Source organism: Mesorhizobium sp. M0500 (assembly GCF_040321165.1).
Taxonomy (GTDB): Bacteria; Pseudomonadota; Alphaproteobacteria; order Rhizobiales; family Rhizobiaceae; genus Mesorhizobium.
On record NZ_JAMYRB010000007.1, the window covers coordinates 1 to 111,042 of the forward strand.

Sequence of the window (111,042 nt, forward strand, 5' to 3'; positions counted from 1 at the left end):
TCAGCGACGTCTTGCCATGGTCGACGTGACCAATCGTGCCAATGTTCACATGAGGCTTAGTGCGCTCGAATTTACCTTTTGCCATAGTCTCTTTCCTTGGACGGCCTGGGGACGGCCTGGACCTTCAGTTCAGTCGAATGCGGGGCGATTAGCGACTAAGGCCGAAAAACACAAGTGCCTTGTCGCCGAGCGCGCTCGCCCGCCCGAACGCGTGATCCGGTTTCGGAGAATGTGGCGCGGATATAGGAACGAACAAGGGCAAATGGAATGGTTACGGCGGCGGCTGACGGCTTTGCCGGATTTACAGCCGGATCTGGCCCATTGCCGCCCTGGCGCCGGTCTGATTTCGTGGGCCGATGCATTTCATCCCGACTGCCATACGAGGCCCGCTGTTCATGGTCGTTTCGACCGGGTCCTACATCGTCAACGACACGATGATGAAACTCGCAACCGCGGGACTGCCGCCCTATGAGGTGCTGTTCCTGCGCGGCGCTGCGGCAACATTGTGGGGCATTCCGCTGCTGTTCATGCTGGGCTACGGCAAGCAGATCCCGCTGATCCTAGACGCCAAGGTTTTGCGCAGGAACCTGCTCGAACTGGGTGCGATCCTTTGCTACGTGGTGGCGCTCGCCAACATGCAGATCGCCGATTCGACCGCGCTCGGACAGATCACGCCCTTGCTGATGCTGGTCGGCTCCTCGATGCTGTTTGGCGAACGGATCGGCGGGGTACGCCTGGCGCTGATCGGGCTCGGCTTTGTCGGCGCGGTGATGGTGGCACAACCGACAATGCAGGGGATTTCGGTCTACGCGCTGCTGGCGCTAGGCAACGCAGCTCTGTCCGCCGCGCGCGATCTGGCGGGACGCAAGGTCGCCGCCGACGTGCCGGGGATGGTCGTCGCCATTTCCGCGGTGATTGTGGTGCTCGCCGGCGCCGGCGTTGCGCATCTGGTTTCCGAGCAGTGGGTGGTGCCTGAAATCCGTCACCTGCTGCTGATGGGCGGCGCCGGACTGTTCCTGATCTTCGGCCACTTCTTTATCTTCATGGCCTATCGCGTCGGGCCGACCAGCGTGGTGGCGCCGTTCTACTATTGCTTTACCGTCTGGGCGGTGATTTCAGGCCTGGTGGTATTCCGGCAGCTCCCGAATGCGCTGGCCATCTGCGGCATCCTGCTGGTGGTGGCCAGCGGGTTGACCATCGTCTCGCTCGACGAGCGCAAGCGCCGGTTGACCGTCGTCGCCTAGAGCGGAAAACGGCGCAGGGATAATCGGAGAAGCGCATGGCAGGCCCGGATAACGAGAACAACCAGAATGCAAGCAACCGCACGCTCACCGGAAAGTGCCTGTGCGGCGCCGTTCAGTACGCGGTGGCGGACGCGTTCGTCTATGCCGCGAACTGCCACTGCTCGAACTGCCGGCGCACCACCGGCTCGGCCTTCAAGCCATTCGCCGGCATCGAACGCGATAGGCTGAGCCTGACCAACGGCGAGGACAATCTCACGATCTTCGGCGATGAAACCGGCCATGACGCGCACTGCAAGACCTGCGGCTCGTTGCTCTATTCGGTGGTCCGCGACGGTGCCTTCGTGCATGTCGCCATGGGAACCCTCGTCGACGAACCGACCATCCGCCCGACGCAGCACATCTTTGTCGGCTCGAAGGCGAAGTGGTTTACGATCACCGACGACTTGCCGCAATATGAAGAACACGTGGTTGCCGCAGATGCCGGCGAATAGCTGACCGTTAGAAACGCTCAACCAAATTATCGTTTCGTTTTCGCGTCGGCCGCCAACGAAACTATACTATGCTCCGTCACTGAACTTATGTCGCGGGGATTTCTGTGGCATTGCCGCCCGACTGGTTGCCCAATGTTGCGATGAGGCGCGTCATTTGCCATTGGACGGCAGGCTCGCATTCGGCCGGCGATACCGACAGGGATGCGTATCACATACTGGTCGAGGGGAATGGCCGTCTGGTCAGGGGCCGGCCTTCGATCGCGCTGAATTCGGGTCGGGTAAAACCGGGATATGCCGCGCACACGCTCAACTGCAACGGCGGCTCGATCGGGGTTTCGCTCTGCTGCATGGCCGGGGCGGAGGAAAGGCCGTTCGATGCCGGCCGCTATCCGATGACCAGGGCGCAGTGGGACGCGATGACCGCCGTTGTCGCCGAACTCTGCAAATACTACCGCATCAAGGTCACGCCCAAAACGGTGCTGTCGCATGCCGAAGTCGAGAGCAATCTCGGCATGGAGCAGCGCGGAAAATGGGATTTCACCCGGCTGCCCTTCGATCCGACGATCAGCGGCGCAAGCGCCTGTGGCGAGCGGCTGCGCCGCGACGTGACGGCGGCAATGGGCGCGATGCCAAATCTGCCGGTGAGGATTGGGCGCGATGCGGTATGGCAGCGATTGCTCGAGGAATTATGGCCGATCATGGTGAGAGGGCTGGAAGCCGGCCTCAACACGCTGATCCGCGAAATCCTCAAAAGGATCAGATAGGCGGTCGGCATTCGGGTGAATGCCGACGCAATTGCCGAGCGGCTTCTACAGAGCCCTCTTGCCGCTGAACTGGTGATAGGCCCACAGGACCACCACGGCACCGACCACGGCGACGATCAGGCTATAGATGTTGAGCCCGGTAACGCCCGACGCTCCAAAGGCGCTAAAGATGAGCCCGCCGACGATGGCGCCGACGATCCCAAGCACGATATCGAGCACAAGGCCTTGCCCGCTTTTATTGACGATCTTGCTGCCTATGAAGCCGGCGATGACGCCGAGAATAATCCAGCTTAATATTGACATTTTTCCTCTCCGTTCCCCGCACCCGATTACTTCCACATTATTAAGCAAAGCTCAAGCCAACTTGAAAATCATGATTACGGAAAGCTCAAACCGGCTTGAAATTCGCCATGGATGCGTCATTGTTGGAGACGGACGGGCAATTTGACATGGAGATCCACAATGGGACTGTTTGACAATGCCGTTCCCGGCGGCAACGTCGCCAAGCCGCTGATGATCGCGCTCGGCGCACTTTTGGTGGGAAAAATGCTGAGCGGTGGAAGTTCCGCCCAGCCGGAGGCGGCGCAGAGCCCTGCCCCCGTCCCGCCTGATACAACCGCATCCGCCGACGGCGGACTGCTCGGCGGTCTGGGCGGACTGCTCGACAAACTGAAGGACGCCGGCCACGGCAACGTTGCCAATTCGTGGGTCGGCACCGGTCAGAACCAGCCGATCAACCCCAGCGATCTGGGCAGTGCTCTCGGGCCACAAATCATCCAGGAGATCGCGCAAAGGACGGGCCTGAACCAGCAGGATCTGCTCAAGCAATTGTCCGCGGCCTTGCCAGGGCTTGTCGACCAGTTGACGCCGAACGGGCAGGTGCCGCAGCAGAACCAGCTCGCGTCCATATTCAGCAAATTCGCGAGCTGACGCCTGTCGCCCAACGCCGCCTGCGGTTCGGGACAACGATAACAACGATAACACAGATTAAGATGCGCGTCCGTCTGGACGCGCAACGAATACTTTGAACTATCGGCAAAGCGCTTCGCTTGGGGCTGCCTACTTCGGCATCGTGCGCGAGGTGCGCCGCGGCTTGGGGGAAATCTGGAGCGGGTAGCGGGAATCGAACCCGCATATTCAGCTTGGAAGGCTGCTGCTCTACCACTGAGCTATACCCGCGCCTTTCAGTCAAGCATCGGATCCGCTCCGACGCTCGCTCTGCGTTTCAGGGCTTCCGGGCCGGCAGTGGTGGAGAGGGTTGGATTTGAACCAACGTAGGCATAGCCAACGGATTTACAGTCCGTCCCCTTTAACCACTCGGGCACCTCTCCAGTCTGCCGCCGGAGCCATGCAACGAGGCATCGACGCGTCGCGGCTGCCTGAGCAGCCCTTCCGCGAAGCGCCTTATGGCGGCAGCGCCCAAAACTGTCAACCGCAACAGTCCGGCAAAAAGCGCTGAATCTCACGCCTCGCCCGACAAGCAGCTTATGCAGCTGTATCCATGGCCGGACGACACGGCTATAGAAGCCGGCCATGAGCAACGACAACAAATCGAAGACCCCTAAAGACACCCACTACGCCAAGCTGCGCCGCGCGCATCGCGACGAGAAGAGCGGTGGCGCGCCTGCATTCAGGCCACGCCAGCCGGTGCCGCCCGGCGAGAACCCGGCGGATGGGCTGGTGCGGCTCTACGGGCTGCACACGGTGCGGGCCGCACTCGACAATCCGCGCCGAAAAATCAAGAAGATGCTGGTGACGCGCAACGCTGCCGAGCGGCTGGCAATCGCCGATCTTGGCGCTTTGCCCTTCAAGGCGGAGTTGGTCGAACCCAGGGACATCGACAAGGTCACCGGCTCGGATGCCGTGCACCAGGGCGTGGTGATCGAGGCCGAGCCGCTGAAACCGAAACGCCTCGATGCGCTCGGCGACACCAGGCTGGTGCTGGTGCTCGACCAGATCACCGATCCGCACAATGTCGGCGCGATCCTGCGCTCGGCGGTCGCCTTCGGCGCCGGCGCACTGATCACCACGGCGCGCCACAGCCCGCAGGAATCCGGCGTGCTGGCAAAGTCGGCTTCCGGCGCGCTCGAACACATCGATCAGATCGAGGTGAAGAACCTCGCCCATGCGCTGGAGCAGCTGCACGAGGCCGGATTCCAGACGATCGGCCTGGATTCAGACGGGCCGGCGGAGCTCGAAACGAGCTTTGCCGGAGAAAAGATCGCGTTGGTACTTGGCGCCGAGGGCAAAGGCCTGCGCCAGAAAACGCGCGAGACGGTGACGACGCTGGCCCGGCTCGACATGCCCGGCGCCATCCGCTCGCTCAACGTGTCGAATGCCGCGGCGGTGGCGCTTTATGCGGCGAGGAAGTTTTTGAGAGAGTGAATGGTGAATGGTGAATGGTGAATGGTGAGAGTGTACGTAAGTCGTGACCAATTCACTACCAACGACTCACCCATCTGCTACTGATTACCGACCCACTATTCACTATTCACTATTCACCCACTTCACATCCCGCCATTCGCTCCAGCGCCTTGACCAGCGCCGAATGATCCTCCTTTGACCCGCCATTCGCCGCGCACGAGTTGAACAATTGCTGCGTCGTTGAAGTGTTGGGCAGGGCGACGCCGAGCGCTTTCGCGCCTTCAAGGGCGAGATTCAGGTCCTTCTGGTGGAGTTCGATGCGGAAGCCGGGCGCGAAAGTGCGCTTGATCATGCGCTCGCCATGCACTTCCAGGATGCGCGAGTTTGCGAGCCCGCCCATCAGCGCCTGCCTGACCTTGGCCGGGTCGGCGCCGGCTTTCGATGCAAAAACAAGCGCTTCGGCGACGGCCTCAATGGTCAGCGCGACGACGATCTGGTTGGCGACCTTGGTGGTCTGGCCGACGCCGTTCGGTCCGACCAGAGTGATGTTCTTGCCAAGCTTCTCGAAGATGGGCCTAGCGCGTTCGAAGGCTTTTTCCTCACCGCCGACCATGATGGTCAGCGAAGCCGCCTTGGCGCCGACCTCGCCGCCCGACACCGGCGCGTCGAGATAGTCGCAGCCGACATCGTTGATCTTTTTTGCGAATTCCTTGGTCTCGATCGGCGAGATCGAGCTCATGTCGATGACCAGCTTGCCTCTTGTCAGCCCGGACGCGACGCCGTTCTCAGCGAACAGCACGTCGGCGACCTGCGGCGTATCCGGAACCATGGTGATGACGATGTCGGCGGCACGCGCGACGGCATCATGGCCGGTGACTGTCTTCAGGCCCTTGGCGACGAGATCGGCCGGCGGCTTCGAGCGGTGGTCGCTGGCGACGACCTGATAACCGGCGTCTAGCAGATGCCCCGCCATCGGCGCGCCCATGATGCCGAGGCCGATGAAGCCGATGGTTTCCATGTTTTTCTCCAAGTGACTATGTGAAACGCCCCCTCATCCGGCCCTTCGGGCCACCTTCTCCCCGAGGGGAGAAGAGATCGCGAACGCCGGTGCCAGCCTCTTCTCCCCAGCGGGCAGAAGGTGGCCGCGCAGCGGCCGGATGAGGGGGCCTCTCTTGCCCGCTACGCCGCCGCGCTGCCCTGCCCGGCCAGGTCCCGGAACCACCCCAGTCCGGCATCCGTCCCCGCCTTCGGCTTATACTCCGCGCCAATCCAGCCGGCATAGCCGATGCGGTCGATGTGGTTGTACAGAAAAGGAAAATTGATCTCGCCCGTCCCCGGCTCATGACGGCCGGGATTGTCCGCAAGCTGGATATGCGCGATGCGGTTGAGGTTTGCCTCTATGGTACGGGCGAGATCCCCCTCCATGATCTGCATGTGATAGATGTCGTATTGCAGGAACAGGTTCTTCGATCCGACGCGGTCGATCAGGGCCAGAGCCTGGTCCGAGTAATTCAGGAAGAAGCCCGGAATGTCGCGGGTGTTGATCGGCTCGATCAGCAGCCTGATGCCGGCCTGCTCCAGCTTTTCGGCCGCGAAAGCCAGATTTTCGGCGAAGACGTCTTCCAGCACGGAGCGATCGACGCCTTGCGGCGCGATGCCGGCGAGGCAGTTGACCTGCTCGCAGCCGAGCGCATGGGCATAGGTGACGACCTTGGCAATGCCCTGCCGGAACTCCGGGATGCGGTCGGGCAGGATCGCGATGCCGCGCTCGCCCTTGGCCCAGTCGCCGGCAGGCAGGTTGAACAGGACCTGCGTCAGCCCGTTCTTCTTCAACCTGGCCGCGACGACATCCGGCGCATGGTCATAGGGGCCGATATACTCGACGCCCTTGAAGCCGGCGCGGGCGGCGGCATCGAAGCGGTCGAGGAAGTCATGCTCGCCAAAGAGCATCGAAAGATTGGCTGAAAACCGTGGCATGGCAGTAGTTCCTCATATGCGGCTTAATCGAGCATGACGATCGCCGTGGGGGCATCTTCGTGATGTTCGGCTAGCTCCTCGAATTCGGTGATCTTGTCGATTTCGGTACCCATCGAAACGTTGGTGACGCGCTCGAGGATGAATTCGAGCACCACCGGAACCTGGTGCTCGTTCATCAGGCGCTTTGCCTCTTCGAAGGCACCGGCGAATTCCCCCGGCCGGCGCACCCGGACCGCCTTGCAGCCCATCGCCTCGGCAACGGCGACGTGGTCGACGCCGTAGCCCGCCTCAGGCTCGTCTTTCCGGTTGACGTTCTCGAAGGCCAGGCTGACTTCGAAGTCCATCGAAAAGCCGCGCTGCGCCTGGCGGATCAGGCCGAGATAGGCATTGTTCACGACGACATGGATGTAGGGCAATCTGTGCTGTGCGCCGGCCGCCAGTTCCTCGATCATGAACTGGAAATCATAGTCGCCGGACAGCGCCACGATGGTGCGGTCCGGATCGGCGGCGCGAACACCGAGCGCTGCCGGCAGCGTCCAGCCGAGCGGGCCGGCCTGGCCGCAATTGATCCAGTTGCGTGGCTTGTAGACGTGCAGGAACTGCGCCCCGGCGATCTGCGACAGGCCGATCGTGGTGACATAGGTGATGTCGCGGCCGAACGCCTTGTTCATCTCCTCGTAGACGCGCTGCGGCTTCAGCGGGACCTGGTCGAAATGGGTCTTGCGCTTCATTGTCTTCTTGCGCTGCCGGCATTCGCCGGCCCAGCCCGACCAGTCGCGCAATTTTCCGGCCGTCCTCCACTCGGTGGCGACGTCGAGCAGCATTTTCAGCGCCGCACCGGCGTCCGAGACGACGCCGAGGTCCGGCGCGAAGACGCGGCCGATCTGCGTCGGCTCGATATCGACGTGGATGAATTTCTTACCCTTGGTGTAGACGTCGATCGAACCGGTGTGGCGGTTGGCCCAGCGGTTGCCGATGCCGAAAACGAAATCGGCTTCGAGCATCGTGGCATTGCCATAGCGGTGCGAGGTCTGCAGCCCGCACATGCCGGCCATCAGGCGATGGTCGTCGGGGATCGCGCCCCAGCCCATCAGCGTCGGAATGACAGGCACGCCGGTGACCTCGGCGAACTCGATCAGCAGATCGGACGCATCGGCGTTGATGATGCCGCCGCCGGCGACGATGACAGGCCTTTCCGCCGCGTTCAGCATCGTCAACGCCTTCTCGGCCTGGGCGCGCGACATTGCCGGCTTGAACGGCACCAGCGGCTCGTAGGCATCGATGTCGAACTCGATCTCGGCCAGTTGCACATCGACAGGCAAATCGATCAGCACCGGCCCCGGCCGCGACGAGCGCATCAGGTGAAACGCCTTCTGCAACGCCATCGGCACCAGATAGGGTTCCATGACCGTAACAGCCCATTTGGCGACGGGCGCGGCAATGGCGGCGATGTCTACGGCCTGGAAATCCTCCTTGTTGAGACGCGCGCGCGGCGCCTGCCCGGTGATGCAGAGGATGGGAATTGAATCGGCAGCGGCCGAATAGAGGCCGGTGATCATGTCGGTGCCGGCGGGACCCGAAGTGCCGATGCACAGACCTATATTGCCCGATCTGGCGCGGGTAAACCCTTCGGCCATATGCGAGGCCGCCTCGACGTGACGCGCAAGGATGTGGCGGATACTGCCCCTCGCCTTCAGCGCCGAATAGAGTGGGTTAATCGCAGCACCTGGCACGCCGAAGGCACAGGAGATGCCTTCCTTTTCGAGAACGAGAACCGCTGCGTCGACCGCACGCATCCTGGCCATGTCAGCCTCCACGAGATTTGTTGATGGCCGATAATGCCAGTGCGCCGATTGCTTTTCAATTTTTTCAGAATATTTTTTCATTTATAGAGAACGGCTCTTGCGGCTTGAATTGATTGGTCTTTCTGTTTTCCACGAATTCGCCTTACAAATCGGTGAAAAACTTTTTCATTGCTTGCTTGAGCAAACAGGGGAAGAATGGATCCATGGAAACCATCGAAAAACGCCAGCGCGGCCGGCCGCGCGCCTTCAACGGACCGTCCGAGGCCGCTTCGGTGCAGTCGCTTGACCGGGCGCTGCGCATCCTGGCAATCGTTGCCGATGGCAGCGGCCTGTCGCTGAGCGAGATCGCCGCCAGTTCCGGTCTGCCGGCATCCACCGCCTACCGCATGCTGACGACGCTGGAAAACCACGGCATGGTCGAGTTCGACGGCCCTGACCAACTGTGGTCGATCGGCGTCGAGACCTATCGCATGGGCGCGGCGTTCCTGCGCCGCCGCAAGCTGGTCGACCGCGCCCGTATCGTCATGCAGGAACTGATGGAGAAGACCGGCGAGACCGCCAATCTCGGCGTCGCCGAGGACGATTGCGTCGTCTTCGTCAGTCAGGTCGAGACGCATCAGGCGATCCGCGCCTTCTTCCGGCCGGGCACGCGCAGCTCCTTCCATGCCTCGGGCATCGGCAAGGCGGTGCTGGCGCATCTCGAGCCGGAACGCGTCGCCACCATCCTGCGCCGGGCCGGGCTGGAGCGCTTCACCGAAAACACGCTGTCCGACATCTCGGCGCTCGCTCGCGACCTGGTGACGATCAAGCTGCGCGGCTGGTCGGTAGACGACGAGGAGCGGCATCCGGGCATGCGCTGCGTCGCCGCCGCCATCTTCAATGAATTCGGCGAGCCGATCGGCGGCGTTTCGGTCTCCGGGCCGACGGTGCGGGTAACGCCGGAACGGCTGGCCGAGATCGGCCCGCTTGTGCACGATGCGGCGGCGGAGGTGACAAGGATGATCGGCGGGCTGCCGACCCCTCCCGGCCTTCGCAGCGAACCGAGCGCATGGCAGCGCTGACCAGCGTCGAATGGTGCGACATCTGCCAGGATGGCCAAAGCTAGGCCCCGGGCACCGCGCTCTTGGTCGATAGGTCGTAGAAATCAAGCAGCATCGCCAGCCCAACTCCGCAGGCGGTGAAGATTAGGCCGGCAATGAAGATACGATTGGCGCGTTCATAAACGCGCCGTTGTAGAGACGTTAAGTCGAGCAGCAACCGCAGCGCTCGTATCTGCAGGGCAATGCCGATCAAAATCGGCGCGACGGCGGCCAGGTGATAGATTTCCCAAGGTATCGGGTTGGCGGCCCAATGCGTGATGAAGCCCAGCGAGAACGCCAGCAGGATGCCGACGGTGGTGATTGTGCCGTTGCGGAAAATTGTCTCGATCGGCTCTTCGTTCGGATCGTGCTCGCCCAAGCGCCCTCTCCCTGTTTCGGTATCGGTGCAGATTAGGCTGTTGGGAAATCGCTGTACATCGGCAAGAGTGTTGGCGAATGCTGAAGCGGCATCCGATCTCGCCTTAAGTGGGCGATGTTCGACAGGACAGAGAGGCTGACGGAGCGCGGCTTTATTCCAGCTTGGGTTCCTCGCCCCACGGAAATGTGGAGAGGTGGCGCGGCGAAGCCGCGACGGAGAGGGGACCGCGCCCTACGAAGGCCCCCTCTCCGGCCGCGGAGCCTGTCCTCGGGCTTGCCGGAAGGCAAGACCCGTGGGCGGCCACCTCTCCCCCGCTTCGCGGCGGGCGAGGAACCCAGGTCCTAAGAGGTCGGAGGAACAACCCCTCTGCCCTGCCACTCAGACACGCAGAAAAGGGGCAGTGGGGTGCCCCTTCCTCCGGTTGCCTGAAACGGTCACCTCCTCTCAAAACTGGCAATAGTGGCTCTCAAAGTCGGCAGCGATGGCGATAGCCGTCGTAGCCGACATAGGTGTCCGAGTACGGGTCGTAGCTCTGGTAGCGATTGAGGCAGCGCCGGACGTGCCACGAGCCGCCGTCTTCCTCGATATAGACGGTGCGCGGCTGGGCCAGCGCGCTGCCGAGCAGGAAGCCGCCGACACCTGCGGCAATGCCGATGCCGAGGTGCTTGTGCTTGTGATGGGCGGCCGACGGCTGAACGGTGCCGACCAGCATGGCGGCGGCGACGGTGGTGGCGACGAGGCCGGAAACGATGGTGCGCTTGAACATGACGATCTCCTTGTTGTGGGAGGCGATCCAACCGCCTCTTGACCATCAGTCGTCGCAACAAGGAAAAAGGTTCGAAGGTCTTTTTGGATTTTTTCTCGGCGGGAGAAATCGCGCGGTCTGATGCGTGACCACGAACGGTCGCGCCGTCGACAGTTCACCGGAACAACCGGCAGGCCTCAGCCCATGCCGGTGATATGGCGAAGCCAGAAGGCGAGCGCGATGAAGCCGATGATGGTGGTGACGCCGGTCCAGTCGATATTGGCGTGCTTCAGGTCCTTGATGAGCTTCACCAGGAGAACCCAGGCCACGACGACGAGCGGGAGAATGATGACAAACCTGATCATGCGACTGCCTCGCTGATGCGATTGCACCTTCGATCAAATATAGGAAGCGAATTGGCCGTTTTCAGGACGCCCCGGCGGCAGAACCGGCGCGTTCGCGGCAGCCGAAAACGGAGTTTTGTCTTTACTGGCGCAGCAGATATGGTAACCGGAGCGCCGTGCCCTTGTAGCTCAGCTGGTAGAGCAGCGGTTTTGTAAACCGAAGGTCGGCGGTTCGATTCCGTCCGGGGGCACCAGTACGGGCTTCTTGAGACCTCCGGGGCGCTTGATATCTGCTCATCCCCGATATCCACAGGCCGGGGCCGTCAGGATCGGTAGCACATCAGCTTCAACGCATATATTCCCTAGCGGAAACCATAGTTCCCTAGCGGAAAACCTAGGAGTCTTCGTTGGAGCAGAAACGCACGACCGCCCCCTTCATCAACGGCATATTTGGCGGATTTATCGTCTTCGCCTTCGCGTTCGGTTTCCGTTTCCTGCTAAGTCCCGATCCCGATCCAACATCAAGAGCAACGACAAGCCTTTCAGTACTGGCCTTCGCCATTTGTTTCGGCGCAGCCTTCCTCCGCGAGCACCGGCGCCAGATTGCCGCCGCCAGAGAATATATAAGCCGCCCAAGATCGTATTAGGGGCGTACGTGTCGGGACCGTCCTCGTCGGGTCACCAGAAACTTCCGTGAAATTGCTGCCAAAATCTGTCGCCAGACAACGAGTTAGCATCTCATATCTAGAGACGCTGAGCCCGGGCGTGACTTCGCGGTTGCAGAGCCGTCATTTCGGCCCTCTCTCCCGGCCTCGGCCATCTCGTACCATTCGATTAAATTGCTCCTGTGTATATTAGCACTCGCTCAATTAAGCGCGCCGACAATGTCGGTGCGGCGGGCCAAAAACCAAAGGGTGTTGTCATGCGAAGTGATTTCGCCGCGGCGCGCGAGCTTTTGGAGTGCGCACAAAACCGCCTCTGCGGCGCGGATGAAACGAGCCGACGCGTCAACGAGGCCCTCGACGCGCTGATTGAAGAAATAGCCATCGCGGAATTCCGCAAGGCGCCACTGACGGTCGTGCCGTTTCCGCGAGCGCGGCCGCCTAAGCATGTTCGGTAGAGCGCTGATCGCCCGCGTTGACGAAGAGCCGGCAACTGGTGTTTCCGCAATCGCCCGTTGGAGCGTCGTTGAACGACCAAGCCTTTGACGATAGAGTTGCCGGGCATTGGTGCTCTGAAACTCCGGAGCCGATCCATGTCACGCTGTGGAGATGTCTACGAGAACAAGGTGACCGGCGAATATGCGGTCATCCTGCGTGGCACCGAAGACCGCGGCCAGGGACCTGGCATCGCTCATCTGACCGCCCGGCCGGGAGCCGCAGCGGTGGGCGAGCACTTCCACCCGAATCTGACGGAACGGTTTACCGTCCTCCGTGGCCGTCTCGACGCTTGCATCGCCGGGAAGACTTTGTCCCTGGGGCCTGGCCAATCCGCCACGGTCGAAGCAGGCGTCGCACATGATTGGTGGAACAGCAGCAAAACCGAAGAAGCGCATGTCCTGGTCGAAGTCGACCGGGCGCCAGGTGCGGACAATGTCGACCCGAACCGTTTCGAGCTGCTGATCGGCATGCTCTTCGGCCTGGCCAATGCCGGCAAGGTAGACAGAAAAGGTAGACCTTCGCCGCTTCAGGCAGCAGTCATCGCCAGGGAATTTGCCGACGTGATCGTCTTCACGCACCCGCCACCTTCGATTCAGCGAGTGGCGCTGGGGATCCTGGCGCCACTCGGCCATCTGCTCGGCTATCGCGCGATCGACCCGGACTACTGCAAGCCGCACGGGCATGTCACGCCGGCTCCTGAAATCCTCGCTAGAGCAGGCCTAGTAGCCGGATGATCCGGGTCCATATTGGGCGCCCGGCATTTTTGTCGGCAGCCATACATAGGACTCGCGGCAAGCTCTATGAAGCACTCGCGACATGACCGGATATGGCGACCCGGTCGAACGTGTTTCTCACCCTGACCGACTTGTAGACGTAGGCGACCCAGATGCCGGTCAGGACAAAAGAAACTGCGGGCATTACCAGCGCATCCCCTGCAAGCACCAAGCTCACAGGAGCGCTCATAACCGCTGAGATCCATACCGCGTCCAGAATAAACACGATTGGTATTGCAAACCACTGATACAGGAATAGCTGCTTGAAGCGGGAACTCCGCCGGAGCATTGCAACGAACACAATCACCTGGAGCACCAGAAACGCCAGCAAGAGGGCAACCTCGCCGTAGACCGCCAAAGTGCCATTCGGGAGCGTCATGAGCTGTCGGTAGCCTTCACTCGATGAGCCCAATGAGACGAGCGTGCGTAGCGGGGAGAAAGCCTGAAGGATCGCCAGCAGCATAAGCCAGCCTCCGAAACCTACGAGAGCCGAAGGATCCTGTAATGGCTTTGCGGCTGACCGAACGGCAAAGAAAACAGGCACGCCGATCAGCAGCAGCACTATAGCCCAATGCCAGATGGAAATCTGCATCCAATCCCTCCCTTGATACCCTTTTAGGTTGTATCAGATTTCAACCTCAACTCAAGAGGCAACATCGAAAGGAAGCGCTGCTTGCAAGACCCGTCAACACTATATTTCTGGCACGATGCTATTTCCGGCAGGATGCTGCCATGTCGCGAACTCTGATCGTCGTTGGTCTCAGCATAGTCGCCATAGGCCTGCTGTGGCCTTGGTTGGCCCGGACCGGCCTTGGCAGGCTGCCCGGCGATATCGTGATCGAGCGTGAGAACTTCAGGCTTTATGTCCCTATCACCACGGGGATACTGGTCAGCATCGTGCTCTCGGCCATTCTATGGCTGATCAACCGTTAGGCGATGCTCCGGCTGCGGCGATTTGTGTTGCAGGCCCTACTCGCCCTTGATCTTCTTACACTCCGATCGCCGCCACCAATATCCTGTTCTGCCTGCGTATCGCCGTGCGCAGTTCGGCAATCCTCGCCTCCTCGCGCTTCACGAATTCGATGAACATCATGTTCATGTTGTTGAAGATGAGTTCGCCGAGCGCCGGCCCGTCGATGTCGCGGCGCACCAGGCCGAGCGCCTGCAGGCGGACGATCAGCGCGCGGATTTGCTCGGTCAATGCCCGGTCGAGCGCGGTATAGGCCTGGCCGAACGGGCTGTCGGGCAGCTGCGTCGAGATCGCCATCGCCTGCCGCCACATCTCCTTGCTGAGATAATGCAGCGAATGTTCGATATAGATGCCGAGCAGCGTATCCAGCGCGTCGCCGACATTGGCCGGCGGGTTGGCGACGACGCCGCGCCCGGCATTCAGCACCTCGTTGACCTCCAGCGAGACGATGGCGCCGAGGATGTCGCCCTTGTTCTGGTAGTAATTGTAGATCGTGCCGACCGAGACTTCGGCCTGCGCCGCGATGGTCTCGATCTTGGCGCCTTCATAACCGGCATCGCGGAATAGGTCCGCTGCCGCCTCGATGATGCGGCGGTGCCGATCCGCCTTCTGCCTTGCCCGCAATCCGCTCATAGCGGCTGTTTGCCACAAAAACAGAATTGACTCAATTTTAGAATTGGTTCAATTTTTTGCCACAAGCCAAAAAGGCAAGGGAGAACACTCGATGCCCATCAAGCTGAAGACCCCCAATCCAATTACCAGGAACCCGCTTTCCGTTCTGAAGAGCCATCTCCAAGGCGCGTGCGCCGCGGCAGCACTGCTGCTGGCGGCTGGCAGCCTCGCTCAGGCGCAGGACCTGAACGCGCTGATCTGGTGCGATCACGCCGATCCGGCGCTGTTGCAGCCGTTCGAGGAGGCGAACGGCGTCAAGGTCAATGTCAAGGAGTTCGAAGGCACCGGCGCCGGCCTGGCCATCGTCGATCAATCACAGCCCGGCGACTGGGACGTGATGGTGATCGACAGCATCGACGTACCGCGCGGCGTCGAAAAAGGCCTGTTCGAGCCGCTACCGGAAGACAAGCTGCCGCTGGTCGACCTTTTTCCGCAGGTGAAGATGGATAGCTCCACCGTCGTCGACGGCAAGCGTTACGGCATCACCGAAAAGTTCGGCTACAACACGATCGGCTACAACAAGACCAAGGTCGACCCGGCCGACATGCAGTCGATGGCCGCGCTGACCGGCGACAAATACAAGGGCAAGATCGCCATCTACGATTATTACCTGCCTGTCATCGGCATGGCCGCACTGGCGATCGGCAAGAAGACTGCCGAGCTGACCGAAGCCGACCTTCCCGCCATCAAGGAAGAGCTGCTCAAAATGAAGGCCAACGCCAAGCTGGTCGGCGAAGTGACCGCCAGCCAGACGGCGCTGGCGACCGGCGAGGTCGACATTCTGGTCGGCGGCGGCGAATGGGTGACGGCGGGGCTGGCCAAGGAAAACCCTGCCCTCGACTTCTCTATCCCGAAGGAAGGCGCCGTGCTGTGGTCGCAGTCGCTGGCAATGTTCAAGGATTCCAAGAACAAGGAGCTGGCGCTTAAATTCATCCAGTACATTATGAGCCCCGAAGGCCAGGCGCGGCTCGCCACCTCGTCCTGCTATTGGGGCATGCCGGCCAGCAGCAAGGCGGCGTTGAGCGACGAGCAGAAGAATATCCTGCGCTTCGACGAGCAGCCGGAATTCCTCGCCCGCGCCCAGTCCTATCCGGCGCCGAACGCGGATCTCGACAAGAAGATGCAGGACGTCTGGACCGAAATGCTGCAGGCGCAATGACCGGCTGCCGGTCGTGAACGCCGTCAACAGCGGGCGTGCCCTGCCCTGGGCGCTGGTCGCGCCGGCGCTCGGCTGGACGTTGCTGTTCTTTGTGCTGCCCTTCGTCGCCATGGCGGTATCCAGCCTGACGGCACATGAAGGCGGCGGCTTCACGCTGTCCAACTACAGCCAGTTCTTTGCCAATCCGTCCTACTGGCAGGCGATGGTGAACTCGCTGCAGGTCACAGCGATCGTCACCGTGATCTCGGTGCTGCTTGCCTATCCCTTTGCCTGGATCCTGGCCGAGCAGGTGCCGGAGCGCTGGCAGCGGCTGGCGCTGATGCTGGCGGTGCTGCCCTTCTGGACCTCCTATGTCGTGCGCTCCTATTCGTGGCTGCTGGTGCTGGCGCAAAACGGCGTCGTCAACCGCGCGTTGACCGGCTCCGGCCTGTTCAGTGAACCGCTGCAGCTCGCCAATACTCGGCTGGCCACAATCACCGGCTTTGTGCATTTCTTCGTCATGCTGTTGACGCTGACGATCTTCGCCAATCTGAAGCAGCTCAGCCCCAGCTACCGCAAGGCCGCCGCCGACCTCGGCGCCGGGTCGCTGCGGACTTTCCTGCATGTCGTTCTGCCGCTGACGCTGCCTGGCATCATGGTCGGCGCCTTCCTCACCTTCGTGCTATGCATCGGCGACTACATCACGCCGCAGATCCTCGGCGGCAACAATGAGCTTTTGATGCCGCAACTTGTCATGATGCAGATCGGCCGGCGCGGCGACTTTCCGCTCGCCTCGGCGCTGTCGATCATCCTGATGGCGGTGGTCACCATTGCCTATCTCGCCTGCGCCCGCTGGCTGAAGATCGAGCGGGCCTGACCATGCGCGCTCTCATCCGCCTTGTCTCCGGCCTTTACGCCCTCGCCATCTACGGCTTCATCTTCTTGCCGGTCGTCGTTCTGGTGCTGTTTTCGCTGCAGGCAACCTCGTTTCCGATCCCGCCCTTCACCGGGCCGTCGCTGCGCTGGTACGAGGCCGTGCTCGCCGACACGCGGCTGACTTCGGCTCTGGTCAATTCGCTGCTGGTGGCGGTCGTCTCCTCGGCTGTCGCCGTCACGCTTGGCTTTCTCTCCGCCTGGGGTTTTGCGCGCTTCGCCTTGCCGGGCTCGGGCCTGATGCGCGGGCTGATCACCTTGCCCTTGACCGTCAGCTATCTCATCATCGGCATGGGGCTGCTGGTGCTGTTCAACTGGACCGGCGTACCGAAGTCTCTACTTGCCGCAGGCATCGGCCATGTCGTGATCAACCTGCCGCTCTGCTTTGCCATCGTCTACAGCCAGATGGGCGACCACCAGATCAATATCGAGCGCGCCGCGCGCGACCTCGGCGCGCCCGAATGGAAGGTGCTGCTGCTGATCACCGTGCCCATCATGGCGCCGGCCATCTTCGCCGGCTTCTTCCTGTCGATGACCTTCTCCTGGGACGAGTTCGTCATCTCGTTCCTGTTGACGCGCTTCGACACGACGCTGCCGGTCGAGATCTGGAACCTGCTCCGCTCCGGCCTCAATCCCAAGACCAACGCCGTCGGCTCGCTGGTCTTCGCCGTCTCCATCGTACTGGTGGTATTGTTCGAGCTGATGCTGTTGCGGAGGAAGCCGGCATGAGTGCGCCACTGGTCGATATAAGCTCCGTCTCGCATCGCTTCGGTCAGCACACCGTGCTGAAGAACGTCTCGCTGACGATCGAGCCTGGCAGCTACACGATCCTGCTCGGCCCGTCCGGCTCCGGCAAGACGACGCTTTTGTCCATCCTCGGCGGCTTCGTCACGCCGAGCGAAGGCAAGGTGCTGATCCGCGGCGAGGACTGCACCGCCGTGCCGCCGGCGAAGCGGCCGACGACGACCGTGTTCCAGGATTATGCGCTGTTCCCGCATATGAGCGTCGGCAGCAATGTCGGCTTCGGCCTGCGCATGCGGGGTGTCGATGGCGCAACCCGGGCAGCAAGGGCACGCGAGGCGCTGGCGCTGGTTGGGTTGGCCACTGCCTTCGACAAGAAGCCGCATCAGCTTTCCGGCGGTCAGCGGCAGCGCGTGGCGCTGGCGCGCGCCCTGGTGGTCGAGCCGGCGGTGCTCCTGCTCGACGAGCCGCTCGGCGCGCTCGACCTGAAATTGCGCCGGCAGATGCAGGATGAATTGAAGGCGATCCAGAAACGCGTCGGCACCGCCTTCATCCACGTCACCCACGACCAGGAAGAGGCGATGGCGCTGGCCGATCATTGCGTGGTGATGAATGACGGGCGCATCGAGGACGAAGGGCCGCCCGAGCGCGTCTATGCACGGCCGGCGACGCGCTTTTCCGCGACTTTCATGGGCGAAAGCACGCTGATATCGGGAACGGTGACGGAGGCGAAGAGCGGCAAAATCACCGTCACCACGAAGCTTGGGTCGCTCTCGCAGCCTGGCACATTGCCGGCCGGCTCGACCGTTGCGCTGGCCATCCGCCCGGAGCATCTTGTTCTCGGCGCTGCCGCCGGCGCCGTGGCGCTTGGCATGGTCAAGGTCAGCGACGTCGTCTTCCAGGGCAGCTTCAAGCGTGTGCTGGGGACCTCCACGACCGACCCGGCGCTGCACTTCATCGCCAAGGTCGCGGCAGCATCGGCCGTCCAGCCGGGCGACGTTGTCGCGGTATCGTGCGATGCTGGCGACATCATCCTGCTTGCGGACCAAACATGAGCACGCTTCCAATCATCGACGCTCCTGACTGGTACGAAACTATCCGCATGGGCGATGGCGTGACGCTGATCCACGAGCCGTGGATCAAGCCGTTCTTCCGCTGCAACATCTGGCATGTGCGCGGCCGCGACCGCGATCTTCTGTTCGACACCGGCCTCGGGCATTTCAGCCTGCGCCGCCACGTGCCGCTGGTCACGGAGCGCAAGCTCACCTGCGTGGCCAGCCACACGCATTTCGATCATATCGGCTGCCATCACGAATTTCCCGACCGCTGCGTGCACCCGGCCGAGGCCGAAATCCTCGCCGATCCACGCAACGAATGGACGGTTGCCGACCGCTATGCCACTGACGAGATGTTCGACGGCATGCCGCAAGGTTGGGACACGAAGCGCTACCAGATCCTGCCCGCACCAGCCGGCTGGTTGCTCGAGCAAGGCGACATCGTCGATCTCGGCGACCGTGCCTTCGAGGTCATCCACACGCCCGGCCATTCACCCGGCGGCATTGCGCTCTACGAAAACAGGACGGGCATCCTGTTTTCCGGCGACATCATCTATGACGGCCCGCTGATCGACGACGTCTATCACTCCGATATCGACGATTATGTCGAAACGCTGCTGCACATGCGCGATCTCGATGTCTCGGTCGTGCACGGCGGCCATTTCCCGAGCTTCGGCAAAGTCCGCTATCGCCAGCTTGTCGACGAGTATCTCGCGCAAAAGCGCCAGGCCGGCTGCCATCTGTTGCAAGCCCGATAAGCACTGGCGCTGTGGCGTTAAAGCGCCCTTTGCGGACAGGGTGTCCCCGCCGCGTCGCCGCAGCGTGAGGCCGTGGGCTCGGGTCTAAAGCTCTTTTCCTCCGACTGGCGCACCAGTTCCGCGAAAGCCAGGGCAAAACTTGCCAGCATCAGGAAGACAATAATCAAGCGTGCCAGCGGCAATAGATCGGCCTCGACTGGTTAGCCCCCACGCCGCCCGTCCGCTGCCGGCTAACATGATCGATATGGCTTTACGAGAGTTTAAGGCGAGTCTTAACCATCACATCATTTTGTCCTCCGACATGATGCGCGAGTGCGGCTTGTTTGGTCGCCATCTGCAGGCACCTCCCTCCCTTTGCAGAAATGCCCACCCATGCTAACCCGGCGCTGGCGCGGCCCAGCAACCGGTCGCCGCCAATCGGTCGCCAGGCGGTCGTCCCAATCGGTTGTCGTTGAGAGCCATGAGCAAAACCGCCAGCCGTTTCGCCTTCGTCTCATCCGGTACCGCCGACGCCAATGCGGCGTTGGAAAGCCTTTCGGCACGCTACGGCCAGGCATCCGTCGAAGAAGCCAGGATCGTCGTGGCGCTCGGCGGCGACGGCTTTCTGCTGCAGACCCTGCGTGAGACGATGAGCACGGGAAAGAAGGTCTACGGCATGAACCGTGGCACCATCGGTTTCCTGATGAACGAATACCGCGCCAGCGGCTTGACCGGGCGCATCGCGGCGGCCGTTGCCGAAACGATCCGTCCGCTGGAGATGCAGGCGGTGACGGCCGAAGGCGAGACGATTTCGGCGCTCGCGATCAACGAGGTCGCGCTTTGGCGCCAGTCGTACCAGACGGCCAAGATCCGCATCACCGTGGATGGGCAGGAGCGGCTGGAGGAATTGCACTGCGACGGCGTGATGATTGCGACGCCGGCCGGCTCGACCGCATATAATCTGTCGGCGCACGGGCCGATCCTGCCGCTCGACGCTCCGCTGCTGGCGCTGACCCCGGTCAGCCCGTTTCGTCCGCGCCGCTGGCGCGGCGCGCTGCTCTCCAACAAGGCGATCGTGCGTTTCGACATTCTGGAGCCGGAAAAGCGGCCGGTGAATGCCGCCGCCGACCACACCGAGGTCAAGGCGGTGACGACGGTCACGGTGAGGGAATCGCCGACGGCAACGGCGACGCTGCTGTTCGATCCCAACCATTCGTGGAACGAGCGCATTCTCGCCGAACAGTTCAGGTATTGAGCCGGCGCAGCGGCCACTGCGCAAATTAAGCATCGCGATTAAGGTTACGACTTCACAATCGCGCCAATGCCGCCCGTTTGTGTTGACAAATCGTGGGCTTGCGCCTACCTGCAATACCAATCTTGCAGGCGCGCGGCGCTTGCCGCGACTGCATATGTTGCGCCCCCGAACCAGCCAAAGACAGCCAAACTTGTCCTCAGACACCCAGATCGCTCAAGAAGCGTTGACCTTTGCAGACCTTGGCCTGTCGCCGAAGGTCCTTTCCGCAGTTACCGATGCCGGCTACACCGAGCCGACGCCGATCCAGGCTGGCGCCATCCCTCACGCCTTGCTCGGCAAGGACGTGCTGGGGATAGCCCAGACCGGCACCGGCAAGACGGCGTCCTTCGTCCTGCCGATGCTCACCCGGCTGGAAAAGGGCCGCGCCCGCGCCCGCATGCCGCGCACGCTGATCCTCGAGCCGACGCGCGAGCTCGCCGCGCAGGTCGAGGAAAACTTCGTCAAATACGGCAAGAACCACAAGCTCAACATCGCACTGCTGATCGGCGGCGTGTCCTTCGACGAGCAGGACAAGAAGCTCGAGCGCGGCGCCGATGTGCTGATCGCGACTCCCGGCCGCCTGCTCGACCATCGCGAGCGCGGCAAGCTCCTGCTCAATGGTGTCGAGATCCTCGTCATCGACGAGGCCGACCGCATGCTCGACATGGGCTTCATCCCCGACATCGAGCGTATCTGCGAGATGATCCCGTTCACCAGGCAGACGCTGTTCTTCTCGGCGACGATGCCGCCGGAAATCACCAAGCTCACCGAGAAATTCCTGCACGCGCCGGTGCGCGTCGAAGTGTCGAAGGCAGCATCGGCCGCCACCAACATTATCCAGCGGCTGGTGAAATCCGGGCCAAAGCCGTGGGACAAGCGCGAGACGCTGCGCAATTTGATGAAAGCCGAGGATGCCGAGCTGAAGAACGCCATCATCTTCTGCAACCGCAAGATCGAGGTATCGGAGCTGTTCCGCTCGCTGCTGAAATATGATTTCGACGCCGGCGCCCTGCATGGCGACATGGACCAGCGCGCGCGCATGCAGATGCTTGCCAATTTCCGTGACGGCAAGCTGCGCTACCTCGTTGCTTCGGATGTCGCGGCGCGCGGCCTCGACATTCCCGATGTCAGCCATGTCTTCAATTACGACGTGCCGATCCACGCGGAGGATTACGTCCACCGCATCGGCCGTACCGGCCGCGCCGGGCGCTCGGGCAAATCCTTCACCATCGCGACCAAGTCGGACACCAAATACATCGACGCCATCGAGCGGCTGATCGGCACGAAGATCGAGTGGCATGACGGCGATTTGTCGACGGTCGTTGCCAGCGAAGGCGGCGAGGATGAGGCCCCGCGCCGTGGCCGCGGTGCGCCACGCCGTGCCGGCCGCAAGGACGACGCCGACGCCAAGGACAGGGGCGAGCGCAAACCGCGTGAACGCCACGTCAAGCGCAGCGAGGAAGCGGCGCCGGAAGCGGTTAGCGAGGAACAGCCAGTCGTGGCCGAAGCCACCGTCGCCGACATCGACGAGCGGCGTACCCGCAAAGAGGCGATCCGGTCGGAAAACAGCGAACGCCAGGCTTCACCTGAACGGAAGGCTTCGCCGGATCGCAACGAAAGGCGCGCGCCCGAACGCGGCGACACCAGGCCGCAGCGCGAGCGCCCTGCCCGCCAGCGACAGGAAGACAATGACGCGACCGTCGGCTTCGGCGACGACATGCCGGCCTTCATGCGGATCGTCGCCAAGGTCTGATGCTGCAGCGCTTGTGCGTCCTGCGGACGCGCGAAGCACCGAAACCTGCATAAGACAGCCTCGCTTCGCGCTGAGATGGGGTTAGTCCGGCAGGCCCGCCTTGCGAAGGCCTTCGATATATCTGCTGCGATCGTCCGGTCGATAAAACGGCGGCAGCACCTCGGCGAGATTCGAAAGCCGCAGCGAGGGATCGAACTCGCAAAGCCGGGCCATCATTTGCTGCGCTTCCGTTAGGCGCCCCGCAAGGGCATGACCCGCCGCCACTACACGCATCGCGCTCACGTAGTTCGGCTGGTGCCGCAGCGACTTTCCCGCCCAAGCGACGGCGTCATCGTAGTGGCCTGCACAAAAATGAGCGAGCCCGGTGTTGAACTGCCAAGCGAACAGGCGTGGATCCAATGGGCTTAGGCGCATGGCAAGCGCGGCGTGCTCGATGGCCTTGCCTGGCTCGCCCAAGCAAGCCCTCACCCAGCTGCTGACGCCCAAAGCAGCGGCCAAGTTCGGGTTGAGAGCGAGCGCGCGATCGATGCAAGCCGCACTATCATCAAGGTCGCCGCCTACGTAGCCGAGGACGTATCCACCGTAGGAAAGCGCAATTGCATCGTCCCTTCCGAGTTCGACCGCTCTCCTGGCCAGTCGAGTAGCTTCGGCAATCTCTTCTGCACGGTCGACCATCCAGCCGTTGCTTTTTCGGGTAGCGTAGCACCGCGCCGCCCGCGCATGGGCTATCGCGAACTCCGGGTCACGGTCGATCGCCTTCATGAAGAGGCGCAAGGCGTCGTCAATCGCCGATCTACTAGTGATCGTTCGGTCAAAGGCCGCCAGCCCGCGGAGATAGTAGTCATAAGCATCGAGGCTTTCTGTCGGTTTGCGTTTGGCACGCTCGATCTCAGCCTCCTCCATTTTCGGTGTGATTGCGCCGACGATGCTCGAGGCGACCTGGTCCTGCAGACTGAAAACTTCGGCGAGCGTTCCATCAAAACGGTCGGCCCAGAGATAGGCCCCCGTCGAGGTGTCGATGAGCTGCCCGGCGATGCGCAGGCGGTCGCCCGCCCGGCGAACACTTCCCTCGACCACATAGCGCACGCCCAGCTCACGCCCGACCTGCTTTATGTCTATGGACCGTCCCCTGTAGGTGAAGCTCGAATTCCGTGCGACCACGAACAGGTGACGAAAGTGAGCCAAGGCGGTGACAATGTCTTCCACCATGCCGTCGGCGAAATATTCCTGCTCCACATCACCGCTTAGATTCTGAAACGGCAGCACCGCAATCGACGGCTGGTCGTCGCGCCTCGTCGGGGCCGCCAGAACCTGCGCCAGTGATGCGGCGGCAGAGCTTGGCTCAGGCCGCTGACGTTCAGTTCTTTCACGGGACTGCAGGGAAGCCGCAAGTGAGCTTGTCTGCTCCTCTGGGTCCGCATTCAGATGTTTTTTTAAAGCTGCCCGACACAGCTCGACCTGGCGCAAGGCCGCGTTTTCGTGACCTCGATGAGCGTGGATGCGGATAAGCGCCCGATGGGCTGCCTCCGCCGTCGGATCCGAGGCGAGCAATCTCTCCGCGAGCCCTTCGCAGGCCGTCTCTTCCGCTGAGCCGGGTGCGGGCAGCGCCAGGCTCAGCCGATCGACCAACTGCAGCGCCTTGCGCTGATACTTGCTCAGATACGGTCCAAACCACTCGTCCAGTTCGTCAGGAATCGTTTGCCCGGCAAGCAGCTCACCGCGATAGAGATCGGCTGCGAAGGCGAGATCGGTGGTCCGGCCCTCCTCTAATTTCCGGTCGAACACCGAGATGTCCGCCTCATCCGGACCGGCAATCAGCACGACGGTCTCCTGATCCCCATCGATGTAGACGGTGGCATCCAAGCTGGCCGGGAACGAGCGCCTGATGTCGACAAGCGCTTGCCGCAGACTATTGCGGGCTTGCCCATTGCTTCGCCCCGGCCAAAAGGCTTCGGAAAGCTGCTCGCGACGATGGCCGCGGCGGCCTGCGAGAACCAGAGCAGCAAAAAGAAGCGAAGTCTTGCGTGTGGCGAACCGGACGGGCCGGTGCTCCGGGGAAGTAACCTCCAGGCCACCAAGCAACCGGATGCGCACAAATCGTCTCCAGACTTTGACCGCAGCGACAGAATAGCATCTCGGTAGATTGATTTAACACCGATTTAACGGCGGATCGTCGGACTCCTCCCAATTGTTCACGCACAGCCGAACAGCCCGAAAACACCTGCGTGGCACGCTCCCACCCGCAAACTCGAAACGGGAGACTAAGAAATGGCTCACACGGGAACTCGCGCCGGCAGCAGCGCGTCCAAACGCCGCTGGCTTGGGTCTGGCCTGAAAAGCGCAGCAATGATGATCACTGCCTTCACGGGGTGGCGGCGGACCGTCGCAAGACGCAGGGCATTGGCAAATTTGACGACCGATCAGCTGAATGACATCGGTCATTCGGAGGTCCATCAACCCGTGGTCAACGCCGCCAAGGCAGTTCTGATCACGAACTTGATGTCGATGAGGTAAGATCGGCGCTCAGATTAGTTTTGCGCCCTAAAGGTTCTTGAGCTCCAGGCGGGATGCCAGCAGGTCCAGAAAAGCGCGAACTTTGGCGGAGGATGATCTGCCTTCCGGCCACACGGCGTGTATCGGCACCGGCACAGGCTCGAATTCGGTCAGAACCAGTTCCAGGCGGCCGTCGTCCACCAGGTGTTTTATCTGCCAAAGCGGCGAGTAGCCCAGACCCAATCCGTGAACCGCGGCTGCATAGATGGATATCATCAAATTCGACCGGAAAGTGCCCGCGACCTTCACCGACCGGGGCTTGCCTTCAATCTGAAACATCCATTCGCCCGGGCGGCCGTCGACAGTTCGTACGATGCAATCGTGCTCACGCAATTCAAGCGGATGGGCCGGTCGGCCGCGTTGCTGGAAGTAGGCAGGTGCGCCGAACACGACGCGCCGCAACGCCCCCAGCCGCTTCGCACGTAAATTGGAATCCGGCAAATTGCCGATCCGGACCGCCAAATCGAGACCCTCGGCATCAAGATCGACAAATTCATCGGAAAGCTGGAGGTCAACCTCGACGCGGGGATATGTCCGCATACAGTCGGCGATGACCGGCATCAGGAAATCCGGGCCGAACAGAACCGGGGCACTCACACGCAGGATGCCCGACGGCTCCGACCGTCGGTTGGCCGCCTGAAGCCTGGCTTCGTTAATTTCCTCGACGGCGGGTTTGATGCGCTGGAAAAAAGCCGCTCCGGCTTCGCTCGGCGTCGAGCGGCGTGTCGTCCTGTGCAGAAGCTCGACCCCGATGGATTCCTCCAATGTCGCCAAGGACCGACTGACCGACTGCAGTGAGCGGTTCAGCCGGCGTGCGGCAGCCGTCAGGCTGCCGTGCTCGACAATGGCAATGAAGGCTTCGAAATCATCTATCCGGCTCATCGCTCCTTTCTCCCGAAAATCGGGAGAAACTATCGCAAAATCGATCAATTGTAACGCAGTTCGCTAGATTTTATCTTCCCTGCATAGGCCGAAAGGCAGACTTGAGGGAAGGAGATCGTCATGCGAACACCCAGTCCAACGGTCCTGATCGTAGGCGCCGCAGGCCGCGTTGCCGGTTTGGTGGTGCCTGAACTCGTCCGCCGCAATGCCAGGATTCGGGCGCTTGTTCGTGACGCCGCGAGTGCCGAAAAAGCCCAGAAAGCCGGTGCATCCGAGATCGCGATCGGAGATCTGCGCGACCATCGGAGCCTTGAGCAGGCCGTGGAAGGTGTCGACGGTGTCTTTCACATCGGACCGGCCTTTGCTCCCGACGAAGCCGCCATGGGGGTTGCCATGGTTGAGGCGGCGGCGCGAGCAGGCGTTCGAAAGTTCGTCTTTTCGTCGGTGATCCAGCCGACCAATACGAGGCTGGAAAACCATGCAAGCAAGGTACCCGTTGAAGCTGCCCTCTATTCGACGAACATGGAGTACACCATTCTGCACCCGGCCAATTTCATGCAAAATATCGCGGCGGCCTGGCCGTCCGTCGTCGAGCACGGCGTTTTCGCCGAGCCGTTTCCAAGGACGGCGAAGCTCGCCCGCGTCGACTATCGCGATGTGGCTGAAGTTGCGGCAATCGCACTGACCGAAACGCGTTTGTCCTATGCGACCCTCGAGCTGTGCGCCGACGGTATGCACAGCCGCGAAGAGGTCGTCGCCATGATGAGCGAAGCGCTTGGCCGGCCGGTTTCGGCGGGCGAGCCGACATTTCAGGACTGGGCGGCGAAGGCCCGCCTTCCCTATACGGACCGGCAGTTGCAGATGCTGGCCAAAGTACACAGCCACTACGCCAAATACGGCCTCGGCGGGAACAGCCTGACGTTGCGTGCCGTGCTTGGCCGCGAGCCGCGTTCGCTGCGAAGCTTCATTCGGGAATTGGCGCTGCAGACGGCATATGCCGCCTGATCGTCCTCACAATAGCGCCTACGCATATTTTTTTATTAGGAGATTTCGATGCAAGCATCACCGGACCGAGCCTTCAAGTTGAGAAAGCTGCCGCCCTCCTACGGCGCGGTGGTGATGCCGTTGGTTCTTTCGATTCTGATGTCCTCGATTGTCTCGGCGGTTTCGACGGCAATCGGCGCAGGCTGGACTAACGGGTTTATAGCGGCCTGGAGCTATGCGTGGGGCGCTTCATGGCTTGTTGCGTTTCCCAGCCTGCTGATTGTGCTTCCGATCGTGCGCCGGATCGTTGCCGCAATTGTCGAACAGCCGGCCCGGTCCTGATATCGCGAACGAAGGGCGCCGGCGGCCGGTGGTCCGGCATAACCATTAGAGCGGCCCCTTGCGGGGCCGCTCTCGGTTCATGTGCTTGCCTCAGGTGAGCGGCGACAGCTGGATCTCGACGCGGCGGTTCTGAGCCCGGCCGGCAGCCGTCGCATTGGAGGCGATCGGACGCGTCTTGCCGAAGCCGGTGACGGCGAAGCGGCGGGAATCGACGCCCTGTCCGGACAGATAGTTGGCGACCGCCAAAGCACGGCGCTGCGACAGGTCGAAATTGTGCTCGTCGCCGCCGGTCGAGTCGGTGTGGCCGAACACGTCGACGGTGGTCTGCCGGAACTTTTTCAGCACAAGGGCAACCGAATTCAGCACCGGATAGAAACCGGCCTTCACCGCGTCCTGGTCGACGTTGAAGGTGATGTCGGACGGCATATTGAGGATGATCTGGTCGCCGGTGCGGGTGACGCTGACGCCGGTGCCCTGAAGCTGTCGGCGCAGTTCGGCCTCGTTCTGGTCCATGGTGGCACCGATGGCACCGCCGGCAAGCGCGCCGATGCCCGCGCCGATCAGCGCGTTGCGGCGGTCGTTACCGCCGGCAAGCATGCCGAGCCCGGCACCCGCCAAAGCACCGAGACCGGCGCCGGCAGCGGTGTTGGAAACCTTCTGTTCCCCGGTGTAGGGATCGGTGGTGCATGCGCTCACGAGCACAGCCGTCGCCACGACGGCGAGCACAATCTTTTTCATATGGTGGTCCCTCTCCATTCCACGGTCGCGCAACGGCGCACCGCATCAGCCCTTCCAGCGACTTGTACCATGAAATGCGGCGAAAAACGGACCAGCAAAAGCCGTTGCCGCGGCTTTCCCCGGCTCAATTCCACACGCCTGCAGCGGCTCGCGCGACCACCCCAATTCGATCGGCTACCAGAGATTCTTGCCGTCGATGACCACCACTTCGACCTTGTCGAGATCGAAATCGTCGAACAGCCGCGAGTTCACGCTGATCTTCGGATTGTCGAAATTCGGCTCGCCTGTCGACCAGTCCGGCGTCTCGGTGAAGGTGCCGCAGCCGCAGGTGGCGCAAAAACCGTGTTTTATGGTTTTCGATCCCCACTGGTAGAACGAAACATTCTCGGGCGGGCTGGTGAGTCTGAATTGCGATGGGGTGTAATAGGCCCACAACGAACCGCGTTTCGAACAGAAGGAACAGGTGCATCGCGTCACTGTCTGCGGCGCTTGCGAAACCTCGAACGTCGTCGCCTTGCAGTGGCAGCTTGCCTTGATGGTCATGAATTGGTCCCTCACAATGCCGCCGCCCCGTACGGCAAAGGCAGCATAAAGAAACGCTCCTGACAACTGCCGGTCAGCAGACCTGTGAGCCTGCGATGCACAGATCGAAGGCCCATCGATCCAAAACCGCTGCACACGCTCGGGTCAGCCCGTGGGCAAGCTTTTGGGCGTCATGCGCTAGTAGGACGATGGGGGCACGAACAGGCAGATGGTCTTTCCGTCATTGGCACCGGCAACGGAGCACCAATGATATTCGCCGTCGGGCGAATTCTTGATCCGCTTGTCGCTATAGGCCACGACTTCCCCGGTTCCTTTGATGACATAGCCCTCGGGACGTTCGCTGATCGATGTCTGAGAGACCTCGCGGCAATCATAGCCCGAGCAGCAGGAGAACGGATAGCTCCAGCCTTGCGGCATTGCCGCGGTCGGCTTGGCATCATGCGCCAGAGCAGGCGCCGCAAATGGAATGGCGGCAGCAATCAAAACCACTGCCGCGACAAGTGAATTCAGGAGTCGGCGCGCCGTGCGGGCGACTGGGGCCGGTCTGGTTGTGAGAGCAGGCATGAGCGCAGTTCCTATCAACGGTTGTCAAGCATTTCGCTTGCCCGTTCCCGGAACGTGTCTTCCCAGTGGCCGGATCGTCAGGTCGCAGATACGCCGCGTCCGGCCATAAATGCTTTTTTCCTCCCCAGCGCATGAATGCTGGGCTGATTCCTTGGTTGGCGCAAGGAATTGCTGTCGCAATCGAACGCCGACCTCTGCAGCCGGAACCAACCTGCCGCCCTGGTTGACGAACCTCGTCGACCCCCGGCAGAGGGATCGCCAATAACGGGATTTGGCTCGCGCTGGTTCCAGGCTTGGCACCGGCAGGCCCGAGGCATCCGCGTCAAAAGCGGAAATCGATTTTGAAAAACTCTACGAAAAACAAAGTTGTAGAACGACAGGTAGGTGCAAATTGAGAGCTCGTCACTCTCGCACGATGGCCGTAACTCTCGCGTGATGAACCCACATTCCTGCCGGATTGGTGCCCGGCGGCCTCAGTCGATATCGGCCACCGTTTCGCCGGCGCCACCCTCGATCCGCTGCGACAGCGAGGCTTCCATGAAATCATCGAGGTCGCCGTCGAGCACGCTCGACGGGCTGGTGCTCTCGACACCGGTGCGCAGATCTTTCACCAACTGATAGGGCTGCAGCACGTAGGACCGTATCTGGTGGCCCCAGCCGATATCGCTCTTCGACGCTTCCGTGGCGTCCGCCACCGCTTCGCGCTTCTTCAGCTCTTCCTCGTAAAGCCGCGAGCGCAGCATTTCCCAGGCCTTGGCCTTGTTCTTGTGCTGGGAGCGCTCGGCCTGGCAGGCAACCGCGATGCCGGTGGCGAGATGGGTTATGCGCACGGCCGAATCGGTGGTGTTGACGTGCTGGCCGCCCGATCCCGACGACCGATACGTGTCGATACGGACGTCGGATTCGGAAACGTCGATGTCGATCGTATCGTCGATGACGGGATAGACCCAGACGCTGGCGAAGGAGGTGTGGCGGCGCGCATTGCTGTCATAGGGCGAAATCCGCACGAGACGATGCACGCCGGATTCCGTCTTCAGCCAGCCGTAGGCGTTGTGGCCCTTGATCAGCAGCGTGGCGGACTTGATGCCGGCTTCTTCACCGTCATGTACTTCCAGCACTTCGACCTTGAAGCGGCGGCGCTCGGCCCAGCGCGTATACATGCGCAGAAGCATCGAGGCCCAGTCCTGGCTTTCGGTGCCGCCGGCGCCAGCATGGACTTCCAGATAGCTATCGTTGGCGTCAGCCTCGCCCGACAGCAGCGTTTCGATCTGGCGCGCCTTGGCCTCGCCGCGCATCGAGCGGATCGCCGCTTCGGCCTCCGCGATTACGCCCTCGTCGCCCTCTTCCTCGCCAAGCTCGATCAGGCCGATATTGTCTTCCAGGGCCTGGGTGAGGCCTTTGACCGCAGCAATACCTTCCTCGAGGCCCTGACGCTCGCGCATCAGCTTTTGCGCTTCCAGCGGCTCGTTCCAGAGGCTCGAATCCTCGGCACGGACATTCAGGTACTCAAGCCGCTTTATGGCTTGATCCCAGTCAAAGATGCCTCCTCAGCAGGGTTATCGCCTGCCTGATCTCGTCGACAATATTTTGCGTTTCCGCGCGCATGGCTGGCTGTTCTGTCCTGTTGCTAAATGGCGGCTTGATGGCGCGATACATAGGGACGGCACCGGCCCCTGTAAAGCGGAATGGGCCGGCTCGACCATCATCGTCAAGTCGGCCCGACCCGATGTAGCGATTGTCAGTAGAGCCCGCCGCCGCCCGACTGGATGGCCTGGTTGGCCTGCGGCGACAGCGCCCCGCCGGTGGCGTTGGAGCCGTCCGCACCCATGCCGATCACCCAATAGCTGTCGGCGGGACCGGTACCCGGCTTGAAGGCTTCGGTGATGGTTCCGGCGTCGCCCGCGTTGGCTCGCATGCCGGTCTTGCGATTGATCGCAATCAGCTTCATGCCTTCCGGAACCTTGAAGTCGACATTGGGCGTGCCATCCAGCGCCACGCGCATGAAATCCTTGAAGATCGGCGCGGCAAGGCCGCCGCCGGTCGCGCCCTTGCCAAGACCTTTCGGCTGATCGTAGCCCATATAGAGGCCGACAACGAGGTTCGGCGTATAGCCGATGAACCAGGCATCCTTTTCGTCGTTGGTCGTTCCGGTCTTGCCGGCGATGTGACGGCCAAGCTCGTTGATGGTGGCGCCGGTACCGCGTTGCACGACGCCCTCCATCATCGATGTGATCTGGTAGGCGGTCATCGGATCGAGCACCTGCTCGGAGTTGTCGACCAGCTCCGGCTCTGGCTGGTCCTGCCACTCGGCGGCATTGCAGTTCGAGCAGCCGCGTTCGTCCTGCCTAAAGACGGTCTTGCCGTAGCGATCCTGGATGCGGTCGATCAGCGACGGCTTGATCGACTTGCCGCCATTGGCCATGATCGAATAGGCCGACACCATGCGCATCACCGTCGTCTCGCCGGATCCCAGCGCCATCGGCAGATACGGCGCCAGGTGGTCGTAGACGCCGAAACGCTCGGCATATTCCACGACCAGCTTCATGCCCATGTCGTTGGCAAGCCGCACCGTCATCAGATTGCGCGATTTCTCGATGCCGGAGCGCAACGTCGCCGGGCCGGCCACCGTTCCGTCGTAGTTCTTGGGCGTCCAGGTCGTGTTGCCGCTCTGGATGGTGATCGGCCCGTCCATGATCACGGAGGCGGGGGTATAGCCATTGTCGAGGGCGGCCGAATAGACGATCGGCTTGAACGACGATCCCGGCTGGCGCATGGCCTGCGTCGCCCGGTTGAACTCCGATTGCGCGTAGGAGAAACCGCCGACCATGGCCAGGACGCGTCCGGTATGCGGGTCCATGGCGATCAGGCCGCCTTCCACTTCGGGAACCTGGCGCAAGCTGTAGCTGTTGTCCGAGCCGTCGTTCTTCTGCACGAAAATCACGTCGCCCGGCTTCAACACGTCGGCGGGCGACTTCGCCTTGACGGTCCTGCCGTCGACCACGTGGCGCATGGCGAAGCTCATGTCTTCCTTGCTGACAGTGCCTTCGACGCGGTCCTTGACGATTTCGCCGGAGATCTGGCGCGTCGGCTGCAGGCCGATGGACAGGCCGGTGGCCGAGCTGTCGAGCACGACGGCGAGCGACCATTCCGGCACGTCCTCCAACCGCTTGACGTTGCCCAGCGGCACGCCCCAGTCGCCGGAAACGTCGATGCTCGTGACCGGCCCGCGGTAGCCGCGCAGCGTGTCGAACTTCATAAGTCCGTTCTGCATGGCCTTGCGGGCAATCAGCTGCATCTTCGGATCGAGCGTCGTGCGGACGGAAAGGCCGCCCTCGTAGAGCGCATTCTCGCCATAGCGCGCGATGATCTGGCGACGCACTTCCTCGGTGAAATACTCCCCGGCGAAGAGATAGTTGCCGGTGCGGCGCGGCGTGACGCCGAGCGGCTCGGCCTTGGCCTTCTCGCCTTCCTCATGCGTGACGTAACCGTTCTCGACCATCTGGTCGATCACCCAGTTGCGGCGCTCCAAGGCGCGATCGGCATGCTTGAAGGGATGGTAGTTGTTCGGCCCCTTCGGCAGAGAGGCGAGATAGGCGGCTTCGGCCACGGTGAGCTCGTTCACCGATTTGTCGAAATAGGTTAGCGCAGCACCGGCGACGCCATAGGCGCCGAAGCCGAAGAAAATCTCGTTGAGATAGAGCTCGAGAATGCGATCCTTCGAGTAGGCCTGCTCGATGCGGAAGGCGAGGATCATCTCCTTGATCTTGCGCTCGTAGGTCTGGTCTGAAGACAACAGGAAGTTCTTCGCCACCTGCTGGGTGATGGTCGAGGCGCCGACCTGGCGCTTTCCCGAGCCAACATTCTGCAGGTTGACGACAATGGCCCGGCCAAGGCCGGTCACGTCAATGCCGGGGTGATTGTAAAAGTTCTTGTCCTCGGCCGACAGGAAGGCCGCCTTGACACGATCCGGGATCGCCTGAATCGGCAGATAAAGCCGCCGCTCACGCGCATATTCGGCCATCAGCGCGCCATCCGACGCGTGGATGCGGGTCGTCACCGGCGGCTCGTATTTGGCCAGCACCTCGTAATCGGGCAGGTCCTTCGACAAATGGCCGATATAGATCGCCACGCCCGCCGCGACCAAAAGGGCCAGCGTCGTGCCGATGCCGAAGAAATAGCCAATGAGACGAATCATACCCGCTCCAGTCCTTGGTTCGGGAATTTCCTAAACGAAGCCGCCCTTCGCGCAAGCTTTCGGGACGATCCCAAACCGTAATCGCAAAACCCATGTCGCGACCATGTGGGCAAAATACGGCAGCGTGGAATTTCGGTTTCGAATGCCGGAAATAAAAGCACAGGGTGTTGTCGCCGTGCAACGCTGCTTCAGGTTGTGGGCGCCGGCGGACATTTCAGCCTCCGGCCCCCGTTCCGCTCTTGGCCGAAGCAAATAGGGCAACGGCGTTGGTTATGCTCTGGGTCGCCTTGTTGCGCCAATCGGCGCTGAGCAATTGCGCTTCGTCCTTGGCGTTCGACAGATAGCCGAGTTCGACCAGCACGGATGGAACGTCCGGCGCTTTCAGCACCTTGAAGCCGGCAGAACGCTGCGGGTTGTTGATCAGACCGACGCTGGTGGAAAGCTGTCCGACGAGAGTATGGGCGAAGCTCATCGAAAAATTATGCGTCTCGCGGCGGATCAGGTCGATCAGGATATCGGTCACTTCCTTGCTGTCGTCCTTGATCTCCATGCCGGCGAACTGGTCGGAAAGATTTTCACGGTCGGCAAGCGCCTGCGCCTCGGGATCGGAAGCCTTGTCGGACACGGTGTAGACCGTTGCGCCGCGAATGCCCTTGAGGCTGATCGTGTCGGCATGGATCGAGATGAGCAGGTCGGCCTCATGCTGGCGGGCAATGCGCACGCGGTCGTCGAGCCGCAGGAACACGTCGGTCTCACGTGTCAGGAACACGTCGTATTTGCCGCCGGCGGCGAGCTTGTCGCGCAGTTCCATGGCGAAGGCGAGCGTCACGTTCTTCTCGACCGTCCCGTTCAGGCCCTCGGCGCCGCCGTCGATGCCGCCATGGCCGGGATCGATGACGACGGTGAAACGATGGCCCGGATTGGAGACCGGCCCGGTACCGACCCTGCCGGCCTTGTCGGCGGAGACCGTCGAACCGGTGGTCAGCGCCTGATTGGCGAGCGCTGCGTCGAATTCCCGCTGCGAGGCCGCCGACATGTCGATGGCGATGCGGTAGCCGTTGCCGTCATCGTTCTTGAGCACGTCGAGATTGTCGACGGCGAACGGTCCCTTGCCGGTGAGAATCAGCCGCGATTTCCCCTCGCCGAGTCCGCCGTAACGCACGGCGCGGACAAGCCCGCGCGGCTTCATATCCTTGGCATTGAGGGCGAATCTCGTGGCCGGGAGATCGATGACCAGGCGATTGGGGCCGCGCAGCAGGAACCATTTGATGTCGGGCTCGCGGTCGAAATTGATGACGATACGCATCTTGGTGGCATCGCCGGCCATCTTGTAGCTTATGGCACCGAGCGGTGCGTCGGCAGCACGCGAAAGCGGCGAAAAGACCAGGCAAGCCAGGATCAGCGGCAGCAGGCAGGCGGTGCGGAAGAACCAGCCTCCATGATGACGGCCCTTGTCTGCGAAGCCTGCCAGTCCCATCTTTCTACCAATCGCTCCCGTTGGCGTCATGCCCGATCGCTTGTCGAAGTGCCCTATTGCTTGTCAAAGTGCTGGCAGGCCGCGAACTCGATTAACGATTGGTATCCAGAGAAGGTTAACCAAGCCTTTTCATGGAAGGCTTGGAACCGGGGCTTCCGCTGCGGAACGGCTTTTTGCCGGCATCGGGAATCGGGGTTGCCTTCCAACCCGCCAAATCATAAAAGCGATGGTGGATCACTGCAATCCTGGAACCGTCCTCCTCCGCAGCTTCCTGCTACAGGTCAGACGCAAGACGGCTCCTTTCGCTTCAGGCGAAGAAGGCATCGGTGATCGCGACGATTTTCGCAGGCGTGCTCCCGTGGCGGGGGAATCGCCTGCGTGAGCAAAACGGCCGGGATTGTCCCGTGCCGGCTCTGTATGAGCAAACAAGCTGGTCCGGTTTTTTCCGGGCTTTGGTTCAAAAGGTTCTGCTGGTGACGATGGCTTCAAGCGCAATCATGGAAAGGTCCGCAACAAACCGCGCCACTACGGCTGCGGGCGGCACCGCCATGGCGCTCAGGCAGCGGCCGGCGGACGTTCAATTGTCCGGCACCCATGTTCCAGGTCCACGGCAGCGGGCAGTGTCCTGCAAGCTGCGGCCGACGGCTGCCGGGAGGAAACGAAATAATGCCCAACAAAATGCTGATAGACGCCTCCCACCCGGAGGAAACACGCGTTGTCGTCGTTCGCGGTAACCGTATTGAAGAATTCGACTTTGAATCCCAGGACAAGAAGCAGCTCAAAGGAAATATCTATCTCGCCCGCGTAACGCGCGTCGAACCTTCCCTCCAGGCAGCCTTTGTCGAATATGGCGGCAACCGTCACGGTTTCCTCGCCTTCAGTGAAATACATCCCGACTACTACCAGATTCCGGTCGCCGACCGTCAGGCGCTGCTGCGTGCGGAAGCACAGGAAGCCCAGGACGAAGAGGACGAGGAAGCCGCCGAAGGCGAGGACCGCCAGAGCCGCGACCGTGGCAAGCGCGGACGCCGGCGCGGCGGCAAGAGCCGCGACCGCGGCGAGCACAGGCGCGAGGCAGGCGCGGCCGACGGTGAGAATGGCGAGAACGGCGAAGATGCCGTCGCAGAAAAGCTGGATGCCGTTGCCGACAACACCATGTCCGACATTGCCGGACAGAGCGAGGGTGCCGCCGGGCAGAGCGATGAAGTCGCCGATAGCGGCGAGACCGAGCCTTCCGAAGGCGGATCGAGTTCCATCGCTGCCAGCGTCGATGCCGATGTAATCTCCGAAGCCGTTCCACAAGTCGAGACAAGCGGGGCAGAGACAAGCGGCGAAGCAACCTCCGAAGACAATGACCGCGGCATGCTGGAAGAGGTGCAATCCTCACATCCGGACGATCACGAGGTCGAATCGGTCGGCGCCGAGGACGCGCTGGAAGAAGTGCGCAACCGCCGCAAGCCGGTGCGCCGCCAGTACAAGATCCAGGAAGTGATCAAGCGCCGGCAGATCCTGCTGGTACAGGTCGTCAAGGAAGAGCGCGGCAACAAGGGTGCAGCGCTGACCACCTACCTGTCACTGGCCGGCCGCTATTCGGTGCTGATGCCGAACACGGCACGCGGCGGCGGTATTTCGCGCAAGATCACCAATGCGCAGGACCGCAAGCGGCTGAAGGAAGTGGTCGCCGATCTCGAAGTGCCGCAAGGCATGGGTGTCATCCTGCGTACGGCAGGCGAAAGCCGCACCAAGGCAGAGATCAAGCGCGACTATGAATATTTGATGCGGCTTTGGGAAAACGTCCGCAATCTGACGCTGCAATCCACGGCCCCTGCCCTGGTTTACGAGGAAGGCAGCCTGATCAAGCGCTCGGTGCGCGACCTTTACAACAAGGATATCGACGAGATCCTGGTTTCCGGCGAAGAAGGCTACCGCGAGGCCAAGGACTTCATGCGCATGCTGATGCCGAGCCACGCCAAGGTGGTTCAGCCGTTCCGCGACACGACGCCGATCTTTGTGCGCAACGGCATCGAAGCGCAGCTCGACCGCATGCTGCAGCCGCAGGTGACGCTGAAGAGCGGCGGCTACATCATCATCAACCAGACGGAAGCGCTGGTCGCCATCGATGTCAATTCGGGCCGTTCCACCAAGGAGCACTCGATCGAGGACACCGCACTTCACACCAATCTGGAAGCCGCCGAGGAAGTCGCCCGGCAATTGAGGCTGCGCGATCTCGCCGGCCTCATCGTCATCGACTTCATCGATATGGAGGAGAACCGCAACAACCGCTCCGTCGAGAAGCGGCTGAAGGATCACCTCAAGAACGATCGTGCCCGCATCCAGGTCGGCCGCATCTCGCATTTCGGCCTGATGGAGATGTCGCGCCAGCGCATCCGTGCCAGCGTGCTGGAATCGACCATGAAGCCTTGCCCGCATTGCGGCGGCACCGGCCATGTGCGCTCCGATTCGTCGGTCGCGCTGATGGTGGTGCGGGCAATCGAGGAATTCCTGCTCAAGGATTCGCGCAGCCACATCACGGTGCGGACGCCGGCGGCGACCGCGCTCTATGTGCTCAATCACAAGCGCGGCACGCTGGTGGAATTCGAGCACCGCTTCGGCGTGACCATCACCATCGAAGCCGATGACGCGGTCGGTGCACAACACTATGCCATCTTCCGCGGCGCGCTGGCCGAAAAGCCGGAAGGCTTTGTCGAGGCGCGCACGTTCCCGGCCTATGTCGAGCCGGAAGAACCCGAGGACGAGATCGTCATCGAAGAGGAAGACGAGGCACCGGTGCAGGCCGAGCAGCCACGCCCTGCCCAGCAGCCGCAGCAGCCAAGGTCCGGCGAGGACGGCGAAGGCCGCGATCGCAAGCGCCGCAAGCGCCGCAGACGGCGCGGCGGCAAGGATCGTGAACACGGGGATCGTGAACACGGGGAACGTGAACACGCCGATCGCGAGCATGGCGCTGCTGTGGAAGGTGCTTCCGTTTCGGCGCCGATAGACGATGCCTTCGTAGCCGCCGGCGATCAAGGCGCCGAAGCGGAACGTGAAACGCCGGCCGGTGTTGCCGAAACGGCGGAAGCGGCGGACGACGGTCACGGCAAGAAGCGCCGGCGCGGCAAGCGCGGCGGCAAGCGCAATCGCCGTGAGGACGGCGAGGACGGCTTGGAAGCTGCCCCCGGCGAGCCCACCGCCATGACGGAAGGTGCCGTGTCGGAAGCAGAGCCCGTAATCGGCGAGCCGGAAGGTGCGCCGCCGGCCGAAGAGCTTGCGGTGCTTGCTCCGGCGAACGACGACATGCCGAGCGCCGAAAAGCCGAAGAAGCCGCGCCGTGCCGCCAAGCCGAAGAAGGTTGCGGCGGAAGCAGTTGCCGAGATTGCGGGCGCCGAGACATCGGCTGCCGAGGCCGCCTCCGTGGCTTCCGGCGAGACCGCTGCGCCGGCTTCGCAGGAGACCGAAGCGGCGGCTGCCGAGGAAACGCCGAAGGTCCGGCCGTCGCGGCGCAAGCCCGTACCGGTGGATGCTCCGGTCGTGCCGGTCGTCTCCTCGATCGTCCCCGACGAGGCAAAGACCGAGGAAGCAAAGGCCGAGGACAAGCCGAAGCGTGCCGGCTGGTGGCAACGGAAGGGCTTTTTCTAAGCCTTTCCGTGCATTAGCCAGACTTTCTGATTAAAAAAATCCCGCGCTGCCGATCGGCTGCGCGGGATTTTTTTGCCCCAATTCAGGCGACAGGCACCAGAGCGGAATGCATTCAAATTGAATGGGGCATTCCGCTCTAACTGTTTGTTTTGCCGCATTTGTGCGGACGCCAAATGATTCCATTTGGCTGCAAAATGCTTATGGCGCGAAGATCGACCAGTTCATCGTCTTCGCCAATTTTTCCAGCGCGATCGACCCCAGCCTCGAATTGCCATTGGCATTGAGGCCAGGGGACCAGACGGCAAGCGAGGTGACGCCCGGCACGATCCCCAATATGCCGCCGCCAACGCCGCTCTTGCCGGGAATGCCGACGCGGAAAGCGAAGTCGCCGGAGCCGTCATAGTGGCCGCAGGTCAGCATCATCGCGCCGATGCGGCGGGCGCGCTCTGCCGAGACGACGGAATGCCCGGTCGCCGGGTTCTTGCCGCCATTGGCAAGGAAGCGGCCGGCCAGGGCCAGTTGCCGGCAGCTCATGGCGATAGCGCAATGGTGGAAATAGACGCCCAGCGCCAGCTCCGGCGCGTGATTGAGATTACCGAACGATTTCATGTAATTGGCAAGTGCGAAATTGCGAAAGCCGGTGGCGCGTTCGGACGCCGCGACCTCGCGGTCGATGATGATGGTGTCGTCATCGGCCAGGAACTGGATGAAGCGCAGGATCTCGCCGATCGCCTCGCGCGGCTGATGGCCGGCAAGCAGGATGTCCGAGACCACGATGGCGCCGGCATTGATGAATGGATTGCGCGGAATGCCGTTCTCGTGCTCGAGCTGGACGATCGAGTTGAACGGATTGCCCGAAGGTTCGCGCCCAACCCGCTGCCACAGCGCGTCGCCGACATTGCCGAGCGCCAGCGTCAGCGTGAACACCTTTGAGATGCTCTGGATCGAAAACGCCTCGTCGGCATCGCCCGCGGTCAGCACGCGGCCGTCATTGGTCACCGCGGCAATGCCGAATTTTTTCGGGTCGATCTTGCCGAGCTGGGGAATATAGCTGGCGACGTCGCCGCGATCGGTACGCTCCGCCATTTCGGCAGCGACCTCGCGCAACGCATGTTCGAGTTGGGGCGCCTGATCAAACTCCGGCATCGTCGCACCCGCTACTTCAGCCAGCGTTCGATACGCGCCATCGCCTCGACCATGTCGTCGTGGCTGCCGGCATAGGAAAAGCGCATCGTACGATGGCCTTGCAGCGGGTCGAAATCGCGGCCCGGCGTCGCAGCCACATGCGCCTCGGCAAGCATCCGGCGCGCAAACGCCATGCTGTCATTGGTGTGCCTGGTGACGTCGCAGAAGGCGTAGAACGCGCCGTCCATCGGCGCGGCCAAAGCAAAGCCGAGCTCCGGCAGGCGTTGCATCAGGAGCTCGCGGTTCCAGGCATAGCGCGCCTTCACCGCTTCCAGCTCTGGCGTCGCCTTGAATGCCTCGATCGCGGCAATCTGGGACAGTTCGGGCGGCGAGATGTAGAGGCTCTGGGCGATGCGCTCGACTGGCCGCACCAGTTCCTGCGGCAGCACCATCCAGCCGATGCGCCAGCCGGTCATGCAATAATATTTCGAGAAGGAATTGATCACCGTCACATCCGCGCCGAAAGCAAGCGCCGTCGTGTCGGGCGCCGCATAGGCCAGCCGGTGGTAGATTTCGTCCGAGATGACGGCGATGCCGAGCTCTTGCGCCGTCTCGACCAGCGCCTCGAGATCGCCGGCGGGAATGACCGCGCCGGTCGGGTTGGCCGGGCTGGCGAACAGCACGCCCTTCAGCGGTTTTTCGCGATGCGCGGCTTGCAGGTGCTCGGCATGCAGATAGGCGGCGCCGTCCAACTCGATCTCGGCGACGTCGATGCCGAGCGCGGCCATGATGTTGCGATAGGCAGGATAGCCGGGCGCAGCGATGGCGACGCGGTCGCCTGGATCGAACATTGCCAGGAAAGCGAGGTTGAAGGCAGCCGACGATCCGGTGGTGACGGCTATCCGCTCGGGCGAAACGTCAAGCCCGTAGTGCTCGCCATAATGCGCCGCGATCGCCTTGCGCAGGCCGGCGAGGCCCAGCGCGTCGGTATAGCCGATGCGGCCTGCTTTCAAGGCATTGGCCGCCGCTTCGCGAACCCCGGCCGGCGCCGGATCGGAAGGCTGGCCGACGGCCATGGAAACGACCGGCAGGCCCTTGGCTTTCAGCCGATTCGCCTCGGCCAGGATGTCCATGGCATGGAACGGTTCGACCGCGCCGCGGCGCGAAAGCGAAACAACCATTTTTCAATCCACCACACTTGTCCGCACGTGCCGGCCATGCTGGCCGCGCCGCACAAATGCCCGATTGGTGTGGGGATCACAAGTTCGGTAAGTTTAGGCTGCCGACTTTTCATCCTTCGCCCACTCGTCTACCAGTGGACCTGCCATGTTGAGCCGACCCAAATCGACGATCGCCAGGACAGCGCGCGCCCTCGCGACGCTTTCGCTTGCCGCGGTGGTCGCCATGGCCGGCTCGGTCAATGCTTTTGCGCAGAATGTGCCGGTTGTGCGCGATGCCGAGATCGAGGCGCTGGTGCGCGATTACGCGCGGCCGATCTTCAAGGCGGCGGGCTTGTCGGGCGACGCCATCAACATCGTGCTGGTCAACGACCAGAGCTTCAACGCCTTTGTTGCCGGCCGCCGCCTGTTCATCAACACCGGCGCGCTGATGACGGCCGAAACGCCCAACGAGATCATTGGCGTCATTGCCCACGAGGCCGGCCATATCGCCGGCGGACACCAGCAGAAATTGCGAGAACAGCTCGAGCGCGCCAAGACGATGGCGATCCTGGCGACGCTGCTTGGCGCCGGCGCCATGGTGGCCGGCGCCACCAGCAACAGCCGCGGTCTCGCCGGCGCCGGCATGGGCGTGGTGGCCGGCGGCGGCGAGATGGCGCAACGCAGTATCCTCGCTTATCAGCGCACCGAAGAGATGACCGCCGACCGTTCGGCGATCACCTATCTCAATGCAACCGGCCAGTCCGGCATGGGCATGCTGAAGACGTTTGGCCGCTTCCAGAACGCATTGTCGCTCTCGGGCGCGCAAGTCGATCCCTACAGGATCAGCCATCCGATGCCGCAGGAGCGTATCGCCAATCTCGAAGTGCTGGTGAAGCAGAGCCCTTACGTCGACAAGGTCGACCCGCCGGCACTGCAGCAGCGCCACGACATGATGCGCATCAAGATCGCCGCCTACATGCAGGGCCAGGCGGCGGCGTCGCGATTGATGCGCAAGAACCCCGGCAGCCTCGCCTCACGCTATGGCGACGCGCAGATGACCTATCTTTTCGGCAATCTGGCGTCGGCGCTCACCAAGACCAACGCGTTGATCAAGGAACAGCCGAAAAATCCCTATTTCCAGGAATTACGCGGCGACATCCTGATGAAGGCGAACCGGCCGAAGGATGCGGCGGACGCCTATGCCAAGTCGGTCAGCCTCGATCCGGCGCGATCGGGGCTGCTGCCGGTCTCTTACGGCCAGGCGCTGATGGCGATCGGCACGCAGGATTCGCTGAAGAAGGCGGTGGCGCAGATCAACACCGGCCTCGGACGGGATCGCGAAAACGCCGCCGGATACCGCTATCTGGCACAGGCTTACGGGGAACTCGGCAACATCCCGGCCGCCGAGCTTGCAACCGCCGAAGGGCATTTCTATTCCGGCGACTACAAGAATGCGAAAATCTTCGCCATGCGGGCGCAGCAGAGCATGAAGCGGGGCGAGCCGGGCTGGCTTCGCGCGCAGGACATTATAAACTACGCACCATCAGGTAAGAAGAAGTGAACCTTTCGGACGCAGGCTGCGACACAGCCAAAGCGAGCGGACCGGAACACGGGCAAGAGGATCGAGGATCATGACCAAGGCAATTCTGCTGGGCACTACCGGAGTGGCAGCGGCTCTCGCCATGCTGGCATTCGGCTTCGTCGCCGGCAATCCGCAGACGGCGAAGGCCGGCACGGCGCAGCTTGCCCAGACGGCGTCCTCGGGTACCAAGCTCGACCGCACCGAAGTCGAAGGCATCGTCCGCGACTATCTCCTGAAGAACCCGGAAGTGCTTCTGGAGGCACAGCAGGCACTCGAGGCCAAGCAGAAGGAAGAACAGCGCGTCGCCAGTCTCGGCGTCATCAAAGACGCCAAGGACCAGATCTTCAATTCCTCCTTCGACGGTGTTGTCGGCAATCCGAACGGCAAGGTCACCATCGTCGAATTCTATGATTATAATTGCGGCTACTGCAAACGCGCCATCGACGACATGCGCGCGCTGACCAAGGCCGATCCGGACCTGCGCTTCGTACTCAAGGAGTTCCCGATCCTCGGCCCGGATTCGCAGAAGGCGAGCGTCGTCTCGATGGCCTTCCATTTGATGAAGCCGGAGAAATACGGCGAATTCCACAATGCGCTGCTCGGCGGCCAGGGGCGCGCCACCGAGGCGGCGGCAATCAAGGTGGCGCTGTCGCTCGGCGCCGACGAGGCGGCGCTGCGCGAAAAGATGAAGGACCCGAGCATCACCGAGGCCTTCTCCAAGACCTATGACCTCGCCACCAAGCTCGCCATCACCGGAACGCCGTCCTATGTCGTCGGCAACGAGGTGGTGTTCGGCGCGCTTGGCCAGGAAGTGCTGGCCGAAAAGATCGAGGCGGCGAAGGCCGCGCTCTGATCAGCATTCGGGTTTCGATTAGGCTGCGGGTTTCCGGCACGGGCCGTTTTCCGGCTGTTGTGGACGGCGAAAGAACGCACTTGCGCTCTTTTCGCCAGCGTCTATGCCCATTATAGAGGGTCCGGCGCGCCGGCTTAGCCGCGCCGGGAAAGGTCGGCATATTTTGAAAACGGTTTTCGTCCTGAACGGCCCCAATCTCAACGCGCTCGGCAAGCGCGAGCCAGGCATCTATGGCGGCAAGACGCTTGCCGCGATCGCCGACGACTGCAAGCAGGCAGGTGCCGCACTTGGGCTGGAGATCGATTTCCGCCAGTCGAACCATGAGGGCGACCTCGTCGACTGGATCCAGGAGGCCGCCGACAAGGCCGCCGCGATCGTCATCAATCCGGGCGCCTACGGCCATACCTCGATCGCCATTCACGATGCCATCCGCGCTGTCGCGCCGCTGCCGGTCGCTGAGGTGCATCTCTCCAACATCCACGCGCGGGAACCATTCCGCCACGTCTCCATGGTCGCGCCGGTCGCCGTCGGCATGATCTGCGGGTTCGGGCCGCTCGGCTACACGCTGGCGCTGCAGGCGCTGGCTGCACGCCTATGACCGGCCAACAAACAGAAGGCTCGAAAATGTCGATAAAGAAGAACGGTGTTGACCAGCAGCTGATCCGCGATCTGGCGGGCATACTGAACGACACCAACCTGACCGAGATCGAGGTCGAGCTGGGCGATCTGAAGGTGCGCGTCTCGCGGCAGGCCCCGGCCGTCCATGCCGTCGCCACAGCTCAGCCGGCCTATGCCCCGGCAGCCGCGCAGCCTGCGGCAGCGGCCGCGCCGGCGACGCCCGACGTGTCGAAGAACGCCGTTGCCTCGCCGATGGTCGGCACCGCCTATCTGGCACCGTCGCCCGACGCCAGGCCGTTCATCGAAATCGGCCAGAAGGTCAAGGAAGGCCAGACGCTGCTGATCATCGAAGCAATGAAGACGATGAACCAGATCCCCTCGCCGCGCGCCGGCACGGTGACGGCGATCCTGTTTGAAGATGCGCAGCCGGTCGAATATGGTATGCCGCTCGTCGTGATCGAGTAGAGCCGGGAACAGGCGAAAGATGTTCCAGAAAATCCTCATCGCCAATCGCGGCGAAATCGCCCTCAGGGTGCTGCGCGCCTGCAAGGAGCTCGGCATCCAGACGGTGGTGGTGCATTCGACCGCCGACGCCGACGCCATGCATGTGCGTCTCGCCGACGAGAGCGTCTGCATCGGCCCGCCGCCGTCGCGCGACAGCTATCTCAACATCCACCAGATCGTCGCCGCCTGCGAGATCACCGGCGCCGACGCGGTGCATCCCGGCTACGGTTTTCTGTCGGAGAACGCCAAGTTCGCCGACATCCTCGCCGCGCACAACATCACCTTCATCGGCCCGACCGGCGACCATATCCGCATCATGGGTGACAAGATCGAGGCCAAGCGTACCGCAAAACGCCTCGGCATTCCCGTGGTGCCCGGCTCCGACGGCGCGGTCACCGAGGACAAGGAAGCCAAGCGCATTGCCGCCGCGATCGGCTACCCCGTAATCATCAAGGCGTCGGCCGGCGGCGGCGGGCGCGGCATGAAAGTGGCGCGTAGCGAGGCCGATCTCGAGGTGGCGCTGCAGACGGCACGCTCGGAGGCGGGTGCGGCCTTCGGCGACGACGCAGTCTATATCGAGAAATATCTGCAGAAGCCGCGCCATATCGAAGTGCAGGTGTTCGGCGACGGCGCCGGGCGCGGCGTGCATTTCGGCGAGCGCGACTGCTCGCTGCAGCGCCGCCACCAGAAGGTCTGGGAAGAAGCGCCCTCGCCGGCGCTGAATGCCGAGGAGCGCGCGCATATTGGCGGCGTCTGCGCCAGGGCGATCGCCGATCTCGGCTATTCCGGCGCCGGCACCATCGAATTCCTCTATGAGGACGGCGAGTTCTATTTCATCGAGATGAACACGCGCCTGCAGGTCGAACATCCGGTGACCGAGGCGATTACCGGCATCGACCTCGTGCACGAGCAGATCCGCGTCGCCTCGGGCGGCGGACTTTCGGTGCGCCAGGAGGACATCCGCTTCCACGGCCATGCCATCGAATGCCGCATCAATGCCGAGGATCCGCGCACCTTCACCCCCTCGCCGGGCACCATCACCCATTTCCACACGCCGGGCGGCCTCGGCATCCGTGTCGATTCCGGCGTCTATTCCGGCTACAAGATCCCGCCCTACTACGACAGCCTGATCGGCAAGCTGATCGTGCATGGCCGCAACCGCGTCGAATGCATGATGCGGCTGCGGCGCGCGCTCGACGAATTCGTCGTCGACGGCATCAAGACGACGCTGCCACTGTTTCGCGACCTCGTTGGCAACGCCGACATCGCTAATGGCGACTACGATATCCACTGGCTGGAAAAATACCTGGCCGAAGGCGAGTGACACAGGGGCGAAGCGATGACCCGTCCCTACGCACCCGGTTATCGCATCCCGACCGACCTGTTGCTCAAAGCCTATGCCTCCGGCGTCTTCCCGATGGCCGAAAGCGCCAATGACCCCGAAGTATTCTGGGTGCGGCCGGAGACGCGCGGCATCATTCCGCTCGACGGGTTCCACATACCGAAAAGCCTGAGAAAGACGATCCGCAAGAACCTGTTCGAGTTCCGCATCGATTTCGACTTCGAGGCGACGATCGAGGCCTGCGCCGAAAGGCGCGAGGAACGTCGGTCGACCTGGATCAACGCGCCGATCCGCGAAGCCTATATCGAGCTGCATCGGATGGGCCATTGCCATTCGGTCGAGGCCTGGCACAACGACCGATTGGTCGGGGGGCTCTACGGCGTATCGCTCGGCCGCGTGTTCTTCGGCGAGAGCATGTTCGCCAGGGAGACCGACGCGTCAAAGGCCTGCCTGGTTCACCTCGTCGAACGCCTGAAGGCGCGTGGCTTTGCACTGCTCGATACGCAGTTCACCACCGAGCATCTCAAACGCTTCGGTGCAATCGACGTGCCGCGCGGCAAGTACGAGAAGATGCTGGCCGAGGCGCTGAAGGGCGAGGCCGTGTTTTTTCCATAACCTGGAATGGTTCATCGTTTCACAGAAACGCAATTCCGGACGGAAAGCCGTTCACACTTTCCTGGAATTGCTCTTGCGGCCGGTCAGCCTTTTTCTGCCGTCACCAGCGGCGTCTGTGCGTGGAACATCATCTTCCAGCCATTGACGCGGTGGACATAGCCGGTGCTGACCAGCGCCGCATAGGCTTCGCCATCTTGCCGCGTCGCACGCGCCTCGTAGGTCAGCATGACGATGTCGCTGCCCGGCTCGATGATGCCCTTGAGGTCGATGTCGAGATCGCGCCAGCGGTTCGGGTCCGTGGCAGTTGCGGCCAGATCGGTATTGCTCATCACCCGCGCCATCTGCGGGAAGGCCACCAGGCAGTCGGTATCGGCATTGGCCTTGAAATAGTCGGCACCGCCGCTCCAGAATCCCCTTTCGATGTCGAGAAGTTCGTTCTTGTTGGCCATCATCATGGCAACGTCCTCCGTAGAGAGGCACCAACGCTCGGGCAACGCGGCGGTTCCGCAGGGCGCGGTATCCGCCGCGCACTGACAGATTCTAGTTGGTTTTGGGGGCGGCGGGTGCCGGCACGTCGGACTTCTGCTTGCAGCCCTTCAGCCAGATATCATAGACGGCATGCTCGACGGCGTTGATCCCGGGGCTTTCGGCAAACATCCAGCCGGTGAAGATACGGCGTATCTTCCGATCGAGCGTGATCTCGTCGACCTCGACGAACGAATCCGTCTTCGGCTCTTCGTTTTCGGGCCGCGAATAGCAGATGCGCGGCGTCACCTGCAAAGCGCCGAACTGAACCGTCTCGTCGATGTAGACATCGAAGGTGATGATACGGCCGGTGATCTTGTCGATGCCGGCGAATTCAGCGACTGGATTGGTGATGCGCTCGGATACTGCGGGTGCTGCAGGCGCCACCGACGCGTCCGGCGCAGGCGGCGCCAATTCCTGCGCAGTAGCAAGCGCCACCATAGAAGCGAGAACGACCGCGGTTAATCCGCCCGTCAAAATTCGGCTGAACATGCTCATGCAAGGTCCGGTGGTTTGCGCCCGGGTGATTCTCTCAACGCCAAGGCTAGTTGCTGCTGTCGGATCAGCAAACAGCTAAACAGCAATTGTGGCGACAAAGGACCGCCCTCGTGGGGACCGCCCCCGTGGGGACCGCGCGCGTGTCGCGGCGATCGATCACGAACCAGGCGTCCAGGCGTCGTAGTCGCCCGTCACCTGCGGACGATGCTGGTTGGTCAGCACCGAGCCTTTCGGGCGATAGGCCGCGGGGCTGCCGGTGAGGTTCGGCACATGCGGCTTTTGCCAGTCGCGTGGCTTGTAGTCTTCGCTTGGCGGCGCAACGTCGACACGATGATGGATCCAGCCGTGCCAGCCGGGCGGGATCGCCGAGGCTTCCGAATAGTTGCGGTAGATGACCCAGCGACGGGTGCGGCCTTCCGAATCGACGCCGCCCTCATAGTAGACGTTGCCGACCTCGTCCTGCCCGACCTTCTTGCCGTGCCGCCAGGTGTGGAAGCGCGTTCCCAATGTCTGGCTATTCCACCAGGTGAAAAACTGCAGAAGGAAAGTTTTCATCCAAATCCTCGTGGCAAGTCCTTGAAGCAAGTCCTCGCGGCGGCTGCGGCGCCTGTTCCTGCTTATGGCGTCACGGCATTGCGAAGGCAAGCGTCTTGCCGCAACCGAGGAGCAAATGGGTGGCGGGAAGCGAAACGATCATGTCATTTTCGCGGCCGCCCGAAGCACATGAAATGGGTTGTTGGCAACCTTACGCAGCGTTATTCTAGGAGTTGAAGCTTCGTTGCCTCAAGGACGGCAAATGAGAGGGGCTCATGTCATCGCTGGCGGGCACGGCCGGTCGCGCGTTGCCGCAGGTCGTTGAGGCGATCTACGATTCGATTGCCGACGTCGACCGCTGGCAGGCGACACTCGAGGCCATCTGCAACCTGGCGGAAGGCCAGCTTGCCATGCTCGCCGTCATCGACACGATCAGCAGCTCCGCGCGGTTTTCGGTGTCTTGCGGCGATCCCGCAGTTCTTGAGCCGTTGAAGCATGACTACGGCTCGCAAGTGCCTTTCTATGCGGCGGTTCCCAAGATGGAGATCGACGTGCCGTTCACCGTCGATTCGATCTACGCCCTGCAAGGCCCGGATACGCGACAGAGATGGCTCGAAAGCCGCATCGTGCGCGAATGGGTGCAACCCAACCGCCTGGACGATTTCTTCTGGGTGGCGTTGATGAAGCGGCCGACCCGGATCGGCACGTTGATGGTGGTTACCGACAAGGACAGGCGCCAGATTTCCCGCGAGGATATCGAGCTTGTCTGCCTGTTGGCACCGCATGTGCGGCGCGCGGTGACCATCGGCGACCTGTTCGAGGCCGAGCGGCGCAAGGCCGAAATCTTCCGCTCCATCATCGAAAGCCTCGACCATCCGGTGCTGATCGTCGCAGAAGACATGACCATCATCTTCGCCAACCCGTCAGCCGAAGCGCTGCTCGCCGAAAACATCTCGGTCGCTTGCGTGCGCGGACAGCTTTCGTTCACCTATGCCAACGCCAACGCCGCGATCGGCCGTGCCGTCCAGCTCGGCACGCGCGACGAATTCGCGCTCGGACCTTGCGGCATCAACATTCCCCTGGCCAGGACGGTCGTTCCGGCGGTGGCCCATGTCATGCCGCTGGCGCGGCGTGAAATCTCGGCGCGCATCTCGCAACGCGCCGCCGCAGCGATCTTCAGCGCCGCGGCCGGTTCGACACCGACCCCGGCGCTGGACGCCATTGCGGCGCTGTTCGGATTGACCGCGGCAGAAAGGCGCGTCGCCGGTCACGTTGCCGCCGGCCTGACGCGAAAGGAAATCGCCGCGGCCGGCGGCGTCTCGGACGGCACCGTCAAGTCGCAGCTGGCGACGATCTTCGACAAGACCGGTACAGGCGATCAGCGCGAGCTCGAACTGTTGATGCGCGAATTGTCGCCACCCTTGCGCTTACCCTTGCGCTCCAGGTGATTTTGCTCAGGTTCCCCGGAACCGGCAGCGGTCCAAAAGACTCGGCCGGCAAGTTTTTCAAGCCCTTGAGACCATCGTCCGCAAAATCTGCGAAACGAAACCGGCATCGTTGCAATTCGGCCAAAATCATGGTGCGGTCGTTCGCGGTCCAGAAACGCGGCACTATGCTCGGCTGGAATGAAAATGGTTTCTGGCGCGGATCTCGATCTTTGACACCGACATCTACCGAGCGGCTGCTCCCCTACCTCTTTCTGCTTGGGCTGATCGTAATCGCGGTCGCTTTCCGGCCACTGCTGCCCGTCGACGAAACGCGATATCTCAGCGTCACCTGGGAAATGTATCTGAGCGGACAGATCTTCGTCCCGACGATGAATTTCGCGCCCTATCTGCAGAAGCCGCCACTGCTGTTTTGGCTTGTCGACCTTGTCTGGAACATTCTCGGCGCCAGCCGGCCGGCGGCGATGCTGGTCATCTTCGCCGCCTCCTCGCTCGTCATCTGGCTGACGACGGCTTTGGCAAAGACCCTGTTTCCGGGCCGCGACGACATCGCGCGGCGCATCCCCTGGCTGGTCGCCGGAAGCAGCGTGTTCGTCATCTATTCGACGCTGATCCTGTTCGACCTGTTGCTGACGGTCTTTGTGCTCGCCGCGCTGTTGTCGTTGATTGCCTTTGCCCGCAGCGGCAACCGCTGGCAGGCCGTTCTGGCCGGGCTGTTCATCGGCATGGGCGTGCTGACGAAAGGCCCGGTGGTGCTGATCCATATCGGCGCGCCCATCCTGTTCTACCCGTTCTGGCGCGACGGGCGGGCGGGACTGACGACACCGAACTTCCTCGCTGGAGTGGGCCTGGCCCTGCTCGCCGCGCTAATTCCGGTGGCGATCTGGCTGGTGCCGGCGACCATCCTGACAAAAGGCAATTTCGTCTACGATCTCGTCTGGAACCAGTCGGCGGGGCGCGTCACCGGCAATTTGCGCAATTCGCATGGCCGGCCGTTCTATTTCTATCTGCTGCTGCTGCCCGTCATGTCCATACCGTGGATCTTCATACCCGAGGTGTGGCGGTTGAAGCTGAGCACGCGGATACGCAGCCTGATCGACGCGAAGTCGCCGGATCTGCGCGCCTTGCGCCTGCTGTCATTCTCGTTCGTTGCCGTGTTTCTCGTGTTCAGCGCGATATCCGGCAAGCAGCCTCATTATGTCGTGCCGATGTTGCCGTTCGTGGTCATCCTGTTCGGCTATTTCATGGCGGAGATCCCGCTCGCCAGGCTGAAGAGCTCGGCCATCGTCATGCTTGTCATTTTCGGCATCGGCCACGCGGTGGCATCGGCAACCGCGTTCAAACGCTATGATCTGACGCCGCTCGCCAACTTCATCGACGAGCGAAAGGATGCGGACTGGGCCGCAGCTTTCGACTATCAAGGCGAAGTCGGCTTCCTGGCCCGGTTGCAAAAGCCATTCGAAACCACCGACAAACCGGAAGAATGGCTTGGCTCGCATCCCAGCGGCTATGTCATCGACAAGGTTTCCAAGGATCCCGGCACTGCAGGGCAAATCGCGTTCCGGCTTCGCGTCGAACGCGGCTATCTCGTCGTGCTGAAGGGACAGCATTGACGATCGTCACCGGTATGCGAGTTCGTCCCCCGCGCGGGAGATGAAGGCGTTGCTGCTTCGTGGTTCCATCGCTCGATAGAACCGGGAGGTATTCATGCGCAAGCTCATCTCGACGACGCTTTTTGCCTTATCGCTCGCTGTGGCCGGCCTTGCCGCCGATCCGGCATGGAGCTTCAAATGTCAGTCCGGAACGATTGGGCAAGGCAGTTGCTCCTGCTCCGGGACCGCCGACTGCACCGATATGCGGCATTCCAAAATGTGCAAGGGCGACCTGAACTGCGGTTCGGGCAAATGCTCCTGCACGGCCGCATTGGTAGTCGACCCCGGCCCGAAAACCCCCAAGCCCAAGGTCGTCGCGCCGAAGGCGACAACCAAAGGCGTCGTGAAGCAGTAGATATCCAATCCGAAAGGACGGCGGCTCGACGTCGCTGGGCCGGCCCGATGTTTCGCGGTTCATCCCCCGTGCGGGCGATGAACCGCCATCGAACACATGCTGCTGTCTAGCCGGAGGGTGGTTTCCAACGACAGAGCGAGGATACCATGTTGAAAACCTGCACGATGCTGTTCTTCTGCCTGATGGCGGCCACCGCGGCCGCCCAGCCGCCGCCTTCGGGGCCGCCGGTTCCCAGTGCGGCACTTGCCCCATGCAACGCCACACAATCGAACAGGCCCTGCAAAGCCGAACTCGGCGTGTTCCTGATCACCAACACCGTCCGCAACCTGGCGCAAGCCAAGGTCGACGCCACCAACGCACAGCTGGCCGCCCAGGGACGATCGTCACGCGCATCGATCGAATCGCTGAAGCAATGGCGGCCGTCGCGCTTTGCGACGCAGATGCTGAACCAGCCAAACAGCTGGTTTGTCAAAGTTCCTTACATCCTGACCATCAAAGTCTCGATCCCGGTGACCTCCGACCGCCACATCGGCATTCCCATAGACGTCAACGTCTTCTGCAGCGGCTGGCAGACCGATTCCAGCCAGGTCATCATCCGCTCGCAACCCGGCCCGGCGAGCTTCGAGGGCGGCAACATCCTCGAAGACGTTTTCAACGTCGGCAATTACATCGACGCTCAGGTACGGAGCTCGTTTTCGGCACCTCTGCCGGTGACGACGCCGGTTCCAAATTCGAAATGCTCGGCAATAGACGGCTCCGATGCCGGCACGCAGGCCACCGGCGATGATCTCATCTTCTGGACGGTGCCGCGGCGCAACCTGGTGGTGACGGACGCCATAGCCAAGCCGACGGTTGAAGTGACCTTCGACAGCCTCACACGCCTGCCAGCCCGCGACTTCCACAACAATGTCGTCTATGCGGAATCCGAGGCCATAAATCTCAACGTCTACGCCAATGAGGACGGCCGTCAGAAGGCGCTGACGATGCGCGAAGGCGACGTGGCTGCGCTGAACCTTCCCGCACTCAGGCTCGACGCGCGAAAATACGATTCGCTGGTCGTCATCGGCAATGTCGACCAGCCGCCGAACGATCCCAGAGACAGCGCCTTCGCGGTAGCGGCCAAGACTGCGGGATTCGGTGCCGGTTCCAAGATCATGCAGATCCCGAAGTGGTATTCGAGGCCGCCGGACCAGTTCAATCACAAGCCTACATGGATCAGAGTTCCGGGCTATGAGCTGCACTATACGGTGCGCTATCTCAACAGCGGCGGGCTGGCCGTCGATGGTGGAACCAGTACGGTCCGGCCTCCAAAAGTCGCCGTTCCGATAAAGACGCTCACCAAGCCGAAAACGCCCTGACGCGGCCGCTCGCGGATGACGGCGGCGGTTCAGACCGCTGCCGCCTTCCCCCGCGCGGCAGATGCGGCAGCGCCGGCATCATGGCCTGATCTTGCCGGAACAAACGCGCCGCTGCGCCAAGAGCGAGCGGCGCCATCGATGGAGACAAACGATGCTGCACCTTCCTCACGCCATGCCCGCCGTCCGGATCATTGCGGCAATCTCGCTGCTTGCCTTCCCGAACTTCCTGCCGCCGGTCACGAGCCCGGCGAACGCGCTGCCGGTCAGCCAATCCTGCCGGATCACCACCTATTACAAGACTGCGGCAAAGGCGACGGAGGTTGGCGTGCGCTCGACGTGCCAGGGCGTCAAAAAATGGGGTGTCACCTCGAAATATTACGAGGTGGAAAAAATCGAAGCCGCCACGCCCCCGCACACGTCGGGTGGAGGCGGCAGCCTGCCGTGCGAGTTTCTCGCTGCCGGCTGCTCCAACCTGCCTGAGAAACGCAACTGAGCGTCAGGCGAACGAGCTATCCGAGTTGCTTCTCCAAAACCAGCGCCGGCAAGCCCGAGGCGCCGCCGCAATCGGCCGTGTTGCCGGCGGGCAAGAACCCCCTCGCGCGGTAGAAGGCGACAGCCGGAGCATTTGCTTCCTCGACCTCGACACGCAGCGTCCTGGCCTCCGGAAAGCTGGCCTCGATCTCGTCCAGCAGCGCCTGGCCGATGCCTTGCCTCTGCCAGGCCGGATGCACGTAAAGCTGGTTCAGCATGACGATCCTGGCATCCGTGGTGGCGGCCGCGAAAGCCATGCCGCCGATGGTTTTGCCGTCGTCGGCGACCAGGAACTCCGAGTTCGGCCGCGTCAGCCGTGCCTTGAGCGCGGCGATTGAATGCCATTCATCGGTGATTTCGGTAACCCGCGGCCCGCCGTAGATGGCGTCATAGGTGGCATGCCACGTCTCGACCAGCAATGCGCGCACCGCCGCCAGATCGCGCTCGCCGGCGGTGCGGACAAACATCCTACTCGATCCCGAGCTTGGCCTTGACCAGCTCGTTGACCGCCTGCGGATTGGCCTTGCCGCCGGTCGCCTTCATCACCTGGCCGACGAACCAGCCGGCCATGGTCGGCTTGGCGCGCGCCTGCTCGACCTTGTCCGGGTTGGCCGCGATCACCTCGTCGACCGCCTTTTCGATGGCGCCGGTATCGGTGACCTGCTTCATGCCGCGGCTTTCGACCAGCTGACGCGGATCGCCGCCCTCGTTCCAGACGATCTCGAATAGATCCTTGGCGATCTTGCCGGAGATGGTGCCTTCCTTGATCAGGTCGATGACCGCGCCAAGCTGGTCGGGTGAAACAGGAGCGTTTTCAATGTCCTTGCCGGCTCTGTTCAACGCACCCAGCAAATCGTTGATGACCCAGTTGGCGGCAAGCTTGCCATCGCGCCCGGCCGCCACCTTCTCGAAATAGTCGGCGACCGCCTTTTCCGATACCAGGATCGAGGCGTCGTAGGTCGACAGGCCGAGCGAGGTGATCAGCCGCGCCTTTTTGGCGTCGGGAAGTTCCGGCAGGTCCTTTGCCAACTCGTCGACATAGGCCTGGTCGAATTCCAGCGGCAGAAGGTCGGGATCGGGGAAATAGCGGTAGTCGTGCGCTTCTTCCTTGGAACGCATCGAGCGCGTTTCGCCCTTGTTGGGGTCGAACAGCCGCGTTTCCTGGTCGATCTTGCCGCCGTCCTCGAGGATGGCGATCTGGCGGCGCGCCTCGTAGTCGATGGCCTGGCCGATGAAACGGATGGAGTTGACGTTCTTGATCTCGCAGCGCGTGCCGAATTCACCGCCGGGCCGGCGTACCGAGACGTTGACGTCGGCGCGCAGCGAGCCTTCGTCCATATTGCCGTCGCACGTGCCGAGGTAGCGCACGATGGTGCGCAGCTTGGTGACATAGGCCTTGGCTTCATCGGCGGAGCGCATATCCGGCTTCGAAACGATCTCCATCAGCGCCACACCGGAGCGGTTGAGATCGACATAGGACATCGTCGCATGCTGGTCGTGCATCGACTTGCCGGCGTCCTGCTCCAGGTGCAGGCGCTCGATGCCGACCTCGATGTCCTCGAATTCGCCCTGCCGGTCCGGGCCGACCGAGACGATCACCTTCCCCTCGCCGACGATCGGCTGCTTGAACTGCGAGATCTGGTAGCCCTGCGGCAGGTCGGGATAGAAATAGTTTTTCCTGTCGAAGACCGATTTGTGGTTGATCTCGGCCTTCAGGCCCAGCCCGGTGCGGATCGCCTGCTTGACGCATTCCTCGTTGATGACCGGCAGCATGCCGGGCATCGCCGCGTCGACCAGGCTGACATTGGCGTTGGGCGCGGCGCCGAAAATGGTCGAGGCGCCGGAAAACAGCTTTGCCTGCGAGGTCACCTGCGCGTGGACCTCGAGGCCGATGATGATCTCCCAGTCGCCGGTGGCGCCGGGAACCAGGCGCTTGGCGTCGGGCGTGCGGGTATCGATGATGCTCATAAGGGCCTGCATATTGAAATTGCGGATATGCGAGAACGCATATTTTGATGTGCAACTTCGCTAGTGCAAACCGCCAAAAGAGACAAGCGCAAAGCCGCACGCGCCGACGCGGCACAGGCCCGCACCTGCCGCGACGAACTGCGATAGCAGCTTGAAAAATCGAACTGCCGGCAACCCGGCCGCCGTCACCTATGCCGTGGCGATATAGGCCCTGATCTCCTCGGCCTCGCGCTCGACATCCTCGATGCGGCGCTTGACCACGTCGCCGATCGACACGATGCCGTCGAGCAGCCCGTTCTTCTCCACCGGCAGATGGCGGAAGCGGCCCTTGGTCATGATCTCCATGACCTCGTTGACGGTGTGGTTCTCATTGCAGATCTTCACCTTGGGCGTCATCGCCGAGCGGATGGCAAGGTCGAGCGCCGCCGCCCCCTCCTTGGCGAGAACCCGCACCACATCGCGCTCGGAAAGAATGCCGACGATCTTGTGATCGCCGTTGGTGATGACCAGCGCGCCGATCCTGTGTTCGGAAAGCATGCGGATGGCTTCGCTGAGCTTTTCGTTCGGCCCGAGCGTCACCACGCCGTGGCCTTTTGCCTCGAGAATTGCCTTAACAGTCATGGCGTCCTCCTCTGCATTTCCTGCCGGCTCCTGCCCTGGCCGGCTTTCCCTGGGATGAACATGGTGCGCCGCGATCGGTTGCATTTCAAGTGCGGCGGTCTCAGGTCTCCGGCTCGTCCGCCTGCCGGGGCACCTGCTCTCGCCGATCAAAAAACCGCAGGCCGAAGAAGCCGGCAAGAAAGCCACCAATATGGGCTTCCCAGGCGATCTGGCCGTCAATGCCAGGCGCCAGGCCGAAGAGGCCGGTCGCGAGGTTGATCACCATCCACATGGCGAGAAAGGTGACGACGCCGCGCGAGCGCAGCACCGCCGCCATCGGCAAAGGCTGGCCGGCGAAGGCGGCCTTGCCCGACGAGCGGTCGATGCGGAAGCCGTAGCGTGCCGCCGCACCCATCATGCCAGAAATCGCGCCGGAGGCGCCGACCAGCGGCGCCTCCCCAAGCGGATGCATGGCCCAGAACAGCGCCACCGCCGCCAGTCCGGTCGCGGCGAAGAACAGGCTGAAGCGCAGCGCGCCGAAGCGGTTGGCCAGCGGTGAGCCGAAGGCCGCAAGCCACACCATGTTGATGGCAAGATGGGCAAGGCCGCCATGCAGGAAGGCATATGTAAAGGGCCGAGAAAACAGGAACCAGTCGAAGCCGTATTGGCCAGTGTAGAGAACAGGAATGAAGGCCCCGTCGTACAATAGTGTCAGCTGCTGGTCTTGGCTAAGCACATACTGCTGCATCAGAAAGACGACGACGCAGATGGCGATCACCGCCAGCACCACGGGCGGCAGGTTGAACACCGGCTCGCGGCGCTGCTCCGGTTCGCGGGTGACAGGCCCACCCTGGCCCTGCTCGATCTCCGGTGGGCTTTCTGGGTCGCTCATATGGCTTGCACTCAGTCGCTGGATTGGACTTCGCGAGCATGTAGATCACGGCCAACCGAATCACAAACGGCGAATCAGCAGCCCCGAATCAAAAAAAGAAGCCGTCCAAGGTTTCCCTTGAACGGCTGGTCGAGCCCCCTTGCTCCCCCTGAACTCTTGACTGAAGTGCTGCCGATCGTCGCAAAACGACCGCTTCTGGAGTGGTTTTGGTGTGCCACAGGGCTGGCAGGCGCGCAACGTAAACCAGTTGTTAACCTTAACCGCCCCGACCCGTGAACAAGTATTAACGATGCTGGCACGCATCCTGCTCCGCAACGCATGTAGGTCTTCGGAGGGCGCCCTTCTGTTCACCGATGGGACATCAGAAGACAGAATGCGCGGAGCAGCATTAGCATGAACCAGACCGGATCGATCACGCTGTTCCATTATTGGAACCGGTTGCGTGACGGACGCCCTGCCCCGAAACGCTCGGAAGTCGAACCGGCCGATATCAAGTCGCTGCTGGCCGACACGTTCATCCTGGAAAAGGACACGCGCGGCGAAGCGGTGTTCCGGCTGGCCGGCACCAGGCTCTGCGCGGTCTATGGCCGCGAACTCAAGGGGTTTTCATTCCCTTCACTGTGGCGCGAGAAGGACCAGCGACTGATTTCGAAGCTGACCGATGGCGTCTTCGACCTGAAATCGGTGATGCTCATCACCTATGAGGGTTTCAGCCGCAACGGCCGGTCCAACAGGTTCGAGCTGCTCGCGCTGCCGCTCGACGGCGGTGTCGAGAGCCCGCGCTGCCTCGGCGTGATAAGCGCCGTCGAAAAACCCTTCTGGCTGGGTGCCGACCCGGTTCTCGACGCCTTGATCGATTCGATCCGTGTCGTCGATCCCGACAAGGAGCCGATGTTCCTGAAGAACCGGCCGGCGATAGAGGTTCCCTCGCTCGCCCCATCGGAATTCGACCCGCCCGAGACGATTTCGGCGCTCGGCCAGGCTCGCCGCATCCGTCACCTGGTCGTCTTCGACGGCGGACGCGAGGAATGATGCCCAAAGCTTAAAGCAACAGCGCCGGGCTTTCCCCTTTGTTAACCTGCTTTGTTGTAGTTTTCCGCTGAAATTCCCCGCATCCATGCGCGGAATGCCGAACGGGGTATGGCAGTGATGAGGTCAGCGGCGGTCGACCATGCGCCGTCCCAAGCTGAAAGGCGTAACTTTCAGCGCGTCCGCGTGAAAATTTACGGACGCTTCATGCTGGAAGACCGCACCGAACATCCCTGCCAGGTGGTCGACATGTCGCCCGGCAACGTTGCGCTGCGCACCGAGCGCGCCGGCCTGGCTGGCGAAAAGGTCATTGCCTACATCGATCACATCGGCCGCATCGAAGGCGTCATCACCCGCACACTGCAGGATGGCTTTGCGATGACCGTCATCGCGTCGGAGCGCAAGAGGGACAAGCTCGCCGCGCAACTGACCTGGCTTGCCAACAAGCACGAGCTCGACCTGCCGGAAGACCGCCGCCATGAACGCGTCGCACCGCGCAACCCGACGAGCGTGCTGCAGCTTGCCGACGGACGCCAGTACCAGTGCCGCATCATCGACCTGTCGCTGTCGGGCGCGGCGATCGAGATCGACGTCAAGCCGGCCATCGGCGTCCAGGTGACGCTGGGCACCATGCGCGGCCAGATAGTGCGGCATTTCGAAGATGGCCTCGCCATCGAGTTCGCCGTCATCCAGCGGCCGGAAACGCTCGATACCGAATTCAGCTCATCGCGCGGCTGACGCGGAAGCGTTAGCACTATCGGGAAGAGAGGCTGGCGATCCTTCGCGCCCCCCTCTGTCCCGCCATCCTGGCTGTTCGAACGGTGCGACGAAGCATGGGAACATGCCCGGCTGGAATCCTTAAACAATTCTATATTCAATTGCGTCAAATTTTATGTTTATTCTATTGGCGTTTTACTTAATGTCTACTTCGCACTTTTGCGTCAAATAAATCCAGTCGTGTCATTGTCTCCTCAAACGGGGAGACTGAATAATGAACAGGATGAGGGGCAAGCTGTTGCTGGCGGCAATAGCGATGCAGCTTTTCGGTTGGGGGACTGTAAACGCGGCGGAGCCGGCCTTCATGCACACCGGCGGCCGCACCACGCAGCCGGTCGGACACTACGAATTGTGCCAGCAGCTTCCGCAGGAATGCAATCAGAGGACGCCTGGCCGGGCACCCGTCGAGCTGACCCGCAAGCTGTGGGCAACGATCGTCAAGGTCAACAATTCGGTCAACAGCAGGGTCGCGCCGCGCACCGACATGGAAATGTGGGGCAAGGAGGAAGTCTGGTCCTTTCCCAATAGCGGCTTCGGCGACTGCGAGGACTATGCGCTGGAAAAGCGCCGCGAGCTGATGAGCATCGGCGTGCCGGCCGGCGATCTGCTGATGACGGTGGTGCGCCAGCGCAATGGCGACGGCCATGCGGTGCTGACCGTGCGCACCAGCCTTGGCGAGTTCATCCTCGACAATCTCCAGCCCAAGGTGCTGTCCTGGACCAATACCGGCTACACCTACCTGAAGCGCCAGTCCGAGCGGAATTCCGGCGCCTGGGTGACGATCAACGACGGCCGCTCCGACGCGGTCGCCAGCGTCCGCTGAGGACGCCAAGGCATGTCGCCCAAAAGCGCGTAGCGGTTTTGGGATAACGACATGCATAAAGCAGAGGTTAAGTGCGTCGCATGACTTCGCGCTTTAGGAGAAACCCGGTCGAGTCCCCACCCTCCCCGTCCCCAACGACCGGGTTTAAGGAGCCGGCCCCGTCCCCGGGCCGGCTCCACCATTTCCGGGCTTGCGATAGGCGGCCTTCACTGACTGGCGCTACACTTTCCTCAGCCCCGCCCTGAACCTCTTCCCGTTGGCCACATAATGCGCGGCCGAGGCGCGCAGCCTGGCGACTGCGGCCTCGTCGAGCATCCTGACGACGCGCGCGGGCGAGCCGACGATCAGCGAATTGTCGGGAAATTGCTTGCCTTCGGTGACCAGCGCACCGGCGCCGACCAGCGAGTTGTTGCCGATCTTCGCGCCGTTCAGCACGATGGCGCCCATGCCGATCAGGCTGTTGTCGCCGATCGTGCAGCCATGCAGCAAGGCGCGATGGCCGATCGTGCAGCGTTGGCCGACGGTCAGCGGAAAGCCGGCGTCGGTGTGCATGATTGTGTGCTCCTGCACATTTGTGTCGGCGCCGATGACGATCGGCTCATCGTCGCCGCGGACGACGACGCCGAACCAGAAGCCGGCATTGCGGCCAATGCTGATATTGCCGATCAGGGTGGCATCGGGCGCGATCCAGTTGCTGTCGGCGTCCTCGAAGGCGGGCGCTTTTCCGTCAATCGCGTAGATCGGCATTGCTGTCTCCAGATCGTCTCACACCGACAAGCTGCCAGACCCTAGAAGCGAAGCCGCCCAGGACGCAATGGCGATCACCACCATGCCCAGCGCCAGCGCCCAGATGGTCGCCGTACAGCCGCAGGAGATCAGCCCCAGCACCGAGATGCGACGCTCGCGCCAGGCGTCCAGCGCCTCGTTGGCGAACATCAGCGGCCCGGCGCAAGCCGTCGTGGCGAGCGAGCGCAGCATGTGCTTCGACGATACATAGGGCTGGACGAAGGCAAGCCTACGGCCGGCGATCAGCTCCATCACCGATCCGGTCAGGCCGCAAGCCGTCAGCCCAGCCATAAAACTGAATATGATTTGTTCGACCGGGCCCATCTTTACCCTCCGTTTACCATGAAATCGCACAGTCGCCCGCAAAGCTGCGAAGCAAGAGCCGTGCGCGCCGAGATGTGCCGTTCAGGTACACCCGATGGGACGGCAAATGAGGATCGCGATGAAGCAGGCAGCCGCCACAGAGGGCCCGCAACTCAGCGTCGTCGATTCGACGCTGATGAAGCGAGTGTTTTATGCGTTCGCGACGCTGGCGCTGCTTTCGGTGGCGATCAGCCTTGGCGGCAAATGGTTCGGCCGCTCGATTGCCATGGCCGGGTACACCGACGACACCACGGTCCACAAGGTCGTCATCGGCAACAACGTCATCGCCGTGCCGGCCAATGTCATCCGCTTTGCCCAGGCCCGGCGCGACGGCATCGCCTCGCGACTCGACCTCTATCTGCGCTATCCCGAGATGGACGGCTACAGCGAGGCTGCCCGCAACGACTTCAACCACACCGGACCCAGCAAGGACATCGTCTTCCTGTCGTTCGAGCCGCAGATGATGTCGCGCGACATGAGCGGCCGCTTCGCGCCGATCTACAGCGCGCTGATCGCCAAGCCGGGTACGCCCGGCCCTGGCGGCACCACGCTTTACGCCTTCAGCGAAAAATCAGGCTATCTGAACGAAGTGCTGGCGGTCGCCGATCGCCCCGGCAAGGATCCGTTCGTCGCACGCTGCCTGAGCGGCCCGAGCTCGGACGAATCGCTGGCGCCCTGCGAACGCGACATCCTGGTCGGCGACAATCTCAGCCTTACCTACCGCTTCCCCCGGGAATTCCTGGGCGACTGGCAGGGGCTCGACGCGGCGATTTCGGGCGAGGCGGCACGTGTGCTGAAGACCGGGCGGTAAGCAACGAAACGAGCCGTTCCGTAGCGATCCTTCGCGCCCCTCTCTGTCCTACCGGACATCTCCCCCACGAGGGGGGAGATCGGCCGTCATCTTGGCTTTCGCCAGTCTCCAATGTTGCAGGAAGAGTGCAGCGCCGAGGCTGCCAATCTCCCCCCAGGTGGGGGAGATGGGCGGCAGGCCAGAGGAGGGCGCTGTTCCGCCGGCGTCCTGCAAGGTTCCGTACCGCCGCAGCGCTTGAGGCGTAGCGGCCAGCTAAACTCCCAACTCAGGCCAGATCGATGTCGAGGATCGCCATCGAGAAATTATAATCGCCGTCGTCCTCGTCCTTGAAGACGATGCCGAGGAACTCGTCGCCGACATAGACCTCGGCCGAATCTTCCTTGCGCGGCCGCGCCTTCACTTCGAGTTTGGGGTTCTGGAAGGTGCGCTTGAAATAGGCGTCCAGCTTTCTGATTTCGTCCGGCTTCAACAGTCTTCTCCGATCGTCGGCTTCTTCGTTTGAGCGCGCTTCTGGCACGTCGACAATGGCCATGTAAAGGCAAGCCGGCGAGAGAACACGGGCAATCGCCTCAGGTTTGCGCTGCCCCTCATCGCCCTGCCGGGCACTTCTCCCCGTATAGTGACGGGGAGAAGGCCGCCTTCGCAAAAAATTTCGCCAATCTCCAGCGTTACAGAAACAGTGCCGAGGCCGCAGTCAGCCCCTTCTCCCCGTCACTATACGGGGAGAAGATGCCGGCAGGCAGATGAGGGGCAGCGCCGACATTGATAGTTGGTCCGACGCGACAAGCCCCTGCCCGAGCACTCAGATGTCGAAGCTGACGACGTGGTCCATCGTCTGCGATGGCAACAGCTGGTCCATCTGCCGCGAAGGCTGGTCGCAGCCGGTCTCGCCGACGACGCGGGCCGGCACGCCGGCAACCGTCTTGTTGTGCGGTACCGGCGACAGCACCACCGAGCCGGCCGCGATCTTCGAGCAATGGCCGATCTCGATGTTGCCGAGGATCTTGGCGCCGGCGCCGATCAGCACGCCGTAGCGGATCTTGGGATGGCGGTCGCCGCCGGCCTTGCCGGTGCCGCCCAGCGTCACGCCGTGCAGGATCGACACGTCGTCCTCGATCACCGCCGTCTGGCCGACGACGAGGCCGGTGGCGTGGTCGAGGAAGATGCCCTTGCCGATGCGGGCAGCCGGATTGATGTCGGTCTGGAACACCGAGGACGACCGGCTCTGCAGATACAGCGCGAAGTCCTGGCGGCCCTGGTTCCACAGCCAATGCGCCAGCCGGTGCGTCTGGATGGCGTGAAAACCCTTGAAGTAGAGCACCGGCATGATGAAGCGGTCGCATGCCGGATCACGGTCGTAATAGGCCTGGATATCGACGCGCACCGTCGTCGACCAGTCCTTGTCGTCGGCCGCCATCGCCTTGAACGTCTGGCGGATGAGGTCGGAGCCGATGTCCTGATGGGCGAGGCGCTCGGCCAGCCGGTGAATGACCGCTTCTTCCAGGTTTTCCTGATTGAGGATGGTCGAATAGAGGAACGCCGCCAGCAGCGGATCGCGGTTGACCGCTTCCATCGCTTCGTCGCGGATCGAACGCCAGATCGGATCTACCGGCTGCACCCTGGTGGGACGGGAAATCGTAACGCTGTTCATCTGATGTCTCCGGCCATCCAATGTCTCGGCCATCCAATGTCTCGGTTGGCGGCTTGCCTATTCTCCGGCCGCACCTATAAGCCAGATCATAGCACGGGTGAACTCAATTTTCCTTAGTGCTTCGTGAAATGGATTTGGTTGGCGGAATTTCAAGCAGCCATGGAAAACGCAACCTTGATGGACGAGACCCTGAAGCGCGAGCTTTCCGCGCTCTATGAGGCCGAAGATCGCCACTACCACGACCTTGGCCACATCGAGGCGACGCTGGCGCTGGCCAATGATTACAAGGCGTTGTTGCATGATCCTGAAGCAGTCGAGGCAGCGATCTGGTTCCACGACGCGATCTACGACAGCCGCGCCAAGGACAATGAGGCGAGGAGTGCCGCACTTGCCGAGGAAAAGCTCGCCGGCCGCGCCGATGCACAACGCATCGGTCGCATCGCGGCGATGATCACTGCCACTGCCGGCCACGAATTGCCGCCCCTTGGCGACCAGCATTCGGTTCGTGACGCGGCGCTGTTCCTCGACATGGACCTGGCGATCCTGGGTGCTGCGCCCGACGTGTTCGACGCTTATGAACAGGCGGTCCGCCGCGAATATAAGTGGGTCGATGAGCCGATGTGGCGGGCCGGCCGTGCCGCAGTCCTGAATGGCTTCCTCGCCCGCCCGCATGTCTTCCACAGCAAGGAGTTCCGCCGGCGCTTCGAAACCCAGGCCCGGCATAACATGGCGCGCTCGCTCAGGGCGCTGGGGCACAGCCCGCGCCGATCGTAGCCCGACGCGTCGGCCACTTGCGTCCGGAAGATTTGCCCGAAATCACGTAAACGCGCCTATGGTCGATGCCATGGCCCACAGCATAAACACCCCGGCGGCAAGCGACGCGCCGTTGACCACGATGCCAGCCAGGCCGAGCAAACGATTGTCGTTTGGACGACCCAGCGCCATCAGCCCGAAGACCGCGCCGGTAAGATGCGCCAATGGCCCGACCAGGAAAAATACCGCCATGAAGAAGCCTGTCACACTGTGCTGGATAAGCACGGACGCGTCGCTCGGCATTGCCATCAACGCGGTGATCGCCATCGCGCCTGCCACCAATGCAGCCAGCGCTAGAACAACGGACCATTCGCCGAACCTGCTTTTCGCAACGACGCCCAGCAAAGCGGCGTCGCTTCTTCCCCATTGTGCCATCGTACCCTCTGCCCCTCGTTCAGCGCGTGGCGGGTTTGAACCGATCCACGCGTGACGCTTAGTTACCCCCGTAGAGTTGCAAAACCGCTAAGAACCCCAGCTTCAGGCCCAATGGCCGCTTTTGGGGAGCCATCCGTCAAAACCGATGCTCGGCATAAAACTCCAGCACGCGCTGCTTGAAGGTCTTGTCGCCGACCGCCAGCATATGGTCGCGGCCTTCGATGTGAAAAGCCCTGGCGTTGGGCATCAAAGCGGCGAGTTCATCCGGCGAGCCGCCGATGTCGTCCTTGGTTCCCACCGCAATCAAGGTCGGCTGGGCAATGCGGGCAATGTCGGCCTCGCTCAGCAATTCGCGTGAGGTGGCGATGCAGGCGGCGAGCGCCCGGCGATCGCTGCGGGTCTGATCGGCGAAGGCGCGGAACGAGCGGCCGCGCGGATCGCTGGTGCCTGCCGGATCGTCGGCCAGAAGGGCGTCGGCTATCGGATCCCAGTCGCCGACGCCGTCGACCATGCCGACGCCGAGACCGCCGAAGACCAGCGTCGCCACCTTCTCCGGGTCGGAGAGCGCCAGGAAGGCCGATATGCGCGCGCCCATCGAATAACCCATGACATGAGCGCGTTCGATGCCGAGATGGTTCAAAAGCGCTGCCGCGTCCGACGCCATTTTTGCCGGCGTGTAGTCGGCTTCGTCATAGCTCTTCGACGACGACCCATGGCCGCGATTGTCAAAGGCGATGGCACGGTAGCCGGCGTCGTTCAGCGCCTTGAACCAGCCGGGCGACACCCAGTTGACGTAATGGCTCGAGGCAAAGCCGTGGATCATCAGCACCGGATCGCCCTGCCCCGATGCCGGCTGGCGGTCAAGGAAAGCAAGGTCGAAACCGTCATGGGAGAAGAACTGCATCGGCCGAAGATCCTGCCCGCTCAGTCGGAATCGACACTCGGCGCATCGCCCTTGTCGGGCGGCGGCATGGCCGGCCCCGGCGCCGTGCCGATGGCCGGATGGCGCAGCAGGTCGCCGTCCTCAATGCCCTTTTTGGCGGCGGTGCCTGCCTTGAGCTCGAGTACGAAGCGCACCGGCTCGTCCGGCGAGATGATCGCCTCCGACTGCGGCTCGCCTTGCCTGATCGCCCGGATCCGGCCGTCCTGGCCGACGAAGACCAAGTCGAGCGGCATCGGCGTATTCTTCATCCAGAAGCTCACATCCTGCGGCGCACCGAACACGAACAGCATGCCGTGATTGTCGGCCATGTGGTGGCGGAACATCAGGCCGGCCTCGCGCTCGGCGGGCGTGTCGGCGATTTCGACCGAAAAAGAACGCTCGCCGGCCTTCGTCACCGCGACCAGCGGCGCCGGGTCGACGGGAAGGATCATCGCCTTGCCGTCGGCGGAACTCGGTTGCTGAAAATAGAAGAACGCACTTGCGGCGACGATGAGGAAAATCCCGGCGCAGAGCGCGCCCGCCGTCAGCCGGTTCCTGTGAGCCATATGAAATCCTCGGCCGGAACTAATGCGAGACCGGCAAGGTACCCATATCGGGGTGAATTTCGGCAGCCATAAGGCCTTTGTCGCCGCGTCCGAAGCGGACCAGCACCACCTGGCCCGGCCGGAGTTCGGTGATGCCGTAGCGGCGCAGCGTCTCCATGTGGACGAAAATGTCCTCGGTGCCCTCGCCCCGGGTCAGAAAGCCGAACCCCTTGGTACGGTTGAACCATTTGACCAGCGCCCGTTCGAGGCCGCTTTCCGGCGTCACCGCGACATGGGTGCGCTGCTCCTGTAGCTCCGCCGGATGCACCGCCGTGGTGACATCCATCGAGAGCACGCGGAAGGCCTGCAGCCCGCGCTCGCCCTGCTTGACCAGGCAGACGACACGGGCGCCTTCCAGGGCGGTCTGAAAACCATCCTTTCGAAGGCATGTCACATGGAGGAGGATGTCGCCCGAAGTACCATCATCGGGAAGGATGAAACCGTAGCCCTTGGCCACGTCGAACCATTTGATGGCGCCGGCGATTTCGACGAGATCGGCCGTATCGGCGCTCTCATCCCGCTTCAACGTATCGTTACCGGCCCCGTCCCGCCCCATGAAAGAGGCCTTTTCCCCCATAAGAACGCCCCCTTTTTTCAAGAAACACTGCAACTGATTCTTGGTATCAGATTAACACCGCGGCTTCCGGTGTGTGCAAGACCTGACGTGCCTTTTTTCACGGTTCCATACAGGAATAGCGGATTTGCCGTTTTCCGGCGCCGGCAAACGTGGCCAATTGCCCTTTGGCCGGGCCGCCCCTATGTTGCGCCGCAACGCAACATAAGGAGGAAATCATGCGCTATCTGCACACCATGGTCCGCGTCGCCGACATCGATGCTTCGCTCGATTTCTACTGCAACAAGCTTGGCCTCAAGGAAGTGCGCCGCCATGAAAACGAGCAGGGCCGCTACACGCTGATCTTCCTCGCCGCCCCCGAAGACGAGCAAAGCGGCATCAGCGAGAAAGCGCCGCTGGTCGAGCTGACCTACAATTGGGACCCGGAAGACTACAAGGGCGGCCGCAATTTCGGCCATCTCGCCTATGAGGTCGACGACATCTACGCCACCTGTCAGCGGCTGATGGACAATGGCGTCACCATCAACCGGCCGCCGCGCGACGGCAACATGGCATTCGTCAAATCGCCGGACGGCATCTCGATCGAGCTGTTGCAGAAAGGTCCGGCCAAGCCGAAGGCCGAGCCGTGGGCGTCGATGCCGAACACCGGCAGCTGGTAACCGATCACGCCATCTTGAACGGACGCAGGCGGGCCCTGGTTCGGTTTTCGCGTCCGCATTCCCAAGGAGAATTCATTTATGCCGACCAGCCATGTCGACGTCGCCACCGAACATGCGAGCCGCTATCTGCAGCAGCTGTGCAAGCATTGGGCGCACAAGTTTCCCGTCGAATTCGACCCGAACCACGGCACCATAGATCTGACGCTCGGCCGCACGGTTCTCGATGCCGACCCGGCTGCGCTGCACATTGCAGTGACGACCGATGAAGCCGGCTCGCTCGAGCGCCTGGAAACGGTCGTCGCCGAGCACATCAAGCGCTTCGCCTTCCGTGAAGAGCTGGCATTCGACTGGAAACGCGGTCCGGCCGCGTAGACGACCTGTCAACCGCCGGCCTTGGCCATGTCCAGCAGCATCAGCACGGTGCGCCAATTGCGCGCCGTGCCCGGCACCTTCAGAACGCGCGGAATGAGATTGGCAAACACCGATTTGCCGAGCCCGTCAGGCGCATGCAGGTAGAGCACGTCGCCCTTGATCTCGAAGCGTTCGGGCCCGGTGCATTTTTCCGCCAGCCGGGCGACCTCCTCGGCGGTCGGCCGGCGCTCCAGCGCATAGGCATGCAGCTTGGTCGGCTCGCCGGCCACTTCCGGATAGGGATTGTCCGCCGCCAGCCGCTCGAGCCAGCCGAGATCGCGCACCATGATGCGTGAATGGAACCCCCATTTCTTCTCGAATTCCGCTTCCAACCGCTTGGTCAGCGTCGCCGCATCGCCATCTGGCGACCGGAACACGGCGTTGCCGCTCTGCACATAGGTGGCGACATCGGAGAAGCCGAGCTGCTCGAAAAATGACCTGAGTTCCGCCATCGTGACGATGCGGTTGCCGCCGACATTGATGCCGGAAAACAGCGCGATAAAAACGTTCGCCGGAGCGTTCGGAAGATCGTTGCTGCTCATATGATGAACCCGGCGAGCGTCTCGTTGTCTGTGATGTCCTGGTAATGGACGCTCTCGGCGTCGAAATTCGCCTTGAGCAGGTCGAAATTGCGGCGGTCCTTGGTTTCGATGCCGATCAGCACCGAACCGAAATTGCGCGCCGATTTCTTCAGATATTCGAAGCGGGCGATGTCGTCGTCGGGACCCAGCAATTCGAGGAAATCGCGCAGCGCGCCGGGCCGTTGCGGAAAGCGGATGATGAAGTATTTCTTCAAGCCCTCGAAGCGCAGCGCCCGTTCCTTCACATCCGGCAGCCGCTCGAAATCGAAATTGCCGCCCGACACCACGGCAACGATGGTCTTGCCCCTGATTTCCTTCCTGGAAAAATCCTTGAGCGCATCGATCGCCAGCGCGCCGGCCGGCTCGAGCACGACGCCTTCGACATTGAGCATTTCGATCATGGTCGCGCAGAGCCGGTTTTCCGGGATCAGCCGCACCGCGTCGGCGGCAAACTCCCTGAGGTGGCGCAGCGGCTCGCGGCCGATCTCGGCCACCGCTGCGCCGTCGACGAAATTGTCGACCTTGGCGAGCTTGACCCGCTTTCCGGTGGCGAGGCTCTCGCTCAGGCTCGGGGCGCCGGCCGGCTCGCAAAAGACGAAACGTGTTTCTCGCTGCTGGTCGGCGAAATAATGGGTGACGCCGGCGGCCAGGCCGCCGCCGCCGACCGGCAGCATGACGATATCAGCCATGCGCGCGCCGGGCACCTGGCCTGATATCTCGTAGGCGACGGTCGCCTGCCCTTCGATAATGTCCTTGTGGTCGAAAGGCGGCACCATGTGGGCGCCTGCAGTTTCGGTGAATTCAAGTGCCGCGCGGTAGCAGTCGTCGAAGAAATCGCCGACCAGCCTGATCTCGACGAACGCGCCGCCGAACAGCCGCGTCTTGTCGATCTTCTGCTGCGGCGTGGTCACCGGCATGAAGACGACGCCCTTCTTGCCGAAATGGCGGCAGACGAAGGCAAAGCCCTGCGCATGATTGCCGGCCGAGGCGCAGACAAACAGCTCGGCCTCATTGCCGGCGGCGAGCGTCTTGCGGAAGAAGTTGAAGGCGCCGCGGATCTTGTAGGAGCGCACCGGCGTCAGGTCCTCGCGCTTCAGCAGCACCCGCGCGCCGGTCTTCTTCGACAGATAGTCGTTTTCCTGCAGCGGCGTCTCCGGAAAAATCTCGCGGATCGCCGCAGCGGCGGCAGCGACGCGAGAGGAGAAACTGGTCATGGCAAGAGCACCCCACAGGCTACGCGAGTTCGGTCCCGCTATTGCATATCTGGCCTCGTGAAGCCATTGTCCGGCCGCCCCGAAGGGGCATTTCCGGAATCAACGTAAGCATTTGGGGGCGTTTGCTCATGCCTGTCGCATCGGTAGCCCGGAAAACCGTGTCGCTGCCGGAGTTCGGCGAGCCGACGGTGATGCCGCTAGTGCCCCGCGCCACCTATGAGGCCCGTATCGCGGCGCTGGTCGCACTTGGCGGGTTCGATGCCTTCGTCGTCTATGGCAACCGCGAACATGCGGCCAATGTCGCCTACCTCTGCGGCTACGATCCGCGCTTCGAGGAGACGCTGCTCATCATCGTTCCCGGCAAGCCGCCGAAACTGCTGGTCGGCAACGAGGGCTGGGGCTATGCCGAGATCTGCGACGGGCCTTACGAGCGCGTGCTCTACCAGACGTTCTCGCTGCCGGCGCAGCCGCGCGACCGCTCGCAGTCGCTTTCCGACATCCTCGTCGATTGCGGCCTGAAAGCCGGCCAGCGCATCGGTGCCATCGGCTGGAAGCCGTTCGGCCCCGGCGATGCGGGTTTTGGCGAAACGACGCTCGACCTGCCGTCCTTCATCGCCGACACGCTGCGTACCCTTGCCGGCGATAGGGGCACGGTCGTCAACGCGGCGAACCTTTTGATGAACCCCGCCGACGGCCTGCGCGCCATCAATGAGGCCGACCAACTGGCGGCGTTCGAATTCGCCGCGACCTATTCCTCGCAAGGCCTGCGCAATGTCCTGCAAGGCATCGAACCCGGCATGACCGAATTGCAGGCGGCGCGGCTGATGGGCATCAACGGCCTGCCGCAATGCTGTCACCCGATGCTGTCGGCCGGCAAGCGGGCGCCCTATGGCCTGCCAAGCCCGCGGCTCGACATCATCAAGCGCGGCGACCCGATCACCATGGCCTATGGCATCCAGGGCTCGCTCAATGCCCGCGCCGGTTTTCTGGTCGAGGATGCGGCCGAGCTTCCGAGGGGCATCCAGGACTATGTCGAGAAGCTGGTCGCGCCCTATTTCTGCGCCGTCGTCGACTGGTACGAGACGGTCGGCATCGGCGTTCCCGGCGGCGCGTTGTGGCAAGCGGTGCACGACCGCATCGGCGATCGGTTCTTCGGCGTAGCGCTCAACCCCGGCCATCTCATCCATATCGACGAATGGATGCATTCGCCGGTATTTTCCGGCTCCGACATCAGATTGAAGTCGGGCATGGCCTTGCAGGTCGACATCATCCCGGCGACCGGCACCGATTATTTCACCACAAACATCGAGGACGGCATCGCGCTGGCCGACGAGGCGCTGCGCGAAGAGATCGCCGCGCGCTATCCCGAAGCCTGGCGCCGCATCGAGGCGCGCCGCGCCTTCATGGCCGACGTGCTCGGCATAAGGCTGAAGCCGGAAGTGCTGCCGTTTTCCAACATTCCGGCGTTCCTGCCGCCGTTCTGGCTTTCGCGCAACAGTGCGATGGCAGTCGCGAGGCGCTGAGCGCATTTCGGCGCCTGCGACTTACTTCCGCCGCACTTGGCCTGTCCGGGAGGTGCGGCGGAGGTGGATGGGCCTTTGGTCAGGCCGGAGTGGAATTGCTTAAGTGCCCTTGAAGACGATTTGCATCATTCTCATTGCCGCGCTGCTCGCCGGCTGCGGCGGGCGCCAAACCGAGGAACTGCTCGGCAGCGCCATGATGGCGGTGCCGGTGACGGAAATCGCCGGCAACCACTCGATCTTCATCGCAACCACGCGCAAGCGCTCCGACGATCCCGATAAGGTCTTCGACGGCGAGCGCTCGGCGACGCTGAACTATGCCCGCGTCAACGTCACCGTCCCCGGTATCCACAAGACAGGCCAGATCGAGCGGCGCTCGCGCGGCAAGTCGGACGATCCGGCCAAATACTTCATGGCTTCCGAGGTCGTCGGATACGACACCCAGCCGAAATTCTCCAGCGCGCTCAGCGCCGACATCGCGGCGCGCGGCGGCCGTGTCATGGTCTTCGTCCACGGCTACAACACCGGCTTCGACGACGCGGTCTACCGCGTCACCCAGATCACCCATGATTCCGGCTATCCGGGCACGCCGGTGCTGTTTTCCTGGGCGTCGGGCGCCAAGACCACCGACTATGTCTACGACAAGGAAAGCGCCAGCGTTGCCCGCGACCAGCTGGAAGTGACGCTGAGAATGCTGGCGCAGACCGGCGCGCGGCGCATCGACATCGTTGCCCATTCGCTGGGAACCTGGGTCACCATGGAGGCGCTGCGCCAGCTCGCCATCACCGGCGACCGCGATCTCGGCGGCAAGCTCGGCGACGTCGTGCTGGCCTCGCCCGACATCGACGTCGACGTGTTCAAGAGCCAGATGCGCCGCTACGGCAAGCCGGACAAGCCGTTCATCCTGCTGCTCTCCGACGACGACCGGGCGCTGCGGCTCTCCGGCCTGATAGCCGGCGCGCGGCCGCGCGTTGGCGACTACAAGGACGCCGCCGACCTCGCCAGCTATGGCGTGTCGGTCGTCGATCTCTCCAGCGTCAAGGGAGCCGACCGCTTCAACCACACCAAATTCGCCGACAATCCGGAATTGGTGCAGTTGATCGGCCAGAAGCTGCGCGAGGATGACGGGTTTGCCAGCGACCGCGAGGTGACCGACCGGATCGCCTCGGTCGGACAATAGCTGCATTGCGCGGCAGTGATTGTTGACCATTGCCGCACCATCGGAACAGTTTGAACTGGACCGTGCCGGGCTCTGCCTCTATCGAATAGGCCAAGACGTCTCCGGCTCGACGTCGCCTTTGCGGGAGCCCGCGTGACCGTGCCTTCGAAGATCTTTCTCGTCGTTGCGTTCGCGCTCGCGCTGGCAAGCTGCGCCGGCCAGAACACCCATGATTTGCTCAACAAGACGACGATCACGGTGCCTGCTGCCGATATCGCGGCGACGCATCAAATCTTCGTCGCCACAACCCGGCAAAAAGCAATGAAAGCGCCCCGGCAGGTGTTCGACGGCGACCGTTCGCCGACCACCAGCTTTGCCAGCGTCGAGGTGACGGTGCCCAAAATTCACCAGCTCGGCGCCATCGAGCGGGTCAAGGGCTCGGCCAACAGCAATCCGGCGAAGGATTTCACGGCGACCGGCGTCACCTTCTACGAAGGCGCGCCGCAATTCGCCAAGGCGGTCGGCGCCGATATCGCCATGCGCGGCGACCGCGCGCTGGTTTTCGTGCACGGCTTCAACAACGGCTTCGACGACGGCATCTACCGGCTGACGCAGATCGCGCATGACACGAAATACCCAGGAACGCCGGTGCTGTTTTCGTGGGCGTCGAGCGGCAAGACGACCGGCTACATCTACGACAAGGAAAGCGCCAATGCGGCGCGCGACGATCTCGAAGCGACGCTGCGCATGCTCGCCAAGAGCCGCGCCAAGAGCATCGACATCATTGCCCATTCGATGGGGACCTGGGTGACCATGGAAGCGTTGCGCCAGCTTGCCATCACCGGCGACCGCGACCTCGGCGGCAAGCTCGGCTACGTCATCCTGGCCTCTCCCGACATCGACGTCGACGTGTTCAAGAAGCAGATGATCCGCTACGGCAAGCCCGACAAGCCGTTCGCCGTGCTGCTGTCGGGCGACGACCGGGCGCTCAGGCTGTCGACCCTGATCTCCGGCGACAAGCCGCGCGTCGGCGACTATGGCGACGCGGCCGACCTCGCCAGCTATGGCGTCTCGGTGGTCGACCTGACCAAGACCAAGGGCGGCGACCGGCTGAACCACGCCAAATTCGCCGACAACCCGTTCCTGGTGCAGCTGCTCGGCGACCGCCTGCGCGCCCCGGCGGGCCTGGCCTCCGAAGAGACCGCGCCGGCCCAGCTCGACAATCTCGGCCAGGGCCTCGGCAAGGCCGTCGGTTCGGTCGCCGAAATCGTCATCACCACGCCGTTCAAAGTGCTGACCATCGCCACCGGCGGGTGAGCCGACCTCTGCTGCCAATCACGCCGGTGATTGGCAGCTGTCAACAAAAACGCCCTGTAGCGATCCTTCGCGCCCCCCTCTGTCCTGCCGGACATCTCCCCCCTAGTGGGGAGATTGGCCGCCACTTTCGGCTTTCGCCAATCTCCATCTTTGACGAACAAGGCGCTGTCAACGAAACCGCCAATCTTCCCCCTTGAGGGGGAGATGTCCGGCAGGACAGAGGGGGGCGCTGTTCCTCCAGGGTTCAGTGGTTCTTCAAACGAACAAATCAACCTTCTGAAAAGTCGTCACGTCGATCAGGCCGACGTCGGAAATCCTCAACTCCGGGATGACGACCAGCGCCAGCAGCGAGTGCTGCATGTAGGCGTTGTTGAGCGAGCAGCCCATCTGGCGCATGGCGTCGCTGAGTTGGTCCGCCTTGGCGGCGACGATTTCCGCCCGCTCGTTGGACATCAGCCCGGCGATCGGCATTTCGACCAGCGCCAGTTCCTTGCCCCTGGAGAACAGCACGACGCCGCCGCCGACCTCGCCCAGCCGGTTCACGGCCAGAGCCATGTCCTGCTTGTTGGTGCCGACGACGATGATGTGGTGGGCATCGTGGGCCACGCTCGACGCCATGGCGCAGTCGCCGATATAGCCGAAGCCGGAGACGAAGGCGTTGGTGACGCCGCCGGTGCCCTTGTGGCGCTCGACCAGCGCGATCTGGCAGACATCGTTGCGGCGATCCATGGCGACCAGCCCGTCCTCGACGGCAAGATCGGCCTCCAGCGCCCGCGTCGGCGCCTGGTTTTCGATGACGCCGATGACGCGCACCCGCACCTCGTTGGCGCCCATGGGTGCCGCGATGTCGAAATCGCCTGCCTTGAGCTTCCTGCCGAGCTTGACGGTGTTCTTCGCCGTCCGCGGATAATTGTAGGCCGGAATGTCAATTTCGAGCTTGCCGCCCTTGGCCAGCCTGACGCCGCGGCCATAGACCTCGTCGATGGTCATTTCGGCCAGGTCGGAGATGATCAGCAGATCGGCGAGCCGTCCCGGCGCGATCGAGCCGATCTCGCGCTCCAGCCGGAAATGCTGGGCGGTGTTGAGCGTCGCCATCTGGATCGCCGTCACCGGCGTCAGCCCTTGGCTGATGGCGTGGCGCACGACCCGGTCCATATGGCCTTCGTGCACCAGCGTACCGGAATGGCTGTCGTCGGTGCACAGGATGAAGTTGCGCGGGTCGAGGCCGCTCTCGGTCACCGCCTTGATCTGCGAGGCCACGTCGTACCAGGCTGAGCCCAGCCGCAGCATCGCCTTCATGCCCTGGCGGACGCGCGCGATGGCGTCCTCGGCGCGCGTGCCTTCGTGGTCATCCTCCGGGCCGCCGGCGACGTAGCCGTGAAACGGCAGGCCGAGATCGCGCGAGGCATAATGCCCGCCGACGGTCTTGCCGGCCCTCACCGTCGCCGCGATCTCGCCCGACATCACCGGATCATTGGCGGCGACGCCCGGAAAATTCATCACCTCGCCGAGCCCGATGATGTTCTCCCAGGTCATCGCCTCGGCAACGTCGGCGACGGTCAGCTCGGCGCCGGCATGCTCGAGCCCCGGGGCGGAGGGCACGCAGGACGGCATCTGCACGAGCACGTTGACCGGCATGGCGACGGCCTCGTCATGCATCAGCCGCACGCCCGGCAGGCCGAGCACGTTGGCGATCTCATGCGGATCGATGAACATCGAAGTTGTGCCATGCGGGATCACCGCGCGGCAGAATTCCGTCACCGTCACCATGCCGCTCTCGACATGCATATGCGCGTCGCAAAGCCCCGGCACCAGATAGCGGCCGCCGGCATCGACCACCTTGGTGCCCTGGCCGATGGCATGGCCGGCGTTCGGCCCGCAATAGGCAAAGCGGCCGCCGGCAATGGCAATGTCGGTGCCGGCGATGATCTCGCCCGAATGGACGTTGACCCAGCGCCCGTTGCGGATGACGAGATCGGCGGGTTTGCGACCCATAGCGACATCGACCAGATGCGTCGCCATCTCAGCCCAGGGTTTTGGTTTCGTCGCATTGGCGGTCTTCGGCATCAACAGGCTCCTCTTTGCCCGACTGTGCCAAGCCGCGAGGATTTTGACCAGCGAGGAAGTAAAACGCGGACGGCGAAGTTGCAGATCTCCCCCCTCGAGGGGGAGATGTCGCCGAAGGCGACAGAGGGGGTCGGGACGTCCTGACGCGAACCTTTACCGCGAACAAAACAGGCTGGCGCTCGACGCGCGACGACCCCCTCTGGCCTGCCGGCCATCTCCCCCTCAAGGAGGGAGATCGATGCGCCATGGCCTTCGCCAATCGCTAAGGGCATTTTGTGCCGGCCGCAGCAACTTTGTTCTTGCTTTGTGCCGGCAGCTATGCTACTAATTTGGGTATGGTGCCAATTGGCTCCAACGACCCGTCCTCCCGAGGCGGGTTTTTTGTTATTGCGCCATTCATGGCAAATGGCCCAGGCGGAATACGATTCCGTTGCGGCCAATCAGCTTTCGTCTCGTTAGAGGATCCTTCTGAATCGACGGTCGCGGAGTTTGACGCACTCCATCGTTCGAGCCTTCGGCCGGTTCACTCAATTCGATCCCGAACTGTCACTTTTTGCTTGGATCGTCCGCCGGGTTGACGTAGGTGATCTTGAATGGCCCCTCGCCATGAACCTGGATAATCGTATCGCTTGTCGTCCAGGCGAAGTGATTCATTCCGGCCGGCGCGACGCCGAAGCCGCCAGCAGTCAGTTCGACACCTTTCGCCTCGTCGAGCTTATCGCCCATTCCAATATGGAAGTTGCCGGAAAGCACCGTTACGTATTCCGTGGTGGGATGATTATGTGCGGCAATTTTGTAGCCGGCGGGTGTCTTCAACCGCAGCACATAGGCGCCGTCCTTTGAGGGATCTCCAGCGACAACAGCCATTTCCGCGCCAGCGGGAATGACAGCAGGAGCAGGACCCCATTTGATGTCTTTGGCGTTCATCGGCATCTCATCGGCAAACAGAGGCGCCGTCCCAACAAGCAGCAGTGCCAGGGCAGAGGCAAGCTTGAGCATGACAATCTCCCAGTGTCTGTAGAGGACGGCGTCGAGTATCGGCGCGCCGATCCACTTGCCAATTGGAGTCTATCAGGGCAGAGCGCCCGAACGCATCCTGCGAACGGGGGACGCGCATTCGCGGTAGCCGCGGAAGCTGCCGCTAAAAACATTTCCAGGTGAAACGATTTTGTTTGTATCACTGTAGGTGATCGGCCTCGCTAGCTTCCAGTGCCAGATTTGTCGACGGCAGAAGACGGCTTGACGGCCTTTGGCTGGCGGCTGAAAAGGGCTGGCCTGCGGACGTGGCGGAATTGGTAGACGCAAGGGACTTAAAATCCCTCGATCTCTGATCGTACGGGTTCGATTCCCGTCGTCCGCACCAGATTTGCACAGCATGTGGCACGTCTTCGGGACGAGAATATGGGAGTTTTTATTCTATGCGATTCAGACGCTCCGAAGGACTTACTCAATCTGAGAAGGTTCTGGCAGAGCTGTGCGATCACTCTTTTCTAAAGCTGTGGACCTATCCTAACCTTTTCAAGAAGCCTGCCAAAGAACTGACAGATCTGCTGGTGGTGTTCGGAAGCGACATACTGCTTTTCTCCGACAAATCCTGCGGATACCCCGACACCGGCAACCCGACATTAGATTGGTCACGCTGGTATCGGAAATCCATTTCCGATTCAGCGCATCAGATTGACCAGGCCGAGCGCTGGCTGCGTAGTTATCCGGACCGCGTCTACCTCGACGCTAAATGCACGACACCGCTTCCAATCACACTGCCGTCCTGTGCCGATACGCGTGTTCATCGCATCTGCGTTGCCCTCGGTGCTGGCGAACGGGTACGGATTGACACAGGGAAACGTGGGCTGACCGTAAACCCATCGGTTCAGAACGATGCAGTGCCGTTCACGGTGGGAAAGACTGACAGAGCTCGCGGCTGGGTTCACGTGTTCAATGAGGAGAGCCTCGCAATTGTGCTTCGCGAATTGTCAACGATCTCTGATTTTGTTCACTATCTCAATAGCAAAACGGCGCTCTTCGACCGCAGCCAACTCATCCTAGCCGAGTCCGAACTCGATCTTATGGCGTACTATCTTTGGAACGGTCGAGTGTTTCCGCCCACGGATCGGCCTTTCAGACTCGATCCGAACCTCTGGTCCAAAGTCGAAGCCGATCCTTCTTTCCTTCGCGGGCGCTTAGAGAACCAGGTCAGCTACTTCTGGGATAACCTGATTGAGTATATCACCCGACATTATCTTGAAGAGACGCTTGAGTTTGGCAACGAGATGAAGATGGCGGACCACGAGCTGTTGGTCAGGATAATGGCCGGCGAGACAAGGTTCTTCCGTAGAGTTCTCACAAACAATATTCTCGAACGCGCAGAGGCGGCCCGGACGCACGCAATAGGAAGTCTTCTGGAATCCGGCCAGCCCGACGTCAACTATGTCCTCTATATCGGGCGCGGAGATGGGGGAAATGATCATGCTGCCTATCGAGCGGATCGCGCGTCACACCTGCAAGCCCGGTGCATTGCGGCCAAGGCGCTTAAACCGGAGAAACGTTACATCATTGGCATCGGCCTAGATGCACGCGGGGTAAAAGGATCGTCCGAGGACTTCGTCTTAATCGATACCAAAGACTGGCCTCCGGAGGCCGTCAAGAAAGCCGAGAAGTTGCGGCAGGAACTAGGCTATTTCCTTCCAGGCAAAGCCATCGAGACGCGGCTGCGTGTGGACGAATATCCGGACAGCACGGCGCCTGTCTGAAGCTAGAAAGAGATCGACTTGGCAATCCATCCGTAAAATTCGCGCATTTCTTTCACGGGACGACCGTTATAGCCTCGGAAATCCGCCCTGCGGGGCGACTCAGACGAACGGGTGTTGTGAGATCCCCTCACTTCCCAATCGGGTTCAGCTTTAAATGCTGGATTAAAATAATCGTCTTGGCATCGATGATCCGACCGTCGTGGATGCCGGCCAGTGCTTCGTCGAGCGGCATTTCGAGAACTTCGATGTCTTCGCCTTCGTCCTGCGCACCGCCGCCGTCGGAAATGCGGTCGGCGGGCGAATAGCGGGCGACGAAGAACCAGAGCCGCTCGGTTACGCTTCCGGGGCTCATATAGGGTGAAAACAGCCGCTGCACGTCCTTCAGCCGGTAGCCGAGTTCCTCCTCGGCCTCCTTGCGGATGCAGGTTTCGGGATCGTCTTCGTCGAGCAGGCCGGCACAGGCCTCGATCAGCGGCTCCTTGTGGCCGGTGACGTAGGCCGGGTAGCGGAACTGCCGCACCAGAAGCACCGTCGAACGCTCCGGATCGAAAGGCAGGATCACCGCGCCGTCGCCGCGATCGTAGGTCTGGCGGGTGTGCGTTTCCCATTTGCCGTCGCGCCGGCGGTAGTCGAAGACGGTCTTTTTCAAAACCGCCCACTCGTCGGAAAGGACTTCCTCGGAGCGGATGCGAATGCGATCTTCCATGGTGGACTCCCTGCTGCCGCGGCAAGGCGTAGCCGCGAACGGCGGTTCGCGCAATCGGGTCACCAATTGGTCCAGAGGACGTTTCACCGTCTCGTGTCTGGCGCTGGCACAATCGGCTGCATAAATAGCGGCAACCCTTTCCGGAGTTTTTTATGACCTCATCTCTTTTCCAGCCGATCACCCTCGACGGCCTCACCTTCCCCAACCGCATCGCGGTCGCGCCGATGTGCCAGTATTCGGCCGAGGACGGCTCGGCCAGCGATTGGCACCTCTATCACTGGATGAACCTGGCGATGTCCGGCGCCGGCATGGTCACCGTCGAGATGACCGATGTCGAACGGCGCGGCCGCATCTCGCATGGCTGTCTCGGCCTCTATTCCGAGGACAACGAGGCGGCGGCGCGACGCACGCTGGATGCAGCCAAGCGTGTCGCCGCACCGGGCACGAAATTCGGCACGCAGCTTGCCCATGCCGGCCGCAAGGCCTCGAACCGCAAACCCTGGGAGGGCGGCGGCCCGCTGCATGCCGATCAGGATCCGTGGCCGATCGTGTCGGCCTCGGCCATCGCCTACGACACCGGCTGGCAGGTGCCGCGGGCGCTGGAGGACGACGAGATCCTGCAAATCATCGAACGCTTCGCAGAAGCGGCACGGCGGGCCGAGCGCGCCGGCTTCGACTTCATCGAGCTGCATGCCGCGCATGGCTATCTGATCTTCCAGTTCCTGTCGCCTCTCTCCAACCGGCGCACCGACCGCTGGGGCGGCTCGCTGGAAAACCGCATGCGTTTCGCCGTCGAGATCGCCAAGGCGGTGAAGAAGGCGGTGCCCAGGCTGATGCTGGGCGCGCGTCTGTCGATCAAGGAATGGGTCGATGGCGGCTTCGAGGTCGAGGATGCGATCGAAGTGGCAAAAGCGCTGAAGGAAGCCGGCGTCGCCTATCTCTGCTGCTCGAGCGGCGGCAATTCACCGTTGCAGAAGCTGCCCTCCGGGCCCGGCTACCAGGTTCATCTGGCCGAAGCGGTGCGCAAGGCCGTCGGCATCCCGACGCGGGCCGTCGGCCTGATCGACGATCCGAAACAGGCCGAGGCGATCGTCGCCGACGGGCGCGCCGACATGGTGGCGCTGGCGCGCGCCTTCCTCGCCGATCCGCGCTGGGGCTGGCGCGCCGCGGCCACCTTCGGCGAAAAAATCCACCCGGCGCCGCAGCTTGCCCGCTCGGTGACGACGATGCAGCATTGGATGAAAGCGGCGAGCTGAAGGGGCGGGTTCTCGTCTCACCGGAAGGCGCGGGTAGTGTCTCAGTTTGAAATTTGACGGGCTGCTATTAGGCATCGGCCGATTGGTCGCGCCACGCGCCGAACTCCTATATGCTTACCGGAAAGCATGGAGTGATTGAGCGGTGGTCCGATGCCTTGTCAGAATTGAAAACGAAGCAACGATGTGGACGTTCGCATCAATGCCTGTAGTAGGTGACCGGGTACACATGCCATCAGGCGATAGTCTGGCCATGTATGCGGTGACCGAGATAACGCATGTCCCGCAGCCGGCCACAGCAAGCGCGGAGAAAGTGCCGCTAGTGTTTGTCACTCTGGAAGGTGCAGGGGAGTAACAACAAGAGTGCGGCCTGATAGATAGAGCAAGCCGGCGTTCGCCCGAATGGTAAGGCCATGGCAAACCATGTCTTTAGAGAGACTGCGGTTCGACTCCCGTCGCCGGTAGGCCGCCTTCCAGAAGCGGCCTTTTTCATGTGAGAATTTTCAAACTGAGACACTACCAAGGCGCGCCACAGCTTCGCTTTGATCCTCTGCCGTTGTATGATGCGCAAAGGCTGCGGGTGGCGCGGCTGAGCTGGGGGAGCGAAACCATGTCTTTCAGAGGGATTTATGCTGCGGCTGCCGCCGCGGTGTTGGCCGGGCTGTCGTTCGCCGCACCGACGCCGGCCGAGGCGCAATATTGCGAAGGTACGGTGCACGGACTTTCCAGGCACTACAATCTGGCAACGGGAAGCGGCTTTCTCGCCGTTCGAGCCCGACCGAACTCGTCGTCGCGCATGATCGGGCAATTATTCAACGGCGACCAAACCGAGATCTTCGACCGCCGCGGAAGCTGGTACAAGGTCGATTTCGGCGGCCGCACCGGCTGGGCGAATGCACGCTGGCTGCGCAACGACTGCGGCTATTGAGCTATTTTCGCCTGAGCTAAAATAGCAGTTGCAACCAAATCGGCCGCTCCGCGTTGGCGGCGATGATGGACAGCAAGCCATTTGAAAAGCCGGTCGTGGTCGAACTCGGCCATGTCGGCAAATATCGGCAGATCCGCAGCGCCCAGGAGGCGGCGGAGTGCCTGATGACGGTCTGGCCACTCAATCGCGGGCCGCGTCATCGTGATGCCCTCGACACTTGCCTAAAAGTGCTGGAAGGTTATCGTTCGACGGCGGATGCGCGCCGGGCACTGATCGAAGCCGCCAGGGAATCGGACGTGCTGGTCACAGACGACAGGCTGCCAGACGACAGACTGGCCGACGATAGGCTGCATTGAGGCAACGGGCTTTCAACCGGAGGGTTTCATGGCGAAACTGACCTACAAGATCGTCGAGCATGACGGAGGCTGGGCCTACAAGGTCGGCTCGACATTCTCCGAAACGTTCCCAACCCATCAGGACGCGTTGCGCGCCGCCGAGATCGCTTCGGCCGAACAGCAGGTCGCCGGCAATACCGACGGCATCCAGTACGAGGACGCCGACGGCAAATGGCACGACGAGCTCGCAGATGGCCGCGACCGGCCGCAGACGGAGGTTTCGGATTAGGGTGTGTCGATATCCAGGTGATGCCGGGCTGCTTTACAGGTCGGTTTGGTAGCGCTACCGTCTCACATCGCGCGTGACCGGAGAGGAGCCTGGGCGCTGTCGCGGTCCAGGCAGGAAAGCGGTTTCCTTCGAAGTCGTTGCGGGAATCAATCGGGAGGAGATCGATGGCGTCTGTCGCGATCGGCGATGTCTACAAATCATTTGGGACCGTCGAGGTCCTGCACGGGGTCAGCGTCGATATAGACGACGGCGAGTTCGTCACGCTGGTCGGTCCTTCGGGTTGCGGAAAGTCGACCCTTCTCAGGATGATCGCCGGCCTGGAAAAGATCTCGCGCGGCCAGATCGCGATCGGCAAACGTGTCGTCAACAACGTTGCGCCAAAGGAGCGCGACGTCGCCATGGTCTTCCAGAACTATGCGCTCTACCCGCATATGACGGTCGCCGAGAACATGGCGTTCTCGCATGCTCAAGGGCGTTCCCAAGACGGAGAGCGATGCCGGCGTGCGGCGCGCGGCCGAAATCCTGGGACTGGTGCCGCTGCTCGACCGCTATCCGCGCCAGCTTTCCGGCGGCCAGCGCCAGCGCGTCGCCATGGGCCGGGCGATCGTACGCGACCCGCAGGTCTTCCTGTTCGACGAGCCGCTCAGCAATCTCGATGCCAAGCTCCGGGTGCAGATGCGCGCCGAGATCAAGGAACTGCACCAGCGCCTGAAGACGACGACGGTCTACGTCACCCACGACCAGATCGAGGCGATGACCATGGCCGACAAGATCGTCGTCATGCATGACGGCATCGTCGAGCAGATCGGGCCGCCGCTCGAGCTGTACGACCGGCCGAACAATCTCTTTGTCGCCAGCTTCATCGGCTCGCCCGCCATGAACATGCTCAGGGGCGAGATCGTAAGCGACGGCTCGCCGTCATTTCGCGGCGCCGGAGGGATTTCGGTCCCGTTGGCCTCGGCACTTTCCATCGGCAATGGTGAGCCGGTCGTGCTGGGGATACGGCCCGAGCATTTACGGCTGTCCGACCATCAGGGCATCCCGGTCACCGTCGTGGTGGTCGAGCCGACAGGGTCCGAAGTGCAGCTCATCGGCCGCACCGCCGGCGGCGAGGAGATCGTCGCAAACTTCCGGGAACGCCATTCCTTCACGCCAGGCGAAACCATCCGGCTTACGGCCGAGCCTGGCCTCATCCATCTCTTTCACGGCAAAACCGGACAGCGGTTCGAAACACCCATCGGGCAGTAGGACGGCAAGGACAATAAGCAGGAGGAAGCGAGCATGAAATTCACCAGACGCGACGTGATCCGCACCACCGCCGGTGCGGCGGCGGGAGCCTTGGGAAGCCGGTTCATCGGCTCTCCCGCCTTTGCCCAGGAGGGGTTGAAGTACAAGCCCGAGGACGGCGCCAAGCTCAGGCTGCTGCGCTGGTCGCCCTTCGTGCAGGGCGACGAGGATCAATGGCTGGCCAACACCAAGCGCTTTACCGAAGCGACCGGTGTCGAGGTCCGCGTCGACAAGGAAAGCTGGGAGGACATCCGCCCCAAGGCGGCGGTCGCCGCCAATGTCGGCTCCGGCCCGGACCTGATGTTCGTCTGGTTCGACGACCCGCACCAATATCCCGACAAGCTGCACGACGTGACGGAACTGGGCGAATATCTCGGCTCGAAATATGGCGGCTGGCACGATGGACCGCACCAATATGCGACACGGCAAGGCAAATTCCTCGGCCTGCCGCTGGCGACCATCGGCAATGCCATCGTCTATCGCGAAAGCTGGGTGAAGGAGGCCGGCTTCTCCGAATTTCCGAAGGACACGGCAGGCTTGCTCGAGCTTTGCAAGGCATTGCAGGCAAAGGGGCACCCGGCCGGCTTCACGCATGGCCACGGCGTCGGCGACGGCAACAACTACGCCCACTGGCTGCTGTGGAGCCATGGCGGCCAGATGGTCGACGAGAGCAGCAAGGTGACGATCAACAGCCCCGAGACGCTGAAGGCGATCGAATACGCGCAGGAGCTCTACAAGACCTTCATTCCCGGTACCGAAAGCTGGCTCGACGTCAACAACAACCGCGCCTTCCTGGCCGGCGAATTGAGCGTCATCGCCAACGGCATTTCGGCCTACAACACCGCCAAGATCAACAAGGACAAGGATCCGAAGCTCACTGAGATAGCCAAGGACATCCGCACCACCAACCTGCCGATCGGCCCGGTCGGGAAATCCGTCGAGCTGTTCCAGGTGACCACGGCCGTGATCTTCGACTACACGCCCTACCCCAACGCCGCCAAGGCCTACCTGCAGTTCATGTTCGAGGATCCGCAGATGTCGCAGTGGATCACGTCGTCGGCAGGCTATTGCTGCCAGACGCTCAAAGCCTTTGACAACAACCCGGTGTGGACGGCCGATCCGAACAATGCCGCCTACGCCAAGGCCTCGGCGACGCTGCGGCCCAACGGCTATGCCGGCCCGCTTGGCTATGCCTCGGCAGCGACCATGGCCGACTATGTGCTGGTCGACATGTTCGCCAAGGCGGTGACCGGCCAGGCGACGCCGCAAGAAGCGATGGAAGAAGCCGAGAAGCGCGCAAACCGCTACTATCGCGTTTGAGCCGGGTTCAGCCGGGCAGCCATGCTGCCCGGCTGGCTTTGGACTGCGTCGCGGCCGCCCGCCGATCAATGAGACCTTAGAGGAGCCGACCCATGGCCGTGACCTCCGCTGCCGTTCAGCCACGCCGGTCGACGCTGTCGCGCATTCTAGCGTTCGTGTCTGAAAGTCATAACGCGCTTGGCTTCGGCTTCATGCTGCCGGCGGCGGCGCTGCTGCTGGTCTTCCTGACCTATCCGCTCGGGCTCGGCGTCTGGCTCGGCTTCACCGATGCCCGCATCGGCCGCCCCGGCATCTTCATCGGTATCGAGAACTACGAATATCTGTGGGATGACGCCGTCTTCTGGCTCTCCGTTTTCAACACCTTGCTCTACACGATCAGCGCCTCGATCCTGAAGTTTGCGCTCGGCCTGTGGCTGGCGCTTATCCTCAACCAGAACCTGCCGTTCAAGTCGTTCTTCCGCGCGATCGTCCTGCTGCCCTGGGTGGTGCCGACGGTGCTGTCGGCGATCGCCTTCTGGTGGATCTACGATTCGCAATTCTCGATCCTGTCCTGGGCGCTTATGGAAATGGGCCTGATCGACCATCGCATCAACTTCCTCGGCGATCCCGAGAATGCGCGGGCTTCGGTCATCGCCGCCAATGTCTGGCGCGGCATTCCTTTTGTGGCGATCACGCTGCTTGCCGGCCTGCAGACGATTCCGCAGTCGCTCTACGAGGCCGCCACGCTCGACGGCGCCAGCCGCTGGCAATTGTTCCGCTATGTGACGCTGCCGCTGCTGACGCCGATCATCGCCATCACCATGACGTTTTCGGTGCTGTTCACCTTCACCGATTTCCAGCTGATCTATGTGCTGACGCGCGGCGGGCCCGTGAACGCCACGCATCTGATGGCGACGCTGTCGTTCCAGCGCGGCATTTCCGGAGGCCAGCTTGGCGAAGGCGCCGCGATCGCAGTTGCCATGATCCCGTTCCTGCTGGCGGCGATCCTGTTCAGCTATTTTGGCCTGCAGCGTCGCAAATGGCAGCAGGGCGGCGGAGATTGACATGACCGCGATCGAAACGAGCAAACGCCCGGAACTCGACGAAGGCGGCATGGGCTACCTGCAGAGTTTGCCGCGCCGCGTGGTGACGGTCTACCTGCCGTTGCTGATCTTCGTCATCGTGCTGTTGTTTCCGTTCTACTGGATGACGATCACGGCGGTTAAGCCCAACCTCGAGATGACCGACTACGCCAATTTCAATCCGTTCTGGGTGGTGCATCCGACGCTCGAGCATATCCGTTACCTGCTCTTCGAGACGTCTTATCCGGGCTGGCTGCTCAACACGATCATCATCTCGACCGCCGCCACGTTCCTGTCGCTGCTGGCTGCGGTGTTCGCTGCCTATGCGATCGAACGCTTGCGGTTCTCCGGGGCGCGGCAGGTCGGCCTCGCTGTGTTCCTCGCCTATCTCGTGCCGCCCTCGATCCTGTTCATTCCGCTATCTGTGATGGTGTTCAACCTTGGTCTTTACGACACGCCGTTCGCGCTCATCCTCACCTATCCGACCTTCCTGATCCCGTTCTGCACATGGCTGCTGATGGGTTATTTCCGCTCGATCCCGTTCGAGCTGGAAGAATGCGCGCTGATCGACGGGGCGAGCCGTTGGCAGATCCTCACCAAGATCGTGCTGCCGCTATCGGTGCCGGGCCTGATTTCCGCCGGCATCTTCGCATTCACGCTGTCATGGAACGAGTTCATCTACGCCTTGACCTTCATCCAGTCGTCCGAAAACAAGACTGTGCCGGTTGGCGTGCTCACGGAGCTGGTGCGCTCGGACGTCTATGAATGGGGGGCGCTGATGGCGGGAGCGCTGATCGGCTCGCTGCCGGTCGTGGTGCTCTATTCGTTCTTTGTCGAGCACTATGTTTCCTCGATGACCGGAGCCGTGAAGGAATAGCCAGCATCGTGATTGGGTTCGGAGGTATTCCCGGCGGCCGGGAATGCCTGGGGTAGGCACCCTGCCGGCCGAGGCTACGTTCCGGGAGGGTGTCAGCTGCCGGTGTCGGACTTCGGCGCAAATGCGCGCTCGGCAATGCGTTCTATGAAAGCGACGACCCGTTCCGGCTCGACGAATTGCGGCATGTGACCAAGCCCCTCGACAGGCTCGAAATGCAGCCCCCTGATCTTTTCCATCACCGGCCGGCCTTGAATATCGATGCCCAGCACGCGGTCGGAAGCACCAAACAGAATGCCGGCCGGCATGGTGATCTCGCGATAGCGTTGCTCGATGCGGCCAAGGTCGTGCTCGATGGCCACGACATCGGTCGACGTTGCATAGAAATGGCTTGGCCTCAGCCCGCACCAGCCGCCGCCCTCGACCATATAGTCGGCCGGCGCCGTCTGCGGCGCGAAAATGAAGGCAAGCGTCGCTTCGGCATATTTGAGAGCCGCCGGGATCGCCACCGTATGAGCCATGATCCGGCGCCGCAGCGGCGACTTGATGTACAGCGGGCCGAACTTCTCGCGCGCGTCCGGCTCCAGATGGGTCAGCGGTGCCAGCAAGGCGATGCCGGAAATCGCCGTGGGATGCTCGATAGCCAGCGTCAGCGCGATGGCGCCACCCAGCGAATGACCGACGACCAGAGGCTTTTCCAGCCCAAGCGCGTCGATAAAATGCCGCACGATCTCGGCCTGCTCGGGCAGCCGTCCGCTGGCGCCCCTGGCCCGCACCGAATAGCCGGAGCCCGGACGGTCGAGCGCGATCAGCCGATAGTTCGGGCCGAACCGTCCGAACAGCGTGTGGCCGAATTGATGAAGCTGCGCGCCGAGGCCGTGCAGGAAGACGATCGGCCGCCCCTCGCCCGTCTCGACATAATGGATGCGGTTGCCGTCGATCTCGATGAATTTGCCACTGGCCGGCACCAGCCTTTCGGCCTTCGCCGCGATCCGCAGCGTCGCCAGCATCGGATAGGCTGCCATGACGAGCGCCAGCAGAAACAGCGCGCCGGGTAGCCATAGCAGAATCGATGCCGGCATGTCTTGCTCAGGGCTCCAAACCGGCACGCAGCATCACCCGCCGACGGGTGCACTGCAAGGGAGGTGGCACAGGTAGATCCGTCATTTGGCGGCATTGCCGCCGGCCGTTTGCCGCGCTATCTCAGGCGACCCGTTTGCCGGAGCCAGTCATGACCGAAATCGTCACCGCCGCCATGCTCGTCATCGGCGACGAGATTCTGTCCGGCCGCACCAAGGACAAGAACATCGGCCACCTCGCCGACATCATGACGGCGATCGGCATCGACCTGAAGGAAGTGCGCATCGTTGCGGACGAGGAAGACGAGATCGTCGCTGCGGTGAATGCGCTGCGCACCCGCTATACTTATGTCTTCACCACCGGCGGCATCGGCCCGACGCATGACGACATCACCGCCGATTCGGTTGCCAAGGCCTTTGGCGTGCCATGCGAATACGACGCCAAGGCCTACGCCCTGCTGGAGGCAAGCTACGCCGCCCGCGGCATCGAATACACCGAAGCGCGCAAGCGCATGGCGCGGATGCCGCGCGGGGCAGACCACATCGATAATCCAGTGTCGGTTGCGCCGGGCTTTCGCATTGGCAACGTCCATGTCATGGCCGGCGTGCCGGCGATTTTCCAGGCGATGCTCGACAATGTCGTGCCGACATTGCGGGCCGGCACCAAAATGCTGTCAGCAACCGTGGAATGCCCGTTCGGCGAAGGCCTGATCGGCGGGCCGCTGGGCGACATCCAGAAGGCGCATCCGGACACGATCATCGGCTCCTACCCGAAATATGGCGACGGCAAGTTCTGGACGGAACTGGTGGTGCGCGCCCGCAGCCAGCAGGCGCTGGACTCCGCACGCGCCGACGTAGAGGCTATGGTGGCGGGCTTGATCAAGGCAAGCCGAGTGGGCTGATCGGCCGGCCTGACGGAACCAGCATCGCGCAGTGACGTTTGTCACGAGTGGGATCGCCGTAAGAAGTGAGGGACTGCCATGCGCTTCAAGACCATCGTCGCCATATTGCAGAATGAACAGGATGCCGAGCGCGTCCTCGACTGCGCGATCCCGCTGGCCGGCCGATTCCAGAGCCATCTGATCGGCATCCATGCCGAGGCGCTGCCCGTGCCCTACACCTCTGCCACCGGCTTTCCGGACACCGAGTTCCTGCAGGTTTCCGCCGATATGAACCGGGAGCGCGCCGAGAAGTTGCAGGCCGCCTTTCACAGGCGCATCGAGGATTCCGGCCTGTCGTTCGAGTGGCGCAGTCTCGAGAGTTTTTCCGGCGACAGTGCGCTGACCGGCATCTCGACCGTTCGCACCGCGGACCTGATCATCGCCGCGCAGCGCGAATCGGGCAGCGATCCGAGCGCCGACGTCGACACGCTGGTCTACGATGCCGGCCGGCCGGTGCTGGTGGTGCCGCATTCGGGTCCCCTCGTCACCAGCTTCAAGCACGTGCTGCTCGCCTGGAACGGCAGCAAGGAAGCCGCGCGCGCGGCCTTCGATGCCCTGCCCTTCATCATCGAGGCCGAGAAGACGGACATCGTCGTCATCGACCCGCCGGATACGCTCGACGAGGCGCCGGAAACAGCCGGCGCAGAGATCGCCGCCTCGCTGTCCAGGCATGGCGCGACCGTCAGCGTCTCAGTGCTGAGGTCCGGCGGCGCTTCCGTTGACGACATCATCCAGACCAGGGTCGCCGAATCGGGCGCGGACCTGCTTGTGCTCGGCGCCTACAGCCATTCCTGGCTGCGCCAGCTGCTGTTCGGCGGGGTGACGCGAACGGTGCTGCGCACCGCACCGGTGGCGGCTTTCCTGTCGCGCTAGGTCTGCAGGGATCGCTGACAGGACAATCGCCTTGCCGCGCCCTTGCCAAGAGCAAGCCTTTCCAGTTAATTCCGCGCGCATTCCATCATGTTCTAGCGCGCAATGCGCGCTTGCGGAGTGCGCGAGAGATGTCCCTGCCCGAAAAAGCCTTCCCGGTCTCCTGGGACCAGTTCCACCGCGACGCGCGCGCGCTCGCCTGGCGGCTTGCCGGCGCCAACAAGGGGCAATGGAAGGCGATCGTCTGCATCACGCGCGGCGGCCTGGTTCCGGCCGCCATCATTTCGCGCGAGCTTGGCATCCGCATCATCGAGACGGTCTGCGTCGCCTCCTACCACGATTATACCAGCCAGGGGCAGTTGCAGGTGCTGAAGGAGGTCACGCCGGCGCTGCTCGCCGATGACGGGGCCGGCGTGCTGATCATCGACGACCTCACCGACACCGGCAAGACGGCGGGCATTGTGCGCGCGATGATGCCCAAGGCGCATTTCGCCACCGTCTATGCCAAGCCGAAAGGCAGGCCGATGGTCGACACTTTCGTCACCGAGGTCAGCCAGGACACCTGGATCTATTTTCCCTGGGACATGGGCTTCACCTACCAGAAGCCGATCGCCGATGACCACGCCGGCTGATTCGCGCAACGCCGCTTGATGCACCGAGTCCGCCCAGGGGACCTCCGCACACCGATAAAGGCGTGGCGCGACGCTGCTGCAGTCGCGCCATTAGGCTGAGATCGGCGCAGATTGACGGAATCTGGCCGATCCGTGAAACATTTTTTACTTTCATTGCTTATAATTAGCCGTAAGATTCGTGAGACGGCAAATGATTCTGGAAGCTGGGGCAAGCTTCTCCGATGTTGACGAGGCCAACGACGCACAACCATAAGGCCGAAAGGGTCCGGCGACTCTTCGGCGCGGTGCCGTCCCGCCTTCAGGTTGCAGCCCTGCCCTGGCGCGATGGCGGCGACGGCGTCGAAATCATGCTGATCACCAGCCGCGATACCGGCCGCTGGGTGCTTCCCAAGGGCTGGCCGGAAGCAAAGGAGCCGCTTTGCGAGGCGGCGGCGCGCGAAGCCGGCGAGGAGGCCGGGCTGCGCGGCACGATCTCGCATCACGAGGCCGGCCGCTATTTCTATGCCAAGCTGCTGGATTCCGGCGAGGAAGTGCCGTGCGAGGTGCTGGTCTTCCCACTGCAGGTCGACAAGGTCGCCGACCGGTGGAAGGAAAAGCGGGCACGCACCCGCAAGTGGGTCAGCGCCGCCGAGGCTGTGCGCATGGTCAACGAACCCGACCTCAGCCAGATCATCGCCCATTTCTGCGCGGATCCGCATCGGTTCTCCTGAGTCTCAGTCGCGCATAGCCTATCGCTCAGGTGCTGTGAACGTCGTTGCCGAAGCGCCTCCACCCAAAGCCGACCCTTCCTTGCGCTCCGCTTCTATCCCCGTTATCCACATGTGTGACACACAAGATGTGGGGGTCATAAAAGCTACGCAAACGAATCCTTGACGTCGCAAAACGAGTCGCCTTTTATAGGCCATGCGCTCTTGTTGAGAGTGCGACCGGAAAAGTTTCGAGGCCGGTCTTTTTCCCGGAATATGTGCGTTTTGATCCGCGTTCCCGCCTGTTTACGAGGCCGGCGAATGCGTGGGATTTTGAAGCCTTGGGGGGCGAGAGGGGAGGATTGTCGGACTTGAATAAATTGTCTGTTAATACTATATTTAGTGTTTGCAGGTAGGTTCGACGCTAGATAATGTGAAGTTCCCTCGACCGAGGGCGTTACAAAAAGTTTTCAGCTTTGAGGGACCCACAGGGTCCGTGAGCGCGTTGGACAGCGGCCTCGCAAGAGGTTCGACCGGCAGGGCGGCGGAGACTGTGATGATGAGAGCCGGCGGGTTTCGAACGCCGGCAGACGGCGGACATGCGCGTTTCGTCAAGAGGGCAGAAATCCTCTGGGAAAAGCGCTATATGTAGACAAAAGGGACCGGACCAATGCGCATCGAGCGTCGTTTCACCAAGCCAGGGCAATCAGCTTACGCGGAGATCGAATTCCGCAAGGCGCTTTCCGAGATCAAGAATCCGGATGGCTCGGTGGTGTTCCGCTTGGACAACATCGACGTGCCGGCGCAGTTCTCCCAGATTGCCGCCGATATCCTGGCGCAGAAATATTTCCGCAAGGCGGGTGTTCCCGCACGGCTGAAGAAGGTCGAAGAGACGCAAGTCCCCTCCTTCCTGTGGCGCTCCGTCGCCGACGAGGCTGAACTGGCCAAGCTGCCGGAAGCCGAGCGCTACGGTTCCGAGATCGACGCCCGCCAGGTCTTCGACCGGCTTGCCGGTACCTGGACCTATTGGGGCTGGAAGGGCGGCTACTTCAAGTCGGAGGAAGACGCGAGCGCCTTCCGCGACGAGCTCGCCTATATGCTGGCCACCCAGCGCGTCGCGCCGAACTCGCCGCAATGGTTCAACACCGGCCTGCACTGGGCCTATGGCATCGACGGTCCGAGCCAGGGCCATTTCTATGTCGACCCGTTCACCGGCAAGCTGACCAAGTCGAAGTCTTCCTACGAGCACCCGCAGCCGCATGCCTGTTTTATCCAGGGCGTGCAGGACGACCTCGTCAACGAGGGCGGCATCATGGACCTGTGGGTGCGTGAGGCGCGCCTGTTCAAATACGGCTCCGGCACCGGCTCCAATTTCTCGTTCCTGCGCGGCGAAGGCGAAAAGCTGTCCGGCGGCGGCCGCTCGTCGGGGCTGATGAGCTTCCTCAAGATCGGCGACCGCGCGGCGGGCGCCATCAAGTCGGGCGGCACGACGCGTCGCGCCGCGAAAATGGTCATCGTCGACGCCGATCATCCCGATATCGAGGAATTCATCGACTGGAAGGTCAATGAGGAGCAGAAGGTCGCCTCGCTGGTCACCGGCTCGAAGATCGTCAAGAAGCATCTCGAAGCGATCATGAAGGCCTGCATCAACTGCGAAGGCAATGGCGACGACTGCTTCGACCCGGCGGTCAACACCGCGCTGAAGCGCGAGATCAAGGCGGCCAAGAAGGACGCGGTGCCGGAGAACTACATCTACCGCGTCATCCAGTTTGCAAAGCAGGGCTACACCTCGATGTCGTTCAAGACCTACGACACCGACTGGGATTCGGACGCCTATCTCACGGTTTCCGGCCAGAATTCCAACAATTCGGTGTCGCTGAAGGACGATTTCCTGCGCGCCGTCGAGCAGGACGGCGACTGGCATCTCACCGCCCGCAAGGACGGCAAGGTACTGAAGACGCTGAAGGCGCGCGATCTCTGGGAAAAGATCGGCTATGCCGCCTGGGCATCGGCCGATCCGGGCCTGCATTTCAACACGACGATGAACGACTGGCACACCTGCGCCTCGGCCGGTGCGATCCGGGCGTCCAACCCGTGCTCGGAATACATGTTCCTCGACGACACCGCCTGCAATCTGGCCTCGATCAACCTTCTGCCCTACCGCAATGCCGACGGCACGATCGACATATCAGCCTACGAGCACACGGTGCGGCTGTGGACCATGGTGCTGGAAATCTCCGTCATGATGGCGCAGTTCCCGTCGAAGGAGATCGCCAAGCTTTCCTACGAGTACCGCACGCTCGGCCTCGGCTACGCCAATATTGGCGGCCTGCTGATGACCTCGGGCATTCCCTATGATTCCGACGAGGGCCGCGCCATCTGCGCCGCCCTCACCGCGATCATGACCGGCACGGCCTATGCCACTTCGGCTGAAATGGCCGCCGAGCTCGGCGCCTTCCCCGACTACGACCGCAACGCGCAGAACATGCTGCGCGTCATGCGCAACCACCGCCGCGCGGCCTATGGCGAAAGGGACGGCTACGAGAAGCTAGCCGTCAACCCGGTGCCGCTGGTCGCCTCCGATCTCAGGCAGCAGGAGCTTGCCGACCATGCCAAGGCCGCCTGGGACCGCGCCATCGAGCTCGGCGAGGAGCATGGCTACCGCAACGCGCAGGCAACGGTGATCGCGCCGACCGGCACGATCGGCCTGGTGATGGATTGCGACACCACCGGCATCGAGCCCGACTTCGCGCTGGTAAAATTCAAGAAGCTCGCCGGCGGCGGCTATTTCAAGATCATCAACCGCGCGGTGCCCGAAGCGCTGCGCACGCTCGGCTATTCCGAGGCCCAGATCGCCGAGATCGAGGCCTATGCCGTCGGCCACGGCAATCTCAACCAGGCGCCGGGCATCAACCCCGGCTCGCTCAAGGCAAGAGGCTTTACCGACGAAAAGATCGCAGCACTCAATGCCGCGCTGAAGTCGGCCTTCGACATCAAATTCGTCTTCAACCAGTGGACGCTGGGCGCCGACTGGGTGAAGGAGACGTTCGGCTTCACCGACGAGCAGCTCAATGATTTCTCGTTCGAGATGCTGCCGGCGCTGGGCTTTTCGAAGAAGGACATCGAGGCCGCCAACATCCATGTCTGCGGGGCGATGACGCTGGAAGGCGCGCCGTTCCTGAAGGCCGAACACCTGCCGGTGTTCGACTGCGCCAGCCCGTGCGGCAAGATCGGCAAGCGTTCGCTGTCGATCAACAGCCACATCATGATGATGGCGGCGGCGCAGCCCTTCATCTCCGGCGCCATCTCCAAGACCATCAACATGCCGAACGACGCGACGGTGGAAGACGCCAAGGGCGCCTACATGCTGTCGTGGAAGCTGGCGCTGAAGGCCAACGCGCTCTATCGCGACGGCTCGAAGCTGTCGCAGCCGCTCAACGCCTCGTTGCTTGCCGACGTCGAAGACGACGAGGACGAAGCCATCGAGCAGCTGATCGCGGCGCCGGCCGCACAGCGCGCCGTGCAGGTGACCGAGAAGATCGTCGAGCGCGTCGTCGAGCGTCTCTACCGCGACCGCGAGAAACTGCCGAACCGCCGCAAGGGCTATACCCAGAAGGCGGTCGTCGGCGGCCACAAGGTCTATCTGCGCACTGGCGAGTTTGATGACGGCCGTATCGGCGAGATCTTCATCGACATGCACAAGGAAGGTGCCGCCTTCCGGGCGATGATGAACAACTTCGCTATCGCCATCTCGCTCGGCCTGCAATATGGCGTGCCGCTCGAGGAATTTGTCGAGGCCTTCACCTTCACCAAATTCGAGCCGGCCGGCATGGTGCAGGGCAACGACGCCATCAAGAACGCCACGTCGATCCTCGACTACGTGTTCCGCGAACTGGCTGTCTCCTATCTCGGCCGCCACGATCTCGCCCATGTCGACCAGTCGGATTTCGACAAGACGGCACTCGGACGCGGCATCAACGAAGGCAAGGCAACGCCCTTCTCCAAGGGCCTGACCCGCGGTGCCTCGCCGGTCAAGCTGGTGTCGGGCATGGGCGCCGAGCCGAAAGGCTTTGCGGGTTCCGGTTCCGGAACTCCAGCCCGTACCGCCCCGACCGCCTTCTCCGGCTCCAACGTGCTGACGCTGAAGCCCGCCAGCGACGAAGCCATCGCCTACAAGCGCGACTACGAGGAGCGCGCCAGGGAACTGGTCGAGGACATCGTCTACGCGGAAGCCTCCGACCCGACGGAGCTGTTCACCGACGAGGCCGCGAAAGAAGCAGCCGAAGCCAAAGCGCTCGCCGCCAACCGGCGCCAGCAGTCGCTGATGCAAGGCTACACCGGCAACGAATGCTCGGAATGCCACAACTTCACGATGGTGCGGAACGGGACTTGCGAGAAGTGCGATACTTGCGGGGCCACGAGCGGGTGTAGCTGAGACCAACAGCGCCTCACTGCAGCGGATTTGCGGCAGTGAGGTTTTTTTTCGAGGGAGCGTTTCACCTGCAGGTGAAAAAAGAAAGGGAATCAAAATGGCGGAAAAAACTCTGACGGCGTTTGGGTCCGCATGCCGGGAAATCAGAATGGCACGAAAGCTGCGGATGATTGATCAAGCAAAGGAGATCAAGTGCTCGCCTTCTTTTATCTCAGCTGTTGAGACTGGAGGAAAACAGGTTCCAGAAGGGTACGTTGAAAACTTTGGAAATTGGCTGAAATTGGACGTGATTACAAGAAAGCACTTACAAGCTCTCGCTGATGCTCGAATAAACGTTATTCGATTTACACCGATCAACAAAGAACGCGCCGCTCTCGCTAGAAGATTGTTTAGGAAGATCAACAAGATGTCTCCAGACGAGATTCGAAAACTTGATGCGGAACTTCCAGGAGACGAAAGATGAGCCACGACTATTGCGTGTCCGCCAAGAGCCGCGCTGATATTGAGATACTAGCAGCGGCATGGCGCCAAGCACTGCACATAGGAACAACTTGCCAAGCCCCTGATATGGCTAGTGTCCTTGAAAATGAAATGCCACGGCTTTTTGGCGATTTCGCACTTGTCGTGAAAGACGATCATCTTATGGACGATGCAGAAGGATATACCGAATTTGATCCGCCTCGCATTGTCTTGTCAGCAACAACATATCAAGCTGCAGCGGACTTCGAGGGCCGTGGCAGGTGGACGGCTGCGCACGAGCTGGGGCATTTGGTCCTTCACAAGTCTGCCGTTCCTCTTGATCGAGCTCCCAAACGATACTCTCAAATGAAGGAGTTACCTGCGTACGCGAGCGCAGAGTGGCAAGCTAACGCGTTTGCGGCCGCATTTCTCATGCCGGAGACTCTAGTTCGCGATTTCACCGACATCTCGGAAATTGTGACGTTCTTCGCAGTCAGTCGGAAAGCTGCCGAGAACCGCCTCAAAACCCTTGGGATTTCAGAGCCAATCATAGTTCCGCATCAGGTCAAAGCGGCAATCGGACTGCTGCAAACCAAGGCTGAAGAAACACCAAAGCCGGCTCGTTAAGGCCGGCTTTGGATACCGCGAAGAAGCCGAAGCCCACGCGGGGCGAAGAGGTTTGATTTCCCTCTCCTGTAGCAAGGTTATTATAGGGGAATATCATTCTCGGAGTCGAGGTAGCTTTGGCGCATCACACCTATGAGAAAATGCAATGTCAGACAAAGAGCGTAAAACCTTCGACGTAGGCAGGGACTCCAAATCTGGTCATTTTGTGCCAGTGAAAGAGGCCGAACGCCGGCCTAGCACTACGACCGTTGAGCGAGTTCCGAAGCCCGGATACGGTGACACGAGAAACGAGCCGTCCAGGAAAAAATAAGCCGCTGCGTATATCGAGTCCCTTCTCCCCTAGTGGGAGAAGGTGGGTCGGCGCGCAGCGCCGAGACGGATGAGCAAGGGGTGTTCCAGCTTGGCATAGAGGGGCACTTCGTCCTACACCCTCATCCGTCTTGGCGCTTCGCGCCATCACCGCCAAGCCCGTCTGAAGAGGTTGCGCCAGGAACCCTGAACAGCATCCTCAAGCAGTCCGGTCTGAAGGAGCGATGACATGCGTTACGTGGTGGTGATTGAAAAAGCCGGAAACAATTTTTCCGCTTACGTGCCGGATCTGCCCGGCTGCATCGCCACTGGTGCGACCGTGCCTGAGGTTGAAGCCGAAATTCGTGACGCGATACGCTTTCATATCGAAGGCTTGCGTGCCGATGGACTGGATGTGTCCAAAGGGGTCAGCCTGGCTGAATATGTCGAGGCATAGAGCCGGGCAAAATGTGGTGCTGCAGGGTTGCGGCGTCCCGCTTCGAGTGTCAGAGTCCCGCGATGGTGCGGAATGATTGATCACATAACGGTTGCAGTGAGCGATCTGCAGAAGAGCAAACTCTTCTACGAAAGAGCTTTTGGACCTTTGGGATATCGCCTTTCCTTTGGTAAGCAGGGGGTGTTTTGGGCTTTTGATATCGGCAGCGGCAGCTTGTTCGAGATTCAACATTCGGACAGCAAACCACCGCTGACCCGTGTGCACGTCGCTTTCCGGGTAAATGGCAGGGCAGCGGTTGACGCGTTCTATCGAGCTGCCCTCGACGCAGGTGGCGCAGACAATGGTGTACCCGGCCCGCGTCCGGAATATGCAGAGAATTACTATGCCTGTTTTGTACTTGATCCCGATGGCTACAACATTGAAGCCATGCTCAATGAGCCAGTGACGGAATGACGAGGGGCAATCCTCTCGTCGTCATCCTAGGGCGGAGCAGGAGCGAAGCGACGTCGCGGAGACCCTAGGATCCATGCCGTGCCTTCCGAGCAGCGCGGCAGTGCAGAAGGTACGAAACGCCGGCGGGACAGCGCCCTGCCGGGCATTTCCCCCAGAGAGACCGGCTTCGCCAATCTTCGACGTCGTGAAAGGGCGCTGCCAATCTCGTGGATGGGAGCGAGGAGCGGAAGCCATTGCTTGGCTTTCCGAGCGACGAATGTCCGGCAGAGCAGAGGAGGCACCGGCACTCGTTCTGCATCGCTGCATTCTTAGGCGACCATCACGGCATGGATCCTAGGGTCTCCGCGACGTCGCTTCGCTCCTGCTCCGCCCTAGGATGACGACCGCGGAGAGGCTTCGGCTAAATCACCAAAGCTGGAATAGGCGCGACCGCCCTCATTCCGCCTCGGCCACCATCTGCCGTCCGCCAGTCCAGTCGCGCCAGGCCCTCTCGTCGCCGTGGAAGACGTTGAGGTCTATGCGGCCTCTTACGCCGTGCGACAGGCCGGAGCCGGAATATTGCCAGAACAGCCATTTGCGGTCGGGATAGACCTTTGACGGGTGCGCCGCCACGGCGCGCAGCCAGAACGGATAATCGGGGAAGGCGCCCCTGAGATTGTCACGGTAGAAGTCGGGCGCGGTGTAAATGATCGGGCGCTGGCCGTAGTAGCGCTCGAGCTTGTCCATGAACACCTGCATCTTTTCCAGCACCTTTTGCCGCGATGGGCGGCGCTTGCAGCTGGAGTCGCCGTTCCACTCGACGTCGATCACCGGCGGCAGCGCACCCTCGACCCGCGGCACGTTGCGGATGAACCAATCGGCCTGCTCGCCGGCGGTGCGGCACCAATAGAAGAAGTGATAGGCGCCGCGCTTGAGGCCGGCGGCGTCGGCACTGCGCCAGTTTCTGGTGAACATCGGGTCGAGATGATCGCCGCCGTCGGTGGCCTTGATGTAGGCGAAATTGGCGCCCTGGGCACGCAGCTTTCCCCAGTTCACATTGCCCTGCCAGCGCGAAACGTCGACGCCGTGGACGGCGAGACGCCTCGGCGAGGATGCCTTGCCGAAATTGATCGGCTTGGCATCGCGAAAACCATAGCGCGTGACCGGTTCGGCAAGCATTGCTGGTGCCGCGCGTGTCAGCCGCTTCGGCGGCGACATCAGCGCGATCACCTCGGCCGGCGGTTCGACGTCCTGATCGGGTACGTCCATCGCGACCGGCTGTTCGTCCTGCTCCTGTTCGGCAAAAGCGGGCGCAGCATCAGTTTTCGCCACGGACGCCACCGGCGCGGGTGGCCGCACAACCGAGCTGGTGGTCTCGCTGGACGGCACTTGCAGCGCATCGACGCCGGAGGTTGACGTGCAGCCGGCAAGGCACAGCGCTGCGATCGAAAAGATGACGACGGCTGATAACCGCATCTGGACCTGTACGCAAAACACAACAGACCGAAGGCAGGACAACGCCGCCGGACAAACCAAGCTGGATTCCTAACAAGAAACTACCAACAAAGTTTGAATCGAATTGTTAGGGCTTTGCAGCGGGACGTTGGCCGGGCGGAGGTGTGCTGTCCCTCCAATGTTCGGCCACGTCGCTGCCTCGGCTTGACAACGCACGGCATGAGATTAGTCTCTACTAATCTTACGGTGTAAGGCACCACGTGGAGGACGTCATGCAGCCCGCCGCCCTGTCAGAATTGCAGCCCGTAGTCCCGCCGGAGCCATGCTCGCCCGCCATCGGGGTCGACGAGATACCTCGCAACCTCAGTCGCGCCATCGAACGCGCCGAGGTCAATGCGTGGCTCGATCTCTATCGCGCCGCCCCGGCAGACTTTGCCGCAAGGCAAGGCCTTGCCATCGCCGAAGATGGCGATCTCGTCTGGACCACCTGCACGACGATCCCGTTCATCCATTTCAACTGTGTCAAAAATTTCGGCGTCGAGAGCGCGGCCACCGAGAGCCGGCTCGACGCGCTTCTGGCGCATTATCGCGACGCCGGCATTCTGCGGCCCTGGTTCTACACCAACCCACACACCGAGCCCGCGACGCTCAGCTGCTGGCTCGAGGCGCGCGGCCTGCAACGTCAGGACGGCTGGGAACGCATCTTTCGCGACGCCACGCCATTGCCCGCTGAGCCGCTTTTCCCGACGGAGGATGTCTCGGTCGAGCGGGTGACGCCGGCAACGGCAAGGGAATGGGCTGGGTTCATCGACAGCCAATATCGGTTGCCGACCTCACCGTGGTTGCTGGCGCTGGCCGGCCGGCGCGGCTGGCATCATTACATGCTGCGGCGGGAAGACGCGGTGGCGGCGGTGCGCTCGATGTTCATCGGCGCCGACGGCATGGCCTGGAGCGGCATCGACGCGCCGGTGCCCGGCATCATGGCGCCGAGCTTCGACCTCGATGCAATGCTCGGCGAAGCGATGGTGCGCGACGGACTTGCGGCCGGTGCAAAACTGTTCGTGGCCGATATCGAGGCGCCGCGAGCCGAACGTGAGGGGCCAGCCTACCGCAACTATGCACGCCTCGGCTTCAAGCTTGCCTATTTCCGCAGCCATTACAGCTATTTGCCGGCAAATTCCGGCTGACCGTTTCAAGACCCTAGCTGCACAACCACAGCTTGTGACAGGTCGTGGCCATGAGGTGGGCCGGCGGTACAAAGCGATCGTTGACCGGCGCATCATCGTCTACCCGGCGGACCTTTTCTTCGAGCAACGTGCGAAGTTGTGCCGGTTGCACGCGGTCGCGCTCCATTACCAGCTTGATCATCGGATCGCTCAAGAGTTCATCCAGGGTGTTGATGCTGTCGTTCATCCGTCGCCTCCTCGACTGCCTGCCCGCACGCCGATAGATAGGCAGCAATGATGGCCCGCCAATGACGCTTTGCCGGCTATCTCGTGTCGCTTCGGATTAAATTTTGTCCAGATTCCACCTCAAGCCGGAGGTGGCGCGCCTTCAAACTGCGGCAGGCCGTCATCGATCTGCACCCAGGGCTGCTTCGAGGCGGTCCAGATATGCATCTCAGGCCTGAACAACGAGGGATCATCGAGCGAGCCGGTGGTGATGCCGATAATGCCGGCGGAATCGCGCCGGGAAAACATCGTCGTGCCGCAGCGCGGGCAAAAGCCGCGCTTGAGATCGGGCGAGGAATTCACCGTCGCCAGCGGTCCCTCGACCGTCACATCATCGATGCGGAACAGCACGCGCGCGTTGAAGGCGGCACCCAGCGCCTTCTGGCACAACCGGCAATGGCAGACGCGCTCATTGATCGGTGCCGCCTCGGCGCGGTAGCGCACCGCGCCGCACAAACACCCGCCCTGATATCTTGCCATCACCCGCGTCCCTGCCCTGTGAGGATAGGCGGCATACCTACCGATAGGCGTGGCAGCGTCAATTGAAAAGCTTTGATGGCGCCATCTATAGCTGTGATGCGGCCAATACACGATTGGCCGATGCGCCGGGCCAAGGCCCCATAGGCGAAATGCCGGCCATCTCGCGGAAGACGGCCGGCAGACAATTGACTGGGCGTCAGTTCGTTTCGTTGACGACCTCGTCCCAGGTCTTGACCTTGGTCTGGCCATTGAGGAACGGCAGCGCGGCAGCTGTCAGTTCCGGCGCGAAGAACACATCGTAGTGGGTGCGGTTCGGCACGATCGCCATGCGGTTCTGCGACAGGTTCTCGCGCATCCAGCCGGCGTCCTTCAATCCGCCGCCGAGCATCTGGTAGAACTTGATCTCGTGCTCGGGCCGGTACATGTCGCTGTCGCCGAACACCAGCATCACCGGCATTTTCAGCTTCGGCACGTCGGCCGAATAGTCGTAGTCCTTGCGCATATAGGCGCCGAGCTGGTCGAGCAGTTTCGGAAAATCCTCCGGATGCGGCGCAACCGCGACGTAGGATTTGTACATCGGTGTGTCCTTCATCATGTCGGCCATCGCCGCGCCGACCTGTGCCTGCTGGCCACGCATCTCGGCATAGAAGCCGTCCGCGGCGTAGCCGGTCGAGACCAGCACCAGGCGGCGCACCGTTTGGGGATGCTGGACGGCCATGCGGAAGGCGACGCCGCCGCCCAGCGAATAGCCCATCACGTCGACCTTGTCGTAGCCGAGCGCCTTGACGATCGCCGCCATGTCGTCGCCCATCGCCTCCAGGCTGAGCGGCCGGTCGCCGAGCGCGGTGCGGCCATGGCCCTGCAGGTCGACCCCGATGACGGTGCGGTTTTCGGTAAGCTTCGGCAGGATCGGCGCGAACATGTCGGTCGTGCCGAGACCGCCATGCAGCAGAAGCAGCGGCTCGCCCTTGCCGTAGACGGCGTAATAATAGTTCAGGCCGTTAATCGGCAGCAGGCCGGATTTTTCCGGCGTCGGCAGTGTTGCGGTTGCGGTCGTCATGGCGGGCTTGGCCTCCTCTGCGTTGATGGTGCCCGGCGCGGCAAACAGCGCGGCGGCCGAGGCGAAAATGGCGAAAAATACCGATCTGGACATCAGTCTCCCTCTCCCGTTTGCATCAAAGTCGCTTGGCGACCTCCTCAAGCTGTTCGGCGCACTGGCCCCAGCCCTCGTGAAAACCCATTTTCTCGTGCTGTTCGCGGTCGGCGACCGACCAATGCGCGACGCGGGCAATGTAGCGGGTCTTGCCCTCGCCCTCGTCCTCGAAGGTCAGCACGACCGTCATGAACGGCTTTTCGGACGGCTCCCACGCCTTCGTATAGGCATCGGAGAAGACGAGCTTTTTGCCCGGTACGACTTCGAGGAAGATGCCTGGATTCGGGAACTCCTTGCCGTCGGGATCGGCCATGACGACAAGGGTGGAGCCACCGGTCCGCACATCCATTTCGGCGCGTGGCGTCATCCACGGCTTCGGCGAGAACCATTGCGTCAACAGCTTTGGCTCGGTCCAGCAGCGATAGACGTTCTCGTGCGGCGCATCGATGATGCGGGCGAGAACCAGCTCGCGATCGGAGTTGGGGGCGATGTCGAGCTTGGTGGTCATGATGTTTCCTCACATGTCGGATTTGGCTTCCGTGTCTAGGACGAACCGACAACACGCAAGCCGACACGGTCCGCGAAAAAATCCGCGGGACAGGAGATTCGAACGACGGAATTAAGTGGCTTCAGTGGCGCTTGGCTTGCACCAGATAGGCGTCGATCTCGGTCTCGCCGAGCCACTTGGCGGCTTCCAGCCGATGCAACCCTTCGACCAGGATATGGCGCTTGCCGTCATGGCGCACCTGGATCGGCATCTTCATGCCGTTTTCCAGAATGTCCTCGGCCAGATGGCGGACAGTCTCGGGATGCAGCGTCTTCTTGCGCGCCGTCGGCACGTAGATATCGTTGACCCTGACCTTTTGCACTCTCAGCATATCGGCTCCCGTGGCGGACAAGGCCGCCCTTTGTGAGATAGTCTGTTTGGCCGGCAAGGCCAAGCGAGCAGCCCGGCAATGGCTGGCCCGATCGTTTCCAATTGACGCTTGGCCGGCGGATGGCCGAAATGGCGGCCTTCGACCTTAGCGGTGTTCATGAACCATCTGCCGACCGAGTTTCCCGATTTCGGACTGACGCCGGAGCAGCGACGCCAGGCGGTGCGCAGCCATTACTGGGAATGGCCCGGTATGGATGGCAGGCGCGGCGAAATCTGGTGCTACAGCGACCGTTTTTCCTACCGTCCTGGCGACATGGTGGCACTGCATGTCAGTTCGACGGCCGCCAGTTTCGGCATCGCGATCATCCGCGACGGCGGCGCGGAAACGACAATGTTCGAAGGGACCGGAATCGCGGCGCGCTGGCAAGATACGCCGGACCAATGTTCGGTCGAAGGCTGCGGCTGGCAAGCGTCGTTCGAGTTTCGCATCGGCGACGACTGGCCATCCGGCGCCTATCGCGTCACGCTTGAAGCGGACGGTCGCGACGGCAAGCCGATCCGCTGTCATCACCTTTTCATCGTCTCGCCGCAGCCCGGCAAGAAACCCGGCCGCGTGCTGCAGGTGGCTGCCACCGGCACCTGGCTCGCCTACAATACATGGGGCGGTTCCAACCATTACGAAGGCATCACCGGGCCAGGCCGGGACCAATATGCACGAATGGTGTCGACCCAACGGCCGTGGTGCCGCGGCTTCGTCGTGCTGCCCAGGGACGCGCCGCGCGTGCCGCTCGAAGTCGCCGTGCCGCCGAAAACCGTGCCGCGCTATCCGCATATGGAATGGGCCTTTGCTACCGGCCATTCGAAGAAATACGCCTCGTCCGGCTGGGCAAGCTACGACAGCCATTTCTTCCGCTTCGCCGAGCGTGCCGGCTACGCCGTCGATCTCGCCAGCCAGCACGATCTGCATTTTTCGCCCGACATTCTCGACGGCTATGACTGCGTCGTCTTGGTCGGCCACGACGAATATTGGACCTGGGAAATGCGCGATGCGGTCGACACCTATGTCGAGCGCGGCGGTCATGCGGCGCGCTTTGCCGGCAATTTCATGTGGCAGACCAGGCTGGAGGACGAAGGCCGCCGGCAGGTCTGCTACAAATACCGCGCCCGCGCCGAGGACCCGGCCTATCGCGGCGGCGATATAAGGCGCGCCACCAATTCCTGGGAAGCGCCGGAAATCGGCCGGCCGGGTGCGGCGACCTTCGGCCTCAACGCGACAAGAGGCGTCTATGCCGGCTGGGGCGGCTGCGCGCCGCGCGGCGTACGCGGCTTTCCGGTCTACCGGCCGGAGCATTGGGCGTTTGCCGGCACCGGCATCTACTATGGCGACCTGCTCGGCGCCGACAGCCATGTCTATGGCTACGAGGTCGACGGGCTCGATTTCGAGATCCGCGGCGGCCTGCCCTACCCCAAGCCCGACAGCGGTGCACCGGACGGGCTGCAAGTGCTGGCCGTCGGCATGGCGAGCCAGGTCGAGGAAAGCGCCGACATTGCGTTCGAGGACCAGTTTCTCGGCGACGAGGACGGACGCTTCACCGCCGAGACGCTGTTCGGCGAGGCAAGCGATGCCAACCTCGACAAGGTCAAACGCGGCAACGGCATGATCGTCAATTTCCCGCGAGGCAAAGGCGAGGTGTTTCACGCCGGAAGCTGCGAATGGGTTGCCGGCCTGCTAAGGCAGGATGCGATGGTCGAGCGCGTCACCAGAAATGTCCTCGACCGCTATCTTGGAAAGCCATGACATGTTGAAGTCTCCTGCCCCGGAAACTCGCGAAGCCTCGCATCTGTTTTATCTATCCAGCCTGCGCCGGCCGCTGATCGACCGCGCCGAAGGCATCTACATGTGGACGCAGGATGGCCGCCGCTTCATCGACGGATCGAGCGGTCCGATGGTTGCCAATATCGGCCACTCCAATCGCAACGTGCTCGACGCGATGAAAAGGCAGATGGACCGCGCCACCTTCGCCTACCGCCTGCATTTCGAGAACGAACCGGCCGAGGAGCTCGCGCGGCAGCTGGCCGCCAAACTCCCTGAAGGCATGGACCGCATCTTCTTAGTCTCCGGCGGCTCGGAAGCGACCGAATCCTGCATCAAGCTGGCGCGGCAATGGGCGGTCGCCACCGGCCAGCCCAGCCGTTGGAAGGTGATCTCGCGCTTTCCCTCCTATCATGGCGGCACGCTCGGCGCGCTCGCCGTTACCGGCGACGATGCGCTGTCCGAAACATTTGTGCCAATGATGCAGATGATGCCGACCGTGCCGGCGCCCATCGCCTGGCGCGACCGCGACAATCTTTCGATGGAACAGCGCGGCATCCGCTACGCCGACATGCTGGAGGAAAAGATCCTCGCCGAGGGACCGCAGAGCGTGCTCGCCTTCATCATGGAGCCAGTCGGCGGCGCTGCCACGGCAGCACTGGTGGCGCCGGACAGCTACTATCCGCGTATCCGCGAGATCTGCGATCGCTACGGCATCTTGCTCATCCATGACGAAGTGATGAGCGGTGCCGGCCGCACCGGAAAATTCCTCGGCGGCGACCACTGGAACTGCAAGCCCGACATCGTCGCGCTGTCGAAGGGGCTGGGCTCTGGCTACGCGCCGCTCGGCGCGCTGGCGGCACCGATGCGGCTGGTGCAGCCTTTGCTCGCATCGGGCGGCTTTCAGCACGGCCATACCTACGCCGGCAACCCGCTCGCCTGCGCCGCCGGGCGCGCCGTACTCGGCGAAATGGATCGCCTCGGCCTGATCGCCAACGCGGCTGTCATGGGCGAGCTATTGATGGACGAGCTGAAGGGATTGGCGAAGCGGTTTCCGTTCATCGCCGACGTCCGCGGCAAGGGCCTGCTCACCGGTGCCGAAATGGTCGCCGACCCAGAAACGCTGAGGCCGATCGAGCCGGCAAAGAAGGCCACCCAGCATCTGCTCGACCTCGCCTACGAGCGCGGCCTGATCATCTACGGACGCAAGGTCAAGGGCGGTGTCGACGGCGACAATTTCATGGTCGCGCCGCCGATGATCGTCACCGCCGCGCAGATCGGCGAGATCGTATCCATCATCGGCGACTCGCTCGAGGTGCTGGCCGGCGAGCTCGACCTGCCGGTCGAAGGTTGAGGCGACCATGGCACCGCGCAAAGTCATTATCACCTGTGCCGTCACCGGGTCGGTACACACCCCGTCGATGTCGCCGCATCTGCCCGTGACGCCGGACCAGATCGCCGCAGACGCGATCGCCGCCGCCGAGGCCGGCGCTTCGATCCTGCATCTTCATGCCCGCGACCCCAAGGATGGGCGGCCGACCGCCGACCCCGAGGTGTTCATGCAGTTCCTGCCGCGCATCAAGCAGGCGACCGATGCGGTGATCAACATCACCACCGGCGGATCGTCGCTGATGACGCTCGACCAGCGGCTGGCCGCGCCGCTCAGGGCCGAGCCGGAAATGTGTTCGCTCAATATGGGTTCGATGAATTTTGCGCTGTTCCCGATGCTCGAGCGGCCGCGAGAATGGCAGCACGAATGGGAGCCGAAGCTGCTCGAGGCTACCCGTGACACGATCTTCAAGAACACCTTTGCCGATATGGAGACGGTGCTGGAAAAGCTTGGGCGCGGCTGTGGCACGCGTTTCGAATTCGAGTGCTACGATGTCGGCCATCTCTATTCGCTTGCGCATTTCCGCGACCGCGGGCTGGTGTCGGGACCATTGTTCATCCAATTCGTGTTCGGCATATTGGGTGGTATCGGCGCCGATCCAGAAAACCTGGTCCACATGAAGCGCATCGCCGACAAACTGTTCGGCGAGAGCTACCGGTTTTCGGTGCTGGCCGCCGGACGCCACCAGATGCCGATGATCTCGATTGCGGCGGCAATGGGCGGCAACGTCCGCGTCGGGCTGGAGGACAGCCTCTACGACGGGCGCCAGCTCGCCAAGTCCAATGCCGACCACGTCCGCCGGATCCGCGGCGTGCTCGAAGGGCTGTCGCTGGACGTCGCAACGCCGGCCGAGGCACGGCAGATGCTGGCGCTCAAGGGCGGCGACCGCGTGGCGTTCTGAGGGGAAGGCAATCTGAAATGTTTGGCTCCCGGCCCACCCCCCTCTGTCCTGCCCTCTTTACGACTACTTGGCATCTCCCCCTCAAGGGGGGAGATTGGCAGCTTCGCCGTCCTGCGCCTTTTTCAGCGTTGGAGATTGGCGAACGCGGAGGTGATCCGATCTCCCCCCTTGAGGGGGAGATGCCAAGTAGTCGTAAAGAGGGCAGGCCAGAGGGGGGTGCCTTGGCATCGTACCTCCAGTGACTGTCGCTTTGCCCGAGATCAACATCCGGCCCGGGACCGTCGAGGACGTCGAAACCATCCACGCCGCACTCCTGCGGCTCGGCGCGCATGTCGGCGCACATCAGGAGATCACCTCGACAGCTCAGGATCTCCGCACCTATGGCTTTGGCGAAAAGCCTGCCTTCTCGACCTTGATCGCCGAAGTCGGTGGCGAATTTGCCGGGCTTTGCCTGTATTTTCCGATCTTCTCGACATGGATGGGACGGCCCGGCGTCTATGTGCAGGACCTCTATGTCGAGGACCGGTTTCGCGGCCGCAGGATCGGCGAGCGTCTGCTGCGCCGGGTCGCGGCGCAGTGCCGGAAGGACGGCGGCGTCTATCTCAGGCTGTCCGTCGACACCAACAACGAGACCGCCAAGGCTTTTTACGAACGGTTGGGCATTGCCTGGTCGAGCTACGAGCAGGTGCAGAAGATCGTCGGCGACGCCTTTTTCGCCTTTGCCGATGCACCGGAGGAGCCAACATGAAAGCCTTCTATGCCGAAGAACAGAAGCGCCACGACCCGAAGGCGTTCCTCTCCAGCGGGGCGCCGCAGCCCAATCCGGAAAAGCCCGAACGGATCGAGCGGTTGCTAGCCGGCGCAAAAGCTGCCGGCTGCACGATTGAACGGCCGCGGGATCATGGGCTCGGCCCGATTGCGGCGGTGCATACGCCCGAATATCTCGATTTCCTCCAGCATATCTTCCCGCGCTGGCAGCGCATCGAGGGCGCCTCGGCCGAGGTCATCCCCAATATCCATCCGATCGCGCGGAACGGCTCCTATCCGGCCTCGGCGGTCGGCCAGGCCGGCTACCACATGGCCGACACCGCCTGCCCGATCTCCGGCGAGACGTGGCAGAGCGCGCTTTGGAGCGCCTGGAGCGCGGTTGAAACCGCCGAGGCGGTGATGTCGGGAGCGCCGGCCGCCTATGCGCTGTGCCGGCCGCCCGGCCATCACGCCTTTGCCGATGTCGCCGGCGGCTTCTGCTTCATCAACAATTCGGCGGTCGCCGCACAGGTTCTGCGCAGGCAGGCGGCGCGGGTGGCGATCCTCGATGTCGACCTGCACCACGGCAATGGCACGCAGGGCATCTTCTATGCCCGGCCGGACGTGCTCACCGTGTCGCTGCATGCCGACCCGGTGCGCTTCTACCCGTTTTTCTGGGGCTATGGCGACGAGCGCGGCGAAGGCGCCGGCCTCGGCTACAATCTCAACCTGCCGCTGCCGCGCAAATCCGGCGATGCAGCGTTCCTCGAAGCGCTGGAGGCATCGTTCCAGCGCATCAACGCCTTCTCGCCCGATGCGCTTGTGGTGGCGCTGGGGCTAGATGCCTTCGAAGGCGATCCGTTCGGCGGGCTGTCGGTGAGCACGCCTGGTTTTTCGCGCATTGGCGAGGTGATCGCCGGGCTCGGCTTGCCAACGGTCATCGTCCAGGAAGGCGGCTATCTCTGCGACGAGCTCGGCGACAATCTCACCGCCTTCCTCACCGGTTTTGGCGGCGCCCACAAGCGATGATCCGCCCGCGAGGGCCGCTCAGGATCGTTCCTGCCTCAGCATGGCGACAACGCGGTGCACGCTCTCCAGCGTCTCGTCGATTTCGACTGAAGTGTTGTAATGAGCGATGCCGATGCGCACCACCCCCTGCTCGGCCGGAATGCCGAGCTGGTGGACGATCTCCCAGGCGTAGTTGTGGCCGGACCACAGGAAGATGTTTTCGGCATTCATCTGCCGCACGATCGTCTCCGGCACGATGCCTTCGACAGTGAACGACACCGTCGGCACACGCTCATTGATCCGCTTCGGATCGGTGATGCCGTGGATGGTCAGGCCGGCAATATCCGACAGACCGTCGATCAGCTGTTGCGCCAGCGGGTTCTCGTAAGCGATTGAAACTTCGAAGGCCTTGGCGATTTTCAGCCGACGCGATCCTTGCGCGCCGGCTGCCGCGCCCAACTCGGCAAAATAATCGACAGCCGCCGACAGGCCGGCCATCAATTCAATTTGCGGCGTGCCGAGCTCGAAGCGCTCCGGCAAGGCATTGGACGAGCAACGGCATTTATACGGCTTAAGCGCATCGATAACGTCCAGCCTGCCCCACAAAATTCCCATATGAGGGCCGAAGAACTTGTAAGCCGAGCAGATCAGGAAATCGCAGCCGAGGTTTTGGACGTCGATCAGGCCATGCGGCGCGAACTGGACGGCATCGACGTAGACCAACGCACCAGCCCGCCTGGCGATGCCGGTCAACGCCTTCACCCGGTTGATCGACCCGGTGAGATTGCTGGCGTAGTTGAGCGCGACGAGCCGCGTCCTCTCGGAAAGCAGCGCGGCGAGCGCCGCCTCCTCGATCTGCCAGCTCTGCTGGTCGAAAGGCAGCCAGCGCACCACAAGGCCAAGGTCTTCGGCCAGTTGCAGCCAGGGTGAGACGTTGCCCTCATGGTCCATGCGGGTGAGGATGATCTCGTCCCCGGGCTTCACCGTGCGGCCGAGCGTTCGCGACATGTGGTAGGTCAATGTCGTCATGTTGGCACCGATGATAATTTCCTGCGGGCTCGCAGCGCCGAGAAAATCCGCCATCGCCAGATGGGCCTCGTCCCCGATGTCTTGTGCTGCAACGGTGGTCTCGAAGAAGCCGCCGAGGTTGGCATTCGTGGTCAGCAAGCAACGCGATACTGCGTCCCCCACCGACTGCGGCACCTGCGTGCCGGCAGGATTGTCGAGATAGATGCGCCGGCGGCCCTTGTCGGTCAGCGACAAGGCCGGAAATTTCGCGCGCACCGCGTCGATCCGGAAGTCCATGGCTGTTCCCCTCTCCTTATGACGATCGGACAACCGCGTCCCGACGCATCAAGGGCACGGATTGCCGACGCGCTGGTGGATCGCATCAACGGCTTTCTGCATGTCCTCGGTCCAGACCACGTCGGCGGAAGAGAGCGCCATTTCGAGTTGCGAAATGGTGGTGGCGCCGATGATGTTCGAGGTGACCAAGGGCCGGTTCGAGACATAGGCATTGGCAAACAGCGCCGGCTCCATGCCGAAGGTGCGCGCCAACCGGTTGTATTCGAGCTGCACCTCGGCAGCATTCGGCGTCTCGTAGCGCTGGCCGCGGTTGAACAACTGCGAGCGCGAGCCCTGCGGCCGCGCGCCATGATCGTATTTGCCGGTCAAATAGCCTTGCGCCAGCGGCGAATAGGCAAGCAGCGACACCTGCTCGCGCTCGCAGACTTCGGCAAGGTTCACCTCGAAGGTGCGATTGACGAAATTATAGGCGTTCTGCAGCGAGGCGACGCGCGGGCCGAGGCCCTTGTCGGCTTCGGCGATGAAACGCATGACGCCCCAGGAATTCTCGTTCGACAGGCCGAAATGGCGGATCTTGCCGGCCTTCACCAGTTCATCAAATACGGCAAGCGTCTCGGCGATCGGCGTCTCGCCTTCCGGCACGCCGGCGGCATCGGAGCGTCGCGGTACGGCGCCGATGCGGTTCGGATTGGCGCCCCACGGCACGTCGCGTTCCGGCCAATGGATCTGATAGAGGTCGATGTAATCGGTGTTGAGCCTGGCAAGTGACTTATCGATAGCGTCGAAGATATCGGCGCGCACCAGCTTAGACGGGCGGTCGCCGCGAAACCAACTGTTGGCGGTGCGACCAACTACCTTCGAGGCGATGATCACCTGGTCGCGATTGCGCTTCTCCTTCATCCAATTGCCGATGAATGTCTCGGTACGGCCTTGTGTCTCCGCCTTGGGCGGGATCGGATAGAGTTCGGCGGTGTCGATGAAATTGACACCGCGAGCAAACGCCAGATCCATCTGGGCGTGACCGTCCGCCTCGGTGTTCTGCTGGCCCCAGGTCATCGATCCGAGGCAGATTTGCGACACGAAAAGATCGGTCTGGCCGAGACGGCGTTTGTGCATGGAGTTTCTCCGGCGGGAATTTTGCGCGGCTGCGCGAGGAGGAAGCAATAGCATACAGGAAAGCGCCGCCCGCTTCCAAGCCCACCGACGGCAGGCCAGGCGACTTTCCCAGGATGCCGGCAAACGGACTTTTTTTCGTGCGGCTAACAAAAAAGCCGGACTGCATGTGAATGCAGTCCGGAAGTTCGCCAGGAATGGCGAGGAAAACCGGCCAAGTGCCGGCACTGAGGCCTACGGTCGAAGCATCGCAGAAGTTTCGCCGGAACAGCCGAATTATGTCAAAAAAGATCAGGGCAGCATGGCTGCCATGCGAATGCTGCACTGCACAATTGTCATGATCTGCCTATATTGACGGCCGTGGAGGTTCAATAAGGGGCTTGAATCATGGGATTCTTCACTGAAATGTTCGCCCGTCCGCGTCCGCGGGAACAGCTGCGCTATCGAGCGGCGCTGGCGCTGCTCCATTCGATGAGCAATGCCGATCGCGCCGATATCGGCGTCAAGCCGGCCGATTTCCCGCGCATCGCCCGGGAAATGTCCCTACGCTAAACAGCGCGCCGCGAGATATCCCGGCGCGGCCGGGATATCTCCCGAGCGAATCTCAACGCAATCCGAGGAAAATCGACTTGCCCAATGGCACGCCGTTGTGACGCAGGATGTCATAGGCGGTGGTCAGGTGGAAATAGAAATTGGG

115 protein-coding genes, 4 tRNA genes and 2 pseudogenes (1 of these 121 only partly in view) are annotated in these 111,042 nt (G+C 62.3%); 69 read left to right on the forward strand and 52 right to left on the reverse strand.

Annotation, left to right across the window (positions count from 1 at the left end):
* Window positions 1-85 (reverse strand): annotated as a pseudogene (locus NKI70_RS14915) (GTP-binding protein); the annotation flags it as partial.
* 271 nt (window positions 86-356) lie between these two features.
* On the opposite strand from NKI70_RS14915, the gene NKI70_RS14920 reads away from it, so the two are divergent.
* The 3 genes from NKI70_RS14920 to NKI70_RS14930 all read left to right on the forward strand — a co-directional run bounded on the left by NKI70_RS14920 (window position 357) and on the right by NKI70_RS14930 (window position 2,499).
* Complete coding sequence (locus NKI70_RS14920) at window positions 357-1,244, forward strand: DMT family transporter (protein WP_352724694.1); 888 nt, start codon at window positions 357-359, stop codon at window positions 1,242-1,244.
* Window positions 1,245-1,279: 35 nt separating this feature from the next.
* On the forward strand, window positions 1,280-1,735 hold the full coding sequence (locus tag NKI70_RS14925; RefSeq protein ID WP_352724696.1) for a GFA family protein: 456 nt from the start codon (window positions 1,280-1,282) through the stop codon (window positions 1,733-1,735).
* A 104-nt stretch (window positions 1,736-1,839) separates the two neighbouring features.
* Window positions 1,840-2,499, forward strand: a complete 660-nt coding sequence (locus NKI70_RS14930; protein ID WP_352724697.1) for a peptidoglycan recognition protein family protein — start codon at window positions 1,840-1,842, stop codon at window positions 2,497-2,499.
* 45 nt (window positions 2,500-2,544) lie between these two features.
* Here the strand turns inward: NKI70_RS14930 and NKI70_RS14935 are convergent, their stop codons facing one another.
* Complete coding sequence (locus tag NKI70_RS14935) at window positions 2,545-2,802, reverse strand: GlsB/YeaQ/YmgE family stress response membrane protein (protein ID WP_023717513.1); 258 nt, start codon at window positions 2,800-2,802, stop codon at window positions 2,545-2,547.
* Window positions 2,803-2,961: 159 nt separating this feature from the next.
* Between NKI70_RS14935 and NKI70_RS14940 the strand changes: the two genes are divergently transcribed.
* Window positions 2,962-3,429, forward strand: coding sequence for a YidB family protein (locus NKI70_RS14940; protein WP_023680430.1), 468 nt, complete (start codon window positions 2,962-2,964; stop codon window positions 3,427-3,429).
* A gap of 175 nt (window positions 3,430-3,604) precedes the next feature.
* On the opposite strand, the gene NKI70_RS14945 is transcribed toward NKI70_RS14940, so the two are convergent.
* Together NKI70_RS14945 and NKI70_RS14950 are read right to left on the reverse strand one after the other, a co-directional pair.
* Window positions 3,605-3,678 (reverse strand) — tRNA-Gly (locus NKI70_RS14945).
* 67 nt (window positions 3,679-3,745) lie between these two features.
* Window positions 3,746-3,830: transfer RNA gene (locus NKI70_RS14950), tRNA-Tyr, on the reverse strand.
* Window positions 3,831-4,032: 202 nt separating this feature from the next.
* Here NKI70_RS14950 and NKI70_RS14955 point away from each other — a divergent pair.
* Window positions 4,033-4,884, forward strand: a complete 852-nt coding sequence (locus NKI70_RS14955) for a TrmH family RNA methyltransferase (protein ID WP_023680429.1) — start codon at window positions 4,033-4,035, stop codon at window positions 4,882-4,884.
* A gap of 109 nt (window positions 4,885-4,993) precedes the next feature.
* Here the strand turns inward: NKI70_RS14955 and NKI70_RS14960 are convergent, their stop codons facing one another.
* The 3 genes from NKI70_RS14960 to gcl form a co-directional block, all read right to left on the reverse strand.
* Window positions 4,994-5,881 (reverse strand): 2-hydroxy-3-oxopropionate reductase, encoded by an 888-nt coding sequence (locus tag NKI70_RS14960; protein ID WP_023680428.1) that lies wholly within the window; start codon window positions 5,879-5,881, stop codon window positions 4,994-4,996.
* A gap of 161 nt (window positions 5,882-6,042) precedes the next feature.
* Window positions 6,043-6,840, reverse strand: coding sequence for a hydroxypyruvate isomerase (hyi, locus tag NKI70_RS14965; protein WP_023680427.1), 798 nt, complete (start codon window positions 6,838-6,840; stop codon window positions 6,043-6,045).
* Between the two features lie 23 nt (window positions 6,841-6,863).
* Window positions 6,864-8,645 carry a glyoxylate carboligase gene (gene gcl / locus NKI70_RS14970; RefSeq protein WP_352724698.1) on the reverse strand — a complete coding sequence of 594 codons (1,782 nt, stop codon included), beginning with the start codon at window positions 8,643-8,645 and terminating at the stop codon, window positions 6,864-6,866.
* A 203-nt stretch (window positions 8,646-8,848) separates the two neighbouring features.
* On the opposite strand from gcl, the gene bhcR reads away from it, so the two are divergent.
* Complete coding sequence (gene bhcR, locus NKI70_RS14975) at window positions 8,849-9,706, forward strand: HTH-type transcriptional regulator BhcR (protein WP_352724699.1); 858 nt, start codon at window positions 8,849-8,851, stop codon at window positions 9,704-9,706.
* A 40-nt stretch (window positions 9,707-9,746) separates the two neighbouring features.
* On the opposite strand, the gene NKI70_RS14980 is transcribed toward bhcR, so the two are convergent.
* From NKI70_RS14980 to NKI70_RS14990, 3 genes are all read right to left on the reverse strand, one after another.
* The gene (locus NKI70_RS14980) at window positions 9,747-10,103 is read right to left on the reverse strand and encodes a hypothetical protein (RefSeq protein ID WP_352724700.1); all 357 of its coding nucleotides are present in this window, start codon (window positions 10,101-10,103) and stop codon (window positions 9,747-9,749) included.
* Window positions 10,104-10,569: 466 nt separating this feature from the next.
* Window positions 10,570-10,869 (reverse strand): BA14K family protein, encoded by a 300-nt coding sequence (locus NKI70_RS14985; RefSeq protein ID WP_352724701.1) that lies wholly within the window; start codon window positions 10,867-10,869, stop codon window positions 10,570-10,572.
* Between the two features lie 176 nt (window positions 10,870-11,045).
* Window positions 11,046-11,213: a hypothetical protein gene (locus NKI70_RS14990; RefSeq protein ID WP_352451069.1), complete on the reverse strand. Its 168-nt coding sequence runs from the start codon at window positions 11,211-11,213 to the stop codon at window positions 11,046-11,048.
* 157 nt (window positions 11,214-11,370) lie between these two features.
* Between NKI70_RS14990 and NKI70_RS14995 the strand changes: the two genes are divergently transcribed.
* The 4 genes from NKI70_RS14995 (at window position 11,371) to NKI70_RS15010 (ending at window position 13,086) form a co-directional block, all read left to right on the forward strand.
* Window positions 11,371-11,446 (forward strand) — tRNA-Thr (locus tag NKI70_RS14995).
* A gap of 153 nt (window positions 11,447-11,599) precedes the next feature.
* A complete protein-coding gene (locus tag NKI70_RS15000; RefSeq protein ID WP_156937488.1) occupies window positions 11,600-11,839 on the forward strand; it encodes a hypothetical protein in 240 nt (79 codons plus the stop codon).
* A 275-nt stretch (window positions 11,840-12,114) separates the two neighbouring features.
* The gene (locus NKI70_RS15005; RefSeq protein ID WP_084641813.1) at window positions 12,115-12,312 is read left to right on the forward strand and encodes a hypothetical protein; all 198 of its coding nucleotides are present in this window, start codon (window positions 12,115-12,117) and stop codon (window positions 12,310-12,312) included.
* A gap of 135 nt (window positions 12,313-12,447) precedes the next feature.
* A complete protein-coding gene (locus NKI70_RS15010; RefSeq protein ID WP_352724702.1) occupies window positions 12,448-13,086 on the forward strand; it encodes a cupin domain-containing protein in 639 nt (212 codons plus the stop codon).
* 64 nt (window positions 13,087-13,150) lie between these two features.
* On the opposite strand, the gene NKI70_RS15015 is transcribed toward NKI70_RS15010, so the two are convergent.
* A complete protein-coding gene (locus tag NKI70_RS15015; protein WP_352570925.1) occupies window positions 13,151-13,717 on the reverse strand; it encodes a DUF2569 family protein in 567 nt (188 codons plus the stop codon).
* A gap of 140 nt (window positions 13,718-13,857) precedes the next feature.
* On the opposite strand from NKI70_RS15015, the gene NKI70_RS15020 reads away from it, so the two are divergent.
* Window positions 13,858-14,058: a DUF2905 domain-containing protein gene (locus tag NKI70_RS15020; RefSeq protein ID WP_023679908.1), complete on the forward strand. Its 201-nt coding sequence runs from the start codon at window positions 13,858-13,860 to the stop codon at window positions 14,056-14,058.
* Between the two features lie 55 nt (window positions 14,059-14,113).
* On the opposite strand, the gene NKI70_RS15025 is transcribed toward NKI70_RS15020, so the two are convergent.
* Entirely contained in the window at window positions 14,114-14,728 is a 615-nt protein-coding gene (locus tag NKI70_RS15025; protein WP_352570924.1) for a TetR/AcrR family transcriptional regulator, read from the reverse strand.
* Between the two features lie 91 nt (window positions 14,729-14,819).
* Between NKI70_RS15025 and NKI70_RS15030 the strand changes: the two genes are divergently transcribed.
* The 7 genes from NKI70_RS15030 to NKI70_RS15060 all read left to right on the forward strand — a co-directional run bounded on the left by NKI70_RS15030 (window position 14,820) and on the right by NKI70_RS15060 (window position 22,418).
* Complete coding sequence (locus NKI70_RS15030) at window positions 14,820-15,926, forward strand: polyamine ABC transporter substrate-binding protein (protein WP_352724703.1); 1,107 nt, start codon at window positions 14,820-14,822, stop codon at window positions 15,924-15,926.
* Window positions 15,927-15,939: 13 nt separating this feature from the next.
* The gene (locus NKI70_RS15035; RefSeq protein ID WP_352724704.1) at window positions 15,940-16,782 is read left to right on the forward strand and encodes an ABC transporter permease; all 843 of its coding nucleotides are present in this window, start codon (window positions 15,940-15,942) and stop codon (window positions 16,780-16,782) included.
* Window positions 16,783-16,784: 2 nt separating this feature from the next.
* A complete protein-coding gene (locus tag NKI70_RS15040) occupies window positions 16,785-17,567 on the forward strand; it encodes an ABC transporter permease (protein ID WP_352724705.1) in 783 nt (260 codons plus the stop codon).
* Window positions 17,564-18,634: an ABC transporter ATP-binding protein gene (locus NKI70_RS15045; protein ID WP_023679913.1), complete on the forward strand. Its 1,071-nt coding sequence runs from the start codon at window positions 17,564-17,566 to the stop codon at window positions 18,632-18,634. Before NKI70_RS15040 ends, NKI70_RS15045 begins: the two co-directional genes overlap by 4 nt.
* Complete coding sequence (locus tag NKI70_RS15050) at window positions 18,631-19,392, forward strand: MBL fold metallo-hydrolase (protein WP_352724707.1); 762 nt, start codon at window positions 18,631-18,633, stop codon at window positions 19,390-19,392. The genes NKI70_RS15045 and NKI70_RS15050 overlap by 4 nt, the downstream gene beginning before the upstream one ends.
* 460 nt (window positions 19,393-19,852) lie before the next feature.
* Window positions 19,853-20,626: an NAD kinase gene (locus tag NKI70_RS15055; protein ID WP_352699910.1), complete on the forward strand. Its 774-nt coding sequence runs from the start codon at window positions 19,853-19,855 to the stop codon at window positions 20,624-20,626.
* Window positions 20,627-20,816: 190 nt separating this feature from the next.
* Complete coding sequence (locus NKI70_RS15060; protein WP_352570918.1) at window positions 20,817-22,418, forward strand: DEAD/DEAH box helicase; 1,602 nt, start codon at window positions 20,817-20,819, stop codon at window positions 22,416-22,418.
* An 81-nt stretch (window positions 22,419-22,499) separates the two neighbouring features.
* Here NKI70_RS15060 and NKI70_RS15065 read toward each other — a convergent pair whose 3' ends face one another.
* Both NKI70_RS15065 and NKI70_RS15070 read right to left on the reverse strand, forming a co-directional pair.
* Window positions 22,500-24,512 (reverse strand): BTAD domain-containing putative transcriptional regulator, encoded by a 2,013-nt coding sequence (locus NKI70_RS15065; protein WP_352570917.1) that lies wholly within the window; start codon window positions 24,510-24,512, stop codon window positions 22,500-22,502.
* Window positions 24,513-24,959: 447 nt separating this feature from the next.
* Window positions 24,960-25,901, reverse strand: coding sequence for a LysR family transcriptional regulator (locus tag NKI70_RS15070; protein WP_352570916.1), 942 nt, complete (start codon window positions 25,899-25,901; stop codon window positions 24,960-24,962).
* A gap of 72 nt (window positions 25,902-25,973) precedes the next feature.
* Between NKI70_RS15070 and NKI70_RS15075 the strand changes: the two genes are divergently transcribed.
* Entirely contained in the window at window positions 25,974-26,858 is an 885-nt protein-coding gene (locus NKI70_RS15075) for an NmrA/HSCARG family protein (protein ID WP_352570915.1), read from the forward strand.
* Window positions 26,859-26,906: 48 nt separating this feature from the next.
* A complete protein-coding gene (locus NKI70_RS15080; protein WP_352699915.1) occupies window positions 26,907-27,179 on the forward strand; it encodes a DUF2798 domain-containing protein in 273 nt (90 codons plus the stop codon).
* Window positions 27,180-27,269: 90 nt separating this feature from the next.
* On the opposite strand, the gene NKI70_RS15085 is transcribed toward NKI70_RS15080, so the two are convergent.
* The 6 genes from NKI70_RS15085 to NKI70_RS15110 all read right to left on the reverse strand — a co-directional run bounded on the left by NKI70_RS15085 (window position 27,270) and on the right by NKI70_RS15110 (window position 34,696).
* Entirely contained in the window at window positions 27,270-27,917 is a 648-nt protein-coding gene (locus NKI70_RS15085) for a YiaD family glycine zipper/OmpA-like lipoprotein (protein WP_023679922.1), read from the reverse strand.
* Between the two features lie 174 nt (window positions 27,918-28,091).
* Window positions 28,092-28,460: a GFA family protein gene (locus NKI70_RS15090; RefSeq protein ID WP_023679923.1), complete on the reverse strand. Its 369-nt coding sequence runs from the start codon at window positions 28,458-28,460 to the stop codon at window positions 28,092-28,094.
* A gap of 177 nt (window positions 28,461-28,637) precedes the next feature.
* Entirely contained in the window at window positions 28,638-29,024 is a 387-nt protein-coding gene (locus NKI70_RS15095; protein WP_031212810.1) for a hypothetical protein, read from the reverse strand.
* A gap of 473 nt (window positions 29,025-29,497) precedes the next feature.
* A protein-coding gene (gene prfB, locus NKI70_RS15100) for a peptide chain release factor 2 (RefSeq protein WP_156937454.1) occupies window positions 29,498-30,629 on the reverse strand; the annotation gives its coding sequence in 2 pieces (ribosomal slippage) (window positions 29,498-30,562 and window positions 30,564-30,629; 1,131 coding nt in all).
* 133 nt (window positions 30,630-30,762) lie between these two features.
* Window positions 30,763-33,219 (reverse strand): penicillin-binding protein 1A, encoded by a 2,457-nt coding sequence (locus NKI70_RS15105; protein WP_023679927.1) that lies wholly within the window; start codon window positions 33,217-33,219, stop codon window positions 30,763-30,765.
* Window positions 33,220-33,433: 214 nt separating this feature from the next.
* Entirely contained in the window at window positions 33,434-34,696 is a 1,263-nt protein-coding gene (locus NKI70_RS15110) for an N-acetylmuramoyl-L-alanine amidase (protein ID WP_352593831.1), read from the reverse strand.
* 666 nt (window positions 34,697-35,362) lie between these two features.
* Here NKI70_RS15110 and NKI70_RS15115 point away from each other — a divergent pair.
* Window positions 35,363-38,332 carry an Rne/Rng family ribonuclease gene (locus NKI70_RS15115; protein ID WP_352699917.1) on the forward strand — a complete coding sequence of 990 codons (2,970 nt, stop codon included), beginning with the start codon at window positions 35,363-35,365 and terminating at the stop codon, window positions 38,330-38,332.
* Window positions 38,333-38,530: 198 nt separating this feature from the next.
* Here NKI70_RS15115 and NKI70_RS15120 read toward each other — a convergent pair whose 3' ends face one another.
* Window positions 38,531-39,478, reverse strand: a complete 948-nt coding sequence (locus NKI70_RS15120) for a glutaminase (RefSeq protein ID WP_352593829.1) — start codon at window positions 39,476-39,478, stop codon at window positions 38,531-38,533.
* Window positions 39,479-39,489: 11 nt separating this feature from the next.
* The gene (locus NKI70_RS15125; protein ID WP_352699919.1) at window positions 39,490-40,638 is read right to left on the reverse strand and encodes a pyridoxal phosphate-dependent aminotransferase; all 1,149 of its coding nucleotides are present in this window, start codon (window positions 40,636-40,638) and stop codon (window positions 39,490-39,492) included.
* A gap of 145 nt (window positions 40,639-40,783) precedes the next feature.
* Here NKI70_RS15125 and NKI70_RS15130 point away from each other — a divergent pair, with 145 nt between their 5' ends.
* From NKI70_RS15130 to aat, 6 genes are all read left to right on the forward strand, one after another.
* Window positions 40,784-42,178: a M48 family metalloprotease gene (locus NKI70_RS15130; RefSeq protein WP_352472763.1), complete on the forward strand. Its 1,395-nt coding sequence runs from the start codon at window positions 40,784-40,786 to the stop codon at window positions 42,176-42,178.
* A gap of 70 nt (window positions 42,179-42,248) precedes the next feature.
* Window positions 42,249-43,052, forward strand: coding sequence for a DsbA family protein (locus NKI70_RS15135; RefSeq protein WP_023674825.1), 804 nt, complete (start codon window positions 42,249-42,251; stop codon window positions 43,050-43,052).
* A gap of 163 nt (window positions 43,053-43,215) precedes the next feature.
* Window positions 43,216-43,650 (forward strand): type II 3-dehydroquinate dehydratase, encoded by a 435-nt coding sequence (gene aroQ, locus NKI70_RS15140; protein ID WP_031211260.1) that lies wholly within the window; start codon window positions 43,216-43,218, stop codon window positions 43,648-43,650.
* A gap of 26 nt (window positions 43,651-43,676) precedes the next feature.
* Window positions 43,677-44,135 (forward strand): acetyl-CoA carboxylase biotin carboxyl carrier protein, encoded by a 459-nt coding sequence (gene accB, locus NKI70_RS15145; protein ID WP_023674823.1) that lies wholly within the window; start codon window positions 43,677-43,679, stop codon window positions 44,133-44,135.
* A gap of 19 nt (window positions 44,136-44,154) precedes the next feature.
* Complete coding sequence (gene accC, locus NKI70_RS15150) at window positions 44,155-45,498, forward strand: acetyl-CoA carboxylase biotin carboxylase subunit (RefSeq protein WP_023674822.1); 1,344 nt, start codon at window positions 44,155-44,157, stop codon at window positions 45,496-45,498.
* Window positions 45,499-45,513: 15 nt separating this feature from the next.
* Window positions 45,514-46,131: a leucyl/phenylalanyl-tRNA--protein transferase gene (aat, locus tag NKI70_RS15155; protein ID WP_023674821.1), complete on the forward strand. Its 618-nt coding sequence runs from the start codon at window positions 45,514-45,516 to the stop codon at window positions 46,129-46,131.
* A gap of 83 nt (window positions 46,132-46,214) precedes the next feature.
* Here the strand turns inward: aat and NKI70_RS15160 are convergent, their stop codons facing one another.
* The 3 genes from NKI70_RS15160 to NKI70_RS15170 all read right to left on the reverse strand — a co-directional run bounded on the left by NKI70_RS15160 (window position 46,215) and on the right by NKI70_RS15170 (window position 47,709).
* Window positions 46,215-46,583 (reverse strand): hypothetical protein, encoded by a 369-nt coding sequence (locus NKI70_RS15160; RefSeq protein ID WP_352700008.1) that lies wholly within the window; start codon window positions 46,581-46,583, stop codon window positions 46,215-46,217.
* Between the two features lie 88 nt (window positions 46,584-46,671).
* Window positions 46,672-47,154: a DUF2155 domain-containing protein gene (locus NKI70_RS15165; protein ID WP_023674819.1), complete on the reverse strand. Its 483-nt coding sequence runs from the start codon at window positions 47,152-47,154 to the stop codon at window positions 46,672-46,674.
* A gap of 156 nt (window positions 47,155-47,310) precedes the next feature.
* Window positions 47,311-47,709, reverse strand: coding sequence for an NADH:ubiquinone oxidoreductase subunit NDUFA12 (locus tag NKI70_RS15170; RefSeq protein WP_352458848.1), 399 nt, complete (start codon window positions 47,707-47,709; stop codon window positions 47,311-47,313).
* A 254-nt stretch (window positions 47,710-47,963) separates the two neighbouring features.
* On the opposite strand from NKI70_RS15170, the gene NKI70_RS15175 reads away from it, so the two are divergent.
* The 5 genes from NKI70_RS15175 to NKI70_RS15195 all read left to right on the forward strand — a co-directional run bounded on the left by NKI70_RS15175 (window position 47,964) and on the right by NKI70_RS15195 (window position 52,991).
* Window positions 47,964-49,136, forward strand: a complete 1,173-nt coding sequence (locus NKI70_RS15175) for a helix-turn-helix transcriptional regulator (RefSeq protein WP_352724709.1) — start codon at window positions 47,964-47,966, stop codon at window positions 49,134-49,136.
* Between the two features lie 209 nt (window positions 49,137-49,345).
* A complete protein-coding gene (locus tag NKI70_RS15180; protein ID WP_352699923.1) occupies window positions 49,346-50,746 on the forward strand; it encodes an ArnT family glycosyltransferase in 1,401 nt (466 codons plus the stop codon).
* 94 nt (window positions 50,747-50,840) lie between these two features.
* Window positions 50,841-51,140, forward strand: a complete 300-nt coding sequence (locus NKI70_RS15185; RefSeq protein WP_352646745.1) for a hypothetical protein — start codon at window positions 50,841-50,843, stop codon at window positions 51,138-51,140.
* Between the two features lie 149 nt (window positions 51,141-51,289).
* Window positions 51,290-52,498, forward strand: coding sequence for a hypothetical protein (locus NKI70_RS15190; RefSeq protein WP_352724710.1), 1,209 nt, complete (start codon window positions 51,290-51,292; stop codon window positions 52,496-52,498).
* A 151-nt stretch (window positions 52,499-52,649) separates the two neighbouring features.
* A complete protein-coding gene (locus tag NKI70_RS15195) occupies window positions 52,650-52,991 on the forward strand; it encodes a hypothetical protein (RefSeq protein ID WP_352699927.1) in 342 nt (113 codons plus the stop codon).
* Between the two features lie 16 nt (window positions 52,992-53,007).
* On the opposite strand, the gene NKI70_RS15200 is transcribed toward NKI70_RS15195, so the two are convergent.
* The 4 genes from NKI70_RS15200 to NKI70_RS15215 all read right to left on the reverse strand — a co-directional run bounded on the left by NKI70_RS15200 (window position 53,008) and on the right by NKI70_RS15215 (window position 56,489).
* Window positions 53,008-53,496 (reverse strand): GNAT family N-acetyltransferase, encoded by a 489-nt coding sequence (locus NKI70_RS15200; RefSeq protein ID WP_352699929.1) that lies wholly within the window; start codon window positions 53,494-53,496, stop codon window positions 53,008-53,010.
* A 1-nt stretch (window position 53,497) separates the two neighbouring features.
* Entirely contained in the window at window positions 53,498-54,997 is a 1,500-nt protein-coding gene (gatB, locus tag NKI70_RS15205) for an Asp-tRNA(Asn)/Glu-tRNA(Gln) amidotransferase subunit GatB (protein ID WP_352724711.1), read from the reverse strand.
* Window positions 54,998-55,186: 189 nt separating this feature from the next.
* Window positions 55,187-55,618, reverse strand: coding sequence for a CBS domain-containing protein (locus NKI70_RS15210; RefSeq protein WP_352451102.1), 432 nt, complete (start codon window positions 55,616-55,618; stop codon window positions 55,187-55,189).
* A gap of 100 nt (window positions 55,619-55,718) precedes the next feature.
* Window positions 55,719-56,489: a rhomboid family intramembrane serine protease gene (locus tag NKI70_RS15215; RefSeq protein WP_352699933.1), complete on the reverse strand. Its 771-nt coding sequence runs from the start codon at window positions 56,487-56,489 to the stop codon at window positions 55,719-55,721.
* A 393-nt stretch (window positions 56,490-56,882) separates the two neighbouring features.
* On the opposite strand from NKI70_RS15215, the gene NKI70_RS15220 reads away from it, so the two are divergent.
* From NKI70_RS15220 to NKI70_RS15230, 3 genes are all read left to right on the forward strand, one after another.
* Window positions 56,883-57,521 (forward strand): PAS domain-containing protein, encoded by a 639-nt coding sequence (locus NKI70_RS15220; RefSeq protein ID WP_352492545.1) that lies wholly within the window; start codon window positions 56,883-56,885, stop codon window positions 57,519-57,521.
* A 117-nt stretch (window positions 57,522-57,638) separates the two neighbouring features.
* Window positions 57,639-58,256, forward strand: a complete 618-nt coding sequence (locus NKI70_RS15225) for a PilZ domain-containing protein (RefSeq protein WP_352570899.1) — start codon at window positions 57,639-57,641, stop codon at window positions 58,254-58,256.
* A gap of 262 nt (window positions 58,257-58,518) precedes the next feature.
* Entirely contained in the window at window positions 58,519-59,118 is a 600-nt protein-coding gene (locus tag NKI70_RS15230) for a transglutaminase-like cysteine peptidase (RefSeq protein WP_198023528.1), read from the forward strand.
* Between the two features lie 219 nt (window positions 59,119-59,337).
* Here NKI70_RS15230 and NKI70_RS15235 read toward each other — a convergent pair whose 3' ends face one another.
* Window positions 59,338-59,865: a gamma carbonic anhydrase family protein gene (locus NKI70_RS15235; RefSeq protein ID WP_352570898.1), complete on the reverse strand. Its 528-nt coding sequence runs from the start codon at window positions 59,863-59,865 to the stop codon at window positions 59,338-59,340.
* An 18-nt stretch (window positions 59,866-59,883) separates the two neighbouring features.
* Entirely contained in the window at window positions 59,884-60,228 is a 345-nt protein-coding gene (locus NKI70_RS15240) for a DUF6949 family protein (RefSeq protein WP_352570897.1), read from the reverse strand.
* Window positions 60,229-60,346: 118 nt separating this feature from the next.
* Here NKI70_RS15240 and NKI70_RS15245 point away from each other — a divergent pair, with 118 nt between their 5' ends.
* Entirely contained in the window at window positions 60,347-61,078 is a 732-nt protein-coding gene (locus tag NKI70_RS15245; RefSeq protein WP_352570896.1) for a hypothetical protein, read from the forward strand.
* Between the two features lie 265 nt (window positions 61,079-61,343).
* Here NKI70_RS15245 and NKI70_RS15250 read toward each other — a convergent pair whose 3' ends face one another.
* The gene (locus NKI70_RS15250; RefSeq protein WP_023674799.1) at window positions 61,344-61,547 is read right to left on the reverse strand and encodes a DUF3126 family protein; all 204 of its coding nucleotides are present in this window, start codon (window positions 61,545-61,547) and stop codon (window positions 61,344-61,346) included.
* 333 nt (window positions 61,548-61,880) lie between these two features.
* Entirely contained in the window at window positions 61,881-62,729 is an 849-nt protein-coding gene (gene cysE, locus NKI70_RS15255) for a serine O-acetyltransferase (protein WP_023717455.1), read from the reverse strand.
* 159 nt (window positions 62,730-62,888) lie between these two features.
* Between cysE and NKI70_RS15260 the strand changes: the two genes are divergently transcribed.
* Window positions 62,889-63,503: an HD domain-containing protein gene (locus tag NKI70_RS15260; protein WP_352570894.1), complete on the forward strand. Its 615-nt coding sequence runs from the start codon at window positions 62,889-62,891 to the stop codon at window positions 63,501-63,503.
* A 42-nt stretch (window positions 63,504-63,545) separates the two neighbouring features.
* On the opposite strand, the gene NKI70_RS15265 is transcribed toward NKI70_RS15260, so the two are convergent.
* From NKI70_RS15265 to NKI70_RS15280, 4 genes are all read right to left on the reverse strand, one after another.
* The gene (locus tag NKI70_RS15265) at window positions 63,546-63,887 is read right to left on the reverse strand and encodes a hypothetical protein (RefSeq protein ID WP_352501630.1); all 342 of its coding nucleotides are present in this window, start codon (window positions 63,885-63,887) and stop codon (window positions 63,546-63,548) included.
* 166 nt (window positions 63,888-64,053) lie between these two features.
* The gene (locus tag NKI70_RS15270; protein ID WP_352570892.1) at window positions 64,054-64,821 is read right to left on the reverse strand and encodes an alpha/beta fold hydrolase; all 768 of its coding nucleotides are present in this window, start codon (window positions 64,819-64,821) and stop codon (window positions 64,054-64,056) included.
* Between the two features lie 20 nt (window positions 64,822-64,841).
* Complete coding sequence (locus NKI70_RS15275; protein WP_352570891.1) at window positions 64,842-65,405, reverse strand: DUF192 domain-containing protein; 564 nt, start codon at window positions 65,403-65,405, stop codon at window positions 64,842-64,844.
* A gap of 19 nt (window positions 65,406-65,424) precedes the next feature.
* Window positions 65,425-66,021 carry a cold-shock protein gene (locus tag NKI70_RS15280; protein WP_036238076.1) on the reverse strand — a complete coding sequence of 199 codons (597 nt, stop codon included), beginning with the start codon at window positions 66,019-66,021 and terminating at the stop codon, window positions 65,425-65,427.
* A gap of 215 nt (window positions 66,022-66,236) precedes the next feature.
* Here NKI70_RS15280 and gloA point away from each other — a divergent pair, with 215 nt between their 5' ends.
* Entirely contained in the window at window positions 66,237-66,677 is a 441-nt protein-coding gene (gene gloA, locus NKI70_RS15285; protein ID WP_023674793.1) for a lactoylglutathione lyase, read from the forward strand.
* Window positions 66,678-66,755: 78 nt separating this feature from the next.
* Complete coding sequence (locus NKI70_RS15290) at window positions 66,756-67,049, forward strand: DUF2218 domain-containing protein (RefSeq protein WP_352699936.1); 294 nt, start codon at window positions 66,756-66,758, stop codon at window positions 67,047-67,049.
* Between the two features lie 8 nt (window positions 67,050-67,057).
* On the opposite strand, the gene NKI70_RS15295 is transcribed toward NKI70_RS15290, so the two are convergent.
* Together NKI70_RS15295 and ilvA are read right to left on the reverse strand one after the other, a co-directional pair.
* Window positions 67,058-67,630, reverse strand: a complete 573-nt coding sequence (locus NKI70_RS15295) for a DUF1697 domain-containing protein (RefSeq protein ID WP_352699937.1) — start codon at window positions 67,628-67,630, stop codon at window positions 67,058-67,060.
* Window positions 67,627-68,883 (reverse strand): threonine ammonia-lyase IlvA, encoded by a 1,257-nt coding sequence (gene ilvA, locus NKI70_RS15300; RefSeq protein WP_352699939.1) that lies wholly within the window; start codon window positions 68,881-68,883, stop codon window positions 67,627-67,629. The genes NKI70_RS15295 and ilvA overlap by 4 nt, the downstream gene beginning before the upstream one ends.
* Before the next feature lie 128 nt (window positions 68,884-69,011).
* On the opposite strand from ilvA, the gene NKI70_RS15305 reads away from it, so the two are divergent.
* The 3 genes from NKI70_RS15305 (at window position 69,012) to NKI70_RS15315 (ending at window position 72,879) form a co-directional block, all read left to right on the forward strand.
* The gene (locus tag NKI70_RS15305; protein WP_352724713.1) at window positions 69,012-70,406 is read left to right on the forward strand and encodes a hypothetical protein; all 1,395 of its coding nucleotides are present in this window, start codon (window positions 69,012-69,014) and stop codon (window positions 70,404-70,406) included.
* A gap of 103 nt (window positions 70,407-70,509) precedes the next feature.
* A complete protein-coding gene (locus NKI70_RS15310; RefSeq protein WP_352458455.1) occupies window positions 70,510-71,583 on the forward strand; it encodes an alpha/beta hydrolase in 1,074 nt (357 codons plus the stop codon).
* A 132-nt stretch (window positions 71,584-71,715) separates the two neighbouring features.
* Window positions 71,716-72,879 carry an alpha/beta hydrolase gene (locus NKI70_RS15315; RefSeq protein ID WP_352570885.1) on the forward strand — a complete coding sequence of 388 codons (1,164 nt, stop codon included), beginning with the start codon at window positions 71,716-71,718 and terminating at the stop codon, window positions 72,877-72,879.
* Window positions 72,880-73,134: 255 nt separating this feature from the next.
* Here the strand turns inward: NKI70_RS15315 and ade are convergent, their stop codons facing one another.
* On the reverse strand, window positions 73,135-74,946 hold the full coding sequence (ade, locus tag NKI70_RS15320) for an adenine deaminase (RefSeq protein ID WP_023674781.1): 1,812 nt from the start codon (window positions 74,944-74,946) through the stop codon (window positions 73,135-73,137).
* Window positions 74,947-75,492: 546 nt separating this feature from the next.
* Window positions 75,493-75,945 (reverse strand): cupin domain-containing protein, encoded by a 453-nt coding sequence (locus NKI70_RS15325; protein ID WP_352570883.1) that lies wholly within the window; start codon window positions 75,943-75,945, stop codon window positions 75,493-75,495.
* 278 nt (window positions 75,946-76,223) lie between these two features.
* Between NKI70_RS15325 and NKI70_RS15330 the strand changes: the two genes are divergently transcribed.
* A tRNA-Leu gene (locus NKI70_RS15330) sits at window positions 76,224-76,309 on the forward strand.
* Between the two features lie 55 nt (window positions 76,310-76,364).
* Window positions 76,365-77,696 (forward strand): hypothetical protein, encoded by a 1,332-nt coding sequence (locus NKI70_RS15335; RefSeq protein WP_352570882.1) that lies wholly within the window; start codon window positions 76,365-76,367, stop codon window positions 77,694-77,696.
* A 127-nt stretch (window positions 77,697-77,823) separates the two neighbouring features.
* Here the strand turns inward: NKI70_RS15335 and NKI70_RS15340 are convergent, their stop codons facing one another.
* On the reverse strand, window positions 77,824-78,402 hold the full coding sequence (locus NKI70_RS15340; protein ID WP_352570881.1) for an NUDIX domain-containing protein: 579 nt from the start codon (window positions 78,400-78,402) through the stop codon (window positions 77,824-77,826).
* Window positions 78,403-78,554: 152 nt separating this feature from the next.
* Between NKI70_RS15340 and NKI70_RS15345 the strand changes: the two genes are divergently transcribed.
* From NKI70_RS15345 to NKI70_RS15380, 8 genes and pseudogenes are all read left to right on the forward strand, one after another.
* The gene (locus tag NKI70_RS15345) at window positions 78,555-79,658 is read left to right on the forward strand and encodes an NADH:flavin oxidoreductase/NADH oxidase (protein ID WP_352570880.1); all 1,104 of its coding nucleotides are present in this window, start codon (window positions 78,555-78,557) and stop codon (window positions 79,656-79,658) included.
* A gap of 607 nt (window positions 79,659-80,265) precedes the next feature.
* Entirely contained in the window at window positions 80,266-80,583 is a 318-nt protein-coding gene (locus NKI70_RS15350) for an SH3 domain-containing protein (protein WP_352570878.1), read from the forward strand.
* A 62-nt stretch (window positions 80,584-80,645) separates the two neighbouring features.
* Window positions 80,646-80,939, forward strand: a complete 294-nt coding sequence (locus NKI70_RS15355; RefSeq protein ID WP_031211240.1) for a DUF982 domain-containing protein — start codon at window positions 80,646-80,648, stop codon at window positions 80,937-80,939.
* A gap of 28 nt (window positions 80,940-80,967) precedes the next feature.
* Window positions 80,968-81,207, forward strand: coding sequence for a DUF2188 domain-containing protein (locus tag NKI70_RS15360; RefSeq protein WP_023674770.1), 240 nt, complete (start codon window positions 80,968-80,970; stop codon window positions 81,205-81,207).
* 164 nt (window positions 81,208-81,371) lie between these two features.
* Window positions 81,372-82,455: pseudogene (locus NKI70_RS15365) on the forward strand (ABC transporter ATP-binding protein).
* A gap of 33 nt (window positions 82,456-82,488) precedes the next feature.
* Window positions 82,489-83,814 (forward strand): ABC transporter substrate-binding protein, encoded by a 1,326-nt coding sequence (locus NKI70_RS15370; RefSeq protein ID WP_352570877.1) that lies wholly within the window; start codon window positions 82,489-82,491, stop codon window positions 83,812-83,814.
* 191 nt (window positions 83,815-84,005) lie between these two features.
* Window positions 84,006-84,857 carry a carbohydrate ABC transporter permease gene (locus NKI70_RS15375; RefSeq protein ID WP_376705884.1) on the forward strand — a complete coding sequence of 284 codons (852 nt, stop codon included), beginning with the start codon at window positions 84,006-84,008 and terminating at the stop codon, window positions 84,855-84,857.
* 1 nt (window position 84,858) lies between these two features.
* Window positions 84,859-85,752 carry a carbohydrate ABC transporter permease gene (locus tag NKI70_RS15380; RefSeq protein WP_023674766.1) on the forward strand — a complete coding sequence of 298 codons (894 nt, stop codon included), beginning with the start codon at window positions 84,859-84,861 and terminating at the stop codon, window positions 85,750-85,752.
* Window positions 85,753-85,844: 92 nt separating this feature from the next.
* Here NKI70_RS15380 and NKI70_RS15385 read toward each other — a convergent pair whose 3' ends face one another.
* Entirely contained in the window at window positions 85,845-86,831 is a 987-nt protein-coding gene (locus NKI70_RS15385; protein ID WP_352724715.1) for an alpha/beta fold hydrolase, read from the reverse strand.
* A 149-nt stretch (window positions 86,832-86,980) separates the two neighbouring features.
* On the opposite strand from NKI70_RS15385, the gene NKI70_RS15390 reads away from it, so the two are divergent.
* From NKI70_RS15390 to NKI70_RS15430, 9 genes are all read left to right on the forward strand, one after another.
* Complete coding sequence (locus NKI70_RS15390) at window positions 86,981-87,730, forward strand: competence/damage-inducible protein A (protein WP_352570874.1); 750 nt, start codon at window positions 86,981-86,983, stop codon at window positions 87,728-87,730.
* Window positions 87,731-87,808: 78 nt separating this feature from the next.
* Complete coding sequence (locus NKI70_RS15395; protein ID WP_023674763.1) at window positions 87,809-88,642, forward strand: universal stress protein; 834 nt, start codon at window positions 87,809-87,811, stop codon at window positions 88,640-88,642.
* 128 nt (window positions 88,643-88,770) lie between these two features.
* A complete protein-coding gene (gpt, locus tag NKI70_RS15400; RefSeq protein WP_023674762.1) occupies window positions 88,771-89,271 on the forward strand; it encodes a xanthine phosphoribosyltransferase in 501 nt (166 codons plus the stop codon).
* Window positions 89,272-89,492: 221 nt separating this feature from the next.
* The gene (locus NKI70_RS15405; RefSeq protein WP_352458592.1) at window positions 89,493-89,981 is read left to right on the forward strand and encodes an NUDIX hydrolase; all 489 of its coding nucleotides are present in this window, start codon (window positions 89,493-89,495) and stop codon (window positions 89,979-89,981) included.
* 646 nt (window positions 89,982-90,627) lie between these two features.
* The gene (locus NKI70_RS15410) at window positions 90,628-94,392 is read left to right on the forward strand and encodes a vitamin B12-dependent ribonucleotide reductase (protein ID WP_352724717.1); all 3,765 of its coding nucleotides are present in this window, start codon (window positions 90,628-90,630) and stop codon (window positions 94,390-94,392) included.
* Window positions 94,393-94,537: 145 nt separating this feature from the next.
* Window positions 94,538-94,852, forward strand: coding sequence for a hypothetical protein (locus tag NKI70_RS15415; protein WP_352724718.1), 315 nt, complete (start codon window positions 94,538-94,540; stop codon window positions 94,850-94,852).
* Entirely contained in the window at window positions 94,849-95,475 is a 627-nt protein-coding gene (locus NKI70_RS15420; RefSeq protein WP_352724719.1) for an ImmA/IrrE family metallo-endopeptidase, read from the forward strand. The genes NKI70_RS15415 and NKI70_RS15420 overlap by 4 nt, the downstream gene beginning before the upstream one ends.
* Before the next feature lie 538 nt (window positions 95,476-96,013).
* Complete coding sequence (locus tag NKI70_RS15425; RefSeq protein WP_352724720.1) at window positions 96,014-96,220, forward strand: type II toxin-antitoxin system HicB family antitoxin; 207 nt, start codon at window positions 96,014-96,016, stop codon at window positions 96,218-96,220.
* A 72-nt stretch (window positions 96,221-96,292) separates the two neighbouring features.
* Window positions 96,293-96,673: a VOC family protein gene (locus NKI70_RS15430; protein ID WP_352724721.1), complete on the forward strand. Its 381-nt coding sequence runs from the start codon at window positions 96,293-96,295 to the stop codon at window positions 96,671-96,673.
* A gap of 435 nt (window positions 96,674-97,108) precedes the next feature.
* On the opposite strand, the gene NKI70_RS15435 is transcribed toward NKI70_RS15430, so the two are convergent.
* Window positions 97,109-98,128, reverse strand: a complete 1,020-nt coding sequence (locus NKI70_RS15435; RefSeq protein WP_352724722.1) for a GH25 family lysozyme — start codon at window positions 98,126-98,128, stop codon at window positions 97,109-97,111.
* Between the two features lie 251 nt (window positions 98,129-98,379).
* Between NKI70_RS15435 and NKI70_RS15440 the strand changes: the two genes are divergently transcribed.
* Window positions 98,380-99,294 (forward strand): hypothetical protein, encoded by a 915-nt coding sequence (locus NKI70_RS15440; protein WP_352724723.1) that lies wholly within the window; start codon window positions 98,380-98,382, stop codon window positions 99,292-99,294.
* 13 nt (window positions 99,295-99,307) lie between these two features.
* On the opposite strand, the gene NKI70_RS15445 is transcribed toward NKI70_RS15440, so the two are convergent.
* From NKI70_RS15445 to NKI70_RS15465, 5 genes are all read right to left on the reverse strand, one after another.
* Window positions 99,308-99,520 (reverse strand): hypothetical protein, encoded by a 213-nt coding sequence (locus NKI70_RS15445; protein ID WP_023674755.1) that lies wholly within the window; start codon window positions 99,518-99,520, stop codon window positions 99,308-99,310.
* 119 nt (window positions 99,521-99,639) lie between these two features.
* Window positions 99,640-100,038 carry a GFA family protein gene (locus tag NKI70_RS15450; protein ID WP_352724724.1) on the reverse strand — a complete coding sequence of 133 codons (399 nt, stop codon included), beginning with the start codon at window positions 100,036-100,038 and terminating at the stop codon, window positions 99,640-99,642.
* A gap of 196 nt (window positions 100,039-100,234) precedes the next feature.
* A complete protein-coding gene (locus NKI70_RS15455; RefSeq protein ID WP_352724725.1) occupies window positions 100,235-101,191 on the reverse strand; it encodes an alpha/beta fold hydrolase in 957 nt (318 codons plus the stop codon).
* A 22-nt stretch (window positions 101,192-101,213) separates the two neighbouring features.
* Window positions 101,214-101,699, reverse strand: coding sequence for an SRPBCC family protein (locus tag NKI70_RS15460; protein WP_352724726.1), 486 nt, complete (start codon window positions 101,697-101,699; stop codon window positions 101,214-101,216).
* 121 nt (window positions 101,700-101,820) lie between these two features.
* The gene (locus tag NKI70_RS15465) at window positions 101,821-102,069 is read right to left on the reverse strand and encodes a ParB N-terminal domain-containing protein (RefSeq protein WP_023674751.1); all 249 of its coding nucleotides are present in this window, start codon (window positions 102,067-102,069) and stop codon (window positions 101,821-101,823) included.
* A 156-nt stretch (window positions 102,070-102,225) separates the two neighbouring features.
* On the opposite strand from NKI70_RS15465, the gene NKI70_RS15470 reads away from it, so the two are divergent.
* The 5 genes from NKI70_RS15470 (at window position 102,226) to NKI70_RS15490 (ending at window position 107,948) form a co-directional block, all read left to right on the forward strand.
* A complete protein-coding gene (locus NKI70_RS15470; RefSeq protein WP_352724727.1) occupies window positions 102,226-103,866 on the forward strand; it encodes a N,N-dimethylformamidase beta subunit family domain-containing protein in 1,641 nt (546 codons plus the stop codon).
* A 1-nt stretch (window position 103,867) separates the two neighbouring features.
* Window positions 103,868-105,235: an aminotransferase family protein gene (locus NKI70_RS15475; RefSeq protein WP_352699966.1), complete on the forward strand. Its 1,368-nt coding sequence runs from the start codon at window positions 103,868-103,870 to the stop codon at window positions 105,233-105,235.
* A 7-nt stretch (window positions 105,236-105,242) separates the two neighbouring features.
* Window positions 105,243-106,172, forward strand: a complete 930-nt coding sequence (gene kce, locus NKI70_RS15480) for a 3,5-dioxohexanoate:acetyl-CoA acetone transferase (protein WP_352684230.1) — start codon at window positions 105,243-105,245, stop codon at window positions 106,170-106,172.
* Window positions 106,173-106,410: 238 nt separating this feature from the next.
* Window positions 106,411-106,920 (forward strand): GNAT family N-acetyltransferase, encoded by a 510-nt coding sequence (locus NKI70_RS15485; protein ID WP_352684228.1) that lies wholly within the window; start codon window positions 106,411-106,413, stop codon window positions 106,918-106,920.
* Window positions 106,917-107,948, forward strand: a complete 1,032-nt coding sequence (locus NKI70_RS15490; RefSeq protein ID WP_352684227.1) for a histone deacetylase family protein — start codon at window positions 106,917-106,919, stop codon at window positions 107,946-107,948. Before NKI70_RS15485 ends, NKI70_RS15490 begins: the two co-directional genes overlap by 4 nt.
* An 18-nt stretch (window positions 107,949-107,966) precedes the next feature.
* On the opposite strand, the gene NKI70_RS15495 is transcribed toward NKI70_RS15490, so the two are convergent.
* Both NKI70_RS15495 and NKI70_RS15500 read right to left on the reverse strand, forming a co-directional pair.
* On the reverse strand, window positions 107,967-109,232 hold the full coding sequence (locus NKI70_RS15495) for a cysteine desulfurase-like protein (protein WP_352724728.1): 1,266 nt from the start codon (window positions 109,230-109,232) through the stop codon (window positions 107,967-107,969).
* A 48-nt stretch (window positions 109,233-109,280) separates the two neighbouring features.
* Window positions 109,281-110,348, reverse strand: a complete 1,068-nt coding sequence (locus tag NKI70_RS15500) for an aldo/keto reductase (protein ID WP_352570861.1) — start codon at window positions 110,346-110,348, stop codon at window positions 109,281-109,283.
* On the opposite strand from NKI70_RS15500, the gene NKI70_RS15505 reads away from it, so the two are divergent.
* Together NKI70_RS15505 and NKI70_RS15510 are read left to right on the forward strand one after the other, a co-directional pair.
* On the forward strand, window positions 110,347-110,700 hold the full coding sequence (locus NKI70_RS15505; protein WP_352570860.1) for a hypothetical protein: 354 nt from the start codon (window positions 110,347-110,349) through the stop codon (window positions 110,698-110,700). The genes NKI70_RS15500 and NKI70_RS15505 overlap by 2 nt on opposite strands.
* Before the next feature lie 32 nt (window positions 110,701-110,732).
* Window positions 110,733-110,897 (forward strand): hypothetical protein, encoded by a 165-nt coding sequence (locus NKI70_RS15510; RefSeq protein WP_023674744.1) that lies wholly within the window; start codon window positions 110,733-110,735, stop codon window positions 110,895-110,897.
* 52 nt (window positions 110,898-110,949) lie between these two features.
* Here the strand turns inward: NKI70_RS15510 and NKI70_RS15515 are convergent, their stop codons facing one another.
* Window positions 110,950-111,042, reverse strand: partial view of a DUF1993 domain-containing protein gene (locus tag NKI70_RS15515; RefSeq protein ID WP_023674743.1) — the end only. It continues 414 nt past the right edge of the window; the window shows 93 of its 507 coding nt (coding positions 415-507); the start codon falls outside the window, past its right edge; it ends in the stop codon at window positions 110,950-110,952.

Coding starts and splice junctions, on each gene's coding strand:
- NKI70_RS15420 (WP_352724719.1), top strand. CDS start 94,849: ATGAGCCACGACTATTGCGTGTCCGCCAAGAGCCGCGCTGATATTGAG.
- NKI70_RS15405 (WP_352458592.1), top strand. CDS start 89,493: ATGTTGACGAGGCCAACGACGCACAACCATAAGGCCGAAAGGGTCCGG.
- NKI70_RS14920 (WP_352724694.1), top strand. CDS start 357: ATGCATTTCATCCCGACTGCCATACGAGGCCCGCTGTTCATGGTCGTT.
- NKI70_RS15455 (WP_352724725.1), bottom strand. CDS start 101,191: ATGTCCAGATCGGTATTTTTCGCCATTTTCGCCTCGGCCGCCGCGCTG.
- cysE (WP_023717455.1), bottom strand. CDS start 62,729: ATGAACAGCGTTACGATTTCCCGTCCCACCAGGGTGCAGCCGGTAGAT.
- NKI70_RS15025 (WP_352570924.1), bottom strand. CDS start 14,728: ATGAGCGGATTGCGGGCAAGGCAGAAGGCGGATCGGCACCGCCGCATC.
- NKI70_RS15015 (WP_352570925.1), bottom strand. CDS start 13,717: ATGCAGATTTCCATCTGGCATTGGGCTATAGTGCTGCTGCTGATCGGC.
- NKI70_RS15355 (WP_031211240.1), top strand. CDS start 80,646: ATGATGGACAGCAAGCCATTTGAAAAGCCGGTCGTGGTCGAACTCGGC.
- NKI70_RS15050 (WP_352724707.1), top strand. CDS start 18,631: ATGAGCACGCTTCCAATCATCGACGCTCCTGACTGGTACGAAACTATC.
- aat (WP_023674821.1), top strand. CDS start 45,514: ATGACCCGTCCCTACGCACCCGGTTATCGCATCCCGACCGACCTGTTG.
- NKI70_RS15450 (WP_352724724.1), bottom strand. CDS start 100,038: ATGGCAAGATATCAGGGCGGGTGTTTGTGCGGCGCGGTGCGCTACCGC.
- NKI70_RS14935 (WP_023717513.1), bottom strand. CDS start 2,802: ATGTCAATATTAAGCTGGATTATTCTCGGCGTCATCGCCGGCTTCATA.
- NKI70_RS15415 (WP_352724718.1), top strand. CDS start 94,538: ATGGCACGAAAGCTGCGGATGATTGATCAAGCAAAGGAGATCAAGTGC.
- NKI70_RS14925 (WP_352724696.1), top strand. CDS start 1,280: ATGGCAGGCCCGGATAACGAGAACAACCAGAATGCAAGCAACCGCACG.
- NKI70_RS15085 (WP_023679922.1), bottom strand. CDS start 27,917: ATGAAAAAGATTGTGCTCGCCGTCGTGGCGACGGCTGTGCTCGTGAGC.
- NKI70_RS15200 (WP_352699929.1), bottom strand. CDS start 53,496: ATGTTTGTCCGCACCGCCGGCGAGCGCGATCTGGCGGCGGTGCGCGCA.
- NKI70_RS15115 (WP_352699917.1), top strand. CDS start 35,363: ATGCCCAACAAAATGCTGATAGACGCCTCCCACCCGGAGGAAACACGC.
- NKI70_RS14955 (WP_023680429.1), top strand. CDS start 4,033: ATGAGCAACGACAACAAATCGAAGACCCCTAAAGACACCCACTACGCC.
- NKI70_RS15430 (WP_352724721.1), top strand. CDS start 96,293: ATGATTGATCACATAACGGTTGCAGTGAGCGATCTGCAGAAGAGCAAA.
- NKI70_RS15360 (WP_023674770.1), top strand. CDS start 80,968: ATGGCGAAACTGACCTACAAGATCGTCGAGCATGACGGAGGCTGGGCC.
- NKI70_RS15380 (WP_023674766.1), top strand. CDS start 84,859: ATGACCGCGATCGAAACGAGCAAACGCCCGGAACTCGACGAAGGCGGC.
- NKI70_RS15305 (WP_352724713.1), top strand. CDS start 69,012: ATGCCTGTCGCATCGGTAGCCCGGAAAACCGTGTCGCTGCCGGAGTTC.
- NKI70_RS15080 (WP_352699915.1), top strand. CDS start 26,907: ATGCAAGCATCACCGGACCGAGCCTTCAAGTTGAGAAAGCTGCCGCCC.
- NKI70_RS14985 (WP_352724701.1), bottom strand. CDS start 10,869: ATGTTCAAGCGCACCATCGTTTCCGGCCTCGTCGCCACCACCGTCGCC.
- NKI70_RS15500 (WP_352570861.1), bottom strand. CDS start 110,348: ATGCACAAACGCCGTCTCGGCCAGACCGATCTTTTCGTGTCGCAAATC.
- NKI70_RS15350 (WP_352570878.1), top strand. CDS start 80,266: ATGTCTTTCAGAGGGATTTATGCTGCGGCTGCCGCCGCGGTGTTGGCC.
- NKI70_RS15410 (WP_352724717.1), top strand. CDS start 90,628: ATGCGCATCGAGCGTCGTTTCACCAAGCCAGGGCAATCAGCTTACGCG.
- NKI70_RS15375 (WP_376705884.1), top strand. CDS start 84,006: ATGCTGCCGGCGGCGGCGCTGCTGCTGGTCTTCCTGACCTATCCGCTC.
- NKI70_RS15170 (WP_352458848.1), bottom strand. CDS start 47,709: ATGAAAACTTTCCTTCTGCAGTTTTTCACCTGGTGGAATAGCCAGACA.
- bhcR (WP_352724699.1), top strand. CDS start 8,849: ATGGAAACCATCGAAAAACGCCAGCGCGGCCGGCCGCGCGCCTTCAAC.
- hyi (WP_023680427.1), bottom strand. CDS start 6,840: ATGCCACGGTTTTCAGCCAATCTTTCGATGCTCTTTGGCGAGCATGAC.
- NKI70_RS15010 (WP_352724702.1), top strand. CDS start 12,448: ATGTCACGCTGTGGAGATGTCTACGAGAACAAGGTGACCGGCGAATAT.
- NKI70_RS15335 (WP_352570882.1), top strand. CDS start 76,365: ATGCGATTCAGACGCTCCGAAGGACTTACTCAATCTGAGAAGGTTCTG.
- accB (WP_023674823.1), top strand. CDS start 43,677: ATGTCGATAAAGAAGAACGGTGTTGACCAGCAGCTGATCCGCGATCTG.
- NKI70_RS14960 (WP_023680428.1), bottom strand. CDS start 5,881: ATGGAAACCATCGGCTTCATCGGCCTCGGCATCATGGGCGCGCCGATG.
- NKI70_RS15345 (WP_352570880.1), top strand. CDS start 78,555: ATGACCTCATCTCTTTTCCAGCCGATCACCCTCGACGGCCTCACCTTC.
- NKI70_RS15045 (WP_023679913.1), top strand. CDS start 17,564: ATGAGTGCGCCACTGGTCGATATAAGCTCCGTCTCGCATCGCTTCGGT.
- NKI70_RS15220 (WP_352492545.1), top strand. CDS start 56,883: ATGAACCAGACCGGATCGATCACGCTGTTCCATTATTGGAACCGGTTG.
- NKI70_RS15090 (WP_023679923.1), bottom strand. CDS start 28,460: ATGACCATCAAGGCAAGCTGCCACTGCAAGGCGACGACGTTCGAGGTT.
- NKI70_RS15495 (WP_352724728.1), bottom strand. CDS start 109,232: ATGGACTTCCGGATCGACGCGGTGCGCGCGAAATTTCCGGCCTTGTCG.
- NKI70_RS15280 (WP_036238076.1), bottom strand. CDS start 66,021: ATGGGGGAAAAGGCCTCTTTCATGGGGCGGGACGGGGCCGGTAACGAT.
- NKI70_RS15275 (WP_352570891.1), bottom strand. CDS start 65,405: ATGGCTCACAGGAACCGGCTGACGGCGGGCGCGCTCTGCGCCGGGATT.
- NKI70_RS15475 (WP_352699966.1), top strand. CDS start 103,868: ATGTTGAAGTCTCCTGCCCCGGAAACTCGCGAAGCCTCGCATCTGTTT.
- NKI70_RS15295 (WP_352699937.1), bottom strand. CDS start 67,630: ATGAGCAGCAACGATCTTCCGAACGCTCCGGCGAACGTTTTTATCGCG.
- gpt (WP_023674762.1), top strand. CDS start 88,771: ATGTCCCTGCCCGAAAAAGCCTTCCCGGTCTCCTGGGACCAGTTCCAC.
- ilvA (WP_352699939.1), bottom strand. CDS start 68,883: ATGACCAGTTTCTCCTCTCGCGTCGCTGCCGCCGCTGCGGCGATCCGC.
- NKI70_RS15125 (WP_352699919.1), bottom strand. CDS start 40,638: ATGGTTGTTTCGCTTTCGCGCCGCGGCGCGGTCGAACCGTTCCATGCC.
- NKI70_RS15130 (WP_352472763.1), top strand. CDS start 40,784: ATGTTGAGCCGACCCAAATCGACGATCGCCAGGACAGCGCGCGCCCTC.
- NKI70_RS15340 (WP_352570881.1), bottom strand. CDS start 78,402: ATGGAAGATCGCATTCGCATCCGCTCCGAGGAAGTCCTTTCCGACGAG.
- NKI70_RS15425 (WP_352724720.1), top strand. CDS start 96,014: ATGCGTTACGTGGTGGTGATTGAAAAAGCCGGAAACAATTTTTCCGCT.
- NKI70_RS15460 (WP_352724726.1), bottom strand. CDS start 101,699: ATGACCACCAAGCTCGACATCGCCCCCAACTCCGATCGCGAGCTGGTT.
- NKI70_RS15075 (WP_352570915.1), top strand. CDS start 25,974: ATGCGAACACCCAGTCCAACGGTCCTGATCGTAGGCGCCGCAGGCCGC.
- NKI70_RS15215 (WP_352699933.1), bottom strand. CDS start 56,489: ATGAGCGACCCAGAAAGCCCACCGGAGATCGAGCAGGGCCAGGGTGGG.
- NKI70_RS15195 (WP_352699927.1), top strand. CDS start 52,650: ATGCTGCACCTTCCTCACGCCATGCCCGCCGTCCGGATCATTGCGGCA.
- NKI70_RS15470 (WP_352724727.1), top strand. CDS start 102,226: ATGAACCATCTGCCGACCGAGTTTCCCGATTTCGGACTGACGCCGGAG.
- NKI70_RS15390 (WP_352570874.1), top strand. CDS start 86,981: ATGACCGAAATCGTCACCGCCGCCATGCTCGTCATCGGCGACGAGATT.
- NKI70_RS14940 (WP_023680430.1), top strand. CDS start 2,962: ATGGGACTGTTTGACAATGCCGTTCCCGGCGGCAACGTCGCCAAGCCG.
- NKI70_RS15490 (WP_352684227.1), top strand. CDS start 106,917: ATGAAAGCCTTCTATGCCGAAGAACAGAAGCGCCACGACCCGAAGGCG.
- NKI70_RS14990 (WP_352451069.1), bottom strand. CDS start 11,213: ATGATCAGGTTTGTCATCATTCTCCCGCTCGTCGTCGTGGCCTGGGTT.
- NKI70_RS15095 (WP_031212810.1), bottom strand. CDS start 29,024: ATGCCTGCTCTCACAACCAGACCGGCCCCAGTCGCCCGCACGGCGCGC.
- NKI70_RS15165 (WP_023674819.1), bottom strand. CDS start 47,154: ATGAGCATGTTCAGCCGAATTTTGACGGGCGGATTAACCGCGGTCGTT.
- NKI70_RS15260 (WP_352570894.1), top strand. CDS start 62,889: ATGGAAAACGCAACCTTGATGGACGAGACCCTGAAGCGCGAGCTTTCC.
- NKI70_RS15055 (WP_352699910.1), top strand. CDS start 19,853: ATGAGCAAAACCGCCAGCCGTTTCGCCTTCGTCTCATCCGGTACCGCC.
- NKI70_RS15245 (WP_352570896.1), top strand. CDS start 60,347: ATGAAGCAGGCAGCCGCCACAGAGGGCCCGCAACTCAGCGTCGTCGAT.
- NKI70_RS15445 (WP_023674755.1), bottom strand. CDS start 99,520: ATGAACGACAGCATCAACACCCTGGATGAACTCTTGAGCGATCCGATG.
- gcl (WP_352724698.1), bottom strand. CDS start 8,645: ATGGCCAGGATGCGTGCGGTCGACGCAGCGGTTCTCGTTCTCGAAAAG.
- gloA (WP_023674793.1), top strand. CDS start 66,237: ATGCGCTATCTGCACACCATGGTCCGCGTCGCCGACATCGATGCTTCG.
- NKI70_RS15290 (WP_352699936.1), top strand. CDS start 66,756: ATGCCGACCAGCCATGTCGACGTCGCCACCGAACATGCGAGCCGCTAT.
- NKI70_RS15510 (WP_023674744.1), top strand. CDS start 110,733: ATGGGATTCTTCACTGAAATGTTCGCCCGTCCGCGTCCGCGGGAACAG.
- ade (WP_023674781.1), bottom strand. CDS start 74,946: ATGCCGAAGACCGCCAATGCGACGAAACCAAAACCCTGGGCTGAGATG.
- NKI70_RS15135 (WP_023674825.1), top strand. CDS start 42,249: ATGACCAAGGCAATTCTGCTGGGCACTACCGGAGTGGCAGCGGCTCTC.
- NKI70_RS15210 (WP_352451102.1), bottom strand. CDS start 55,618: ATGACTGTTAAGGCAATTCTCGAGGCAAAAGGCCACGGCGTGGTGACG.
- gatB (WP_352724711.1), bottom strand. CDS start 54,997: ATGAGCATCATCGATACCCGCACGCCCGACGCCAAGCGCCTGGTTCCC.
- NKI70_RS15110 (WP_352593831.1), bottom strand. CDS start 34,696: ATGGGACTGGCAGGCTTCGCAGACAAGGGCCGTCATCATGGAGGCTGG.
- NKI70_RS15270 (WP_352570892.1), bottom strand. CDS start 64,821: ATGCAGTTCTTCTCCCATGACGGTTTCGACCTTGCTTTCCTTGACCGC.
- NKI70_RS15505 (WP_352570860.1), top strand. CDS start 110,347: ATGGAGTTTCTCCGGCGGGAATTTTGCGCGGCTGCGCGAGGAGGAAGC.
- NKI70_RS15120 (WP_352593829.1), bottom strand. CDS start 39,478: ATGCCGGAGTTTGATCAGGCGCCCCAACTCGAACATGCGTTGCGCGAG.
- NKI70_RS15240 (WP_352570897.1), bottom strand. CDS start 60,228: ATGGGCCCGGTCGAACAAATCATATTCAGTTTTATGGCTGGGCTGACG.
- NKI70_RS15395 (WP_023674763.1), top strand. CDS start 87,809: ATGCGCTTCAAGACCATCGTCGCCATATTGCAGAATGAACAGGATGCC.
- NKI70_RS15185 (WP_352646745.1), top strand. CDS start 50,841: ATGCGCAAGCTCATCTCGACGACGCTTTTTGCCTTATCGCTCGCTGTG.
- NKI70_RS15020 (WP_023679908.1), top strand. CDS start 13,858: ATGTCGCGAACTCTGATCGTCGTTGGTCTCAGCATAGTCGCCATAGGC.
- NKI70_RS15435 (WP_352724722.1), bottom strand. CDS start 98,128: ATGCGGTTATCAGCCGTCGTCATCTTTTCGATCGCAGCGCTGTGCCTT.
- NKI70_RS15225 (WP_352570899.1), top strand. CDS start 57,639: ATGAGGTCAGCGGCGGTCGACCATGCGCCGTCCCAAGCTGAAAGGCGT.
- NKI70_RS15030 (WP_352724703.1), top strand. CDS start 14,820: ATGCCCATCAAGCTGAAGACCCCCAATCCAATTACCAGGAACCCGCTT.
- accC (WP_023674822.1), top strand. CDS start 44,155: ATGTTCCAGAAAATCCTCATCGCCAATCGCGGCGAAATCGCCCTCAGG.
- NKI70_RS15385 (WP_352724715.1), bottom strand. CDS start 86,831: ATGCCGGCATCGATTCTGCTATGGCTACCCGGCGCGCTGTTTCTGCTG.
- NKI70_RS15325 (WP_352570883.1), bottom strand. CDS start 75,945: ATGCTCAAGCTTGCCTCTGCCCTGGCACTGCTGCTTGTTGGGACGGCG.
- NKI70_RS15175 (WP_352724709.1), top strand. CDS start 47,964: ATGTCATCGCTGGCGGGCACGGCCGGTCGCGCGTTGCCGCAGGTCGTT.
- NKI70_RS15235 (WP_352570898.1), bottom strand. CDS start 59,865: ATGCCGATCTACGCGATTGACGGAAAAGCGCCCGCCTTCGAGGACGCC.
- NKI70_RS15160 (WP_352700008.1), bottom strand. CDS start 46,583: ATGATGGCCAACAAGAACGAACTTCTCGACATCGAAAGGGGATTCTGG.
- NKI70_RS15440 (WP_352724723.1), top strand. CDS start 98,380: ATGCAGCCCGCCGCCCTGTCAGAATTGCAGCCCGTAGTCCCGCCGGAG.
- NKI70_RS15005 (WP_084641813.1), top strand. CDS start 12,115: ATGCGAAGTGATTTCGCCGCGGCGCGCGAGCTTTTGGAGTGCGCACAA.
- NKI70_RS15105 (WP_023679927.1), bottom strand. CDS start 33,219: ATGATTCGTCTCATTGGCTATTTCTTCGGCATCGGCACGACGCTGGCC.
- kce (WP_352684230.1), top strand. CDS start 105,243: ATGGCACCGCGCAAAGTCATTATCACCTGTGCCGTCACCGGGTCGGTA.
- NKI70_RS15230 (WP_198023528.1), top strand. CDS start 58,519: ATGAGGGGCAAGCTGTTGCTGGCGGCAATAGCGATGCAGCTTTTCGGT.
- NKI70_RS15370 (WP_352570877.1), top strand. CDS start 82,489: ATGAAATTCACCAGACGCGACGTGATCCGCACCACCGCCGGTGCGGCG.
- NKI70_RS15040 (WP_352724705.1), top strand. CDS start 16,785: ATGCGCGCTCTCATCCGCCTTGTCTCCGGCCTTTACGCCCTCGCCATC.
- NKI70_RS15465 (WP_023674751.1), bottom strand. CDS start 102,069: ATGCTGAGAGTGCAAAAGGTCAGGGTCAACGATATCTACGTGCCGACG.